This window comes from Leifsonia sp. 21MFCrub1.1, from assembly GCF_900107895.1.
Lineage (GTDB): Bacteria > Actinomycetota > Actinomycetes > Actinomycetales > Microbacteriaceae > Leifsonia > Leifsonia soli.
This window is the reverse complement of the sequence record NZ_LT629867.1, coordinates 1,295,569-1,408,997: the sequence shown is the minus strand read 5'-3', so window position 1 is coordinate 1,408,997 and position 113,429 is coordinate 1,295,569. Positions and strand designations below refer to the sequence as shown.

Here is a 113,429-nt window from a genome sequence, read left to right as displayed (position 1 = left end):
GCTTGAACACGCCCAGGTGCAGCGACTCGTTGGGGCTGTGGGCGCGCGTGTCCGGGTCCTCGACCCCGGTGACGAGGATCTGCGCCTCCGGGAACTCGCGGACGAGGTCGGCGATGAACGGGATGGAGCCGCCGATGCCGGTCTCCACCGCCTCGGCGCCCCAGGCGTCGGTCATCGCGCGCTTCGCCTCCGTCGCCGCCCAGCCGTCCGTGTCGACGAGGAAGGGGTCGCCGAGGTCGACATCGTCGATCGCGATGTGCGCGCCGAACGGCGCGTGCGCGCGCAGGTGGCGCTCGAGCGCTTCGTAGGCCTCACGGGCGGGCTGGCCCGGTGCGACGCGGGAGCTGATCCGCACGGCGACGCCCGGGAGCAGGGTGTTGGACGCGTTGGCCACGCTCGGTGCGTCGATCCCGGTGACCGTGATGGTCGGCTGCGACCACATCCGCGACAGGATCGGGCCCCGTCCGACACTGGTGACGCCCGGGAGGAAGGCGGCGTCCTCGGCGAGCTGCTCCTCCGTGAACGCCGGCGGCTCCGCCGCGGCATCGTACGAGGTGAGGCCGTCGACCGCCACCGCGCCGTCGTCGTCGTGCAGGGTGGCGAGGAGCTTCACCAGCGCGAGCATCGCATCCGGAGCCGCTCCCCCGTACATGCCCGAGTGCGAGGCGTGCTCGAGCGTCGAGACGGTGAGGCGGAACGTGACGTTGCCGCGGAGCGACACGGTCAGCGCGGGGGTGTTCACATCGACGTTGTCGGAGTCGGCGACCACGATGACGTCGGCGGCCAGGGCGGCCGCGTTCTGCTCCAGGAAGTTCGCGAAGGAGCGGGAGCCGAACTCCTCCTCCCCCTCGATGAAGACGGCGAGGCCGACCTCGAGGTCGTCGCCCAGCACGTCGCGCAGCGCCCGCACGCTCGCCACGTGCGCCATGACGCCCGCCTTGTCGTCGGCCGCCCCGCGGCCGTAGAGGCGGTCGCCGCGCACGGTCGGCTCGAACGGCGGGGTGTCCCAGTTCGCCTCGTCGCCCTCCGGCTGGACGTCGTGGTGGGCGTAGAGCAGGACGGTGGGTCGCCCGTTCCTCGCGGCCCGCGTCGCCAGCACGGCCGGCTGCCCGAGCGTGTCGCCGACGCCGATCGGCGCCTGCTTGACCTCGACGGTGTCGAACATCCCGGTGTCGGTGAGGAGGGCGGCGACCGCGTCGGCACTGCGGCGCACGTTCTCGGGGTCGAACGCGGACCACGACACCGACGGGATGCGGACGAGCTTCGAGAGGTCGGCGACGGCCGACGGCAACCCCGCCTCGACCGCGGCGCGGACCTTCGCCTCGACGCCGGGGGCCGAACCGTCCGCCGTGTCGTCAGCGGCCGTGGGAACAGGGGTCTGCTGGCTGTCTGTCATGCGGGTAATCTTAAGCGGACCCCACAAGCGAAGGCTCGAAGTTGGCGAAACGACAGAATGCGGCGAGCGAGGCGGAGACGCCCGCCGCCGAGACCCCCGAAGAGACGGCTGCCCGGCTGAAGCAGGGCAAGGGCGCACCGACGCCCTCCCGCCGCCAGCAGGAGGCCGCCCGCAAGCGCCCGCTGGTGCCGACGGACCGCAAGGAAGCGGCACGCGTCGCCCGGCAGAAGCAGGCGGAGGCGCGCGAGAAGGCGCGCATCGGCATGGCGGCCGGCGACGACCGCTACCTGACCGCACGCGACCGCGGACCCCAGCGCCGGTACGTGCGCGACTATGTCGACGCCCGGTTCTCGATCGGCGAGTTCCTCATCCCGGTGATGCTGATCGTCATCATCCTGACGTTCCTGCCGTGGCCGGAGATGCAGGTGTACGGCCTCTTCGCGCTCTGGGGCTTCTTCCTGATCGCGGTCATCGACTGCATCGCGCTCGGCTTCCTGGTGCGCAGGCGCATCGGCGCCAAGTTCGGCGCGACGAAGGTGGAGCGCGGACTGCGCTGGTACGCCGCGATGCGCGCTCTGCAGCTGCGGGTCATGCGCCTGCCGAAGCCGCAGGTCAAGCGCGGCCAGTTCCCGAGCTGACGTGGCGATCGTCGCGGCGGCGGACGGCTCCGCCCTCGGCAACCCCGGCCCGGCCGGCTGGGCCTGGTACGTGGACGACGACCACTGGTCGGCGGGAGGCTGGCCGCACGGCACCAACAACCAGGGCGAGCTCATGGCGGTCATCGACCTGCTGGAGGCGACCGCCCACCTCGGCGACGACCTGCACATCTTCTGCGACAGCCAGTATGTGATCAACGCGGTGACCAAGTGGATGCCGGGCTGGAAGCGCAAGGGCTGGCGCAAGGCCGACGGCGCCCCCGTCCTGAACCGCGAGCTGCTGGAGCGCCTCGACCGCGCCCTGCAGGGCCGGAGCTACCGGTTCGAGTGGGTCAAGGGACACGCCGGTCATGAGCTGAACGAGGCGGCGGACGAGCGGGCGCGCGCCGTCGCCCTCGCGTATCAGAAGGGCGACCCCATCCCGATCGGCCCGGGGTGGCCCGGTCGTGCGGTCGTCGCCGAGGAGCCGGCACCCGCTGCCGCTGCGGCCACTGCCGCACCCGCTGCGGCCGTCGCCGCCCCCGCGCCGCAGGACGCCTCCGTCGAACTCGACCTCTTCGCCGACCTCGCCGCCGAGGAGACGGACGAGCAGGTCGTCGCGCGATTGGAGCGCGAGCTGCTGGAGCCCGCGGTCCGCTCGGATGCCTCCCGGCTCGCCGAGCTGCTGCATCCCTCGTTCGAGGAGATCGGGCGTTCGGGCCGGTTGTGGGGCCGGGACGCGCTGATCTCCGAGCTGGCCGTCGACGACGACCCGGCCGCGGCGATGGAGCTGCTGGCCGTCGACCGCGTCGCGCCAGAGACGCTGCTGCTCACCGCACGGACGACGGATGCGCGCGGCGCGACCCTGCGGAGCTCCCTCTGGGTGCGCAGCTCGGGCCGCTGGCGCCTACGCTTCCACCAGGGGACGCCGGAGGCGTAGCAGCCCCCGGTTGATCTGCCGGGCCCAGAGCGGGCCGCGGTAAAGGAACGCCGTGTAGCCCTGCACGAGGGTCGCTCCCGCATCCAGGCGCTCCTGCACGTCCTCCGCGGTCTCGACGCCCCCGACGGAGATGACGCAGAGCTCGGCCGGTACGACGGCGCGGATGAGTCGGAGCACCTCGAGGGACCGCGCCGCGAGCGGGGCGCCGCTCAGCCCGCCGGCGCCCGCCGCCGCCACGACGGCGGGGTCGGTGCGGAGACCCTCCCGCGAGATCGTGGTGTTGGTGGCGATGATGCCCGCGAGCCCGAGCTCGACGGCCAGGCGCGCGATGCGCTCGACCTGGTCGTCGGTGAGATCTGGCGCGATCTTGACCAGCAGCGGCGTCGCACCGGCGACCTCCTTCACCGCGGTGAGGAGCGGGCCGAGCAGCTCCAGCTCCTGCAGGCCGCGGAGCCCCGGCGTGTTCGGGGAGCTGACGTTGACCACCAGGTAGTCGGCGACCGGGGCGAGCGCGCGGGCGCTGGTCAGATAGTCCTCCGTGGCGTCTTCGACGGCGACGACCCGCGACTTGCCGATGTTCACGCCGAGCACGGGACGCTTCGCCGAACGGCGCACCCGGAGCAGCCGATTGGCCGCCGCACCGGCGCCGTGGTTGTTGAAGCCCATCCGGTTGATCACGGCGCGGTCCGGGATGAGGCGGAACAGCCGCGGCTTGTCGTTGCCGGGCTGCGGGCGCGCGGTGATCGTGCCGACCTCGACGTGGCCGAAGCCGAGCGCGCCGAGGCCGAGGACGCCCTCACCGTCCTTGTCGAAGCCGGCCGCCACGCCGAACGGTGAGTCGAACCGCAGCCCGAGCGCCTCGACGGCGAGAGACGGATCCGGTGCCGTGAACCGGCGGGTCAGCCCGCCGAGGCCGACGGCCGGGAGGGCGCGGATCACCACGAACGCGAGGTGATGGGCCCGCTCGGGGTCGAGCCGGGACAGGACGAGGTCGAAGAGTGCGCGATACATGCCGGTAGAAGAATACCCGGCCCGGCCACTCGACCTCGACCGGCTCCGCGCGGTGGAGCTCAGGGCAGCGCGGAGCGATGCCGCGGCCCCAGCGCCGAGGGAGCCTGCGACCGAGGTTCAGGAAGGAGCGCCGGCAGGCTCCGCATGCGCCAGCCGCAGGGAGCGGATGGCGGCCTCGAAGTCGTCGAGCGAGTCGAACCCTTGGTAGACGCTGGCGAACCGCAGGTACGCCACCTCGTCGAGCTCGCGCAGCTCCGGCAGGATCGCGAGGCCGATGTCGTTGGCCTCGATCTGCGACGCACCGGTCGAGCGGATGGTCTCCTCGACCTTCTGCGCCAGCACGGCCAGATCCGAGTCGGTCACCGGGCGGCCCTGGCAGGCCTTCCGCACGCCGAGCACGATCTTCTCGCGGCTGAACGGCTCGGCCACCCCGCTGCGCTTGATCACGCTCAGGCTCGCCGTCTCCGTCGTCGAGAACCGGCGGCCGCATTCCGGGCACTGCCGGCGACGGCGGATCGACAGCCCGTCGTCGCTCGTCCGGGAGTCGATGACGCGGGAGTCCGGGTGACGGCAGAAGGGGCAGAACATGAAGGGATTCTATCGCTCAGCGGGTGCGGAACCGCTGGGTGACCGCTTCTCCGTGCGCCGGGAGGTCCTCCGCCGTCGACAGGGCCACGATCCGGTCGGCGACCTCACGCAGCGCGTCGCGGTCGTACTGGACGACCTGCTGCGGGCGGAGGAAGGAGTAGGCGCCCAGACCCGGCGAGAAACGCGCCTGTCCACCGGTCGGCAGCACGTGGTTCGACCCCGCCAGGTAGTCGCCGAGGCTCACCGGTGACGTCGGGCCGAGGAAGATGGCGCCGGCGTTGCGGATGGAGCGCAGCAGCTCCTGCGGGTCGGTGGTCTGCAGCTCCAGGTGCTCCGGGCCGTAGGCGTTGCTGAACGCTGCAGCCGCGGCGAGGTCGTCCACGAGCACCACGGCGGACTGCGGGCCGCCGAGGGCCGTGCGCACCCGTTCGGCGTGCTTGGTCGCGCCGGCCAGCGCATCCAGCTCGGCCACCACGCGCTCGGCGAACGCCGGGCTGTCGGTGACCAGCAGGGAGGCGGCCGCCTCGTCGTGCTCCGCCTGCGAGACCAGGTCTGCCGCGACGTAGGCGGGGTCCGCGGTGTCGTCCGCGATCACGAGGATCTCGGTCGTGCCGGCCTCGGAGTCGATGCCCGCCTGACCGCGTACGACGCGCTTCGCGGCCGCCACGTAGATGTTGCCGGGGCCGGTGATGACCTGGACCGGCTCCAGGCCGAGTTCTTCGACGCCGTACGCCAGCGCGCCGATCGCACCGGCACCTCCCATCGCGTACACCTCGTCGATGCCGAGGAGACCGGCGGCCCCGAGGATGACCGGGTGCACCGCTCCCCCGAACTCGCGCTGGGGAGGGCTCGCGATGGCGACGGAGGCGACGCCCGCGATCTGTGCGGGCACCGCGTTCATGACGACGCTCGACGGGTAGACGGCCTTGCCGCCCGGCACGTACAGCCCGGCGCGCTCCACGGGCTCCCAGCGCTGCACGATCGTGGCACCGGGACGGATGACGGTCTCGGCCGGCGGCGGGACCTGCGCGGCCGTCGCCTCGCGCACGCGCGCTATCGCCTCCTCCAGCGCCTCACGGACGTCGGCGGGAAGCGCCTCGACAGCGGCGTCGATCTCCGCTTGGGGAACGCGGACGGAGGCCGGGGCGGCCCCGTCGAAGCGCTCGGCCTGCTCGGCGAGGGCGGCGAGCCCGCGCTGCCGGACGTCGTCGATCAGCGCGGAGGCGACCGACATCGCCGCCTGGACGTCCACGACGGGACGGGGCACGAGTCGCTGGAAGGCGGCGCGAGTAGGCTGGACACCGCGGAGGTCGATGGTCTGGATCATGGCCCATCCACCCTATCCGCTCGGGCACGTCCCTCCCCCGCGGAATGGTCGACACAGATTCGGGCTTGTATCCATCAGTATGAACAGCGCATCCCCCGACCCCACCGACGGCGCCATCAGCGACGCGACCCCGGACCTCGCGGCGTTCCGGCAGACGTTCCGGCGCCACGCGGCCGGGGTGGCCATCGTCACGGCCCAGCGCGAGGACGGCACGCCCGTCGGGTTCACCGCGACGTCGCTCGCGTCGCTCGCCGCCGTCCCGCCGCTCGCCACCTTCAACATGGCACTCTCGGCCTCGAGCTGGCCGGCGATCGCGGAGACCGACCGGGTCGTCATCCACACCCTCGGCGTGCGCAATCGCGAGGTCGCCCAGACGCTCTCCGGCGACAACAGCCAGCGGTTCGTCGGCGACCACTGGTACCGCGGGCCGCATGGGCTGCCGGTCATCAAGGACACGACGGCCTGGATGGTCGGGCGCATCATCGAGCGCGTCCAGGTGCACCAGAGCGCGGTCGTGATCGTGCAGATCGAGCAGGGCGGCCTGGGCGAGGACGACGCGCCGCTGGTCTACCACGAGCGCACCTACTGGCGCCCCGGCACCCCCGTCTGACGCTTCGCGTCCCTCCCACACCGATCGAGGTGCGACGTCATGTCGCCACTCGCGTCGAGGTGCGACATGATGTCGCATCTCGGCGGTGGGACGGACGTCAGACCAGGCAGTGCGGGCCGAGCAGACCCTTGAGCTCGCCGTAGAGGTCGGCGCTCACCTTCACCGGCTTCGGCACCTCGAAGACACGCGCGACCTGGCCCTTCACGAGACGGAGGCGCACCTCGCTCTCGCCCGGATGCCGCGCCAGCACCTCACCGAGCGACACCACGGTATCGGTCGTCGCGCGCTGGTCCGGCATCGTGATGACAAGCGGACCGGAGTCATCCGCCTGTCCGAGGTCCGGCGTCATCAGCGAGAACGCGTGCAGGTTCATCCCGTCGTCGCGCAGGCTCACCCGGCCGCGGACGACCACGATCGCGTCGCCCTGCAGCTGCGGCGAGTACTCCTGGTACGCCTTGCCCATGAACATCACGGTGAGCTCGCCGCCGAAGTCCTCGACCTGGATCATGCCGTACTGGTTGCCGGACGCCTTCGCCACGCGGTGCTGGACACTCGTCACGAGACCCGCGATCGTGACCGTCTCGCCGTCCTGGATGTTCTCCGACGCCACGAGCTCGGCGATCCCGGTGCTGGCGAGCTTCGCCAGCTGCAGCTCCAGCCCGGCGAGCGGATGGTCGGAGACGTAGAGTCCGAGCATCTCGCGCTCGAAGGCCAGCTTGTCGCGCTTCGCCCACTCCGGCCGCTGCGGGATGTGGTGCTGCGTCTGCGCCGCCTCGTCCTCGCCCCACAGACTGTCGAAGTCGAACCCGACGTCGCCGTTCGCCTCGTTCCGCTTGATCTTGACGGCGGACTCGACCGCATCCTCGTGGACCTCGACGAGCGCGCGCCGGGTGTGGCCGAGCGAGTCGAACGCGCCCGCCTTGATCAGCGACTCCACCGTGCGCTTGTTCGCCGCATGGATGGGCACCTTGTTGAGGAAGTCGTGGAACGACTCGAAGCGCCCCTTGCTCTCGCGGGCCTCCCGGACGCCCTCGACGACGTTCGCGCCGACGTTGCGGACGGCGCCCATGCCGAAGCGGATGTCCTCGCCGACGGCGGCGAAGTACAGGTTCGACTCGTTGACGTCCGGCGGGAGCACCTTGATGCCCATGCGGCGGCACTCGTTGAGGTAGAGCGCCATCTTGTCCTTGGAGTCGCCGACGCTGGTGAGCAGCGCGGCCATGTACTCCGCCGGGTAGTGGGCCTTGAGGTACGCCGTCCAGTACGAGATGACGCCGTACGCCGCCGAGTGCGCTTTGTTGAACGCGTAGTCGGAGAAGGGGAGCAGGATCTCCCAGAGCTTGTTGACGGCGTCCATCGAGTAGCCGTTGGCCTGCATGCCCTGCGAGAAGCCCTCGAACTGCTTGTCCAGCTCCGACTTCTTCTTCTTGCCCATGGCGCGGCGCAGGATGTCTGCTTGGCCGAGCGAGAAGCCGGCGACCTTCTGCGCGATCGCCATCACCTGCTCCTGGTAGATGATGAGGCCGTAGCTGGTCGAGAGGATGTCGGCGAGCGGCTCCGCGAGCTCCGGGTGGATGGGCGTGATCGCCTGCTGCCCGTTCTTGCGGAGCGCGTAGTTGGTGTGCGAGTTCGCGCCCATCGGGCCCGGCCGGTACAGCGCGATGAGTGCCGAGATGTCCTCGAAGTTGTCCGGCTTCATCAGGCGGAGCAGCGAGCGCATCGGGCCGCCGTCGAGCTGGAACACGCCGAGGGTGTCTCCGCGCGACAGCAGCTCGTACGCCGCCCGGTCGTCGAGCTCGAGGTCTTCGAGCACGAGCTCTTCTCCGCGGTTGTCGCGGATGTTGTCGAGGGCGTCGTTGATGATGGTGAGGTTGCGCAGCCCCAGGAAGTCCATCTTGATCAGGCCGAGGGACTCGCAGGCCGGATAGTCGAACTGCGTGACGATCTGGCCGTCCTGCTCCCGCTTCATGATCGGGATGACGTCGATCAGCGGGTCGGACGACATGATCACGCCGGCCGCGTGCACGCCCCACTGGCGCTTCAGGTTCTCGAGCCCGAGCGCGGTGTCGAAGACGGTCTTCGCCTCCGGGTCGGTCTCGACGACCGCCCGGATGTCGACCGCCTCTTTGTAGCGCGGGTGGTCCTTGTCGAAAATGCCCGTCAGCGGGATGTCCTTGCCCATGACGGGCGGCGGCATCGCCTTGGTGAGCTTCTCGCCCATCGAGAACGGGAAGCCGAGCACGCGTCCCGAGTCCTTCAGCGCCTGCTTGGCCTTGATGGTGCCGTACGTGACGATCTGCGCGACGCGCTCGGACCCGTATTTCTCGGTCACGTACTTGATCACCTCGCCGCGACGACGGTCGTCGAAGTCGACGTCGAAGTCGGGCATGGAGACGCGGTCGGGGTTGAGGAAGCGCTCGAAGATGAGGCCGTGCTGCAGCGGGTCGAGGTCGGTGATCCGCATCGCGTATGCGGCCATCGAGCCGGCGCCGGAGCCGCGGCCGGGGCCGACGCGGATGCCGTTTCGCTTCGACCAGTTGATGAAGTCGGCGACGACGAGGAAGTAGCCCGGGAAGCCCATCTGCGAGATGACGCCGATCTCGTAGTCGGCCTGCTTGCGCACCTCGGGCGTGATGCCGTTCGGGTAGCGCTGCTCGAGACCCTTCTCGACCTCCTTGACGAACCAGGTCTGCTCGGTCTCGCCCTCCGGGACGGGGAACCGCGGCATGTAGTTGGCCGCCGTGTCGAATTTCACGTCGCAGCGCTCGGCGATCGCGAGGGTGTTGTCGCACGCGTCGGGGTAGTCGCGGAACAGCTGCCGCATCTGCTCCGGCGTCTTCAGGTAGAACTCGTCTGCGTCGAACTTGAAGCGGTTCGGGTCGTCGAGCGTCGAGCCGGACTGCACGCACAGCAGTGCGGCGTGGCTCTTGGCGTCCTCCGCGTGCGTGTAGTGGAGGTCGTTGGTCGCGACGAGCGGGAGGCCCAGGTCTTTGGCCAGCCGGATGAGGTCGGACATGATCCGGCGCTCGATGCCGAGCCCGTGGTCCATGATCTCGGCGAAGAAGTTCTCCTTGCCGAAGATGTCGCGGTAGTCGGCCGCCGCCGCCCGCGCCGCCTCGTACTGCCCGAGCCGCAGGCGCGTCTGCACCTCGCCCGACGGGCAGCCGGTCGTGGCGATGATGCCCTTCGAGTAGCGGCTCAGCAGCTCGCGGTCCATGCGCGGCTTGAAGTAGTAGCCCTCCATCGAGGCGTACGACGAGAGCCGGAAGAGGTTGTGCATCCCCTCGGTCGTCGCCGCGAGCAGCGTCATGTGCGTGTACGCGCCCGAGCCGGAGACGTCGTCGCCGCCGCCGTCGCCCCAGCGGACGCGGGTCTTGTCGGTGCGGTGGGTGCCCGGCGTGAGGTAGGCCTCCGTGCCGATGATCGGCTTGATCCCGGCGTCGGTGGCCGTCCGCCAGAAGTCGAACGCGCCGAACATGTTTCCGTGGTCGGTGATCGCGACACCGGGCATCCCCTGGGCGGCCGCGGCCTCCACCAGGGGTTTGACACGCGCTGCCCCGTCGAGCATCGAGTACTCGCTGTGGACGTGGAGGTGGACGAAGGAGTCGGACATCGATCTAAGCCTAAGGCCGTCCTCCGACGTCCGCTCTACGACTCTCGGAGGACGTCCAGCGCGTGCTGCAGGTCGGCGGGATAGGTCGTCGTGAAGGTGACCCACTCCCCCGTCGCCGGGTGCGCGAAGGCGAGCTGGACGGCGTGCAGCCACTGCCGGGTGAGGCCGAGCTTGGCGCTCAGGACGGGGTCGGCGCCGTACATCGCATCCCCGACGCACGGGTGCCGCTGTGCGGCCATGTGGACGCGGATCTGGTGCGTCCTCCCGGTCTCCAGGTGGATCTCCAGCAGGCTGGCCGAGGGGAACGCCTCGATCGTCTCGTAGTGCGTCACGGACGGCTTCCCGCCCGCGACGACCGCGAACTTCCAGTCGGATCGCGGATGCCGTCCGATCGGGGCGTCGATGGTGCCGGTCAGCGGGTCCGGGTGGCCCTGGACGACGGCGTGGTAGATCTTCTCGACCGTGCGGTCGTGGAACGCGCGCTTCAGCGCCGTGTAGGCGCGCTCCGACTTGGCGACGACCATGAGGCCGCTGGTGCCCGCGTCGAGGCGGTGGACGATGCCAGCGCGTTCGGCGGCGCCGGAGGTCGAGATGCGGAAACCCGCGGCGGCCAGCGCTCCGAGGACGGTCGGGCCCTCCCAGCCGACGGAGGGGTGGGCGGCGACGCCGACCGGCTTGTCGATGACCACGATGTCGTCGTCGTCGTGGACGATCGTCAGGTCCGGAACGGCGATGGGCACGATCTCGACGTCGGACTTCGGCTGCCAGGAGACCTCGAGCCAGGATCCGGCCGACAGGCGGTCGGACTTGCCCACGTCACGGCCGTCGACCGTGACGCCTCCGGCCTCGGCGATCTCGGCGGCGAAGCTGCGGGAGAACCCGAGGAGCTTGGCGAGACCCGCATCGACCCGCGAGCCCTCCAGGCCGTCCGGGACGGGGAAGCTGCGCGACTCCATCTAGCCCTGCGGCTTGTCGTCGTGCGGCTCGGCGGGAGCAGGGGCGGCGGGGGCCGCGTCGGTGTCGGTCTGCGTCCCCGTGTCGGTCTGCGTCCCGCTCTCCGGCTCCGGCCCGATCGCCGGGTCGCCCTCCTCCACCGCATCCTCCTCGTCCTCGTCGTGCGCGTGACGGCCGTCGAGGCCGACACCGCGGAGGGTGAGGATGAGGAAGAGCGCCATGCTCGAGACGATGGCGACGTCCGCCAGGTTGAAGATCGCAGGCAGCAGCGGGATCTGCAGGAAGTCGACCACATGGCCGACGCCGAATCCCGGCTCCCGGAACAGCCGATCGGTCAGGTTGCCGAGCAGGCCGCCGAGCAGCAGACCGAACAGCACGGCCCACGCGGTGGAGCGGATGCGCGGGGCGTACCAGATCACGAAGCCCAGGACGCCGACCCCGACGATGGAGAAGATCCACGTGGAGCCGCTGCCGATGGAGAAGGCCGCACCGGCGTTCTTGACGAAATGGAACTGGAGCAGCTGCCCCAGGACCTCGACTTGCTGGCCCTCGTACAGGTTCGAGACGACCAGGACCTTGGCGATCTGGTCGACGAGGTACACGCACAGCGCGACCACCGCCAGGACCGCCAAGGCCCTGATGCTGACCTTGGACCGGGAAGGACTAGCCTCCAAAGCCGGGGAACGCCGGAGGCTTCTGCCCCTGGCCCGAGTCGTCGGAGCCGCCCGCGGGGACCGGCGCCGGGACCGAGCCGCTCACGGGAGCCGCGGACCGGCTGCCGGAGGCCGAGCCGCCGGGCTGTGCGCCGCCGCCCTGGACCGGCGCGTCGAGGTCGCGGAGCTGGCCTTCGATGTAGCTCTTGAGGCCCTTGCGGTAGTCGCGCTCGAAGGTGCGGAGCTCGTCGATGCGACGCTCGAGACCGGTGCGCTCCTGGTCGAGGGCGCTGATCTGCGCGCGCTGCTTGGACTCCGCCTCTGCGACGATGCGGGCAGCGGTCGCGTGACCCTCGGCGATGAGCTGGTCGCGCTTCTCCACGCCCTCGCGCACGTGCTCCTCGTGGAGCCGGCGGGCGAGCTGGAGCAGGTTGTTGGTGGCGTTGGGGTCGTTCGCGTCGTCCGCGGGCGCCTGGTAGGCGGGAGCGGCCTGCGCCTGCTCGGCCTGCTGCTTGGCCTGAGCGGCCTCCTGCTGGGCCTGTGCGAGGCGCTGCTTGAGCTCCTCGTTCTCGCGCTGCAGGCGCTCGGCCTCGCCGCTGTCGGCGCCCTGCGCGGCCGCGGCCGCAGCCGGGGCGGCACCGCCCTGGCCGCCGCTGCGCTGCAGCTCGGCGATCCGCGAGTCGGCCGCCACGAGGCGCTGCTTGAGCTCTTCGTTCTCCTGGTTCAGGCGACGCAGCTCGACGACGACCTCATCGAGGAAGTCGTCGACCTCGTCCTGGTCGTAGCCCTCGCGGAACTTCGTCGGCTGGAACCGCTTGTTGACTACATCTTCCGGAGTCAGCGCCATGGCAAGCCACCTTAGATCGTGAAATTGGAACAGAAACGCGTTCAGCCAACGCTAGCAAAGCGGGCGGGAGTCGCGCACTCCAGCGCCTGTCCGGCGCGTCGGCTCGTCAACGATACAACGGGCCCTCCCCCGAACACGCGAGCGACGCTCAGCGGAATCCCAGGGTCACGTACAAGCCGATGATCACGACGAGCATGGTGAGGCTCCAGCCGAAGTCGATCGCGACGGGACCCATCGAGACGCGCGGGATGATCCGCCGGAAGAACCGGATGGGCGGGTCGGTCACCACATACGTCGACTCGGCCAGCACCAGCCCGAAACCCCGCGGGCGCCACTGCCGCGCGAAGACGCGCACCAGGTCGAGCACGAACCGGGCCCACAGCACGAAGAAGTAGAGCAGAAACGCGTAGTAGAGGACGGTCGCGATGAGGGAGACGACAAACACCCTCCCAGTATGGACGAAAGCGCACCGCGTCCCCTGAGCGTCCGCGGGGGGACGGCGAGGGAGGCGGTGCGCTTCGAGCGTCGACGGGCCGGAGCCCGCAGGGTCAGGCCTGGGCGAAGAAGGACGCGTCGACCTCGGCGTCCTGGCCGCCGTGCTCGCCCGAGACGACGACGTGGCTGGGAGAGAGCAGGAACACCTTCGGCGTGACCCGCTCGATCTTGCCGTAGAGGCCCTGCGAGAGGCCGCTGGCGAAGTCGATGAGGCGGCGGGCGTCGCCCTCGCTCATCTGCGAGAGGTTGATGATCACCGGGATGCCCTCCCGGAACGACTCGGCGATCGCCTGGGCGTCGCGGTACTGGCGGGGGTGGACCGTGAGGATCTCGTTCATTTCCTGTACCGATGCATTCCGTGCGGTGGACGACTTGCGCAGCGGCGTGACCGGAGCGCGGCCGGCCGCGGGCGCGACCGGAGCGGGGTGTGGGACGGCCTGGACCGGCGATGCGGCCGGGGTGTGGACCGGTGCTTCGCGGCGCGGCTGGTGATGAGCCTGCTCCTGCGGCTGCTCCTCGAACTCCAGCTCCTCGTCGGCGAGGCCCAGGTAGACCATCGTCTTCTTCAGCGGGTTGGCCATGGTTCCTCCGTACAGACCTGCGCGTCGACGCCTCGCCACGCACTTCGAACTCTTCTTCTCGAGATTAACGAAGCTCCGGCCGATTCCCGGTAATGGCCGTCCCGATCCGAAGGTGTGTCGCGCCGGCGGCGATGGCTTCGCGGTAGTCCTGCGACATCCCCGCTGAGATGGATGTCGCCTCCGGCGCGAGGCTGCGGACCCGCCCCGAGGCCGCGCGGACGCGCTCGAACGCCCTGGCCGGCTCCTCGCCGAGCGGGGCGACGGCCATCACGCCGAGCAGGTGCAGCCCCGGGGCCGCGAGCACGTGCTCCACCAGCGGCTCCAGGTCGCGATCGGCGACGCCGCCGCGCGCGGGGTCGTCCGTGAGGTTCAGCTGGACGAAGACGTCCAGGTCGCTGTCGCCCTCCCCCTCGCGCGCCGCGAGGGCGTCGACGAGCGAGAACCGGTCGACCGAGTGGATGACGGACGCGTAGCGCCGCGCCTGCCGCGCCTTCTTGCTCTGCAGCTGGCCGACGAAGTGCCAGGTGAGGTCGAGGTCGGCGAGCTCTGCCGCCTTCTCCTGCGCCTCCTGGTGGCGGTTCTCCCCCACGTCGCGCACGCCCAACGCGGCCAGCTCGCGGACGAGCGAGGCCGGATGGAACTTCGTCACGACGATCGTAGTCAGCTCGGCGGGCGAACGGCCGGCGGCCCGGGCGGCGTCTGCGACACCCTCCCGGACCGCGGCCAGCCGCTCGGCCAGCGGACTACTTGAGGAAGTCGGGGATGTCGAGGTCGTCATTCTCGTCGTCGAACGCCGGGTCCTTCTGCTGGGCCGCCTCGGCCACCGGGCTCTCGCCGGTGTGCCAGGCGTCGGTGGTCACGGGCGCGGGGATCTCGCCGGCCTCGACCTCGGCGGAGGAGGCCACCTGCGACTCCTCGGAGCCCGCCTCGACGAAGCTGGCACGGCGCGCATCCACCGCGGCCGGCCGCGTGCTCGGCTCGCCGCCGTCGAATCCGGCCGCGATGACGGTCACGCGCACCTCGTCGCCGAGGGTGTCGTCGATGACCGCACCGAAGATGATGTTGGCCTCCGGGTGGACCGCCTCCTGCACCAGGCGGGCGGCGTCGTTGATCTCGAAGATGCCGAGGTTCGATCCGCCCTGGATGGAGAGCAGGACGCCGTGTGCGCCGTCGATGGAGGCCTCGAGCAGCGGGGAGGCGACGGCCAGCTCGGCCGCCTTGATCGCCCGGTCGGCGCCGCGCGAGGAGCCGATGCCCATGAGGGCGGAGCCGGCTCCCTGCATGACCGACTTGACGTCGGCGAAGTCGAGGTTGATCAGACCGGGGGTGGTGATGAGGTCGGTGATGCCCTGGACACCGGCGAGGAGCACCTGGTCGGCGGTGGAGAACGCCTCGAGCATGCTGATGCCGCGGTCGCTGATCTCCAGCAGCCGGTCGTTCGGCACCACGATGAGGGTGTCGACCTCTTCCTTCAGGCGCTGCACCCCGGCCTCGGCCTGCTGCTGGCGGCGCTTGCCCTCGAACGAGAACGGCTTGGTGACCACACCGATGGTGAGCGCGCCGATCGACTTCGCGATGCGCGCGACGACGGGGGCTCCACCGGTTCCGGTGCCGCCGCCCTCTCCGGCGGTGACGAAGACCATGTCGGCGCCCGCGAGGGCCTCCTCGATCTCCTCCGCGTGGTCCTCGGCGGCGCGACGGCCGACCTCGGGGTCCGCTCCGGCGCCGAGGCCGCGCGTGATCTCACGGCCGACGTCGAGCTTAACGTCGGCGTCGCTCATCAGCAGCGCCTGCGCGTCCGTGTTGATGGCGATGAACTCGACGCCGCGGAGGCCGAGCTCGATCATGCGGTTGACGGCGTTGACGCCGCCTCCGCCGATGCCGACGACCTTGATCACGGCGAGGTAGTTCTGTTGTGCTGTCACGTCCGGCCTCCACTGGAACCTTCAACCTCTAGCTGAGGCTTAAAGTCTTGCTGAGTATGCAATTCTCGATCCGACGTTAGGTGGGCCGGGGCGGCGCCCCGGTATCCCGCCAGGCGTGTCGGAAAAGTCGTGCGCATCGGGGTCATCCCGTCGTCACGCTGTGGGGCGACGAGACGTCGTACCGGGAGGATCCCGGCGCGCTCTTCAGCAGGGCGCCGAGGTCCGCCGCCTTGAGCGACGAGTCCTCCGCGCTCCCCCACACCACGGTCGCACCGTTGCCCCGGAGGGTGAAGCTCACGTCGTCCTTGGTCTTCGCCGCGATCGTGTCGACCTGCGCGCGGACGTCGTCGGGAAGGGCGCTGAGGACGCTGGCGGCGGCGGCGAACCCGGAGTCCGCATCCACGTCGGCCGCCGCGCCGCTCGCGGCGATCAGGGGGTAGCCGTCCGGGCGCTTCTCGCTGCTCGAGATCGGCACTTTTGCCGCATCCACCAGCGTGTACGCGGTCCCCTGCTGGATGACGCCGACCGGCTGGCGCTCCACCACGCGGATCACGATCGAGTCGGGCGGGTGGCTCTCCACCGTGTAGCTGCGGATGAGCGGGAACGCGGCGAGGTCGCTCGAGATGCCCGCCTGGTCGAGCAGCGGAAGCGGCGTGCCCAGCTGATCGGACAGCTTCTTCTCGATGGTCGTGGCGTCCAGCCGGGAGGTGCCCGTCACCTGGATGTGCTTCAGCGCCAGCAGCGGGGAGTACGCGACGAGCGCGACGGAGAGCACGAGGCCCGCGACCGCGGCGGCGGCGGCCAGCCACGCGATCCTGCGGCGGCGCGACCGCTTGGTGAAGCGGCGCACCTCGCCCCGCTCGAGGCGCTTGCGCTCCCGGCGCGCGGCCCGGAGCGCCTTGTCGATCTCGCGGTTGGTGGGGAGCCGCGAATACGGCGAGGTCTCGGCCGTCCGGTCGGCACGGGAGGGCCGGGCGGTCGGGGTCTCGCCCGGCGGCGCGGCCGGTGCGTCCCGGATCACCGGGATGGGCTCGGTCACCGTGCCGACACGGCGCGCGGGCGCGGCATCCTGCCGTCGGTCGTCCCGGGCCTCCGGCTCGTGCCGCGGCGGTACGGGTGGCGTCGCCGGCACCTCCCGCCGGTCATACCCCTGAGGACGCTTCACCGAGCGGCCCGCTACGCGCCGGGTGCGTCCGGGTGCTCCCGGCGCAGCGAGTCGAGCAGCTGGGGCACGATGCGGTACACGTCGCCGCAGCCGAGGGTGATCACGAAGTCGCCCTCCCGGGCGATCTGAGCGGTGTGGTCGGCGGCCTGCTGCCAGTCGGCGATGAACGCTACCCGCTCGGGATGCTCGAAGCGGTCCGCCACGAGGGCGCCCGTCACGCCGGGCTCCGGGTCTTCGCGCGCTCCGTACACGTCGAGCACCACGGTCTCGTCGGCGTAGCGCTCGAGGGTCTCGGCGAACTCCCGGGCGAACAGGCGCGTCCTGCTGTACAGGTGCGGCTGGTGGACGGCGATGATCCGGCCGTCGCCGACCACGGTGCGGGCGGCGGACAGCGCGGCGGCGACCTCGGTCGGGTGGTGCGCGTAGTCGTCGTAGACGCTGACGCCTCCGACCGTTCCGTGCAGCTCGAAGCGGCGCTCGGTCCCGCCGAACTCGGCGATGGCGGCGAGCGAGGCGGCCGGGTCGAAGCCGAGGCCGGTCAGCACCGCGAAAGCGCCGCCCGCGTTGATGGCGTTGTGGCGCCCTGGCACCCGCAGCCGTGCCGAGTAGTCCTCGCCCTGGTAGCGCAGCGTGAACGACACCGGGCCGTCGGTGACGATGGAATGGACGCGCACGTCCGCGTCCTCCGCCTCGCCAAAGGTGACGACGCGCTTGTCCGGCGCCTGCTCGCGCAGCCGGCCGGTCACGTGGACCGCGCCGGGGTCGTCGGACGAGACGACGACGAACTCGTCCGCCTCGCGGGCGAAGGCCACGAAGGCGTCCTCGAACGCCTCCAGCGAGCCGTAGTGGTCGAGGTGGTCCGGGTCGACGTTGGTGATCAGGGCGACCGCCGTGTCGTAGAGCAGGAACGAGCCGTCGGACTCGTCCGCCTCGACCACGAACAGCTCGCCCGTGCCGGTCCGCGAGCTCGTGCCGAGGGAGGCGATGACCCCGCCGTTCACGAAGCTCGGGTCCTCGCCGATGCCGAGGAGGCCGGTGATGATCATGCCGGTTGAGGTCGTCTTGCCGTGCGCGCCGGCGACGGCGACCAGCCGCGTGCGGTTGATCAGCCATGCGAGGGCCTGCGACCGGTGCAGCACCGGAAGACCCTTCGAGAGCGCCAGCTGGTACTCCGGGTTGTCCTGCCAGAGGGCGCCGGTGACGACCAGCGTGTCGGCGTCGCCGACGTTCGCGGCGTCGTGGCCGATGGCGATCGTCGCTCCGAGGTTCCGCAGGGTGTCGATGTTCGCGGAGTGCCGCACGTCCGATCCGGTCACGGTGTAGCCGGCCTCGAGGAACAGGCGGGCGATGCCGCTCATCCCGGAGCCGCCGATGCCGACGAAGTGGAGCTTTCCGAGCTCCTCCGGGAGGGCGAGGGTCAGGTCGGGCTTGATCGTCACAGGTACAGCTTTCGGTTACGCGAGAGGGACTCCATCCAGTATGAGGCTACGCGGCGACCCTGCGGATCGGCCCCAGCCACTCCGACGGGGCGGCGGGATGCGTCAGAGCGGTGAGGGTCAGAGCGCCGAGCGGATGAGCGCGACCATGCGGTCGGATCCGTCGCGGACGCCGACGGAGGCGGCCCGGCGCGCCATCTCGGCCACACGCCCGCGATCCGCCAGCAACGGGAGCAGGGTGCCGTCCACCCAGTCCGGGGTGAACGCGGCGTCGTCGACCAGCACGCCGCCGCCGGCCTCGACGACGCCCGCGGCGTTGAACCGCTGCTCGCCGTTGCCGATCGGGAATGGCACGTACACCGCCGGGATGCCGAGCGCGGCGAACTCGCACACGGTGGCGGCGCCCGCCCGGGCGACGGCGACATCGGTGAGCGCGAAGGCGAGATCCATGCGGTCGCAGTAGTCGAGCAGCCGGTAGTGCTCGACGCCCGGGTCGGTCAGCTCGCCCTTGCCGCCCTGGATGTGCAGCACCTGCCAGCCCGCGGCCGTCAGTTCGCCGGCCCGCGCGATGACGGTCTGGTTGATCCGGCGTGCGCCGAGGGAGCCGCCCGTGACGAGCAGGGTCGGCCGGTCCGGGTCGAGCCCGAACTCGGCGGCGGCCTGCGGGCGCGCGGCGGCGGCATCCAGCTGTTCGATCTCCACGCGCAGCGGCATGCCGACGAACGTGGGATGCGGCAGCGGGGTGCCCTCGAACGCCACGCCGACCCACGGGGTGTAGCGGGCGCCGAGCCGGTTCGCGAGTCCCGGCCGCGCGTTCGCCTCGTGCAGCACGAGCGGGACGCCCTCGCGGCGGGCCGCCGAGTACGCGGGAGCGGCGGCGTAGCCGCCGAAGCCGACGACCGCGTCGATCCCGCGGTCGCGGATCAGCGCACGGACCGTCGAGATGCTGCGCCGGTACTCGCCGGGGAAGCGCAGGGCTGCCGCATTCGGGCGGCGCGGGAACGGGAGCTTCGGGATGGTCGCCAGCTCGTAGCCGCGCTGCGGGACCAGACGGGCCTCGAGCCCCTCCTTCGTCCCGAGCACCAGCACCTCCGCATCCGGCTGGTCACGACGCAGCCGGTCGGCGACGGCGAGCAGGGGGTTCACGTGGCCGGCGGTGCCCCCGCCGGCGAGAAGGTACCGCGTCATGCCCCGCGGCCCGCCGAACCGGTCTCGGAGGCCGACAGGGAGTCACGGTGCGACTGCCGCGCGAACGACAGCACGATTCCGATGGCGATCATGGAACTGATCATCGCAGTCCCACCCGCAGAGATCAGTGGGAGCGGTACGCCCAGCACCGGGATCACCCCCAGGACCACGGCGATGTTGACGAACGCCTGGCCGATCAGCCACACCATGATGGCCGCCGTCGTCACGCGCGCGAACGGATCGGTGGATGCGTGGATGATGCGCAGGAAGACGACCGCCAGCATCACGAAGAGCAGGAGCACGAGGACCGCGCCGATGAGTCCGAGCTCCTCGCCGATGATCGCGAAGATGAAGTCAGTGTCCGCTGCGGGCAGCCACGACCACTTCGAGTGCGAGTTGCCCAGCCCGACACCGAAGACGCCGCCGGAGGCGAGCGCGTAGAAGCCGTTCTTGATCTGCCAGTCGACGTCCGGGTTGGCCACGCTCGTCCCGCCGAAGTAGGCGGCGATGCGGCCGACGCGGCTGGCGCTCGACAGGGCGACGACGATCGCCAACGCCCCGACGGCGACGACGCCGGTGGCCAGGTACCGGATCCGAACGCCCGCGAAGTACAGGGCGCCGAGGATGAGCGCCGCCAGGATCATGGTCGTCCCCAGGTCGCCGCCGAGCAGCACGAGAGCGACAGCGCCTCCCGCGATCGGGACGACGGGCACGGCGACGTGCTTCCACTGGTCGAGCACGTCGCGCTTACGGGCGAGGACGACCCCCAGCCACACCACGAGCGCGAGCTTGATGGCCTCCGACGGCTGGGCGGTCACCGAGCCGATGCGCAGCCAGTTGCGGTTGCCTCCGATCTCGACGCCCAGCGGCGTGAGCAGCACGAGCAGCTGGAGGAAGCATGCGGCGCCGAGGAAGAACCAGATCGTCTTCCTCCAGAACGCGCGCGGGATCCGCGAGACCAGGAACATCAACGGCAGGCCGACCAGCGTGTACGCGCCCTGCGACCAGAACCGGGAGAAGAAGTTGTCGTCGTCGTTGTGGGCCTCCACCGACGAGGAGGACAGCACCATCACCAGGCCGAACACGACCATGAACAGGGTGATCCCGAGCAGCAGGAAGTAGTTCGCCGACTCGGAGGTCATCCCCCGGCCCAGCTGGATGCGCGTCGTCAGCGCACCGATGCGGGCGGCGGCACCGGAACGCGACTCGGGCGGAGGGACCGCCGGGCCCGGGCGCTCAGTCCTGCCGCGGGTCGGGACGCGGGGCGGACTCGTCATCCGCCTCACCTCCCACGTACTCGTTCACGGCCGACTGGAAGCGGCGGCCTCGTTCTGCATAGTCGGCGAACTGGTCCATCGACGCCGCCGCCGGAGCGAGCAGCACGGTGTCCCCCTCGCGAGCGAGACCACCGGCCAGTCGGACCGCCGTCGGCATGACCTCATCAGTCTCGTCGGCGTCGACCTCCAGCACGGGAAGGTCCGGCGCGTGTCGCCGGAATGCGGCGACGAGCTCCGCGCGGTCGACGCCGATCACGACGGCGCCGCGGAGCCGGCCGACGTGCCGGGCGACCAGCGCATCCACGTCGACGCCCTTCAGGAGGCCGCCGACCAGCCACACCACGGACGGGTAGGCACGCAGAGACGCATCGGCGGCGTGCGGGTTGGTGGCCTTCGAGTCGTCCACCCAGTTGACCCCGCCCTGGACGCGGACCAGCTCGATGCGGTGCGCGTCCAGCCGGAAGGCCGTGAGCACATCGCGGATGACCTGGGGAGGCACGCCGTACGACCGGGCGAGGGCGCTGGCGGCGAGGATGTTCGCGACCACGTGCGGCGCGGAGAGGCCGGCCTCCTGCAGCTCGTCGAGGGTGGTGAGCTCGAGCGCCGCGTTCGCGCGGTCGTCGAGGAAGGCGCGGTCGCAGAGGATGCCGTCCACGATCCCGAAGTCGCTCGGGCCGGGGACGCCGAGACCGAAGCCGATGGCGCGCGCGCCCTCGACGACCTCCGCCTCCTCGACCATGCGCAGGGTGTTCTCGTCGGCCTTGTTGTAGACGCAGGCGACGCGGGTGTTGTCGTAGACCTTGGCCTTGGCGGCGATGTACGCCTCGAGAGAGCCGTGCCAGTCGAGATGGTCGTCGGCGATGTTCAGGCAGGCCGCCGAGAACGGTGACAGCTCACCGCCCGCATTGCGGTTGACCCAGTGCAACTGGTAGCTGGAGAGCTCGACCACGAGCACGTCGTAGCCCTCCGGGTCGCGGATGGCGTCGAGCACGGGCACGCCGATGTTGCCGCACGGAGCGACGCGGTTGCCGCCGGCGAGGATCATCGTCGCGGTCAGCTGCACGGTGGTCGTCTTGCCGTTCGTTCCGGTGACGCAGATCCAGTCGGCCGGGCCCGGGCGGCCGTCCGGCCGCGCGACCTTGTCGCGCAGCCGCCAGGCGAGTTCGATGTCGCCCCAGACGGCGGTGCCGCGCTGCTCGGCCCAGACCAGCAGCGGGTGGTCCCAGTGGAAGCCCGGCGACGCGATGACCAGCTCCGGGTCGAACGCGACGAGGCGGTCCGGCGGGGTCGCAAGATCCGGCTCCTCGATCAACTCGGCGCCGATGACCTCCAGCAGCATCCGCCGCTCGTCGTCGGCCTTCGCGGCGACGACCAGCACCTGGGCGCCCAGCTCTGCGAGCGTGTCGGCCACCGAGAACCCGGTGACGCCGAGACCGTACACCGCGACCCGCAGGCCGCTCCAGTCGTGATGCCAGCTGGTCAGCGCAGCGAGGCGCTCCGCGAGGGCGTCGTTCGAGGCCGTCATGTGGCCAGCCACTCCAGGTAGAACGAACCGACGCCGGCGGCGACGAGCAGGCCGCCGATGATCCAGAACCGGACGACGACCGTCACCTCCGCCCATCCCTTCAGCTCGAAGTGATGATGGATGGGGCTCATCAGGAAGATGCGTCTGCCGTGCGTCAGTTTGAAGTACGCGCGCTGCACGATCACCGACCCGGCCTCGATGACGAAGATGCCGCCGATGAGGACGAGCAGCAGCTCGGTGCGGCTCAGGATGGCGAGGGCGGCGACCGCGCCGCCGAGCGCCAGCGAGCCGGTGTCGCCGAGGAAGATCTGCGCGGGCGATGTGTTCCACCAGAGGAACCCGACGACAGCGCCGACGATCGCCGTAGCGACGATCGCGAGGTCGAAGGGATCGCGCACGTCGTAGCACTTCGCCACGTTCTCGACGCTCAGCTTCGCGTTCGCGCACGACTGGATCGACTGCCAGAAGCCGATGATGATGTATGCGCCGATCGCCAGGATGGACGCACCGGACGCGAGCCCGTCGAGGCCGTCCGTGACGTTGACGCCGTTCGAGGTCGCGGCGACCAGGAAGTTGATCCAGATCAGGTAGAGGCCGTAGCCGACGAGCACCCCGATGACGCCGAACTTGGTGATCGAACCGAAGTCGATCGCCGGGAGATCGCGGATGAAGGACACGGTCATCGTCGCCGGGGTGTAGCCGTTGCCATTCGGGAAGCGGATGGCGAGGAAGGCCCACACGGTCGCCACGATGACCTGCCCGGCGACCTTGGCCCAGCCGGTCAGCCCGAGGCTCCGCTCGCGCCGGGTCTTGAGGAAGTCGTCGATGAAGCCGACGACGCCCAGTCCCACCATGAGGAACAGCACGAGGAGCGCCGATACGCTCGTCTCGTCTCCGGTCAGCAGGAGCGCCGTGAAGTAGCCGAACAGCGTTCCGAGGATGACGACGATGCCGCCCATCGTGGCCGTGCCCCGCTTGGCGTGGTGACTCTGCGGTCCGTCGTCGCGGATGAACTGTCCCCACTGCAGCCGGCGGAACAGCCGGATGAAGAGCGGGGTCAGGAAGAGCGTGAACGCCATCGACAGCGCACCGGAGGTCAGCAGGGCTCTCACGAGAACGATTCTCCCAGTCGGTCGCCCAGGAAGCGCAGCCCGGCCGAGTTGGAGGACTTCACCAGCACCGTGTCACCCGGGAGCAGAGCACCGCTGAGGTGGTCGAATGCGGCGTCCTGCGTGTCGAAGTAGAGGGATTCGCCATCCCAGGAGCCCTCGTTGATCGCCGAGATGTGCATCCGGCGCGCGGAGGGGCCGACGATCACGAGCTGATCGATGCCGAGCCGGACCGCCAGCAGGCCGATCCGGTCGTGCTCCTCGCCCGAGAACTCCCCCAGCTCGCTCATCTCGCCCAGCACGGCGATGGTGCGGCCGTCCGGCTCGGCGATCTGCGCCAGGGTCTTCAGCGCGGCCGACATGGAGTCCGGGCTCGCGTTGTACGCGTCGTTGATGACGGTCACCTCGGCGCCGCCCATGACCTCCATCCGCCAGCGCTCCGCCGTCTTGACGGTCTGGAGGGCCGACACGATCGTGTCGATGTCGACGTCGAGGACGTACGCGGAGGCCGCAGCGGCCAGGGCGTTCATGACGTGGTGCTCGCCGAGCACCTGGAACCGCACGGGACGCGACTGCGGCTCCGAGCCGGGGCCGTCTCCGCCGTCGCGCGACGGGAGGTGCAGGGTGAAGGACGTGCCGCGGCGGTCGGACACCACATCGGTCGCGCGCACGTCGGCGCGCTCGTCCAGCCCGAACCAGAGCACGCGGGCGGCGGTCTTGTCCGCCATCGTCGCCACGCGCGGGTCGTCGATGTTGAGCACGGCGACGTCCGACTCCAGCAGGTCGGTGACCATCTCGGTCTTGGCCTGCAGGGTCTTCTCGATGCCGCCGAACTCGCCCGCGTGCGCGAGGCCGACCTTGAGGACGATACCGACATCCGGCCGCGCCATGCGCACCAGGCGCGCGATCTCGCCGATGCCGCTCGCCCCCATCTCGGCGACGAGGAACTGCGTCTCCTCCGTCACCTGCAGCATGGTCACGGGCGCGCCGACCTCGTTGTTGAAGGAGGCGCGCGGAGCGATCGTCGGACCGACCTGCTCGAGCACGGCCCGGAGGAGGTTCTTGGTGGTGGTCTTGCCGTTCGATCCGGTGATCCCGACGATCTTGAGCCGTCCGAGGGCACGCACGCGGGCGATGACCTCGGTGGCGAGGTCGCCGAGGGCCACCACGGTGTCGTCGACCAGAAGCTGAGGGACCGGCAGCTGGAGCGGGTGGTCGACCACGACGAGAGCGGCACCCGCTTCCACCGCCTGCGGGGCGAACAGGTGGCCGTCGGTCACCTCGCCGGGCTTGGCGAAGAAGATGCCGCCGGGGACGACCTCGCGCGAATCCGTCGTGGAGGGCCCGGAGACCGCGGTCTCCGGCGAGACGTGGGTGCCGTCGAGCAGCAGCGTGCCGCGGGTCGCCTCGGCGATCTCGGCCAGGGTGAGAGCGATCATCTACAGCCACCCCGCCTCTCGCAGCGCGAGGCGGACGTCGTCGCGGGCCGAATACGGCAGACGCTGACCCGCGACCTCCTGGTAGTCCTCGTGGCCGGGGCCGGCATACAGCACGACGTCGCCCTCGCCCGCCAGGGACAGCGCGGTGCGGAACGCGGCTCGCGGGTCGGGGACCTCGTACAGCTCGAGGTCCGGGACGGCGCCGCGCGCTCCATCGAGCAGGGCGGCGCGGATGCTCGCGGGATCCTCCCAGCGCGGGTGGAAGTCGGTGATCACCACGGCGTCCGAGCCGCGAGCGGCGATGGCCCCCATGTCGGTGCGCTTCGTGGTGTCGCGGTCCCCGTCGGCGCCGAACACCATGATGATGCGACCGTCCGTCACCTTGCGCAGCGCGTTCAGGGTCGAGAGGAAGGCGTCGGGGCTGTGGCCGTAGTCGATGAACACCACAGGGCCGCGGTCGCCCGAGAGCCGCTCGGCGCGGCCGGGGATGTAGGCGTCGATGCCGCCGTCGCGCGCGAGGGCCGCTCCGATCGCGTCGAGGTCGTATCCCGACTCGACCAGCATGACGATGGCGAGCGCGGCGTTGGCCGCGTTGTACGCACCGAGCAGCGGGATGCTCGTCTCGAGCCGCCGGCCGTCGGGACCCTCCAGCGCGAAGGATGTGCGGGTGAGCGTCTCCTCGAGCACCGTCAGCAGCCACTCGGAGTCGGAGCCGGGCGAGCTGGACAGTGTCGCGACGGGGATGCGCGACTGCTCGACCAGGGCACGACCCCAGTCGGAGTCGACCGTGACGACGCCGCGGCGGGCGCGGTCCGGCTGGAAGAGCTCGAGCTTCGCCGCGAAGTAGTCCTCCATCGCGTCGTAGTCGTCGAGGTGGTCGTGGCTGAGGTTGGTGAAGCCGACGACGTCGAACACGATCCCGTCGACACGGTGGCGGGTGAGCGCCTGCGCGGACACCTCGATGGCGACGGCGCGGACGCCCTCCTCGCGCATGCGGGCGAGGAGCGCGTGGAGCTCGCTCGCCTCGGGAGTGGTCAGCTTGCTCGTGATGGCCGTCTCGCCGATGCGGCGCTCGGCGGTCGAACTGAGGCCGGAGACGACGCCCAGCTGACCGAGGATGGCGTTGAGCAGGTACACGACGCTGGTCTTGCCGTTGGTGCCGGTGACGCCGAACAGCGTCGCGGAGTTCTCGTCGGTGCGGTAGATCCACGCCGAGACGGCGCCCAGTGCGGCGCGCGGCTCAGGCGTGACGATGACCGGGAGGCCGGACTCCGCGGCGAGGGCCGCACCCTCCTCGTCGGTGAGCACGGCGACGGCACCCGCGTCCGCCGCGGCGGTCGCATAGGACGCGCCGTGGGAGTTGCGGCCGGGCACGCCGACGTAGAGGTCGCCGGGCTCGACGGCGGAGCTCGCGAGAGCCGCGCCGGTCACCTCGACCCCGTCGAGGTCGCCGCGGCACTCCAGCCCGAACTCCGCTACCAGCTGGGCGAGCGGGCGGGCGACGGGATGCTCGGGGCGCAGAGAAGAGGGCGCCGGTCCTGTCACGTGGCTCACTTTCCGTTGTGCTGTCTAGTAGTAGGGCGGATAGTCCGCCGGGCTGGACGTCGAAGGCTTCACCCGGTAGGTCTTCAGCACCTGACTCATGATCGTGTGGAACAGCGGAGCGGCGGCTGCCGACGAAGTAATGGTAGTCGGGAACCCGAGGTTGACCGAAACGACGTACTGGGGATCGTCGACCGGCGCGACGCCCATCACGGACACGTAGTACGAGGGCAGGTACCCGCCCTTGCCGTCCGGCTGCTGGGCCGTTCCGGTCTTCGCGGCGATGCGGTAGCCGGGGATCTGGAGCTGCTTCTTGAGCTCGCCGTCGGTGACGACGGACTCCATCATCCCGAGCGTCGTCGAGGCCGCCTGCGCGGACACGACCGGCGTCGGCTTGGTGTTCGGGATGTCCGTCACCGAGCCGTCCGGGTGCTGGCAGCCTTCGACCAGCGACAGCGGGATGCGGGTGCCGCCGTTGGCGAGCGCCTGGTACGCGCCGACCATCTGCAGCTGCGTGGCCGAGACGCCCTGACCGAACATCGTCGCGTACTTGGTCTGGTCGTCCCAGTCCTTCACGGGGTGGAGTTCGCCCGAGGACTCGTCCGGGTACGGAAGGCCGGTCGGGTCGCCGATCCCGAATTTCTTCAGATAGTCGTACCGCGTCTGGTCGCTCAGTGCGCGGCCCAGCTGCGACATCCCGGTGTTGGACGACATCATGAGCACTCCGGTCAGCGTGAGCCGGAGCGGGGCGTGGTACCCCGAGTCGTGCAGGTCGGCCCCGTTGCCGGACTGCCAGGAGTACGGCGCGAGCACCTGGGACGTCGGCGTCGCCTTCCCCTGGTCGATCAGCATCGCTGCGGTCAGCGCCTTGAAGGTGGAGCCGGGCTCCCGCGGGTCGGTGAGGGGCTGCAGACGCCAGAAGGACGGATCGGTCGCGTCGATGTTGTTGGGGTCGAGCGACGGCACCTGCGCGATCGCCTTGATCTTCCCGGTCTTCGCTTCGGCCACCGTCACGAAGCCGAACTTGGACCCGGTCGCGGCGACCTGCTGGGCCAGCGTCTGCTGGGCGAACCACTGCAGATCAGAATCGATGGTCAGTTTGAGGGTGCCGCCGTCCTTCGCGGGCTTCTGCACGACCGTGCTGCCGGGGATGGCCACCCCGTCGGCGCCGCGCTGGTACGTCTCCTCGCCGTTCTCGCCGGCCAGGCAGCCGTTCTCGCTCGCCTCGAGCCCGGCGTCGCCGCCCTGTGACAGGTAGCCGAGCAGGTTGCCGGCGACCGCGCCGTTCGGGTAGCTGCGAGCCTGCTTCTTGGTGAAGGTGAGCCAGGGGTACGGCAGCTTGTCGAGCTTGTCGAACGTTCCGACGTCCATTCCGGACTTGATGAGTACGTACTGCGACTTCGGGTCGGCCTTGAGCGCCGCATCGATGAGGGCGACGACCGCGTCGCCGCCCTGACCGGTGATCGCCCCGATCTTCGCGGCGGCCTCGACCATCTTGTCCCGGCCGCCGGCGATCGCATCCTTCGGGGAGGCCGCCGCCGTGTAGGTGTAGATCGTGGTGGCCAGCACCGTTCCGTCGCTGTCGACGATGTCGCCGCGGTTGCCGAGCAGCGGGGTCGAGACCTCTTTCGCCGTCACCGACTGCCGCTGCAGGGCATCCGCCCGCACGACCTGGATGTCGACCAGCTTGGCGCCCAGGATGCCGACGGTCGCCGCGACGGCGAGGACCGTCACGGCGGTCCGCCGCCGCAGCATCTTCTTGCTGACCATGCCCCGCGTCCGTCCCGTCGTCAGTGCGTCACCGGGGTCGGCAACGCTCCCTGCAACGGTACGGTCGGAGTGGCACCCGAGGCGGTAGCCCCACCCGAAGTTGTGGAATTCCCAGCCTGCCCCGCCGTTGTGGACGGATTCACCGGCTGCTGCGGCTGCGTCACCAGCGAGACGCCCGCGAGGAGCGCATTCGGCACCAGGTTGCCCTGCGTCCCGGTGACGGTCCCCGCCGCCCCGCTGGCCGGGAGCGGCGCGCCGAGCACCGCCCCGTCGGACAGGCGCAGGTAGGCCGGGTTGCTGTTGCTGACCATGCCGAGGGCGTTCGCGTTCGCGGCCAGGTTCTGCGGCGACGCCACGCGGTTGAGGTCCTCCGAGACCGCCTGGTACGAACGCTGCAGCTCGGTCTGCTTCGACTCCAGGGTCTGCAGCTGGTAGGCGCCCTGGGACAGGCCGATGCTGAGGAGGAGCTGCGCCACGACGACGCCGAGCAGCGTCGCGACGGCGATGCCCGCGTACAGGGCCCGGGGACGAGCGCGTCGCTGCGACCGGGTCGGGACGACCTCCAGGTGGGTGCGCTTCTGCTCCTCCACCGGGGCGGGGAGGGCGCCGCCGCGCCACAGGGCCGCAGGGCGCCTGCGCCCGGTGACCGGGGCCGCTTCTGCCAGATTGCCGCTCACGAACGCCTCCTCGTCTCGTCCTTGCCGGTGGATGCGCCGCTCGCCGGTCGCACCCGTTCGGCCGCCCGCAGGCGCACCGGGGTGGCCCTCGGGTTGGCGGCCTTCTCGTCGTCGTCGGCCAGCTCGGCGCCGCGGATCAGGAGTTTCAGCTCCGGCCGGTGCTCGGGCAGCTCGACGGGAAGTCCTGCGGGAGCGCTCGATGTGGACCGCGCCTGGAGTTCCCGCTTGACGATGCGGTCCTCGAGCGACTGATACGCCTCCACGACGATGCGGCCGCCGACGGCGAGGGAGTCGATGGCCGCCGGGATCGCACGCTGCAGCACCGCGAGCTCCTGATTGACCTCGATCCGCAGGGCCTGGAACACGCGCTTGGCGGGATGCCCCTGCCGCTGCAGCGCCGCGGGCGTCGCCTTGATGATCAGGTCGACCAGCTGACCGGAGCGCACCAGCGGCTCGCGCTCGCGCGACTCCACGATGCGCGAGGCGTAGCGCCCCGCCAGCTTCTCCTCGCCGTAGTCGCGGAAGATGCGGCGGAGGTCGGCCTCGGAGTACTCCGCGAGAACGGTCGCCGCGGTGAGCTCGCTCGTGCCGTCCATCCGCATGTCGAGCGGTGCGTCCTTCGAGTACGAGAAGCCGCGCTCGACGCGGTCGAGCTGGAGGGAGGAGACGCCGAGGTCGAACAGCACACCGTCGACCGCCTCGAATCCGAGCCCCTCGATGGCCTCGCGGATGCCGTCGTAGACGGTGTGGACGAGGTGGACGCGGTCGCCGAAGCGCTCGAGCCGCTCCCCCGCGATCGCCAGCGCCTCGGGGTCGCGGTCGAGTCCGACCAGCGTGACATCGGGGAAACGCTCCAGGATGCCGGCGGAGTGGCCGCCCATCCCGAGGGTCGCGTCGACGAAGACGGCGCCCGGCCTGGTCAGCGCGGGACCGAGCAGTTCGATGCAGCGCTCCAGGAGGACCGGGGTGTGGATGCGGGAGGTGTCGTCGGGTTCGGTCATGGTCGTTCGGGACGGGCCGCCTGCCCCTGGATCCGGATCCCCATCCATTCCGACCTGACACCGGGGAAGTGGTGTCAGGGCGTATGGCTGGGAGTCCGGCGCCAGGGACGCGGGGTCAGAAGAGTCCCGGGATCACCTCCTCCTCCGTGCTCGCGAACGCTGCCTCCTGCTCGGCCAGGTACTTCTCCCAGGCCTGGGCGTCCCAGATCTCCGCGCGGCTGCCCGCGCCGATCACGACCAGGTCGCGATCGAGTCCCGCGTACGTGCGCAGCGCGGACGGGATGGTCACCCGGTTCTGCTTGTCCGGGACCTCCGCGCTCGCCCCCGAGAGGAAGACGCGCAGGTAGTCACGGGCCTGCTTGCTCGTCACCGGCGCCTGGCGGATCTTCTCGTGGAGCGATTCGAACTCGCGCTGAGAGAAGACGTAGACGCAGTGCTCCTGGCCGCGGGTCAGGACGAGGCCGGACGCGAGCTCATCCCGGAATTTCGCCGGCAGGATGATGCGCCCCTTCTCGTCCAGCTTGGGGGCATGCGTACCGAGGAACATCGGCTGCCACCCCCACTCTCCCGGCCCAGGTTGCGGTGTGACTCCACTTTACTCCACTTCCATCCACAAAGTCGCCCATTTCGGCCACATTGCCCCGAAATGGGGACGTCGCGCCCTGAAATCACGCGGAATTCTGGGGTGGAGGAAAGTGGAGCGCCAGGGACGTCCCGGGAGCACGAAAAAAGGGCCGATCAGACGATCGGCCCTTCGATGAAGAACGGGTGGAGCGGAGTGGAGGGTTAGCCCTCGCCGCCGTCGTTGCGCTTGTCCCAGCGGTCGTTCATGCGATCCATGAAGCCCGTCTGGCCGCCGCGCGCCTTCGCCTTCTTCGGCTCGGCGGCTCCGGGCTCGACGGCGACGCGCTTGCCCGGGGCTATGGAGACGAGGACGCCCGCGAACATCACGACGAAGCCCAGGATGCCGACGATCGGCTGACGGTAGTAGACGCCGGCGATCAGGACGCCGACACCGACGACGGCGAGCAGGATGCCGAGGACGATCGACCGGTAGGCGGGACGTGCCCGCTTGCCCCCGACCTTCGCGACGAAATCTGCGTCGTTCTGATAGAGACTGCGTTCCATCTCTTCGAGGAGGCGCTGCTCATGTTCCGAAAGCGGCATCCGATTCCCCCTCTTTCTCGCGGGTTCGAGGCTTCAGTGAGGTCGATTCTAGACCTCACGTGTCTGGCTAGGCTAGGCGTGTGTCTGAAAGCATCCGATTCGTCGACCTCATCCAGTCAAGAATCGATGGATTCTTCGATGCGCGTGCCTCCATTCTCGTCTCCATCGCCGACGAGCTCTCTCCGGTAGCGGCGTTCTCAAGGGAATTTCTCAGCGGCGGCAAGCGCTTCCGCGCGCTGTTCTGCTTCTGGGGATGGCAGGCCGTCCGCACCGCCGACGACGCGGGCGACGACGGCGGCGAGACCGGGGCCGTGACGGCCGGCGGCGCGCTCGACGCCGTCGTCTCGGTCGCCAGCGCGCTCGAGCTGTTCCACGCCGCCGCGCTCGTCCACGACGACCTGATCGACAACTCCGACACCCGCCGCGGCAAGCCCGCCGCGCACAAGCGCTTCGAGCACCTCCACGCGTCCGAGGGATGGGGCGGCTCCGGCGCGATGTTCGGCACCGGCGCCGCCACTCTCCTGGGCGATCTGCTGCTCATCCTCAGCGACGAACTGTTCGACGAGGGCCTGACGCAGCTGGTGAGCGCACCCGCACGCCGCGCGACGCGCGCGGAGTTCAACCGCATGCGGCTGGACGTCACCGCCGGCCAGTACCTCGACATCTTCGAGGAGATCGGCTGGTCCGGCCGCCCCGACTCCGAGCAGCTGGAGCGCGCGGAGCGGGTCATCGTCTACAAGTCGGCCAAGTACTCCATCGAATCCCCGCTGCTGATCGGCGCGAGCCTGGCCGGCGCCACCGTCGGGCAGCTGGAAGCGCTCCGGGCATTCGGTCTCCCGCTCGGCATCGCGTACCAGCTGCGCGACGACCTGCTCGGCGTCTTCGGAGACGCCGACGTGACGGGCAAGCCGAGCGGCGACGACCTCCGCGAGGGCAAGAGGACGGTCCTGATCGCGCTGACGCGTCAGGCCATCCCCTCCGGCGCGCGGGCCGCACTGGACGAGCTGCTCGGCGACCCCGAGCTGACGCCGGAGCAGATCCGGACGATGCAGCTGACCATCCGCGAGTCCGGGGCCGTCGATACGGTGGAGCGCATGATCGCCCAGAACGTGGCGCGCGCCATCGAGGCGCTCGATGCTGCGCCGCTCGGGGCAGCCGCCAAAGGCCAGCTCCGCGACCTCGCGATCGCTGTCACGCGTCGGAGCGCCTGAGCGCCCGAGCCGCCGGCCTCGGCCGATTCAGGCCAGCGCTTGGGCCACGCGGCGCACCTCGGCCTTGCGGCCGGCGCGCAGAGCCTCGATGGGCGACGTGCCCAGGCTCTCCTCCTCGGCGAGCAGCCAGTCGACGGACTCCTCGTCGCTGAAGCCGTCGTCCGCCAGGACGATCAACGTGCCCCGGAGCTCGCTGAGCGGCTGCCCGTCCTTCAGGAAGGACGCGGGCACCTTGAGCACGCCGTCGACGCGCTTGGCTCCCAGGTGGCGGTCCTCGATGAGCCGACGGACGCGGCTCACGCTCAGTCCCATCAGCTCGACGAGGTCGGGTACGGTCAACCACTCGGTGGTCTGGACGTGCTCGGTCACCCCACCAGCGTGCCACGGATCACCGCCCGGCGAGAAGCCGGGGTAATTGTTACGATCATGTAAACCGGTTTCACATCCGTCACTCCTGTTGACTCCTTTCTCCTTCTGTGTCAGCGTGATGGGCAACGTGTCACTCGAAGAGGGGGGTCACATGGCTCTGGCAGACACCGGCAGGTCGCGCGGCATCCTGGGAACCGTCCCGATCGCGGTGGCGAGTTCGCTCGCCGTGACCCTGAACCTGGTCACCCCCGCACAGGCGGCGCCGCGGGAGGACCGCGCGACCGATCGCGCGGGTGACACCGGCGAGGTCAGCCCCCTCGAACGCGCCGCCCTCGGCAGCACCATCGGCATGACGCCGGCCGCCTCCTCCTTCACGTCCGCTCCGCGCACCGCCGTCGCCGACGCCCCCGCCACCTATCGCGTGCAGTCGGGCGACACGGTCTCGGGGATCGCCGCGCGATTCGGGCTCTCCACCGCCGCTGTGCTCGCCATGAACGGCCTGAGCTGGAAGAGCCTGATCTTCCCCGGCCAGGTCCTCGCCCTGGCGCAGGCCGGAGCGGTCGCGGCCCCCGCTCCGGCGGCCCCGGCCCCGGCGGCACCGGCCGCCCCCGCGACCACGGTGTACTCGGTCGTGCGCGGCGACACCATCAGCGGCATCGCCGGCCGGTTCGGCGTCACCACGCGCGCGGTGCTCGCCGCCAACGGCCTGAGCAGCTCCAGCCTGATCTTCCCCGGGCAGCAGATCCGCATCCCCGGAATGACCGCAGCGGCGCTCGACACGCCCACGGCCGCGCCGGTCGCGGCTCCCGCGCCGGTCGCCGCTCCCGCACCGCTGCCCACCGCGTCCGCCGGGCAGGTCGTCGCCCTCACCGACGAGATGCGCGCGAACGCGCAGCTCATCATCGCCGTCGGCCGCCGGCAGGGCGTTCCGGACCAGGGCATCGTCGTCGCGCTCGCGGCGGCGGCGCAGGAGTCCGGCCTCCGCAATGTCCGCTACGGCGACCGCGACTCCCTCGGACTGTTCCAGCAGCGGCCGAGCACCGGGTGGGGTACGCCGGAGCAGGTGCTCGACCCGACCAGGGCGACCCTCGCCTTCTACGGCGGGGCGGGCAATCCCAACGCGGGTCGCACCCGCGGCCTCCTCGACATCCCCGGGTGGATGGGCATGAGCGTCACCCAGGCGGCGCAGGCCGTGCAGATCTCGGCGTTCCCCGACGCCTACGCCAAGTGGGAGACGTCCGCGCGCACCTGGCTGGCCCAGCTCGGCTGAGCCGGAATGTCACAGCCCGATCACAGCCACGGCGTCCACCGGTGTTTTGCAGGGTTCGATCACGGCTCGTTCCCTAGACTCGATCCGTGACCACGAGCCAGACCGACCCGATGATCGGACGTCTCATCGACGGCCGGTATCAGGTGCGCTCGCGGATCGCCCGTGGCGGCATGGCGACGGTCTATCTCGCTACCGATCTGCGCCTGGAGCGCCGGGTCGCCATCAAGATCATGCACGGCCACCTCGCAGACGACTCCACGTTCAAGAGCCGCTTCGTGCAGGAGGCGCGCTCCGCCGCGCGGCTGGCGCATCCCAATGTCGTCAACGTCTTCGACCAGGGCCAGGACTCCGACATGGCCTACCTGGTCATGGAGTACCTGCCCGGCATCACCCTGCGCGATTTGCTGAAGGACTACGGCAAGCTCACCCCCGAGCAGACGATCGACATCATGGAGGCGGTGCTCTCCGGGCTGGCGGCCGCGCACAAGGCGGGCATCGTCCACCGCGACCTCAAGCCGGAGAACGTCCTGCTGGCCGACGACGGCCGCATCAAGATCGGCGACTTCGGGCTCGCCCGGGCGGCCAGCGCCAACACCGCCACCGGCCAGGCGCTGCTCGGGACGATCGCCTACCTCTCCCCCGAGCTGGTCACCCGCGGCGTCGCCGACGCCCGCAGCGACATCTACGCGCTCGGCATCATGATGTACGAGATGCTCACCGGCCAGCAGCCCTTCCAGGGCGAGCAGCCGATGCAGATCGCCTACCAGCACGCCAACGACGCCGTCCCGGCGCCGAGCAGCAAGAACCCGGCCGTTCCCGCGGAACTCGACGAGCTCGTCCTCTGGGCGACCGAGAAGGATCCGGACCGCCGGCCGCGCGACGCGCGCGAGATGCTCGACCGGCTGCTGGAGGCCGAGAAGGCGCTCCGGGGCGAAGCGGTCCTGCAGCCGACGATGGTCCTGCCTCCCGCGTATGAGATCGACGAGGGCGACACCCAGATCATCAACCCGGCGATCCGCCAGCAGGTGGCGTCGAACACCCCGGCCGCAGCGACCACGCTGACGACGGCCGCCGCCAAGCGGCGCTCGAAGGGCTGGTGGCTGTTCGCCCTCGTGCTCGTGCTCACGGGCGTCGCGGCCGGAACGGGATGGTACTTCGGCGCGGGTCCCGGCTCGCTGGTCGCGGTCCCGAATGTCGTGAACACGGCGCCGGACGCCGCGGCCTCGCAGCTGCAGAAGCTCGGCTTCAAGACCGCTCAGACTCCGGAGTACAGCACGACCGTCGCAGCGGGGAAGGTGTCGAGCACCGACCCGCACGCCGGTGTCCCGGCCGGACGCGGAAGCACGGTGACGCTCCGGGTGTCGCAGGGGCCGAAACCGGTGACCATCCCACCGCTCGCCGGCACGACGCTCGACACGGCGAAGAGCGCGATCACCGGCGTCGGGGCCAAGGTCGGTACGGTCGCCGAGCAGTTCGACGCGAAGGTTCCGGCGAACACCGTGATCTCGGCCACCCGTGCCGATACCGGAGCGGACATCTCCGGCGGCGGCGACTACTTCGAGGCCGCGGCGGTGAATCTCGTCGTGTCGGTCGGCGCCATCCCCGATGTCGCGGGCAAGTCGGTGGAGGACGCCTCGGCGATCCTCGGCAAGGTCAAGCTCCTCACCTCCGCGGGCCCGCAGAGCTACAGCGACACGGTCAAGGAGGGCGACGTCATCTCCGCCCAGCCGCAGCACGAGCCCGTCCGGCCCGGCGACACGCTCCTCCTGGAGACGTCGAAGGGCCCGGAGCCCGTCACCATTCCGGACGTGGTGGGCAAGACCTGGGCGGAAGCCAAGAAGGCGCTCACGGACGCCGGATTCAAACTGGACTACAACAAATTCGCGGATCTCGGTCCCGGTCTGGCCGTGGTGTCGAAAATCTCTCCCGACGGGGGCACCCAGCAGCCGAAGGGTTCAACCGTCACGGTGAACTTCGCCGGGTTCTAGACCGGCCGCGCGTTCATCGCGCCCCTCCGTCCGCCGCTTGATCGGCGCCGTCGCTTCGTCGTCGACTTCGTTCACCTGACTAAAATATGAGTCGCGTACACTCTGCCTTTCCATATCTCGTACCAAGGGATGAGTCCTATCATCCACGGAGGCGACGACAGCCACTGCGTCGCTCCGCTGGAATCGACGGAAGCGGGTCGGCCGCCCGGCCACCCCGCCTCCGAGACAAAGGAATCGACAGACATGACCCACCCCCGCCGCATTCGCCGCGTCGGCTTCGCCGCCTCGCTCGCCGTCCTCGCCGTCACATCCGCAGCGCTGACCGGCTGCGCCGGCGACGCAACCTCGTCCTCGCTCGACGCGAAGGACAGCCCGTTGGTCAAGATCCTCGGGCCGCTGGCCGGAGTGAACGACAAGGATGCGCTCCGCAAGCAGGAGCGCGAGGTCCAGAAGGCCGCCGCCCAGTGCATGACGGACAAGGGGTTCGAGTACAAGCCGTCCGACAGCGCGGCGTCCACCATCACGGTCGGCGGCCCGGACAGTGAGAAGAGCGAGGACTGGGTCTCCAAGAACGGCTACGGCTTCTCCCGCGGACTCAATTCCGAGAAGGACGACCCCAACCAGGACTACGTGGATTCGCTGTCCGACACCCAGCAGACCGCCTACTACGAAGCGCTCTACGGCCCGGCGACGGAGGCCGGGGCCGACGACGCCGAGGCCGACGGCGGCACCGAGGCCGAAGCCGGCACGACCGCCACGGGGTGCCTGAACGAGGCGTACCGCTCGGTGACGAAGACCTCCTTCTGGGAGGACGAGAAGTACAAGAAGCTTCTCGACTCCGCCTCCGCTCTCTTCGAGAAGGTCGAGAAGTCGCCCGCCGTCAAGAAGGCCGCGGCGAACTGGTCGGACTGCATGGCCGACGCCGGGTACTCCGAGATGGACACGAAGGCGGATGCCATGAATCACGTGTCGGAGAAGATGAGTGCCCTCTACGACGCCCCGGGTGACGCGACCGGGGACGGTCAGCCGTCCGAGCCGTCGGCCGCCGACATCAAGAAGTTCCGCGACCTGGAGATCAAGGTCGCCCTGGCCGACTTCCGTTGCGACGCGAAGACGGGCTACGAGAACGCGAAGCTCGCCGTGCAGTTCGAACTCGAGGAGAAGTTCGTGCGGGAGCACAAAGCCGAGCTGGACGAGCTGGTCGACGCCTACGGCGACAAGAAATGACGATGCGAATCCGTCGACGCGCCGACCGCCGTCCGGTCGATGAGGTCGGGATCGACGATCTCATCCCGGGCGACGACTCCGCTGCCGCCCCGGCCGGGACAGACGGCCAGAGCACGCCGGCAGCATCCGGCTGGTCGCGCGTGCTGCGAGGCAATCGGCTGTTGTGGCTCGTGGCCGGCGCCTCCGTCGTCTGCCTCGCGGCCGGGTACGCCGGCGGCGCCCTGCTCTCGTCGGCCGACGCCGCCGAGACACCGGGGAAGGGCGGTCCGATCACCGTCCCCGTCGAGTCGAGGGTGCTCTCCAACACGGTGAAACTGCGCGGAGACGCCGCGTTCGACGATGCCGTCGAGGTGAAAGTCGCCGCCGGCGACCTGGAGGGGCCCGCCGTCGTGACGGGAACGGTCCCCGAGGTCGGCGCGACGCTCGACGCGCTCAGCGTGGCGCTGGAGGTCGCGGGGCGCCCGGTGATCGTCCTCCCCGGGGCGCTTCCCGCCTACCGCACGCTGCGTGCCGGACAGAAGGGGCCGGACGTCTCCCAGCTGAAGGACGCGCTCCGCGCGGTGGGGATCGACCCGGGCGGGTCCGATGTCTACGACGCCGCGACGGCGAACGCCGTCGTCGCCCTGTACCAGCGGGTCGGCTACACCCCGCCGGCCGTCAAGGCGGAGGCGAAGTCCGCCGTCGAGGGCGCGCAGGAAGCGGTCGCCGGCGCCGAGAAGGCGCTCGCGAGCGCACAGCGCGAACTCGCTGCGGCGAGCAAGGGAGCCGACGCCGCGAGGCGCGTGGAGCTCGAGAACGCCGTGAGGGATGCCGAACGCGAGCTGGCCACGGCCCGCGCGGGCGGCGACGGCTCGGCGATCGCCCGCGCCGAGGACGCACTCCGACTTGCGCAGACGCAGCTCTCGGTCGGCCTCTCCGCGCCGGACACCAGCGCGGAGGCCGGGGCGGTGAGCGACGCACGAAAGTCTCTCGCCACGGCACAGGAAGACCTCGCGAAGGCCGACGAGGAGGCCCTGACCCCGCTGCCGGCCAACGAAGTCCAATTCCTGCCGACGCTCCCGCGCCGGGTCGACGAGGTGCGCACCGCCCGCGGGAAGATCCTCGAAGGCGCCGCCATGACCGTGTCGGGAGCGACCCTGGCGATCACGGCTCGCGCCACCGCCGCCGACGCCGAACTGCTGAAGAGCGGCCTGGCCGCGTCCATCGAGCTCCCCGACGGCTCCGAGCTGGCCGCCACCGTCACGAACGTGAAGCCGCGGAAGGCCGAGGAGGGCGAGGAGAAGAAGTCCGGCCGGTCGTGGGAGGTCGCACTCGCGCTCACCTCGCCCACACCGAAGCAGGTCGAGCAGCTGCGCGGGCAGAACGTGCGCGTCAGCATCCCGGTGAAGGCGACGGCGGGGAAGGTTCTGGTCGTGCCGGCCGCCGCCCTCACGGCGGGGCCGGGAGGCGAGAGCCGGGTCGAGGTGGCGAAAGGCGACGCCACCCGCGTGGTCACGGTGGAGACCGGCCTCGCGGCCGACGGCCTCGTCGAGATCAGCGGGAAGATCGCCGCAGGCGACCGGGTGGTGGTCGGCCGGTGAACGACGCGCTCATCGGCCTCGACGCCGTCACCAAGATCTTCCCGGGCCCGCCCGCCGTCGAAGTGCTGCACCCGACCGATCTGGCGGTGGAGCAGGGAGGCTACGCGTCCATCGTCGGGCCGAGCGGGTCGGGCAAGTCGACCCTGCTCAACCTGCTGGGGCTGCTCGACCGCCCGACGACCGGCGAGTACCGGTTCGACGGGGTCCCGACGACCGAGCTCGCCGACGAGGAGCGTGCGCGGTTGCGCGCACGCAGCATCGGCTTCGTCTTCCAATCGTTCCATCTGATCCCCGAACGGACGGTGCTGGAGAACGTCCTGCTCTCGACGCTGTACAGCGGCGTGGCGCGAGCCGAGCGCGTCGACCTGGCCAGGAACGCGATCGAGCGCGTCGGGCTCGGCCACCGGGTCGACCACACGCCGCTGACCCTCTCGGGCGGCGAGCGACAGCGGGTCGCCGTCGCCCGCGCGACGATGACGTCCCCCAAGCTCCTGCTCGCCGATGAGCCCACCGGCAACCTCGACCAGAACACCTCGGGGCAGGTGATGGACCTCTTCGAGGAGCTGAACGCCGACGGGATGGCCGTCGTCATCATCACGCACGACGCAGCGGTCGCGAAGCGCGCGCGCCGCGTCATCCGCATCGTCGACGGCGCGGTGGAGGACGGCGCGGTGGAGGACGGCACGGTGGAGGAGCGATGAAGCCGCCCGCCCTCATCCGCCGCCTCTTCGCGAGGCCCCGGCGGCCCGCCGATCCGGACCGCTTCACGGCTCAGGATCTCGCGGCGGAGGCAGTCAGGAGCCTCGGCGGACGCCCGGGGCGCCTTCTGCTCACCACGGTCGGCACCGTCCTCGGTATCGGCTCGCTGGTGGTCACCTACGGGCTCGCCCAGACGACCAACGGCGAGCTCGCCCGGCAGCTCGACCCGACGCAGGCGACCCACTTCCTCGTCGAGCCGGAGAAGACCCGCGACAGTTCGGGCGCATCCCGGCCGGTCACCGCCTTCCCCTCCGATGCCGACCGCCGGGCGGCGGGCCTCCACGGGGTCGAGGCCGCCGGCCTCATCGCCGAGGTGCCCACTGCCGACGCCGCCATCACCACCGTCCCGGTGAACGACCCGTCCGCGGCGCAGACCCTCCCGCCCATCGTGTTCTCCGCGAGTCCCGGCTTCCTGGATGCGGTCGGCGCACACATCGCGACCGGCCGCACCTTCGACACCGGGCACCGCGGCCGCGCCGACCGCGTGGCCGTGCTCGGGAAGGACGCCGCGGCAGAGCTCGGCGTTTCACGTGTGGACGGTCAGCCCACCGTCTTCATCGGAACGCTCGCGTACACCGTCATCGGCATCCTCGACCGCACCGAGCAGCGCACGGATCTGCTGTCGGCGGTGCTCATCCCGGACTCCACCGCACGTCACGACTTCGAGGCGCCCGTTGGAGACGAACTGCACCTCCGGGTGAAGCGCGGGCTCGGCCCGCTGATCGAGCACCAGGTCCCGATCGCGCTGTCGCCGAACGCGCCGGACAGCTTCCGGCCCCAGGTCGTCAGCGGCTCGGAACGTGCGGCGCAGGCCCGCTCTGACACCAACGTCGCCTTCCTCCTCCTCGGCATCATCTCGCTCCTGGCCGGTGCGCTCGGCATCGTCAACGTCACGATCCTCTCCGTGAAGGAACGCACGGGCGAGATCGGCCTGCGCCGCGCGCTCGGCGCGACCTCCCGCGACATCGGGTCGCAGTTCATGGTCGAGACGGGCATCATCGGCGTGATCGGCGGGCTCGCCGGCACCGCCCTCGGCGTCGTCGCGGTGGTCGTCATCGCGGCGACCCAGCAGTGGGCGCCCACGTTGGACGGGTGGGTGGCGATTGCGGCCCCGGCTCTCGGCACCGCGATCGGCCTCGTGGCCGGGATGTATCCGGCCCGCCGCGCCGCGCGGATCGAACCGGCGACGGCGCTCCGCAGCGGCATCTGACGGATCGCGGAAGGAGGCGCCGACCGCCGCGTGGCGGACGGCGCCTCCCTCGCGTCAGGCGTTTCCCCGTGTCAGGCGCCTCAGCCGGCCGAGAGCTCCTCGGCCACCAGGAATGCCAGCTCCAGCGACTGCATGTGGTTGAGCCGCGGGTCGCAGAGGGACTCGTAGCGCGTCGCCAGCGTCGCCTCGTCGATGTGCTCGGAGCCGCCGAGGCACTCGGTCACGTCGTCGCCGGTGAGCTCCACGTGGATGCCGCCCGGGTTCGTGCCGACGGCGCGGTGCGCCTCGAAGAAGCCCTTGACCTCGTCCACGACGTCGTCGAACCGGCGCGTCTTGTAGCCGGTCGGCGTCGTCAGACCGTTGCCGTGCATCGGATCGGTGACCCACAGCGGCTTCGCGTCCGACCGCTTGATGGCCTCGAGCAGTGGAGGAAGCGCATCGCGGATCGTGCCGGCGCCCATGCGTGTGATGAACGTCAGACGGCCGGGCTCGCGCTCCGGGTCCAGCTTGTCGATCAGGCGCAGCATGTCGTCGCGGGAGGTGGACGGGCCCAGCTTCACGCCGATCGGGTTGCGCACCCGCGACAGGAAGTCGACGTGCGCTCCGTCGATGTCGCGCGTCCGCTCGCCGATCCAGACGAAGTGCGCCGACGTGTTGTACGGCGTGCCCGTCCGGGAGTCGATACGCGTCATCGGGCGCTCGTAGTCCATGAGCAGCGCCTCGTGGCTGGAGTAGAACTCCACGCGCTTCAACTCGTCGAAGTCGGCACCGGCCGCCTCCATGAACTTGATGGCGCGGTCGATCTCGCGGGCGAGACCCTCGTAGCGCTGATTCGCCGGGTTGGCGGCGAAGCCGCGGTTCCAGCTGTGCACCTGGCGCAGGTCGGCGAAACCACCCTGCGTGAACGCGCGGATGAGGTTCAGCGTGGAGGCGGCGGTGTGGTACCCCTTCACCAGGCGGCTGGGGTCGGCCTCGCGCGACTCCGGCGTGAAGTCGTAGCCGTTGACGATGTCGCCGCGGTAGGCGGGCAGCGTGACGCCGTTGCGCGTCTCCGTATCGCTGGAGCGCGGCTTGGCGAACTGCCCCGCCATGCGGCCCATCTTGATGACGGGCACCGAGGCGCCGTAGGTCAAGACGACGGCCATCTGCAGCACGGTCTTGACGCGGTTGCGGATCGCATCCGCTGTCGCCCCGGCGAAGGTCTCGGCGCAGTCGCCGCCCTGCAGCAGGAACGCCTCGCCCTCGGCGGCCCGGGCCAGCCGGGTCCGCAGCTGGTCGACCTCGCCGGCGAACACCAGCGGCGGGAGGGTGGCGATCTCAGCGGACGCGGCGGCCGCGGCCTCCGGGTCCGGCCAGGCCGGCTGCTGCTTGATCGGGAGCGTGCGCCAATACTCCAGGCCCTCGATCACGGACTCGTCAGGTCGCACGACGGGCTCTGTGGTCTGTAGCACTGGTCTTCCGCTCACTCAAGGGATGGATGGGATATCCGAGCCTATCGCGAAAGCCGTGGGGGCCGTCCTACTGTGACAGCGTCGCCCGCTTCTCCTTGACCGTGCTGGCGTACACGTCGACGTACTCCTGGTCGCCCAGGCGCTGCAGTTCGTACATGATCTCGTCGGTGACCGAGCGCAGGATGAAGCGGTCGCCTTCCATCCCGTCGAACCGCGAGAAGTCCAGGGGCTCCCCCACGATGATCCCGATGCGCCCGATCTTCGGCAGGCGCCGGCCGATCGGCATGATCCGGGCGGTGTCGACCATCGCGACGGGCACGACGGGGACGCCGGCCTCCAGGATCATCCGCGCGACGCCCGTCCGCCCGCGGTAGAGCTTGCCGTCGGGACTGCGCGTGCCCTCCGGATAGATGCCGAGGATCTCGCCGCGGGCCAGCACGGCGAGCCCGGTGTTGAGCGACGCCTCCGAGGCCTTGCCGCCGGAGCGGTCGATGGGCAGCTGGCCGGTCGCGTTCATGAACGCCTTTGTCGCCCATCCCTTCAGTCCCCTGCGGGTGAAGTAGTCGCTCTTCGCGAGGAACGAGACGTGCCGGTCGACCTCGAGCGGCAGGAAGATCGAGTCGATGAACGACAGATGATTGCTCGCCAGGATCACCGGCCCGTCGGCAGGGATGTTCTCGAGCCCGACCACCCACGGCCGGAAGATCCCGCGCAGCAACGGCCCCGCGATCACGTACTTCATCAGCCAGTAGAACATCGAACCGAAGCCTATCCCCGCGGTGCGCCTAGAGCGAGGATGCGTGCAGTCGTGCCAGATCGGCCGCGCCCACCACGCCGGCGTCGTTCACCAGCTCCGCGATCGCGAACTCGGGCTCCGGATGGAAGCCGCGGGCGGGCAGGTTCTCCAGGTACGCCAGGCGGATGGGCTCCAGCAGCAGTTCGCCGGCCTGCGCGACACCGCCGCCGAAGACGAACAGCTGAGGGTCGAGGATGGCGCCGAGGCTCGCGCAGGCCTGCCCGAGCCAGTCGCCCAGCTGCCGAAGCGCTGCGAGGGCGCCCGGGTCGCCCGCGGTGATCAGTGCGCTGATGTCCGTTCCGGTCAGCGCGCCGGTCCTCGCGCGCACGTCCGCGAGCCCCTGGCCGATGCCGCCGGCGTCCGCCAGCTCGTTCGCCATGCGCTGCAGCGCGCGGCCCGATCCGTACTGCTCGATGCAGCCGTGCGCGCCGCAGCCGCAGGGCAGGCCGCCGGGGACGACCCGCATGTGCCCGATCTCGGCTCCGGCGCCGAACCCGCCGCGAAACAGCCGGTCGTTGCTGACGATCGCCCCGCCGACGCCCGTCCCGATGGTGAGGACCACCATGTCGGAGACGAGTCGGCCCGCGCCGTACCGGAACTCGGCCCAGCCGGCCGCGTTCGCGTCGTTCTCGATGATGACCGGGATGTCGAGGCGCTCCTCGAGCTTCTCCCGGAAGGGCTCGTGGCGCCAGTTGATGTTGGGCGCGTAGTACACGGTCGACTGCGCCGCGTCGATGAATCCCGCCGCAGCGACTCCGGCGCCGGCGATCTCCTCCGGCCCGTCACTGAGGCGCTCGACCATCGCGACGACGGCGTTCTCGATCTCCTCCGGACGCGTCGCGTCGGTGGGGACGCGGTCCTCCCGGACGATCGTTCCGAGCTCGTCGACGAGGGCTCCTGCGATCTTGGTCCCTCCGATGTCGATGCCGATGGCGTGCACGTGGGGGCCTTCCTGGAGGGATGGTCAGAGGGAGGGGCGGTCGGGCCGGGTCTCGGGCGAGCCACAGCGGGACCATCTAGAGTGTAATCAACCGAATCGCCCCCAGCCATTCGGCCGAACGCCCGCCCGCCGGTACCGAGGGAGCTACCGTGAAAGAGATCCTGACCCCCGCGATCGTCCCAGCAGACCCGGACGCCAACGCCACCGACCTGCTCGTGGACCGCGTGGCGCAGACGCCGGACCAGCCGCTGTTCAGCCTGCCCGACGGCGACGGATGGCGCGACATCACGACCGCAGAGTTCCACCGCCAGGTGATCGCTCTCGCGAAAGGCCTGGTGGCCGCAGGCATCCAGCCCGGCGACAAGATCGGGCTGATGTCGAAGACGCGGTACGAGTGGACGCTGATCGACTTCGCCGTCTGGTTCGCCGGGGCCGTGCTTGTGCCGATCTACGAGACGTCCTCCCCCACCCAGATCCAGTGGAACATGTCCGACTCCGGCGCCATCGCGGTGTTCCTCGAGAACGCCGAGATGCACGCGCGCTTCGACGAGGTGCACCCGGAGCTCCCCGACATCAGCACCGTCTGGCAGCTGCACCTCGGCGACCTGGACAAGCTGGCCGCCGCGGGCGTCGGCGTGCCCGACGAGGAGATCGAGCGTCGCCGCCGCATCGCCAAGGGATCCGACATCGGCACGCTGATCTACACCTCCGGCTCGACCGGACGGCCGAAGGGATGCGTCCTCACCCACTCGAACTTCGTCGAGCTCTCGCGCAACTCGGCCGAGGCGCTCAAGCAGGTCGTGCAGCAGCCGGGCGGCGCATCCACTCTGCTCTTCATCACCACCGCGCACGTCTTCGCGCGCTTCATCGCCGTTCTCTGCGTCACCGGCGGTGTGAAGGTCGGCCACCAGGCCGACACCAAGCAGCTGCTGCCCGCGCTGGGCAGCTTCAAGCCCACGTTCCTGCTGGCCGTGCCGCGGGTCTTCGAGAAGGTCTACAACTCGGCGGAGCAGAAGGCGGAGTCCGGGGGCCGCGGCAGGATCTTCCGCGCCGCCGCCGAAGTCGCCGTCGAGCACTCGAAGGCCGTCGAGGCCGGTTCGGTGCCCTTCGGGCTGAAGCTCAAGTTCGCGCTGTACGACCGCCTGGTCTACTCCAAGCTCCGCGCCGCGATGGGCGGCCGCGTGAAGTTCGCCGTGTCCGGCTCCGCCCCGCTGGGTTCGCACCTCGGCCACTTCTATCACAGCCTCGGAATCAAGGTCCTCGAGGGATACGGTCTCACCGAGACCACGGCGCCCGCCACCGTGAACAGGCCGGACTCCTTCCGCATCGGCACGGTCGGCCCGGCGCTGCCCGGCGTCGACCTGCGTCTCGCGGACGACGGCGAGATCGAGGTGCGCGGCATCAACGTCTTCAAGGAGTACTGGAAGAACCCGGAGGCGACCGCGGCCGCGTTCGACGACGGCTGGTTCCGCACCGGCGACCTCGGCGCGTTCGACGACGACGGATTCCTCACCATCACGGGCCGCAAGAAGGAGATCATCGTCACCGCCGGCGGCAAGAACGTCTCGCCCGCAGCGCTCGAGGACCCGATCCGGTCGAACCCTCTGGTGAGTCAGGTGATCGTGGTGGGCGACCAGAAGCCGTTCATCTCCGCGCTCATCACGCTCGACACGGAGATGCTGCCGACCTGGCTCGCCAACAACGGCGAGGACAAGGACATGACCCTCGCCGAAGCCTCGGTCAACCCGGCGGTCCACGCTGAGATCCAGCGCGCCATCGACCACGCGAACGCGGGCGTCTCGCGGGCCGAGAGCGTCCGCAAGTTCGTGGTGCTCGCGACGGAGCTGAGTGAGGCGAGCGGCCACCTCACGCCGAAGATGAGCATCAAGCGGAACGTCATCCTCGCCGACTTCGCCGACGTGATCGACGGCATCTACAGCGACAACCCCCGCACCGAGGGCTTCTCGCTCGCCCACTGACGCCCCCCTTCCCCTTCACGATTCGACACGAATCGCGCTCGTTCGTGCCGAACAGGCGTCATTCGTCACGAATCGCGCGAGACGAGAGACTAAGGCGTCACGATTGTGGAAGAGATCGTCCGCGGTGACACGGACGATCCGCCACCCTTCGGCTTCGAAGTGCTCGTGACGTCTGATGTCGACGCCCCACTGCCGTCGCTCCCGATGGCCGTCACCCTCGTACTCGAACGCGATCCGCCGCTCGCGGATGCTGAGGTCCGGATGAAGGGTCAGTCTGCCGCTGTCGACGACGACCGGGCTGTTGACTTCGAGGTCGCAGAATCCGAGTTCTTCCAGCAGCAGTCGAAGGAGCGTCTCTGGCCGCGAGTCGGCGCCGACACGGATGCGCGGGAGCGCCCACGCTCGTGCGCGCGCGCCCTTCGTTCCGCTGCACTGATCGACTGCATCGCTGAGGGCACCGACATCCGTCTGAGCGTCACGCGAGCGCGCGCCCACCAGATGATCTCCGGCCGCGACGAGGTCCAGTGCACCGAGCACCGTCGACAGCTGGCACCACACGAGCTCCGGTGAGCAGACGGGCAGCCCGTCGACCGACTCACCGGAGAGTACTCCCAGACTGTGCCCGATCACGCCCCGGCCGCGCGGCGGCGTGCGCGGGAAGGATACCGAGACGTGCAGCGCTCCGTCCGTGACGTCGGCGGGAAGCGGAACGCCCAGCAACTCGGCCGCGGTCTGATGGCTGAAGAAGGCCCCTTCCGGCAGGAGTGGAAGATAGGCATGACAGAGTGAACGGACGCTGGTCGGCGCGATCGCGACGCGAACCCCGTGGAAAGGGCGCAGCGGATCGGCGGGCCGTGCCACGCGTGTGGTCGCCGACGCAGTCAGCGTTCGATTGCCTCGCATGCTTCATCGTCTCGTCAGGCCGGGTGTCGCAAGGCCGAGCGGCCGAATCTGTGGAGAAGTCGTCCATCCACAACCGTCTCCCGCAGTGCATGCTGCGGCTGATTCGTCACGAATGCGCGCGGTTCGTGACGAATCTCGAGGTTTCGGCACGAATCGCGAGGGAGGGAGCGAAGTCTCAGACCTCGTCGCGCCAGGAGTGCTCGGGCGCGTAGCCGAGGATGCGGCGCGCCTTGTCGATCGACAGCAGCGTGTCGTTGACGCCCAGCTCGCGCTTCAGCGGCACACCGGGGAACACCTCGGCGACGAGCTCGTCGTTGGGGCGGCTCATCACGGTGTCGGCGGCGGCGATGATGAACCGGTCGAACCCGGTCGTGTCCCACTCCAGCGCCCGGCGAATGGCCTGGGCGCCGTCGCGGGCGTCGATGTAGCCCCACAGGTTCCACTTGCGCGCCCACGGGTCGTCGTCGAATGCGGGGAACGCGGCGTAGTCCTCCGGATCCATCACGTTGGAGAAGCGCAGCGCCACGATCTTCAACGCGGGATCCCAGCGCACCAGCTCGATCGCCATCTGCTCCTCGAGGTGCTTCACCAGGGAGTAGGTGCTCTCCGGCCGCGCGGGGTAGTCCTCATCGACGGGGATGTACGGCGGCGGCACGTCGAACGGCAGGCCCAGGACGGTCTCGCTCGACGCGTACACGACATTCCGGATGCCGGCCCGGCGAGCGGCCTGGAACACGTTGTAGGTGACCCGGATGTTGTTGTGGAACGTGGCCACATCGGTCAGGATGCCCGGCGCCGGGACGGCCGCCAGGTGCACGATCGCGTCGAAGCCGTCGTGCTCGTCGTTGACCCCGAAGATCGCATCCACCGTCTGCCCGTAGTCGGTGAGGTCGACCCGGACGAAGCCGGGACCGCGCTCCCCCGCCGCGTCCAGGGAGACGACGACGTCCCCCGACTTCCGCAGCTCGCGCACGACAGTGCGTCCGAGCTTGCCCGATCCTCCGGTGACCGCGATTCGCATACGGCCAGTCTATGAGCGCCGCGCGCCTGGCAGCGTCAGAACCAGTCCGACTCGCGGACCTGCTTCATCGCCTCGCGGCGGCTCTCCTTGTCGAGCCGGTCCAGGTAGAGCGTGCCGTCGAGGTGGTCGGTCTCGTGCTGCAGCGCCTGCGCGAGCACGCCCGTGCCCGAGACCTCGATCTCGTTGCCGTCGAGGTCGATGCCCGTCACGCGAGCGAAGGGATAGCGGAGCGTCTTGAACCACAGGCCGGGCACCGAGAGGCAGCCCTCGTCCATCAGCTCCGGCTCCCCCGACACCTCGACGAGGACCGGGTTGATGACGTAGCCCACCGTTCCGTCGACGTTGTAGCTGAACGCACGCTCGTTGACGCCGATCTGCGGGGCGGCGACGCCCGCGCGGCCCGGCGGGAGGACGCTGTCCACCAGGTCTTCGACCAGCCCGCGCACGCCGTCGTCGATCTCGCCGATCGGATCGGACGGGGTCTTCAGCACGGGGTCGCCGAACAGGCGGATCTGACGCTCGGTCACAGGTACTCCTCGGTGGATCGGGCGGACGGTCGGGATGCTCAGTCGCGCTCCGCCGGCAGGCCCTCGACGACGAGAGCGGCCAGCGTGCGCGCCGAGAGGCGGGTCAGCGGCTTGAGGTCCTTCCACGACACCACCGAGCCGGCGGCGAGCTGCGGGTCGTACGGGACGCGGACGATCTCGCGCACCCGCGAGCGGAAGTGCGCCTCGATCTCCTCCAGCTTCACCAGGTTCGTGGCGTGCGTGGCGGTGTTCAGCGCGACGACGGCGTTGCGGACGAGCTCGCCGTAACCGTTCGCCTCCAGCCAGGTGAGCGTCTCGGAGGCCAGCCGCGCCTCATCCACGCTGCCGCCGGACACGATGACCAGGGAGTCGGCGCGCTGCAGGGTCGCGCGCATGACCGAGTGGACGATGCCGGTGCCGCAGTCGGTGAGCACGATCGAGTAGAACCGCGCGGAGAGGTCGGCGACGACGTTGTAGTCGTTCTCGTCGAACGCCTCCGAGAGCATCGGGTCGGTGTCGGACGCGAGGATGTCGAGGCGCGTCTCGTCGCGCGAGACCAGTGCCGAGAAGTCGGTGAAGCCGCCGATGCTGGCCGCCTTGTGCACCACGTCCCGCACGGTCGAACGGGTCTGCCGCGGCACCCGCTCCGAGAGCGTCCCGCGGTCCGGGTTCGCGTCGATGGCGATGATGCGGTCCTCGCGGGCGGACGCCAGCGCCATCCCGAGCAGCGTGGTGACGGTGGTCTTGCCGACGCCGCCCTTGCGCGTGAGCACGGGCACGAAGCGGGCGCCGCCCTCGAAGTGCTTCTGGATGCGGTGGTCGAGTTCCTTGCGCGCGCGCACCTTGGCGGAGTCGCCGAGGTTCACCGTGCGGAAGGTGACGTTGTAGACGAAGCGCTGCCACGGGCCCTCCGGACCGGGGCGCGTCTTCCGGTTGACCTCCAGGAGGCGATCCGCGGTCAGCATCGCGGCGGGCTCCGGCTGGCCGGACTGCTCGCCGCGCAGGCGGTCGCGGCGCGACCCGGCGTAGGCGTCGGCCGCCGGGAGCGGCGGCACCTCCGCCGCGCCCTCCGGCGCCTCGGGCGTCGCGGCGAGGCGGGAGGCGACGATGGCGACCGACATGGTGGTCGGCTCCGCGGGCGACGCGACGAAGCCGGGGTCGACCGGCACGTCGTCGATCGCGACGGCCGCCTCGTCCTCCGGGATCTCCCGGGGCGGCGTCGGCGGGAGGTCGACGGCGATGCTCAGCGTCGACTCCACATCCAGCACCGGCTCCCGCGACGGCGTCGGCGACGGCGTCGGCTCGAACGGGCGCGCAGGCGTCAGCTCGTCATCCGCGGGCACGAGGTCGCGCGGGGCGCGCTCCTCGGGCGCGTCGGCGTCGGACCTGTCTGCCACGTCGTCTCGTCCTCCTTCTGCCGCGGGAGTGTCCCGCCGACTCGTCATTGTAGGCCGCCCCGGGCCGGGGCGGTCATGCGCATCCCGATCAGGCGGGCTGGATCACCACGAGCAGGTCGCCCGCGTCGACCTGCTGGGTCTTCGGGATGGCGAGCCGCTCGATGGTCCCGGCGACGGGTGCCGTGATGGCGGCCTCCATCTTCATCGCCTCGATCGAGGCGACCGCCTGACCCGCCGCGACCGCGTCGCCGACGGCGACCTGCAGCGTGACGACGCCCGAGAACGGCGCGGCCACCTGGCCCGGCTTCGCCGTGTCCGCCTTCTCGGCGGCCTTGGTCTCGACGACGATGCTGCGGTCGCGCACGAACACCGGCCGCAGCTGGCCGTTGAGCGTGGTCATGACCGTGCGCATGCCCTTCTCGTCCGCCTCGCCGATGGCCTCGAGGCCGACGTACAGGCGCACGCCGCGGCTGAACTCGATGACGTGCTCCGAGCCCTGCTTGAGACCGTAGAGGTAGTCGAGGGTGTCGACGACGGAGAGGTCGCCGAAGAGCTCGCGCATCTGCTCGTAGATCCGGGTGGGAGCGGGGAAGAGCAGGCGGTTGAGGGTCGCACGGCGCTCCTCGCTCGATCCCTCGAGCGCGCTGCTGTCGTCGGCCGAGAGGTCCTCGACGCCCACCTTGACGGTCTTGCCCGCGAGCACCTTCGTGCGGAACGGCTCCGGCCATCCCCCGGGCAGCTCGCCCAGCTCCCCCGCCATGAAGCCGACGACCGAGTCCGGGATGTCGTAGTTCTGCGGGTTCTCGGCGAAGTCGTCCGGGTCGGCCCTGACCGCTGCGAGGTGCAGCGCGAGGTCGCCGACGACCTTCGACGACGGCGTCACCTTGGGGATGCGCCCCAGGATGCGGTTGGCGGCCGCGTACATGTCCTCGACGAGCTCGAAGTCCTCCGCCAGGCCGAGCGCCTTCGCCTGCTGGCGCAGGTTGGAGAGCTGGCCGCCGGGGATCTCGTGCTTGTACACGCGGCCCGTCGGCCCGGGCAGGCCGGACTCGAACGGCCGGTACACCTGGCGGACGGCCTCCCAGTACGGCTCGAGGTCCTCGACCGCGGTCAGGGAGATGCCGGTGTCGCGCTCGGTGTGGGCGAGGGCGGCGACCAGGGCCGACGCGCTCGGCTGGCTGGTCGTGCCCGCCATCGGGGCGCTGGCCACATCCACCGCGTCCGCTCCGGCGCGCGAGGCGGCGAGGAGCGTCGCGAGCTGGCCGCCCGGGGTGTCGTGCGTGTGCACGTGGACCGGGAGGTCAAACCGCTCGCGGAAGGCCGCGACGAGCTTCTCGGCGGCCGACGGGCGCAGCAGACCCGCCATGTCCTTGATGGCGAGGATGTGCGCACCGGACTCGACGATCTGCTCGGCGAGCTGGAGGTAGTAGTCCAGGGTGTAGAGGTCCTCCGCCGGGTCGAGCAGGTCGCCGGTGTAGCAGACCGCGACCTCGGCGATCGCCGACCCGGTGGCGAGCACGGACTCGATCGCCGGACGCATCTGCGACACGTCGTTGAGGGCGTCGAAGATGCGGAAGATGTCCACGCCGGTCGCCGCGGCCTCGCGCACGAAGGCGTCCGTCACCTGGGTCGGGTATGGGGTGTAGCCGACGGTGTTGCGGCCGCGCAGCAGCATCTGGATGTTGATGTTCGGCAGCGCCTCGCGCAGCGTGGCCAGACGCTCCCACGGGTCCTCGCCGAGGAAGCGGAGCGCGACATCGTAGGTCGCGCCTCCCCAGGCCTCGACCGAGAGGAGCTCCGGCGTCATCCGCGCGACGTACGGCGCGACCGCGACCAGGTCGCGGGTGCGCACGCGGGTGGCGAGCAGCGACTGGTGCGCGTCGCGGAAGGTGGTCTCGGTGACCGCCAGCGCCTTCTGCGCGCGCAGGGCCTCGGCGAAGCCGGCCGGGCCGAGCTCGAGCAGGCGCTGCCGCGAGCCGGCGGGAGCAGGGGCGCTCAGGTCGATCTCCGGGAGCTTCTCGGCCGGGTCTGCGCTCAGCGGACGCGGTCCGTTGGGCTGGTTGACGGTGACGTCGGCGAGCCAGTTGAGCACCTTGGTGCCGCGGTCCTTCGACGCGCGGCCCTTGAACAGCTCCGGGCGCTCCTCGATGAAGGAGGTGGAGACGTTGCCTGCGATGAAGTCCGGGTCCTCCATGACCGCCTGCAGGAACGGGATGTTCGTCGCGACGCCGCGAACGCGGAACTCGGCGAGGGCGCGGCGCGCGCGCAGGACGGCGGCCGGGAAGTCGCGGCCACGGCAGATGAGCTTCGCCAGCATCGAGTCGAAGTGCGGGCTGATCTGGGCGCCGGGGTTGATGGTGCCGCCGTCGAGGCGGATGCCCGCGCCGCCCGGCGAGCGATACGTCGTGATCTTGCCGGTGTCGGGCCGGAAGCCGGCCGTCGGGTCCTCCGTGGTGATGCGGCACTGCAGCGCCGCCCCGCGGATGTGGACCGTCTCCTGGCTGAGGCCGAGGTCGGCCAGCGTCTCCCCCGCGGCGATGCGGATCTGCGACTGGACGAGGTCGACGTCGGTGATCTCCTCGGTGACCGTGTGCTCGACCTGGATGCGCGGGTTCATCTCGATGAACACGTGCTGGCCGGCGCGCTCGCCCGCCGTGTCGAGCAGGAACTCCACGGTGCCCGCGTTCTGGTACCCGATCGAGCGGGCGAACGCGACGGCGTCGCGGTAGAGCGCCTGCCGGATGTCCTCCGACAGGTTCGGGGCCGGAGCGATCTCGACGACCTTCTGGTGGCGGCGCTGCACCGAGCAGTCGCGCTCGAACAGGTGCATCGTGTCGCCGTCGTTGTCGGCGAGGATCTGCACCTCGATGTGGCGGGGGCGGAGCACGGCCTGCTCCAGGAACATCGTGGGGTCGCCGAAGGCGCTGTCCGCCTCGCGCATGGCCTCCTCGAGCGCACCGCGGAGGTCGTCCTTGCTCGCGACCCGGCGCATCCCTCGTCCGCCGCCGCCGGCGACCGCCTTCGCGAAGATGGGGAAGCCGATCTCGTCCGCGCCCGCGAGCAGCTCGTCGATGTCGCGCGACGGCGGGGTGGACTTGAGGACGGGGACGCCCGCGGCGATCGCGTGCTCCTTCGCGGTGACCTTGTTTCCGGCCATCTCGAGGACGGACGCGGACGGGCCGATGAAGGTGATGCCGGCCGCACGGGCCGCCTCCGCCAGGTCCGGGTTCTCGGAGAGGAAGCCGTAGCCGGGGTAGATGGCGTCAGCGCCGGATTCCTTCGCGACGCGGATGATCTCGTCCACATCCAGGTAGGCGCGAACCGGGTGCCCCGGCTCGCCGATCTGGTAGGCCTCGTCCGCCTTCAAGCGATGCATCGAATTGCGATCTTCATACGGGAAGACGGCGACCGTCTCGGCGCCGAGCTCGTACGCGGCCCGGAAGGCCCGGATGGCGATTTCACCGCGGTTGGCAACGAGGATCTTTCGGAACATGGGGACCTTTCGAGCAGGGGTCGACACCACACAGCAAACGGTTAGGTTCTCTAAGACTAGTGAAGGTAACGTGGCTCTCGTGCACGTACTCAGCGTTAGCTCCCTCAAGGGCGGTGTCGGAAAGACGACGGTGACGCTCGGTCTGGCGTCGGCGGCGTTCGCGAAGGGCCTCAGGACGCTGGTCGTGGACCTCGACCCGCAGTCGGATGTCTCGACCGGCATGGACATCCAGGTCGCCGGTCACCTCAACGTCGCCGACGTGCTCGCCTCCCCCAAGGAGAAGATCGTGCGCGCGGCGATCGCCCCGTCCGGCTGGACGAAGGGCCGCTCCGGCACGATCGACGTCATGATCGGCAGCCCGTCCGCGATCAACTTCGACGGGCCGCACCCGAGCATCCGCGACATCTGGAAGCTCGAGGAGGCGCTCGCCAACGTCGAGCACGACTACGAGCTCGTCCTCATCGACTGCGCGCCGTCGCTCAACGCACTGACCAGGACGGCGTGGGCGGCGAGCGACCGCGTCGCCGTCGTGACCGAGCCCGGACTCTTCTCCGTGGCCGCCGCCGACCGCGCGCTGCGCGCGATCGAGGAGATCCGCCGGGGACTCTCCCCGCGCCTCCAGCCGCTCGGCATCATCGTCAACCGCGCGCGTGTGCAGTCCCTGGAGCACCAGTTCCGCATCAAGGAGCTGCGCGACATGTTCGGGCCGCTCGTGCTGTCGCCCCAGCTGCCGGAGCGAACGTCGCTGCAGCAGGCGCAGGGCGCGGCGAAGCCGCTGCACGTCTGGCCGGGCGAGAGCGCCCAGGAGATGGCGCACAACTTCGACCTGCTGCTGGAGCGCGTGCTGCGCACCGCCCGCATCGGCGAGTACGCGAACGCCCCCTCCTGACCCGGGCTCACGCCCTCCGTCGAGTCCGCACAAATTCCACGCTTCCGGGGTCCGGAGCGTGCAATCTTTGCGGACTCGACGGAGGTGCGGAGCGCGAGGCGGGGGGCTAGGAGGCGCGGGTGCGCGCGGCGCGACGAGCGGCGAGCTCGTCCATGGCGTCCGTCTGCGTGTCCAGCTCGACGAGGCTCGACTCGACCTCGCGCAGCACCTTGCCGACGGCGATGCCGAAGACGCCCTGGCCGCGGCTGACCAGGTCGATGACCTCATCGTTGGACGTGCACAGGTACACGCTCGCGCCGTCGCTCATCAGCGTGGTCTGGGCGAGATCGTTCACGCCCGACTCGCGCAGCTGGTTGACCGCGGTGCGGATCTGCTGCAGTGAGATGCCGGTGTCGAGCAGGCGCTTCACGAGCTTCAGCACGAGGATGTCGCGGAAGCCGTAGAGGCGCTGCGACCCGGACCCGGCGGCGCCGCGGACGGTCGGCTCGACCAGTCCGGTGCGGGCCCAATAGTCGAGCTGGCGGTACGAGATGCCGGCCGCGCGGGCGGCGACCGCACCGCGGTAGCCGTTCACATCGTCCATCTCGGGAAGGCCGTCGGTGAAGAGGAGTCCGAGGTCGTACCGGGCGACGCCGTCTTCACGACTCAGTTCGCTCATGTTGTTCGCCTCTCACCCCGGGTTGTGGATCGCGCGTCGCATCCGCGTCGCTTCATCCACGGTACCCATGCGGCGGTCGCCGGGCAACGACATCCGCCCTTTCGGTTTCGGCGTGTCGAGGCGCGGGGGCCGTCACGGCCGCAGCCGGGCGATGGACGAGCGGATGATGCTGCCGCGCACGACGTCGAGCTGCGCCGCGATCTCGCGGGCGAGTTCGGCCGTCCTGGCCTTGCTGCTCACGTCGTTGCGGCGCGCGATCGGGACGAGCGCGGTCTCGATGAGTCCGATCTCGCGCTCCGCCGCCGCACGGAATCCGCGGAGGTGCCGCGGCTCGATTCCGCTGCGACGCAGCTCGGCGAGCGCCCGCAGCACGGTCAGCGCCTCGTCGCCGTAGGCATCGGACGCGGGCAGCAGCGAGGCGCTCACCGCATCCTGCAGCAGTTCGGCGTCGGCACCCGCCTCACGGAGCAGCTCGTCGCGGCGGTAGCGGCGCGTGCCCGCGAGGATGGACCCCGTCGGTGCGGTGCCCGGGAACGCCGGGTCCAGCCCGGCGTCGAGGTCGGCGAAGTACTTCTTGATGACCTTCAGCGGCAGGTAGTGGTCGCGCTGCATCGCGAGCACGGCGCGCAGCCGCTCGACATCGGTCGACGAGAACTTGCGATAGCCCGAGGGCGTCCGAGCCGGCGACACCAGCCCGCGCTCCTCGAGGAAGCGCAGCTTCGACGACGACAGGTCCGGGAACTCGGGGGTGAGCCGTGCGAGGACCTGGCCGATGCTGAGCAGGGCCGGAGCGCCGTCGGCGGCCCTGGTGGCCGGCCGGGCCACTAGCCGTTCGCCGCTGCGGCGAGGTCGTGACGCGAGGCGTAGAACGTGAGGCGGAACTTGCCGATCTGCACCTCGGCCGAGTCGGCGAGGAGCGCGCTCTCGATCCGGACGCCGTCGTAGTACGTCCCGTTGAGGGAGCCAAGATCGCGCACCTCGAAGGAGGTGCCGCGGCGGGTGAACTCCGCGTGGCGGCGCGAGACCGTCACGTCGTCGAGGAAGATGTCCGCGTTGGGATGGCGGCCGGCCGTCGTGACGTCGGCATCGAGGAGGAAGCGGGCGCCCGAGTTCGGCCCCCGTCGCACGATCAGCAGGGCGGAGCCGGACGGCAGGGCGGCGATGGCCTCCTGCTCCTCCGGCGACACCTCGCCCGAGGGGTACATCTTCGAGATGAACTCCTCGCCGAAACGCGCGGTCGTGTCCTCGTTGCCCGCCGCGTCCCGCAGGGGGCCCTTGGCGGCGTCATCGGCTCCGTCGGCCGGACCGTTCGGGTGAATGTCTTCAGGCACCGTCTACCTCCTTGCCGTCCAGCGTATCCGATCGCGGGCCCGTGTCATCGGCCGGAAGGCGGATTACCCGTGCCGTCTCCCGGATGTACAGGATGCCGGCCCACCAGTACAGGAACGCGCCCCACAGCGCGAAGGCCCAGCCGAGCGGGAGGGAGAAGGGGGCGAGGGGCGCGAACGCCTCCCCCAGCATGAGCAGAGGGAGCGCCCAGAACAGGCAGAAGGTGGCCACTTTTCCCAGATGGTGGACGGGAAGCGGGCCGAAGCCGTTGTTCGCGAGGATCACGCCGAGGACGGCGAGCATCACATCCCGGGCCACGATGACCACGAAGAGCCACCACGGGATGACCTCGCGCCAGCACAGCCCGATGAGCGCCGCGAAGATGTAGAGCCGGTCGGCGGCGGGGTCGAGCAGCTGCCCGAGTCGCGACACCTGGTGCAGGCGGCGGGCGAGGAAACCGTCGAGGAAGTCGGTCACGCTGGAGAACACCAGCACGAGCAGGGCGAAGCCGTCCTCCCCGACGATGACCAGCCACAGGAACACCGGGACCAGCGCGAGCCGGAGGAAGCTGAGCATGTTGGGGATCGTCCACACCCGCGAACTCACCACGGCGCTCTCACCCTGCACCCTCCCGAGTCTAGTGAGGACGCGGCGTCCAGTCGGCAAGACGGTCGCGCAGGCCCATGGCGTCATAGGGGGCGCGCACCTTCACGTCGTTGTCGAAGTACGCGTACACATCCATCCCCCGCCGGAGGACGTCGCCCAGTTCGGCAGCCCAGCGGTCGAGCGACTCGTCGGTGTATCCGCTGGTGTACAGCTCCTCGTCGCCGTGGAGCCGGACGTAGCAGAAGTCGGCGGTGGTCTCGCGGATGACCGGATAGCGCCCCGCGGCGTCCGCCAGCACGATCGCGACGCCGTGCGCGCGGGCGAGGGCGGTGAACTCCGGCACGTCGAAGGACGCGTGCCGCACCTCCACCGCGTGCCGAAGCGGCCGCTCCTCCCCCGGTGTCAGGTGCGTGCGGTCCTCCTCCAACGTCGTCTCGCGCGCGAGTTCCGCCGCCTCGGCGGTCGTGCGGGGCAGCATCCCGAGGAAGGCGTCGACCTCGGCGGGATCGAACGCCAGCGTGGGCGGCAGCTGCCACAGCAGCGGCCCGAGCTTCTGACCCAGGGCGAGCACCCCGGAGGCGAAGAAGTTGGCGAGGGCGCCCCTGGCGTTCTTCAGGCGCAGGATGTGGGTGATGTAGCGGCCGCCCTTGACCGAGAACACGAAGGAGTCCGGGGTGCGCTCCGCCCACATCCGGTAGCTCGTCGGGCGTTGCAGGGAGTAGAAGCTCCCGTTGATCTCGATGGAGTCGAGGCGTTCCGCCGCGTACTCCAGCTCGAGGCGGTGCGGCAGCTTCGGCGGATAGAACACGCCTCGCCACGGCGCGTAGGTCCAGCCCGAGATCCCGACGCGGGCGAACGCCATCAGCGGCCCCTGAGCTGCTCGAGGAGCCGCCGTTCCCGCTTGGTCGGGCGCCCGGCGCCGCGCTCGCGCAGCACGGCGGCCGGCGCCTCGGTGCGCGGTGGCGGCGGCGGAGTGCGGTCGTCGAAGCAGTCGGCGGCGGCCGCGGCGCTCAGCCGCTTGGTGATGAGGCGACGTGCGATGTAGATGCGCTCGACGCCGCCGACGAGAGCGCGGACCTCATCGCCGACCTTCACGGGCTGGGCGGGCTTGGCCCGCTCGCCGTTCACCTTGAGGTGACCCGCTTTGCAGGCATCGGACGCCGCCGAGCGCGTCTTGAACAGCCGGACCGCCCAGGCCCAGGAGTCGACGCGGACGCTGGACCGCGCTGCGGCCTGGGGCGACGCGTGCGGGGCGGAACCGGCCATGTCAGGCCACCGGGACCGGGCGGCTCTCGTCGGCCGGCTGCGCCTCGCCAGCCAGGGCGACCGCGTCGGCCGCCTGTCCTTCCTCGGCCAGCGACGCCTTCCACTTCACGAGGCTGCGCACGGTGCGGCTGCGGTCGGACGCGAGCTTCTCCATCACATCCGCTGGGACGAAGTAGTTGACGGCCACCCAGCCGCGCACCGTCTCGGAGCGGTCGTCGGCGAGCTCGCGCAGGATGTCGCACGGCGTCGCCTCGTTCTTGGCGACGCAGCCGCGGACGCCGGCGTCGGGATCCTTCGCGAGCGTCGCGAACAGGTCCTCCGGTGTGTTGTAGCTGCTGGCGACGGCCTCCCGGATCTTCGGATTCGGGTCGGAGGCGAGCAGCCGCAGGCGGCGCAGCTTGCTCTCGGTCACCTCGGGGGCCGGGTGGAGCGCTGCGGCCTCTTCGGCGGTGAGCATGGCCGGCCGGTGGTTCTGCATGGCGCGGCGCTGGGCGGGGGTGTTGAACCGGATGCAGGACATGCTTCCACCGTAGCCCGGGTTCTCAGCCGCGGGCGGGGTCCGTCACCGCGATTCGGGCGACACGCGCGGCCTGTCCGCACCGCGCCCGGGGAGCCACGGGATGACGGGCGAGGTGCGCGCCTGGTACGCCGCGTACTCCGGGTACCGCGACAGGCTGATGCTCTCGGTGAACACCGTCGAGCCGATGAACAGCGCGGTCAGCAGCAGCGGGCCGAGGACCGTCCATTGGAGGAACGATCCGGCGGCGACGCAGCCGAACAGGAAGAGCACCCACCACTGCGCCTGCTCGAAGAAGAAGTTGGGGTGGCGCGAGAACCGGAACAGCCCCGACTGCAGGAAGCGCGGCGACGGCTCGCGGCCGGCCGCCACCTCCAGCTTCTTCCAGCGGTGGAAGTTCCACTGCTGCTGGTCGGCGATGGTCTCGCCGGTCAGGAGGAAGAGGAAGACTGCGGCGAGGATGACGTCCAGCGCGTTCAGCGGTGTCCGGTGCTGGTAGGCGGTCCACGCCGGGAGCGCGATGAGCAGCAGCAGGATGTTCTGGTAGACGACGATGAAGAGGAGGTTGAACAGCTGGAACGCGCTCGGGCTCATCCGCCCGCGCAGCACCACCCAGCGGTAGTCCTCTCCGCCCGGGGCGTATCCGCCCTTCCGCGCGAAGTTGAAGGTGAGCCGGGCTCCCCACAGGGTGACGAGGACCGCCATGAGGTCGAGGCGGGCGTCCGCGAGACCGGCCGCTCCTGCGAACACCCACACGTACACCACGGGCACGATCGACCAGATGCGGTCCACCCACGAGTACTCACGGGTGATCAGGGACAGCACCCAGGTCGCCGCGCAGGCGGCGGCCAGGATCCAGAGGGAGACGATGAAGGGGTCCACGTGCACAGTGTAGAACTCCCGTGCGGCCGCCGTGACTTGGTCGGGATGCCGCTGAGCGAAACCCGTGGAGGGCTCGATCTCCCAGCGGGAGACGCTTACCGTGTCAGCGTGTCGATTTCCCGTCCCCACGCGTTCCGCGCCGTGCTCCTCGGCGACGACGGAGTACCCGCGAACACCCTGACGCTCCCGAGCGACGTGGATGTGCCTCCGAACCGCATCCGGGTGCCGTCCGACTTCGCCGGCGCCTCCGCATTCGATGTCTACGAGCTGGTCGACGACCGGTCCTGGCCGGACGAGGCGACCTTCCAGCTCGTCTCCACCGTCCCGCGCTCGACGGACGACCTGCCGGAGCACGAGCGCGATCTGCTGCAGAGCGGCGACCTCGACAGCGACGACGAGCGCGCCTGAGCCCCGCGCGTCAGTTCTGCAGCACCGAGAGAACGTTGCCTGCCGGGTCGCGGAACCAGGCGATGTCCGGTCCGCGATCGGCCGCCCGTCCCCGCAGCACGCCCTTGTCGTCGGTCGGCAGCGACGGATCGTCGTAGATCGCCGTCGCGACTCCGCGGGAGTTGAGGTCGTCGACCGCGGCATCGATGTCCGCGACGACGAGGTTCAGGATGGTGAAGGTCGCCGGCGTGTGATCGGGCTTCGGGTAGATGAAGACGTGACCGCCGGACGGGAGCTCGAGGTCGAGGTTGCCCATCGGGCCGTCGTGGATGGCGAGCCCGAGGGTCTCGCCGTAGAAGGTTCTGGCGGCGGCGATGTCGTCGACGCTGAAGCCGCTGAAGATCTCGAGTGGGGTGACCATGGCGTCCACTCTGCTCGCGCGGGCCACGGTGTGTCTAGAGCGTGTGCGCTCAGACGAACCGCACGGCCTCCTGCAGCCGCGTCCGCAGCTCGAACGCGCGGTCGACGCTCTCGCGCCCCGCTGCGTCGGCGCCGTCGCGGAGCAGCCGCGGCAGGAGCGACCGCCGGACGAGGATCGAACCGCTCAGCCGGCCGCGACGCACGACGTCGAAGGGGACGTCGAGGTCGTCGTCCGGCACGACGATGATGTACCCGGTGAACCGCACGCCGGCCTGCCGCCCGAAGCTCTTGGCCGCGTGGTACAGGTCGTGGAAGGGCTCTTCGTCGGGGCCGACGCCCTCGCCGACCACCTCGCCCTTCGCCAGCTTCACGGGGGCTCCCCAGTCGGCCGAGCGGATGGCGAACAGTCCGGCTGGGCCGAGCACGATGTGGTCGATCTTGGCGTCGGTGGAGGGATGGACCGCGACGTCGTTCCAGATCGTGAAGCCGATGCCGAGCCCGGAGACCGCGCGGGCCGTCGCCTCCTCGGCGAGCGCGACCGCGAGCAGCTGGCGGATCTCGCGCGGAGCGGAGCGCACCAGCGCGGGGTCGTACGGGTCGCGGTCGTCGGTGCCCCGGCCCATCCACTCGCGCATGAGGGAGAGGAAGCGTTCGCGCGAGCGCCCACCCGGGTGCCCGTAGCTGCGGGCGCGGACGGTCGCGCCGCGCGAGGACGCATGAGCGGTGTGGAAGGTCGCGCTGAAGCCGCCGCCCGCGGAGTCGCCGGCCACGGCATCCACCGTGATGCTCTCTCCGCGGTCGTATCGCGCCCGGTCCTCCGGGTCTCCGACCAGCTCCCACGCCCGCTGCACCGCCTGGAACGCGGCCGCTGTGCCTCCGGTGTCGGGATGGGTCTCCCGCAGCAGCCGCCGGTACGCGCGACGCAGATCGTCGTGGCTCACATCCGGGCGGACGCCGAGGACCTCGTAGGGGCTCGGGGCGGCCGGGGAGTCGCTCATCGCTGGGGCGTCGCTTTCGGTTCTGGCTGGGCGGGAGATTACGACGATAGCGCGCGTGGCCGCGAAAACGCCGAAATCCGATTGCGGCCGGAAACTGACCGCATCGGCTTCTAGCCTGGTGACAACCGAACACGAAAGGGTGTCACCATGACCATCAGCGACTGGCGTATCGAGCTCATCATCCTCCCGGTGACGGACGTCGACCGGGCCAAGGCCTTCTACGTGGACGCGCTCGGCTGGAACGCCGATCACGACCAGCGCGTCTCGCCGGAGCTCCGCTTCGTGCAGATCACGCCTCCCGGCTCCGCGTGCTCCATCGCCTTCGGCGAGGGCCTGACCGACATGGCGCCCGGAACGATGAAGGGACTCCAGATCGTGGTCCCCGACGCCGACGCGGCCCTGGCCCACCTCACCGAGCACGGCGTCGAGGCGCGCGGCGTCGCGGACCTCGCCTGGGGCCGGTTCGTCGACTTCACCGACCCCGACGGCAACGCCTGGACGCTGCAGCAGCTGCCGAAGCGCGACTAACGCACCTGCACCCACACGATCAGCAGCATCGTCACGACGAAGCCGCACGCGTAGTTGATCCAGAGGAAGCGGCGCCAACCGCGGTTCGCGATGCTGGACTCGGCGTCCGGCACCGACCAGAACGGTGCGGCGGCGGCGATGTACGGGATGGCAAGCACGGCAGCGAGCGGTCCGGGCCAGGCGGTGAACAGCATCGCCACGCCCGCGGCCGCCCACGCGCCGATCGCCAGCCGGACCGTCGCCGCCGCGCCGATCGCCGTTGCGATGGAGGAGATGCCGCCCTCGCGATCGGGGACGACATCCTGGACGGCGCCGAAGGCATGGCTGCCGACGCCCCAGAGGAAGAACGCCAGCAGCACCAGCCAGAGCTGCGGGGTGAAGGTCGCGCCGGCGAGCACCAGTCCGTACAGGGCCGGGCTCACGAAGTGGACGCTGGAGGTCGCCGAATCGAGGAACGGCACCTCCTTGAACCGGAGACCCTTGACCGAGTACGCCAACACGGCGAACAGCGAGAAGGCCAGCACGAGCCACGAGAGCGGCGACCCGACGATCACCAGGTAGACGACGAACGGGATGGTCGTCACCGCCGCCGCGATCAGCGTGCGCCGGTGCGCCGACCGATCGAGGAGCGCCCCCTCCGCGCCGCCCTTCCGCGGGTTGCGGAGGTCGGACTCGTAGTCGAAGACGTCGTTGATGCCGTACATCGCCAGGTTGTACGGGATGAGGAAGAAGATCGTCCCGACGACGAAGGTGGCGTCCACCCGCCCGGTCGTCAGCAGGTAGGCGGCCGCGAACGGGAACGCGGTGTTGATCCAGCTGAGCGGGCGCGACGCCAGCACCAGCTGCCGGAACGGGGCTGCCGGGGCCACGGCGGTCACGACCCGCTCCGCCGCCGCCGGGTCAGCAGCCAGAGAGCGGGCAGCAGCAGGAGGCCGGCGATCGGATAGGCGAAGTCCTCGAGCGGCACAAGGCCCAGGCGGACGCCGCTGATCCGCGCACCGTCGTATGTCATGAATCCCGCCCCGATCATCAGGTTGTCGAACACCGCTGTCAGCACCAGGATGACGACAGCCGCAATGGCGACCGGACCCCACCAGCGACCCACGAGACGAGCGCGGTCGCGGGCGGTCGCGAGAGCGACGGCGAGCACCGCCGCCGCGATCAGCAGGAAGACGATGCTGAGCAGCGCGTACGTCACCGGGCACTCTCCCGCTCCGGCTCCCGGCGGCGGCCGGCCCGGCGCCGCGCATCCAGCACGGCCCGCGCGCCGAACACGGCCACCAGCGTCAGATAGCAGAGGAAGAGGAGGAAGAAGACCTCTTCCAGCGGCAGCTCCGGAGCGAGCTCCACGCCGGTCATCAACGGCGACTCTCCCCGGGCGAACACGCCGAGCAGGATACCGGCGGCATCCCACGCCAGGAAGAAGGCGAGGCCGAGGCCGAGGCCGATCGCCGCCCGGCGCGCATCCCGCCAGAAGACCAGCCGGAAGCGGGCGTCGAGCAGCACCATCGCCGCCAGCGAGATCAGCAGGCAGCCGAGGTAGAGGAAGGTCACGGCACCCGCTCCGCCTGCGGGGCGGGAAGGGGCTCGGGCAGCGGACCCGCACCGCCGTCGCCGCGCAGCCGCTTCAGCACCAGCTCGGCGCTGATCAGGCACATCGGGAGGCCGATGCCGGGGATCGTCGAGCATCCCGCGTACAGCAGGCCGTCGACCTTCTTCGATGCGTTACCGGGGCGGAAGAACGCGCTCTGCCGCAGGGTGTGGGCGGGGCCGAGGGCGCCTCCGCTCCAGGCGTTGAACTCGGTCGCGAAGTCCTCCGGGCCGACCGTGCGCCGCACCACGATGCGGTCGGCGAGATCCGGGATGCCCGCCCAGGCGGAGATCTGAGCGATGGCGGCGTCGGCGGCGCGCTCGATGGCACGGTCGCCCGCTCCGTTCATCCCGCCGGCGCCGAGCGAGACGTCGGCGGGGACCGGGATGAGCACGAACAGGTTCTCGTGCCCCTCCGGCGCGACGTCGGGATCCGTCTCGCTCGGCATGCAGACGTACAGCGACGCCGGGTCGGGGATGCCCGGGTCCGGCCCGTAGATCGTCTCGAAGTTCGCCTTCCAGTCGGTGGTGAAGAAGAGGTTGTGGTGCGTCAGCTGCGGCAACCTCCCGCGCACGCCGAGCATGGCCAGGACGACGCCGGGTCCCGGGTCCCGGCGCTCCCACGTCTTCTCGGGGTGGGTGCGCAGCGCCTCGGGCAGCAGAACGGTCTCGGTGTGGTGCAGATCGGCGCCCGACACGACGACATCCGCGTCGATCGAGTGCAGAGCGCCGGACGCGTCCCGGTAGTCGACACCGGATGCCCGCGGACGCGGCGAGGAGTCCGTGGTGCGGATGGCGACGACCCTGGCCCCGGTCTGGATGCGAGCGCCCGCGTCCTCGGCGAGCGCGGCGATCCGGTCGATCAGGGCGGCGAAACCGCCGAGCGGATACCGCACGCCGTCGTCGAGGTCGAGGTGGCTCATCAGGTGGTACATGCTGGGCGCGCGGTCGGGCGATGTCCCGAGGAACACCGCGGGGTAGCCGAGCACCTGGCGCAGCCGGACGTCGCGCACGAAGCCGGCGGCGTAGCGGTCGAGCGGCTCCAGGAGGAGCCGGGCGAGGCGGGGCAGCCGCCGCACCAGGTCTCCGGCGAGCAGCGGGCGGAGGTCGGCGAAGGTGCTGTAGAGGAAGCGGTCGACGGCGAGACGGTACGTCTCGGCCGCTCCGGCCAGGTAGCGGTCGAGACGAGCGCCCGCGCCGGGCTCCTCCCGCTCGAAGACCGCGCGGTTGGCGGCGCCGTCGGCGAGGATGTCGAGCGGCGGCCGGCCGTCCTCCGAGAACACGCGGTAGCCGGGATCGAGGGTGACGAGGTCGAGCTGCTCCGCGGTGGAGGTGCCCATCAGCCGGAAGAAGTGGTCGAAGACCTCGGGCATGAGGTACCAGGACGGCCCGGTGTCGAAGCGGAAGCCGTCGTGCTCCCAGGAGCCCGCCCGGCCCCCGACGGCGGCGCTCTGTTCGAGCAGGGTGACGCCGTATCCCTCGCGGGCGAGCAGGGCCGCGGTCGCGAGACCGGCGATCCCGCCGCCGATGACGACGGCGGTCTGCCCGCTCATGGCCGCGATCCTGAGGCGGAGCGCGGCAGGGCCGCCGAGACGGTCGCCCGGGCCAGGATGGCGACCTTGACGCGCGCGGGCACGCTGATCCGGCGCGTGAGCAGCTCGCTCGCCGGCGTCATCCGGATGCGGTCGCTCAGCTCGGAGAACAGGCCGTGCGCGGCGATGATCGCCCTGCGACAGTTGTCCGGCAGCTCCGGGATGACGTCGGCCGCCGCCCCGAGGTCGCAGTCGATGTCGACGACGAGGGCGAGCTTCTGGCGCTCCGTCAGCCGGGCCGGGTCGATGCCCGGGAAGTAGCTGCGGCCGAGCTCGGTCCAGTCGACGGCCAGGTCGCGGAGGAAGTTGATCTTCTGGAAAGCGGAGCCCAGTCGTCGCGCTCCGGCCTCCAGCCTCCGCCGCGTGGCGTCCGTCACCGGATGGTCGGAGAGGAAGACCTTCAGGCACATCAGCCCGACGACCTCGGCGGAGCCGTAGATGTACTCGCGCAGCTCCTCCGCGGTGAAGTCGACGGGGCTGAGATCGCGCCGCATCGACGAGAAGAAGGGCCGGGTCAGCTCGACCCCGATGCCGGTCGCTCGTGCGGTCACCGCGAAGGCGTGCACCACGACATTGGCGCTGTATCCCGTGCGCATCGCGCGCTCGGTGTCGTCCTCCAGCGCGTCGAGCAACGCGCGCTGGTCGTCCAGGTCGAGGCCGGCCTCGGCGGCCGCGCCGTCGACGATCTCGTCGGCGACGCGGACGAGCGCGTAGACATCCTCCACGCGCGGTCGGATCTGCGCGGCGAGAAGACGGGTGGCCATCCCGAATGACGTCGAGTACGCGTGGATGATCGTGGCAGCACCCGCGTGCGCCGCCTCCGTGTAGGTGGCGAGGTCGGTCGGCACGGTGGCCGCCGGAGCCTCGGGCGCTCGAGTCATACGATCCTCCCAATGCAGGAGCGTGCCACGTCGGCGAGGGGTTCGGCCAGTGCCGGTGGGATGGACGGGGAGTCGAGCAGCGCGACCGCGCGATCGACGTGGTCGGCGAGCAGCCGCTCGACGAACCGGCGGGCGCCGCACTCCTCGAGCACGCTCGCCAGACGCCCGGCCTCGTGGGGTGCGAGGTCGCCGCGGCCCAGGGAGGGTGCGACCTCCTCCCATCGGGCCGTCCCGCGGGCGTAGGCGATCAGAGAGGTCTCCTTGCCCTGCCGGAGGTCGCTGACGATGCTCTTGCCGGTGACGTCCTCCGCGCCGAAGACCCCGAGCAGGTCGTCGCCGAGCTGGAAGGCGATGCCGACGAGCCGGCCGTACTCGGCCAGCGACGCGAGCACGTCCTCTCCCCCGCCGGCGAGCAGCGCGCCCGTCATCAGCGGCCCCGAGACCGAGTAGGCCGCCGTCTTGTGCTCCGTCATGGCGAGGACGTCCTCGAGCGCGGGGACGTCGTCGCCGAGCCGCTCCGACAGGGCGACGTCGGCGAGCTCGCCCGCCGCGGTGACGAACACGCTGTGGTCGAGGATGTCGAGGAGGCGCTCCCGCGTCCACTCGTCGGTGTCGGCCCTCGCGAGCACGGTGGCCGCCGCGTGCAGCAGCAGGTCGCCGGCGAGGATGGCGCCGGACTCGCCCCAGCGCCGGGCGCGGTGGCTGCTCGCCCCCCGGGCCACGGCGTCCGCGGCGAACTCGCCCGCGGTGTTGGGCCGGCCGCGCCGGACGGTGTCGCCGTCGATGACATCGTCGTGCAGCAGGAAAGCGGTGTGCAGCAGTTCGTAGGCCATCGCAGCGGTGCAGGCCACGTCGCGCTCAGAGCCGCCGAGTCCGCGGTACGCCAGGAGGACGAAGCGCGGGCGGATGCGCTTGCCGCCTTCGGCCGCATCCCGCGCCGACTCCCACAGCCTGCGATACGACGGGTCGTACGCGGAGGCCGCCGAGATCCGAGCGTCGAAGAAGGCTCCGAGTCGCTCTTCGACCGCTGCCAGGTCGAGCGCCAGGGCGCCGTCCCCGGCCGCCGTTCCGTCAGCGGTCGGTGCGTCAGGAGTCCGTATCTCGGGGTGCAGCTGTGTCATGCCCGGCGCTCCCTTGTCTAGCTTGGGTAGCAAATAACTTAGCACGCTTCTTACAGATGGGAATAGGATGTCCGCATGACACCGGCCCGGGATGACGCGCGACGCGACGCGAAGCGCATCTCGGCATCGCTGACCGATCCGCGCATCATCGATCCGCGACAGGAGCTCGTCCGCCACGACGATCTGAGCGAAGCGGAGATGGCGCAGATCCTGCGCCTCCTGACGGCGATGCGCGAGTGGCGCGAGGCCGACCAGCGGCTCAGCTTCGAGTCCCGCACGCACATGAAGCTCAACGAGACCGACATGCGGGCCCTGCGGTACATCATCGCCTCGATGAACGCCGACGTGCCGGTGACCGCGGGCGCGCTGTCCGACCACCTGCACATCTCCACCGCATCCACGACGAAGCTGCTGGACCGCCTCGAGCGCGCCGGGCACGTCGTGCGCCGCCCGCATCCCACCGACCGCCGCGCCGTCACGGTCGAGATCACGCCGGAGACGCACCGCGAGGTCCGCCGGACGATGGGCCTGCAGCACGCCCGCCGTTTCGAGGTGGTGCGCTCGCTCAGCCCCGATGACCGCGACACGGTGACCCGCTTCCTCCACGACCTCAGCGCGACGACGCTGGCGTCGGTCCCTGCTGCCGGGTCGGACGATCCGGCAGCGGACCCTGCGCAGGATTCCGGGTCGGATTCCGAGGCGACCCCGGCGTCGGATTCTGCTGCCGGGTCGGGCGCGCGACGCGGCTAGCCGCCTGGGGGTGCTCCGCTTCGTACACGATTCGGTTCGCCATCCCGTTGAAGATCACACCGTGGAACGGCAGGATCGCGAACCAGTAGAGCCGGCCCGACAGCCCGCGTGGGAAGAACACAGCACGCTGACGGTACTGCGACCCTCCGCCCTCCCGCGGACGGACCGCGAGCTCCAGCCACGCACGCCCCGGCACCCGCATCTCGGCACGCAGCCGGAGGCTGCTTCCCCGCTCGATGCGCTCCACCCGCCACCAGTCGAGCGCGTCGCCGGTGTTCAGGTGATCGGCGTCGCGCCGCCCGCGGCGGAGACCGACGCCGCCGACCAGCTTGTCGGCCCAGCCGCGCAGCGCCCAGGCCAGCGGGAAGGAGTACCAGCCGCGCTCTCCGCCGATGCCCTCGACGACGCGCCACAGCATCTCGGGATCGGCCGTCGAGTCGCGCTCGCGCACGTCGGTGTAGACGGTGTGGCCCGACCACTCCGGGTCGCTCGGCAGCGGGTCGCTCGGCGCGCCGGCGACCGAGGCGTCCTGCCAGCTGGTCTCCACCTCCCCCGACCGCTCGCGCGCCAGAGCGAGCCGGACGGCCCTCCGGTACGACGTCAGCCCCTCGAGCGGCGGCGGGATGACCGCGTCGATGTCGTGCTCGCGCATCACGCAGTCGTACTGCAGCGATTCGATGATGGGGACGGCGAGGCTGCGCGGGATGGGCGTCACCAGGTTCACCCACTGCGACGCCAGCCACGGGGTGAACACCGGCAGGGAGGCGATCGGCCGCTGCGGCAGGCCGGCCTCCACCGCGTACGCGTTCATCATCTGGCCGTAGCGGAGGATGTCCGGACCGCCGATGTCGAACGGGCGCGACACCTCCGGCGGGAGGTCGGCGGCCTCCAGCAGGTAGTGGAGGACGTCGCGGATGGCGATCGGCTGGATGCGGTTGCGCACCCAGCGCGGCGCGGGCATGTACGGGAGCACCTCGGTCAGATGCCGGATCATCTCGAACGACGCGGACCCGGAGCCGATCACCACGCCCGCCTGCAGCACGACCGTCGGGACGCCCGAGTCGAGCAGGATGCGGCCGACGGCCACGCGCGAGCGCAGGTGCCGAGAGAGCTCCCCATCGGGATGCAGGGCGCCGAGGTAGACGATGCGGCGCACGCCCGCCGCCTTCGCCGCCTCCGCGACGGTGCGGGCCGCCGCCGCCTCCTCCTCGTCGAAGTCTCCGCGGGCGCGCATGGCATGGACCAGGTAGTAGACGACGTCCACGTCGCGCACGGCGCGCGCGACGGCGTCGCCGTCGTGGAGGTCGCCCTCCACCACCTCCACCTGACCGGACCAGGGCACGTCCGTCAGCTTCTGCGGCGAGCGCGCCAGCACGCGCACGTCATGGCCGCGGGCGAGCAGCCGGGGGACGAGACGGCCGCCGATGTAGCCGGTGGCGCCGGTGACCAGGATGCGGGTGGGGCTCATGCGCTGGACGATACGCCCTCTCGGCGGGACGCGGACCGCCCGCGGTCAGCGCAGCAGCATCGCTCGGGCCAGCCGCTGAGGCCGGGATCTGCGTGTAGCGCATGTCACGGACGGACGCCGATGCGGGCATTCCGTGAACGTCCTGTACGTTTTCACCCATGGGCAAGCTCATCTACGGCGGAACCACCGAGATCGGTTTCGAGGACCGGGTCCTGGCGCATCTGCAGATCGTGATCGGGCTCAAGCTGCGTCGCAAGGAGGGGTTCTTCTTCTCCTGGCGCGACGAACAGGGCGTCGGAGACGGCCGCAGTGCGATCTGGGTCGATCCCGCGATCCCGCTGCTCTTCCGCTACAGCGGCGGACGGCATCCCCGCATCAACAAGACCTGGCTGGAGCAGCTCACCGTCTCGTCCAACAGCGCCCAGGGATTGCAGCTGACGGAGGAGATCGGCGCGCTCGGCGCCGACGAGGTCGACGCCGACTCGCCTCCGGGACGCTGACCGCCGGTGCTCCGGTCATCTCAGGAGCCGAGCACGCGGACTTCCGCCAGCGAGAAGAGCTTCCATCCCGACACCTGCACCATCACGTAGCGCGCGGGAAGGTTGATCTGCTGCTGGCGGAGAAACGCATAGCTTCCCAGCGTGTAAGTGGTCACGCCCGCTCGGCGTTCCTGCTGCTCCGGTGTGAGAGTCGTGTCGAACGGCTTCGCAGACAGGAACAGGCGAGCCCCCTCGAGCCTCTCCTGACAGCAATCCGTGCGGTTGAGGATCTCGATCGCCGAGATCGTCGCGGTGCGTCTGAGATCGACCTGCCACCACGAGTCCTGGCCCGCGTCCGTATGCGTGACCGAACCGTTCGACAGGGTCCCGTCCGGGTTGCCGTCGATCGCCTTGTCCGCTGTCGCTGACGGGAGCCACTGCCAGGTGGACGACTGCGTCGCCGAGCCGCCCAGAGCGAGGTTCTTCTCGACGGAGGTGTCGGACGCGGGCTCCGCCGAGGCGGCGACGCCGCCTGCGCCCATCAGCAGTGCCGCGACGACGGCGGACGCCGCCACCTTCCACCCGACTCGACCACTCCGTCGCATGTTCTTCGGTCTACGCATGGTGTTCCTTTCGCCGTCGATTCGCGAGGGAGACCCTCACTTCGTAAGACGGCGGGAACGAGCATCCATGACGTCCATCCGTAGAATCACCGATGGCCGCACGCCCCGATCCCTCGGGTGCGGGCGGCCATCGACGGGATCGCGACAAGGCGCCTGGCGTCAGCGCAGGTACTCGAGCAGCTCCGGCGAGCGCAGGCGCTTCAGGCTGCGGGTCTCCAGCTGGCGGACGCGCTCGCGGGTGATGCCGTACACCTCACCGACCTCGTCGAGGGTCATCGGCTTGTGGCCGTCGAGGCCGAAGCGCATGCGCACCACCTTGGCGTCGCGCGGCGGCAGCTCGCGGAGGCGCTCCTCGAGGTCGCGGTGACGGAACTCCACCTCGACGGCCTCGGGCGGGCCGGCGAAGTCGCCGTCCTCGATGAGGTCGCCGAGCTCCGCGCCCTCGTTCTCGCCGACCGGGACGGCCAGCGAGACCGTCTCGGAGTCGCTCATCTGCAGCTTGTGCACCTCGGCGGGGGCGAGGTTCGACGCCTCGGCCATCTCCTCCAGAGTGGGCGTGCGGCCCAGTTCTCCGCCCAGGTCGCGGCGGATGCGGTCGAGCTTGTCGATCTTCTCCACCGTGTGGACGGGGATGCGGATGAGGCGGGCCGTGTCGGCGATCCCGCGCAGGATCGACTGGCGGATCCACCAGGTCGCGTAGGTCGAGAACTTGTTGCCCGTGCGGTAGTCGAACTTCTCCACCGCGCGCACCAGGCCCAGGTTGCCCTCCTGGATGAGGTCCATCACGGGGAGGCCGCGGCCGGCGTAGCGCTTGGCGATGCTGACCACCAGGCGCAGGTTCGCCTCGATGAAGCGCTCGAAGGCGCGCTTGCCGTCGTCGGCGAGGTATTGCAGCTCGCGCTTCTCGCGCGGGGTCAGGTTCGGGCGGATCGCCAGCCGCTCGCCGGCCAGCACTCCCACCTCGATCCTCTTGGCCAGGGCGACTTCCTCTTCGGCGGTCAGGAGCCGCGTGCGGCCGATGGCGTTGAGGTAGTCGCGTACCGGGTCGTTGGTCACTTCGAGCGTCGTCATCGTCTCATCCCATTCAGCCCGTGTACGCACGGGCAACAGTCGTTCGTGCTCTCAGATCGGGTGTCCCACCGCCCCTCGCGGTTCGGTGGTTCGTTAGCCACGATAAACAGGGCACCCCCTCACCCAACAAGGGGTTGACACGGAGACTTCGAGTGAGCTACCGGACGGCAGAAACAAGTCGCGGTCGATTTGTCAAGGCTCTGCCCGGAGACGCACAGCACTCGTACAGTGCGCCGGGTGACAGCTCACACATCGCAGACGAACGCGGCGTCGCTGAAGACGATCCGCACAGCCATCCCCGCTCGCATGGACCGCCTCCCCTGGTCCCGCTTCCACTGGCTCGTCGTCGTCGGACTCGGGACCGTGTGGATCCTGGACGGCCTCGAGGTCACCATCGTCGGAGCCATCGGAAGCCGCCTCACCGAACCGGACAGCGGTCTCGGACTCACCACGGCCCAGGTCGGGCTCGCCGCGGCCATCTACGTCGCCGGCGCCTGTACGGGCTCCCTGGTGTTCGGCTATCTGACCGACCGGTTCGGCCGGAAGAAGCTGTTCATCATCACTCTGGGGCTCTACCTGGTGGCGACCGTGCTCACGGCCTTCGCCGTCACGCCCTGGATGTTCTTCCTGTTCCGCTTCTTCACCGGCGCGGGCATCGGTGGCGAGTACGCGGCGATCAACTCCGCGATCGACGAGCTGATCCCGGCGCGCCGCCGCGGGCTGGTCGATCTGGCGATCAACGGGTCCTACTGGCTCGGGACCGCGTTCGGAGCGGTGCTGACGGTCTTCCTGCTGAACACGGACATCTTCGCCCCGAACATCGGCTGGCGCATCGCGTTCGGGCTCGGCGCGGTGCTCGGCCTCGTCATCCTGCTGGTCCGCCGCAACGTGCCCGAGTCGCCGCGGTGGATGTTCATCCACGGCCGCGACGAGGAGGCCGAGAAGCTCGTCGACGAGATCGAGGAGGGCGTCGAGAAGGACACCCACCAGACGCTCGAGACCGTTCCCCGCGACCGCGAGATCGAGATCCACCAGCGCCGGTCAACCGGATTCGGCGAGATCGTGCGCGTCGCGATCACGCAGTACCCGAAGCGGTTCGTGCTCGGGCTCTCGCTGTTCATCGGGCAGGCGTTCCTCTACAACGCCGTCTTCTTCACCTACTCGCTGGTGCTCACCAAGCTGCTGAACGTGCCGGACGACGTCGCCCCGTGGGCGCTCGTCCCGATCGCGATCGGCAACTTCCTTGGACCGTTCCTGCTGGGTCACCTCTTCGACACCGTCGGGCGGAAGTTCATGATCACCCTGTCGTACGTGGGCAGCGGCATCCTGCTGGTCGGGACGGCCATCCTGTTCGACGCGGGAGCGCTGGACGCCTTCTGGCTCACCGTGTGCTGGATGGTCGTGTTCTTCTTCGCCTCGGCCGGCGCCAGCGCGGCGTACCTCACCGTCAGCGAGATCTTCCCGATGGAGACCCGGGCCATGGCGATCGCGTTCTTCTACGCGGTCGGCACCGGCATCGGCGGCATCATCGGCCCGATCCTGTTCGGGAACCTGATCGAGGGCGGCATCCACTCGGTCGTGATCGGGTACTACATCGGCGCCGGCCTGATGATCGGGGCCGGGCTCGTGGAGCTCTTCCTGGGCGTGAAGGCCGAAGGCAAGTCGCTGGAGGAGATCGCCTCGCCGCTCTCCGCCTCCACCGACCGCTGACCTCCTCCGACCCACACCGACAGCTCCTGAGTTTTTCGCCCCCGCGACGGCGTGTCGGGCGGAAAAACTCAGGAGCTGTCGGTTCGTCAGCTGGTGGAGAGGAGGTCGAGGAGGGCGGGCTCCGGGGTGCGGCCCCCGGAGGTGTCGATGACCTCTCCGCTGCGGTAGCGGTCGAAGATGCGCGGGTCGATGTAGCTGTTGCGCGCGATCGCCGGGGTGTTGCCGAGCGCGGCCGCCGCCTCGTTCACGGCGGCGCTGATCCGTTTCTTCCGCTGCGAGTCCGACCCGGCGACGCCCAGCTCGGCGAGCGCCTCCGCCGCGACGATCGTGCCGTGCAGCGTGCGGAAGTCCTTCGCGGTGAACTCGCCGCGGGTCTGCCGCCGGATGTACTCGTTGAGGGACGCCGGGCGGATGGAGTGCCAGGTGCCGTCCTTCCAGGACAGCAGCCGGGACCGCTGGCCGCGGAGCGCCTGGACCTGCCGCAGCAGCTCGGCCAGGTCGGCGTCGGTGATGGTGCTCGTCCACTTCTGCGCCGACTTCGCCGGGAACGTGAGCGTGATGTCGTCGTCCTCGATGCGCGCGTGCCGGCAGAGCAGGGTCGTCAGCCCACGGCTGCCGTTGGCGTGCAGGTACTCCTCGCTGCCGATGCGGACGCTGCCCAGGTCGATGATGCGGAAGGCGGCGGCGAGGATGCGGTCGCGGCCGAAGCCCTCCTCCCGGAGGTCCATGGTCACCTTGCGGCGGGCCGACGGCAGCGTCTCCGCCAGCAGTGCGGCCCGCTCGAACTTGACGCGGTCCTGGTGCAGCCTCCACGAGTCGTGATAGCGGTACTGGCGGCGGCCGGCCTGGTCGGTCCCGACGGCCTGGATGTGCCCGCGGGCGTCGGGCGAGATCCACACGTCCTGCCAGGCCGGAGGCAGTACGAGCGACCGGATGCGCTCCAGCTCGCGCTCGTCGACGATCGTGTTGCCCGCTTCGTCCTCGTACACCGGTCCCGAGTCGGTCATCCTCCGGTGGTAGCCGGGGCCGGACGGGTTGCTGCGCTTCAGCCGCGTCACGCGGGCTTCTTCGCGGACTTCTTCGCCGCGGTCTTCCGGGCGGCCGGCTTCTTCTCGGCCGGCTTCTTCTCCGCCGGCTTCCTGTCGGCGGCGGACTTCGACGAGCGGCTGCGGTCGACGCTGCGCTGGAGGGCCTCCATCAGGTCGATCACCTCGCCTCCGCCCTTCTTCTCCTCCTCCTCGCCGAAGGTGGCGGCCGTGTCGACGCTCTCACCCTGCTCCAGCTTCGCGTCGATGAGCTTGCGCAGCTCGTCCTGGTACTCGTCGCTGAACTTCTCGGGCTCGAAGTCGCCGGCGAAGCTCTCCATCAGGGCGCTCGAGAGCTGCAGCTCGCGGTCGGAGATGCGCGGCGTCTGATCCAGCGCCGGGAACTCGGCCGCCCGGATCTCGTCGTGCCAGAGCAGCGCCTGCAGGACGAGCACGTTGCCGCGCACGCGCAGCGCGCCGAGCCGGGTCTTCTGGCGCAGGGCGAACTCGACGATCGCCGTGCGCTCCTCGTCCTCGAGCGTCTTCCGCAGCAGCGCGTAAGCCTTGAGCGACTTGGAGTCGGGCTCCAGGTAGTAGCTGCGGTCGAACATCAGCGGGTCGAGCTGGTCGTTCGGCACGAACTCCACCACGTCGATCTCGCGGCTGCGCTCGGAGGGCAGCGAGGCCATGTCCTCCGCCGTCAGGATGACCGTGCGCTCACCGTCGTCGTACGCCTTGACGATGTGCTCGTACGGGATGACCTTTCCGTCGATCTCGCAGCGCCGCTGGTAGCGGATGCGGCCGCCGTCGGCGTCGTGCACCTGGTGCAGCGGGACGTCGTGATCCTCGGTCGCGCTGTATACCTTCACCGGAACGTTGACCAGACCGAAGGTGATCGCGCCCGTCCATATGGCCCTCATGTGCCCATCGTGTCCGGCAAAAGGCGCATTTTCAAGCCATGATCAGGGAATGCGCCGGAACGCATCCGCGACGGCCGTGCCGGGCGTACGGTGAGGGCATGGCCGCGCAGGACACCGAGGTCGTCGAGATCGACGGCCACCGCCTCAAGCTGACCAACCTCGACAAGGTCATGTACCCGGAGACCGGGACGACGAAGGCCGACATCTTCGGCTACTACAACGCCGTCGCCGACGTGATGATCCCGCACGTGCGCGACCGGATCGCGACGCGCAAGCGCTGGGTGCACGGCGTCGGGACGCCGGACGATCCCGGCGAGGTGTTCTTCCAGAAGAACCTCGACCCCGCCTCCACACCGGACTGGGTGCGCCAGGCCTCCATCACGCACAAGACGAGCACGAACACCTACCCGCTGGTGAACGACCGCGCGACGCTGATCTGGCTGGCGCAGATCGCGTCCCTCGAGATCCATGTCCCGCAGTGGCGGGTGGGGCGCGGCGGCGAACGGAGGAATCCGGACCGCCTGGTGCTCGACCTCGACCCCGGTGAGGGCGTCACGCTGGTCGACTGCGCGGAGGTGGCCAGGCTGGCGCGCGCCATCCTCACCGACATGGGACTCGACCCCTTCCCCGTGACCTCCGGCTCGAAGGGCATCCACCTGTACGCCGCGCTCGACGGCTCGCAGACCAGCGACCAGATCAGCGCGGTCGCGCACGAGCTCGCCCGCGCGCTCGAAGCAGACCATCCCGACCTCGTCGTCAGCGACATGAAGAAGTCGCTGCGCGCCGGGAAGGTGCTGGTCGACTGGAGCCAGAACAACGGCGCGAAGACGACGATCGCGCCGTACTCGCTGCGCGGCCGCTTCCATCCGACGGTCGCGGCGCCCCGCACCTGGCGCGAGCTGGCCTCCAAGAAGCTCGAGCACCTGGACTACCGCGAGGTGCTGCAGCGGCTGAAGCGCCGCGGCGACCCGCTGGCCGACCTCTCCGCCGGAGACGGCACGTCCGGCCACGGCGGTCACGTGTCGGAGCCCGATCGGCTGTCCACCTACCGGTCGATGCGGGATGCGGCGAAGACGCCGGAGCCGGTGCCCGACGAGCGGCCCGCCGCCCGGGAGGGGCGGTCGTTCGTCATCCAGGAGCACCACGCCCGCCGGCTGCACTGGGACTTCCGGCTGGAGAACGACGGGGTGCTCGTCAGCTGGGCGCTCCCCAAGGGCCCGCCGACGGACACGAAGCAGAACCACCTCGCGGTGCACACCGAGGACCACCCGCTCGAGTACGGCGGCTTCGCCGGCGACATCCCGCACGGCGAGTACGGCGCGGGGCACGTCGACATCTGGGACCACGGGGACTACGAGTTGGAGAAGTGGCGCGACGACGAGGTGATCGCCACGCTGCACGGCCAGCCGGACGGCGGCCTCGGCGGCAAGCCGAGGAAGTTCGCGCTCATCCGCACGGCGCAGGGCGGTGACGAGAAGAACTGGCTCATCCACCTGATGAAGACGGAGGGGCACGACGACCACCGGACGCATCGCGAGCCCGGTCCGGCCATCACCGGTGACCCGGTGTCCCCGATGCTGGCGACCCTCGGGTCGCCGGCCGACGTGACCGACGAGGACGAGTGGGCCTTCGAGATGAAGTGGGACGGCATCCGGGCCATCGCCGAGGTGCGTGGCGGCCGGCTGCGGCTCACCACCCGCAACGGCAACGACGTCACCTCCACCTATCCCGACCTCGCCGGGCTCGTCGACCTCGCCGGCGATCACGATCTCGTTCTGGACGGCGAGATCGTCACCCTGAATCCGCAGGGCCGGCCCGATTTCGGGCTGCTGCAGACCAGGATGGGGCTGACCCGTCCCGGCGACGTGCAGGCCGCACTCAAACGGGCCCCGGCGCACTACATGGTGTTCGACGTGCTGGAGGTGGACGGCCGGAAGCACACGCGCGACAGCTACGACGAGCGCCGCGCGCTCCTGACCGAGGTGCTGCGGCCGGGCCGCGGCGACGCCGTGCAGGTGCCTCCGGCGTTCGACGGCGACCTCGGCCACGCCATCGCCTCCAGTCGCGAGCTCGGGCTGGAAGGGGTGATGGCGAAGCGGCGGGACAGCACGTACGCGACCGGCCGCCGGTCGCGCTCCTGGATCAAGATCAAGCACCACCTCACGCAGGAGGTCGTCATCGGCGGGTGGACGCCCGGCAACGGCAGGCGGGCGGACACCATCGGCGCGCTGCTGCTCGGCATCCCCGACGGCGACACCCTGCGTTACGTGGGCAAGGTGGGGACGGGCTTCACCGACCGGGTGCTGGACGACCTGGCCGCCAAGCTCGGGGCGCACGAGCGCAAGACGCCGCCCCTCGAGGGCGTGCCGTCCGCCGATGCGCGCGGAGCGCACTGGGTGCGGCCGGAGTACGTCGGAGAGGTCGAGTTCGCCGAGTGGACGGGGCCCGGCCGGCTGCGGCAGCCGTCGTGGCGTGGCCTCCGGCCGGACAAGCGGCCGGACCAGGTGGTGCGGGAGAGCTGAGCCCGCGGCGGAAGCCGGCGCACCGAGGCCGTCTCAGGGCGTCGGGGCGAGCGCGTCGTAGCGGCGGAACGAGCCCTGGATGCGCGCGATCGTGGCGACCAGGACGACGATCAGCAGGCCGCCCAGCAGCGGAGGGAACCACAGCGCTCCGGTCAGCGCGAGGACGCCGATGTAGAGGTCGCCGAGCCGCGGTCCGCCGGTGACGACGACGGTGAAGACGCCCTGCAGCCGGCCGCGCATCGCATCCGGAGCAGAGGCCTGCAGGATCGTCATGCGGAAGATCGAGCTGACGTTGTCGGCGGCCCCGGATGCGGCGAGCAGCACGGTCGCGGCGATCAGCGCCGGCAGGTTCGCCTGCACGAGGGAGGCTCCGCCGCCCGCGGTCCCGGTGAGAGCGACCACCGCGAGCACGATGCCGAAGCCGAGGATGCTGGCGCCGTACACGACGATCGCCCGTTCGACCGCGCGGCCCTGCCAGCGCACGCCGCCGAGCCGGCCGGAGAAGACGCTGGAGAGCAGCGTGCCGACCGCGCCGGCGGCCGTCAGGATGCCCACCGTGATCGGTCCGCCGCCGATGAGCAGCGCGCCCACCGCCGGGAACAGCGCCCGCGGCTGGCCGAACGTCATGGCGATGACGTCAAGCACGAACGTCATGCTGAGGTTGGGCGCGGTGCGCAGGAACCGCAGGCCCTCCAGCACCGAGGAGAGTCCTGCGCCCTTCCGCTCCCCCTCCGGCACGATGGACGGGAGGGTGAAGATGCCGAGGAACGCCGCCGTGAAGAGCAGCGCATCCACCGTGTAGGTCCAGGGGATGCCGACCGTGGCGACCAGGAGTCCGGCCAGCGCCGGGCCGACGGTCACCATCACGCCCATGCTGATGCCGCCGAGCGCGCTGGCGGCCGGGAGGAGGCTCACCGGCAGCAGGCGCGGGGTGATCGCCTGACGGGTCGCCCCGATCATGACCCCGGCTACGGCGTTGATCGTCGTGATGACGTAGAGCGGCCAGACGACCGGGATGTGCATCCAGGCCAGCAGCGCGAGCACCGCGGTCGACGACCAGGCGACGACGGCGGTGACCAGCGCGACCGTGCGCCGGTCGAAGGCGTCGGCGAGCACACCGCCGTACAGGCCGAAGACGATCATCGGGACCAGGGCGAACAGGGCGACCAGCGACACCGCGAGGGTCGAGTGCGTGAGGTCGTAGATGTGCAGGCCGACCGCGACGATGGTCATCTGCGAGCCGATGCCGGAGATCGCGCCGCCGGCCCACAGCCGGGCGAAGGCAGGCGACTCGCGGAGCGGCGACAGGTCGACGAAGTGCCGGCGCCGCGACAGGGTCTCGGCGGGTGGCGCGGAAGGATCCGCCGGCGCGGTCGGGTCGGTGCCGGTCGGGTCCGTCCCGCGCCGCGGGTCCGCGCTCAGAAGCGAGGCTGCTTGCTGAGGCGCACCGCGGCGGTCGAGAACACGACACCGGCGAGCATGATCACCACGGTGATCGCCTGGAGCAGCACCTGCAAGAAGGGCGCGAACGGCGTCACCGACACCCAGAGCCACAGGATCGCGCCGATCAGCGTGATGACGTAGCTGAAGGTGCGGCGGGCGTACAGCGCGTTGAGCGACACGACGGTGGCGGCGACCGAGACCTGGAAGAAGGGCAGGAAGTCCTCGGCGTTGCCCGACCAGGTGGCCACGAGGCTCCAGATGCCGATGACCAGCGACGCCAGCACCACGATCGTGGCGAGGAGGTTGCCGAGCGCGGGCGGCAGGGTCGTGCTGAGGCTGCGGACGAGCGTTCCGTGCTCGTCGCTGCCGACGACGTCCTGCTGGTGCTCGTTGGGCTGGGAGATGACGTGCGTGCTCACGCCGTCGATCCTACCGCCCGTCGGGCGCTCCGCCACGCGGTCTCGGCGTACGTTGGCGGTATGGCAGCATCCCGTCGACGCCCCCGGTCCCGCCCGTCGCGCCGCCCTCACCGGCGCCTCTCGCTCCCCGCCCGCGTGAAGCGCTGGGATGCGAGCGTCGCCTCGCGCATCAACGCGCGCACGACGGGGGCGGTGTCGGACGGGTTCTGGCGCGGGCTCACCCGCGCGGCCAACCACGGCAAGCTGTGGTTCGCCGCTGCGGCCGTGCTGGTCGCCCTGGGCCGCCCGCGCGCGGCGGCGCGGGGGCTCGCCTCGCTCGGGCTCGCCAGCCTCGTCGCCAACCTGGTGGGGAAGCGCCTGGTCGGCGGCGACCGGCCGGCGCTCACCTCCATCCCGCTCGCCCGGCGGCTGGAGCGCTCCCCCACCTCGCCGTCGTTCCCGTCGGGGCACACGGCGAGCGCCGCCGCCTTCGCGACCGGCGTCGCCCTGGAGTGGCCGGCTGCCGGCGCGGCACTCGCGCCGCTGGCTGCCGGGGTCGGGTACTCGCGCCTGCACACCGGTGCGCACTGGCTCTCCGATGTGGTGGGAGGCGCCGCGATCGGCGCAGGGGCCGCGGTCGGGGTGAAGCTGCTCGCCCCCGCGGTGAAGCCGGCCGTGCGCCGCGACCCGCCGACCGCGCGGATGATCGACCTCCCGGCGACCGGAACCGGGGAGGGCGTGTTCATCGTGGTGAACCCCGGTTCCGGGCGCGGGATGGGCGGCCCGCAACCCGGTCCGCTGCTGCGGGAGCGTCTTCCGCAGGCGGAGGTCCACGAGCTGGCCGACGGCGACGACATCGGCGACGTCATCGAACGGCGGCTCGCCGCGGAGACCCCGCCGACCGTGCTCGGCGTCTCCGGCGGCGACGGAACGGTCGCGGCAGTCGCGCAGCGCGCGCGAGCGGCCGGGCTGCCGCTCCTCGTCTTTCCCGGGGGCACGTTCAACCACTTCGCGAAGGCCGCCCTGCTCGATTCGATGGATGCGACGCTGCGGGCTCTCGCCGCCGGGTCCGGCCGGGAGGTCGACGTCGCGGACCTGACGTTCGGGACGGGCGAGACGATCACCGTGCTGAACACGGCCTCCGTCGGCCTCTATCCCGCGTTCGTCGAGGAGCGCGAGAAGCACGAGAAGCGCCTGGGCAAGCCGATCGCCGCCCTCATCGCGGCCATCCGGGTCGTCCGCCGCGGCGACCCCCTCGAGGTCGAGATCGACGGGCGGACGCGGACGGTCTGGTCCGTGTTCGTGGGCGTCGACCGGTACTACCCGGTCGCGGTCGCACCGATCGAGCGGCGACGGCTCGACGACCACCTGCTCGACGTCCGCATCCTCTTCGCCGACGGGAAGCCACGCTCCCGCGGCGCCGTCGCGCTCGCCTTCGGCGGCAGGACGGACGCCCTCGTCGCCCGGATGCCCTTCCTGCAGGGCCCTCCTGCGCTGGAGGCGCGGACCGTCGAGGAGATCACCATCGCGGCGCGGGGCGACGACCCCGGCTACGCGCACGACGGCGAAGCGTCCACCGAGACGCCCGGCGAGCCCCGGAGGATCACCCTCCGGGTGCGGCCGGCGGCGTTGAAGGTGTACTCGCCGCGCGAGTGACGCGCGAGCGCGTCCGTTCCGGCGGCGCGGAGCCGCCGGCTCCGTACCGCCGGTTCAGCGCACGGCCTCCTGCCGCGCCGGCAGCGGCTCCGGCGCCGCGGGTCCGACGTACCGCGAGGACGGCCGCAGGATCTTCCCGTCGGCCGCCTGCTCCAGGATGTGGGCCGTCCATCCCACCACGCGCGCCGCGGCGAACGTCGGAGTGAACATCGACCGGGAGATGCCGCACAGCTCCATCACGACGCCCGCGTAGAACTCCACGTTCGTGTGCAGCTCGCGTCCCGGCTTCAGCTCGGCGAGGAGCTCCTGCACGCGCCGCTCGACCTGGACGGCGAAGTCGACCCGCGGGCCGCCGAACCCCTGGGCGAACGCGCGGAGCATGCGCGACCGCGGGTCCTCCGTCCGGTACACCGCGTGCCCGAAGCCCATCACCCGGCCGCCCTGCGAGAGCGTGCGGCGCACCCACTCGTCCGTCCGGTCGGGCGTGCCGATCTCGTCCAGCGTGTCCAGGGCCCGGCTCGGCGCTCCGCCGTGCAGGGGGCCGGACAGAGCGCCGAGCGCCCCTCCCACCGCCGACGCGAGGTCCGCCCCGGTGGATGCGATCACCCGCGCCGCGAACGTGGAGGCGTTGAACCCGTGGTCGATCGCCGCGGTCATGTACGCGCTGAGCGCGCGCTCCTCCTGCTGCGTCGGAACGCGCCCGGTCAGCAGGTGGAGGTACCCGGCGACGTAGCCCAGATCGTCGCGGGGCTGCGCCGGCTCACGGCCGTCGGCCAGCGCGTGCAGCCGTGCGAGGAGCACGGGGGTGACCGCGGCGGTCCGGATCGCGTCCTCCACCCGGGCATCCGCGCTCTCGTCGTACAGCGGGCGGGCGCCGTCGGCCGCCGCGACGGCGGTGAGCGCCATGCGGAGGCCGGCCAGCGCATCCCCGCCGGAGGTCAGCCGCGCGATCGCCGGGAGCAGCTCGATCACTGCGGGCGGAATCGATCGCGCCGCCGCGATCCGCGCGCGGAACGCCGCCAGCTCGTCGGCGGTCGGCAGCGAGCCGAACAGCAGGAGGTGCCACGCCTCCTCGAAGGTCCGCTCCCGGGCGAGATCGACGGCCGAGTACTGCCGGTAGTGGTAGAAGCCTTCGTGCCCGCGCACGTCGCCGAGCTCGGTGCGCGCGGCCACGACGTTCGTGAGGCCGCGCGGAACGTCGATGAGGGTGTCGTCCATCCTGTCCATATCGGTAGTGTGAACGTGGATGCAACACATCGTCAATGTTGATTGGATCAATATGGATGCCCTCCCCCGCCTCACCGCCGAGCAGACCGCCGAGCGCCTCGGCGTGAAGCTGGAGACCCTGTACGCGTACGTCGCGCGCGGGCGGCTCGGCCGCGAGCGCACCGCCGACGGCTCCAGCTTCGATCCGCTGGAGGTCGAGCGCTTCGCCGCGAGCAGGCGACGGCGGCCGCCGGCCGACACCGGCCGCTCGGAGGGCCGCCCGCTGATGGTCATCGAGACGGACTTCGCCTCCATCGAGGACGGCGAGTTGCGCTACCGCGGCCGTCCCGTCGACGAGCTCGCCGCGGAACCGTTCGAGACGGTCGCGCACTGGGCTCTCACCGGAGCCTGGGATGCGACGGCTCGCTTCACGGCGGGCGCGGGCCTCGACGCAGCCCGGGCCGTCGCCGCCGCCCTCCCCGCCGCGGCGGGAGACCGGGACCGCCAGCTCGTCGCCGTGAGCGCCTTCGCGGCCGCCGACCCGCTGCGCGCCTCCCTCGACCCTGTCGTGGTGGCCTCGGCCGCCGAGCGCCTGGTGGCCGGGATGGTCGAGGTGCTGCCGACGCACGCCGACGCCGCCCCCGACCTCCCCTCCCGCCTGTTCGCCCGGCTCGCCCCGCGCGCCTCCGCGGCGCCGGCGGCCGACGTCGCCCTGCTCAACGCCGCCCTCGTGCTGCTGCTCGACCACGACATCGCCGTCTCGACCCTCGCCGCCCGCGCGGCCGCCTCCGCGCGCGCCACCCCCTACGGCGTCGTCGTCGCCGGACTGGGAGCGCTCGACTCGCCCCTCCATGGGAACGCCAGCCGCGCGGCCCACCGTCTGCTGGAGCGCGTCGTCTCCGGCGCGGACCCGGCCCGCGCCGTCGCCGACGCCGTCGTCACAACGCACGGACCTGTCCCTGGGTTCGGCCAGCCGCTCTACCCCGACGGCGACCCCCGCGCGCGCATCCTGCTCGGGATGATCGCCGACGACCCCCGGCATGCCGCCGTCACGGGCGCCATGCGGGCGGTCTGCGACGTCGTGCGCGAGCGCACCGGCGCGCATCCCAACGTCGACCTCGCTCTCGGCGCCGTCACCCTCGCCCTGGGGATGCGCGACGACGACGGCGAGGTCGTCTTCGCCACGGCCCGCACGGTCGGCTGGATCGTGCACGCCATCGACGAGTACGCGCAGCGCCCGCTGCGCCTGCGGCCGGTCGGCCGCTACACCGGCCCCTGACCGTCCTCCGCATCCCTGGGTCGCAACACGCCGTCTCGGCGGCGCGGCAACGGCGTGTCGCGACCCACGGATCGCTCAGCGGCGGAGCGCCTTGCGCGCCAGCCAGTTCCCGAGGAACTGCGCGGCCTGCACCAGCACGACGATCGTGATCACCGCGATCCACGTCACGGCCCAGTTGTAGCGCTGGTACCCGTACGAGATCGCGAAATCGCCGAGGCCGCCTCCGCCGATGCTGCCGGCGATGGCGGACAGGTCGACGATGGCGACGAAGATGAAGGTGTAGCCGAGGATGAGCGGGCCGAGCGCCTCGGGGATCAGCAGGGTCGTGATGATCCGCCACGGGCTCGACCCCATCGCTCTTGCGGCCTCGATCACGCCCGGCTCGATGGTGACGAGGTTCTGCTCCACGATCCGCGAGATCCCGAAGGTCGCCGCGATCGTCATCGGGAAGATCGCGGCGGGCGTGCCGAGGAACGTGCCGAGCACGAACTGCGTCAGCGGTGCGATCGCGGTCATGAAGATGATGAACGGGATGGGCCGGATGAAGTTGACGACCACATTGAGCACCGTGAAGAGCGCACGGTTCTCCAGCAGTCCGCCGCGCCGCGTCGTGTAGAGCAGGACGCCGAGCGCGAGGCCGAGGATGCCGCCGAGCACGAGCGTGGCGACGACCATCCACAGCGTCTGGCCGATGGACTCCAGGTACACCGGCCACAGGGTCGACCAGTCGGTCATGCCGCCACCTCCTCGACCTCGGTCACCGCGCGGAGCTCGGCGATCAGCGCATCCACATCGCCGGGCTCGCCGAGGAGTTCCAGCGTGAGGCTGCCGAACGACCGGCCCTGCAGCGCCGAGATGCCTCCGTAGACGATCTCGAAACGGACGTTGTGGCGGCCCACCGCGTCCGACAGCACCGACCCGAGACGGCCGTCGTCGTGGATGCGCGCCGAGACGATCCGCCCGGCGTGCTTGCCGCGGAGGCGCTCGATGTCCGCCTCCCCCGGCTGGTTGCGCAGCACCGTGCCGACGAACCGCTGCGCCGTCGGCGTCTGCGGGTCGGAGAAGACCTCGAACACCGTGCCCTGCTCGATCACCCGGCCGGCGTCGAGCACCGCGACGCGGTCCGCGATCGAGCGCACCACCTCCATCTCGTGCGTGATGACGACGATGGTGACGCCGAGCTCGCGGTTGACGCGCGCGAGCAGAGCGAGAACGTCCGACGTGGTCTCCGGGTCGAGCGCGCTGGTGGCCTCGTCGGCGAGCAGGATGTCGGGGTTCGTCGCCAGCGCTCGGGCGATCCCGACGCGCTGCTTCTGCCCGCCGGAGAGCTGGTCGGGGTAGCTCCACGCCTTGTCGGTGAGCCCGACGAAGGCGAGCAGCTCGGCGACGCGCTGCTTGCGCTTGTCCGCCGGCCACCCCGCGACCTTGAGCGGGTAGGCGACGTTCCCGAACACCGTGCGCGAGCGGAACAGGTTGAACTGCTGGAAGATCATGCCGATCCCCGCGCGCACGCCGCGCAGCTCCCGCTCCTTCAGCTGCGTGAGATCCCGGCCGTCCACGATCACGGACCCGGCGGTGGGATGCTCCAGGGCGTTGATGAGCCGCACCAGCGTGCTCTTGCCCGCACCCGAGTAGCCGATGATCCCGAAGATCTCGCCGCGCGCGATCGTCAGGTCGAGCCGGTCGACGGCCGGAACCGCGGCGTCACCGGAGCCGAAGCTCTTGGTGACGCCGCGGAACTCGATGATCGGCGACGCGCTGTCGCGGTCCCCCACTACTTGGCCGCCTCGATGGTCTTCTTGAGGCCGTCGAGGATGCCGATCAGGTCGGACTGGGGGCGATCGACGATGACGGCGGTGTTCTTCGACTCGGCGAGCACCGCGTCCGTCACGGCCTTCGTGTGGTACAGCTTCGCGATCTTCAGGTACGTCGGGTTGTCCTTGTCCTTCTCGCGGGCGACGAAGGCGTTGATGTACGGCTCGGCGGTCTCCGACTTCGGGTCGTCCTGGAACAGCGCCGACTTCGGGTCGATTCCGGCGGTCAGGGCGTAGTTGTTGTTGATGATGGCGCCGTCGGCCGAGCTGAGCGCCGGAGCCGTCTGGGCCGCGTCCACCGGGATGACCGTGACCTTGGAGGCGGAGGCGTCGATGTCGGCGGGCGTGGCCAGGGTGCTTCCACCGTCGTTGAGCTTCAGCAGTCCGGCCTTCTGCAGCACCAGCAGAGCGCGCGCCTGGTTGGTCGGGTCGTTCGGGATGGCGATCTTCCCGCCCTGGGGGATGCTCTCGAGGCTGGTGTGCTTGGTCGAGTACAGCGGGAGCGGGACGACGAGGGTCGAACCGATCGGCACCAGGTTCTGCTTCGCCTGCACGTCGTAGTTGGCGAGGAACTGCAGGTGCTGGAACAGGTTGAGGTCGAGCTGACCGTCGGCGAGCGCCGGGTTCGCCTGCGTGTAGTCGCGGAAGTTGACGGTCTGGATGTCGATGCCCTCCTTGGCCGCCTCCTTCTTCAGGACGGCCCAGTACGGCGAGGACGCCTCGGTCGTGCCGATCTTCACCGTCACGCTCTTCGCGGTGGCGGCGCCCGACCCCGTGAGGTTCACGACGACCAGCACGACGGCAACGATGACGGCGACGACCGCGATGCCGATGCCGACGAACAGGCCGGTGCGGGAGCGCTTCGGCTTCTCCGGAAGGGCGGGGGTGGACGGGGTGGCGTCGGACATGGCTGCGCCTCTCTCTCGTGAAGGGGGGTGTGTGCCGACGGACGGTGTGGCGGCACGTCCGAGCCTCCCCCGAGCCGCGGACGGCGGTCAAAACGTCTTGCGAAATGTGACGCCGCCCGTTCACCGGACCGCCCTTACGGAGGCGCTGGGCCGCGCGTAGGGTGAGGGGCGTCAGCGTTCCCGCGGACGGAGTGGAGACGGAATGAGCGACATCAACGACGACGACATCACCACAGACGCGGTCGGCGGCGGCGAAGGCCCCGCGGACGGCGGAGCGAACCCCGGCGGCCACGACGGCGGAGCCGACGGCTCGGCCGCGGGCGAAGGCCCGGCCGACGGCGGAGCCAACCCCGGCGGCCACGACGGCGGAGCCGACGGGTCCGCCGCGGGCGAAGGCCCGGCCGACGGCGGAGCCAACCCCGGCGGCCACGACGGCGGAGCCGACGGGTCGGCTTGATGACGACCCAGGAGCGCGGGCCGGGCGACCGGCCCGCGCTTTCGCGTTGCGTGCCGGTCGACCGCGCGGAGTTCGCGGCCGACTACTGGGGCCGGAAGCCGCTGTTCACCCGCGCCGCCGCGCTCCCCGACGACTTCTCCGACCTGTTCAGCATCGATGCCGTCGACGAACTCGTCTCGGCGCGCGCCATCCGCACACCGTTCGTCCGCATGGCGAAGGAGGGAGCCGTCCTCCCGCCGTCGCGGTTCACCGGCCCGGGCGGCTTCGGCGCGGAGGTCGGCGACCAGCTCGACTCCGCGAAGGTGCTGGCGGAGTTCGCGGACGGCGCGACCCTCGTTCTCCAAGGGTTGCACCGCACCTGGCCGCCGATCGCGGAGTTCGCCCGGCGCCTCGCCGTCGAGCTCGGGCATCCCGCCCAGGTCAACGCGTACATCACGCCGGCGTCGTCCCGCGGCTTCGACCCGCACTACGACGTGCACGACGTGTTCGTGCTGCAGATCGCCGGGGAGAAGCACTGGCGCATCCACGAGCCTGTGCACGTCGACCCGTTGCGCGATCAGCCCTGGAGCGACCACCGCGACGCCGTCGCCGCCCGCGCCGAGGAGGCGCCCGCGATCGACGAGACCTTCCGCCCCGGCGACGCGCTGTATCTGCCGCGCGGATGGATCCACTCGGCGGAGGCCCTCGGGGGCGTCTCTGTGCACCTGACCATCGGCGTCGCCGCCTACACGCGCCACGACGTGGTCCGCGAGGCCGTCGCCCGCGCGGCCGACGCCGCCGCACTGCGCAGTTCGCTCCCGCTCGGGTTCGACCCGGCGGACCCCGAGGCGGTCGCCCCGATCATCGAGGAGACGGTGGAGGCGCTGATCGCCGCGCTGAGCGACCCCTCCTCGCGCTCTGCGGTCGCCGACGCTGTGGCGGGCCGGCTGCGCCGTCGGCAGCGGTCGGACACCCCGCCCGCTCCCGTCCGCCCGTTGGAGACCATCGCCGCTGCCGCGGATCTGACCGTCGACAGCGTCGTCGCCGCGCGCCAGGGACTCGTCCCGGACGTCACGGTGGAGGTGGAGACGGTCACCGTGCGGCTCCCGACCAAGACGGTGGCGCTGCCGATCGCCGCCCGCGCGGCGGTCGAGCGACTGCTGGACGGGCGTCCGGTCGCCCTCGGTGAGCTGTCCCTCGACGAGCGCTCCGCGGTCGTCGTCGCGCGGCGGCTGCTGCGCGAGGGGATCCTGGTGCCGCAGCCGGGCTGGGCGGACACCACCTACCCGGACGTCGACCCGGCGGACGACGCGGGCGTGTCGAGCGACGGCGAGCGGAGCGCGACCGCCGACTTCGGGACCGCGACAGCGACGTGACCGGTCTCCCGCCGCGCACTTCCGTGCCGGATGCCGGCTCCGGGTCTCCCGGAGACGGCGTCCGCGCCGAATCCGTGCGGGCGCCGGCCGGTGCCGGAGAGTGGATGCCGTGCAGCGATCGCGCCCTGCAGCGCGACGACCCGCTGGCCGGCACCGCGGGTTTCGGCGAGCGCTGGCTGCTCGTGGAGATCGAGAGCGGGTGGGGCCGGCACGCGTTCTTCGACTCCGCACTCGATCCTGCACTCGGGGCGCGTGTGGTGGCGCGAGCCGAGGAGGCGGGCATCCGTCCGCTCGCGATCCGGCGCACCCGGCTGCGGGCGCCGCTGCGTCGCGACCAGACGTCGTGGCGCTGGGCGCTGGTGGACTGCCGCCCCGGGCGGGAAGGCATCCGCTGGGGCGCGGTGGACGACCCCGCCGAGCTGCTGACGCTTCCGCTCGACGGGAGCGCCGGCGAACCCAGTGAAGCGCCGATCTACGCGGTGTGCGCGCACGCCCGGCACGACCAGTGCTGCGCGGTGCGCGGGCGGCCCGTGGTGGAGGCCCTGGCCGCCGAGCATCCCGAGCTGACCTGGGAGTGCTCCCACCTCGGTGGGGACCGCTTCGCCGCGACGATGATCGCGTTCCCGGAGGGGCTCCTCTACGGCCGCGTCGGCGCGGAGGACGCCTCCCGCGTCGTGGAGCGGCACGCGGAGGGCCGTGTCGTTCCGGAGCTCCTCCGCGGACGCACCTGTCTGAGCACGGTTGCGCAGGCGGCGGAGGCGTTCGCGCGCGACGAGACCGGAGACGACCGCATCGCGGCGTTCCGGCCGCTGGCCGAGCATCCCCACCCGCACGGCTGGACGGTCGAGCTGGCGCACGGCGAGGATCGCCTCACCGTGGAGGTGGGCGAGCGGCTGTCCGAGCCGCTGCTGAGCACGTGCGCGGCGACGATCGCCCGGCCGGTCCGCGAGTTCGTGCCGGTGTCGGTCAGCAGTGCATGACGCTGCCGGTGTGCGCGACGCGAGGCCGCGCACACGGGCGGTCGGATCAGGCGTTCTGCGTCGCGGGTGTCGACTGCAGGATGCGCACCATGTTGCCGGACGGGTCGCGGAAGGCGCAGTCGCGAGGACCCCACGGCTGGTCGATCGGCTCCTGGAGGACCTCGGCTCCCGAAGCGCGTACGCGCTCGAAGGCGGTGTCGAGGTCGTCGGTGCGGAAGACGATCGGGCTCAGGGAGCCCTTGACGACGAGCTGCGCGAGCGCGTCGCCGTCCGCCTGGGAGCGGCCCGCGTGGGGGTCGCTGAGCACGACGGCCGCGCCGTCGTCGCCGGCCACCCCGAGGGTGACCCAGCGGTGGTCGCCGGAGGTGACGTCCTGGATGACGTCGAGGCCGAGGGCGTCGCGGTAGAACGCGAGCGACTCCTCCGGGTCGAGGACGGTGATCTGCGAGTACTGGAGTGAAACGGTCATGAGTCGACTCTAGGAACGGGGATCGGAGCGTGCTTCTCCAAAACTGCTCAGGTGGAGAACGGGCCGATCGCGCCGCCTGTGGACGGAATCGGGCGGTCAGGCCTTCGAGCGCACCGGCCGGGTGCGCTGCTTCGCGATGCAGTCCGGCATCGCCCGGACGGCCTCGTGCTCCCGTGCGCGGTAGTCGGTCGGCGTCATCCCGACGACCTCGCTGAATTTCGAGCTGAACGAGCCGAGCGACGTACAGCCGACCGCCATGCACGCATCGGTGACCGACATGCCGGTGCGGAGCAGCGCCATCGCCCGCTCGATCCGCCTGGTCATCAGGTAGCTGTACGGCGTCTCCCCGTACGCCGCACGGAACTGGCGGGAGAAGTGCGCGGGCGACATGAAGGCGCGGGCGGCCATGGTCGGGACGTCGAGCGGCTTCGCATAGTCGCGGTCGATGAGGTCCCTGGCCCGGCGCAGGTGCGCGAGCGTCTGCAGCTCCTCCGGTGACACGGGATGAGCGTAACAGGACGCGCCGCACAGCGGCAGGACCGCCCTCGGCTCCCTCAGCCGACCGGCAGCGCCGCGGTGCGCTCTGCCCCCTCCACCAGCCGGATGAACGCGCTCAGCTCCCCCACTCCGGCGGGCGTGGTCGGGAGGAACTCCGTGAGTTCGGGCGAGTGCACGAGGTACGCCGCCCACTTCGCCCGCGAGATGGCGACGTTCAGCCGGTTCTTCATGAGGAGGAACGACACACCGCGCGGCACATCCACCGCGGACGAGGCCGCGAGGCTGACGATGGCGACCGCGGCCTCCTGGCCCTGGAACTTGTCGACCGTCCCCACCCGGACCTCCCGGTGTCCGGCCGCGTCGAGCAGCGCCCGCACCTCGGCGAGCTGGGCGTTGTAGGGCGTCACGACGATGATGTCGTCCTCCGCGAGCGGGTCGTCGATGCGTCCGGCGTCCGGGTCGCTCCACGAGCGGCCGAGCAGGTCGTCGACGAGGGCGACGACGGTCTCGGCTTCCTCCGGCGACGAGGTCGAGTTGCCCACGTGCAGCACCGGCACCGGATGAACACCCGGGGCGACCCCGCCGAGCTCGCGGTCGGACGCACCTTCGTGCGCCCGGAGCCTGCCCTCGTACGAGAGAGTGGAAACGGCGGCCGCAAGAGCGGGATGCATGCGCCGCGTCTCTGCGAGGAAGTACCCGTACTCCGCCGGCAGCACGTCGTGGCCGTCGCTCACCCAGCCGAGCGCCGAGCCGTCGACCGGCTCGGGATGCCGTCCTTGGCTGACCTGCGGCAGCTGCTGCGGATCGCCGAGCAGGAGGAGGTTCTTCGCCGCGACTCCGACCGCGATCGTGGAGGCCAGCGAGAACTGCCCGGCCTCGTCCACCACCACCAGGTCGAGGCTGCCCCGCGGGACACGTCCCGCGTTCGCGAAGTCCCACGCGGTGCCGCCGAGCACGAATCCGCGCTGCTCATTGACGCCCGCGAACTCGAGATGACCGTTGGCCGCCAGGGGCGTGAAGCGAGGTGGCGTCTCCGCGGCCGTCTGCGTAGCGGCGGCCGTCTCCGTCTCCGAGGCCGGTTCCGCGGCCGGGCCGCCCGCCGCGGCCGCCTGCTCCGGCCGGGAGCCGCCGCTCGGCACCTTACCGACCTGATCGGGGTCGAGGCCCGCCGCCACCACCCGGTCGAGCAGATTCTCGACGACGGCATGGGACTGCGCCACCACTCCGACCTTCCAGCCGTGCTCGGCCACCAGCCGGGCGATGACGTGCGCGCCCAGATAGGACTTGCCGGTCCCCGGCGGGCCCTGAACCGCCAGATAGGACCGGTCGAGATCGAGCAGGCTCGCCACGACCGCGTCGATCCGCCCGGTGCCGTCACCGTCACCGCCGGTGTTGCCCCGCTCCGACGGATCCGGAACGAGCGCGCCTGATCGTGTGCGCGGCGGTGTGCGCCGCAGCAGATCGATCGTCGCATCAACCGGCCACGTCTCGTGATGGCGCGCGATCAGCAGGGCGGTGCCCCACTCGCGGATCGCCTCGCCGAGCCGCCGGGAGTCCGGCGGTGCCGCCGGGGTGAGCGCGCTCGGCAGGTCGCGGTACGGAGCGACCTCGGGGGGAAGGGTCTCGCGGACGACGACCGAGCCGTCGTCGAGCGCGTCGATCACCGCCACCGTGCGGGCGGCCCGCGCTCCGGGCTGAGCCCGGGGCTGCCGGAACGGCCCCGGGTACTCGTAGAGCAGGTACGGCCCGGTGCGTTCGCTCACGCGGATCGCGCTCCCTGCACCCCAGGCGCCGGTGAGCAGCAGTTCGCGCCGCTCGACGCGCTGTCCCTCGTCGAGATACCAGTCGCGCAGCACGGTCGCGCTCTCCACGACGAGCACGTCGCGCGTCTCGCCCCACTCCTCGATCGGCTGGATCAGCCGCGAGAAGTGCGACTGCCAGAAGCTCTTCTGCTCGCGCCGGTGGAAGTCGATCGCCGCGGCGGCGAGGGCCATCGCTCGACGATCCGCATCGCGATGCGGGTCGAGCGGGTCACCGGCGAAGGCGAGCAGCCCCGCCCGCAGCGGCGACGCCTCGGGCGCCGCCTCGGTCTCCTCCATCGGCGCCGCGCCGATCGGGATGCCGTTCTCGGTCGCGCGGGCGATCAGCCAGTCTCGCAGGCGCAGCGTGGAGACGCAGTCGTAGCGGTTGTAGTCGCCGATGTCGTCGAGGAGCGGCTGCGCCTCCTCCAGCCGGCCGAGCGCGATCAGATCTCGTGCATTCGCGTATTCGGTGATCGAGTCGGCGCCCGTCGTCACGTCGCTCTCGCGGAGCTCGTCGCCCATGTAGAGCGGCTCGAGCTTCTTGATCGAGTACGACCGCGACCCGACGCGGACCGCCTTGCGCACCAGCGGGTACAGGTCGACCATCACGTTGTCGCGCAGCAGGCCGTCGACCTCCTCCTCGCCGACGCCGTGCCGGGCGGCGAGGGCGAGCAGGTGGGTCTGCTCGTAGGCCGCGTAGTGGTAGATGTGCATGCCGGGGTACTGGGCGCGGCGTTCGCGGACGAACGCCAGGAAGGCCTCCAGCGCCACACGCTCCGCCGCGAAGTCGTGCGCCCAGAACGCGGTGAACCGCTCCTCCTGGTCGACCAGGCCGAACAGGTAGTCGAGGTTCCACCGCTCGCCTGCGCCCTCGGTGTACAGCGGGTCGCCCTCGAAGTCGAAGAAGATGTCGCCGGGATCGGGATGCGGCAGCACCGCCAGCACCGGCGCGTTGAAGACGCGCACCGGCGGCGGGGCGTCCGGCACCGCCTGGAGCTGGAGGCGTGCCTGCTCGCGCAGCCCGTCGAGCGTGCCATCGGGGATGCCGTCGACCGGGCCGGTCGAGGCGGCGAGGGAGTCGATGGTCGCGATGCCCGCCGCGAGCAGGTGCTCGCGCTGGGTCACGCGCATCCCTGCCACCAGCAGCACGTCGCGGGACGCCTGCACCTCGGCGTCGCACGTCTCGCAGCGCCCGTCGACGGTGAAGCGCGGATCGCCCCAGGCAACCGGCCCCGCATCGGCCGCGTGCTCCGCGACGATCGTCAGCAGCCGCGCGCGCCGCTTGCGGTACACCGGCTCGATGTCGGTCAGCGAGTGCTCGCTCACCGACCCGTCGCCGAGCAGCAGCTCGACCGTGTCGTCGACATCCACGCCCATCCGTCGCAGTTGTTCCGCGTAGGCGGCGAGCTGCAGCAGCGCCGTCACGCGGGCGCTGCGGGCGAGCTTGGAGTCTTGCACGCGGTACCGGCCATTGGGCAGCCGAACGACGAAGTCGGCGAACCCGACGAACGACCCGTCGAAGAAGGTCGCCTGGAAGACGACCTCCGCCCCGCGCTCGAAGGCCTCGGACGTGCGGCGGACGGCGTCGGCGAGGGAGTCGGCCGTCAGCTGCTCGGGACGCTCGATCTCGGCGACGCCGCTCCCGAACCGCTCGCGGTAGCGCTCGAGGATGCGGTGCTCGTGCTCGTCGCCCATGCGCGACGACCGCACGTACATCGGATCGTCGATCTCTTCGGTCTTCTCGAGCCGGCCCAGCTTCACGTCGAGCGTGCGGAGGAAGGCGAACTCGCACTTCGACGCCTCGGTGAGGTCGCTGGCGCTCGTGACGATGATCCCGTCGAGCAGGAACACGGCGACCTCCCTCCGCTTCCGGGCGACCGGTGCGCCACCCGCTCTGCGAGACTACCGGCGACCACCGACAGGAGCGGGTTCTCCACAGCGGCGGCCTCCGGGACGCTGGCGGCCGCCTCCTGGGGTCACTTTCCCTTCGCCGCTGCCTTCATCGCACGCTTGTGCTCCCGGACGCGGGCGAGCGAGTCTGCGTCGACGATGTCGGCGACCGAGCGGTAGCCCTCGCTGCCGTAGTCCCCCGCCGCCTGCTGCCAGCCGGCGGCCGTCAGCCCCTTCTGCTTGCCGAGGAGCGCGAGGAAGATCTTCGCCTTCTGCTCGCCGAATCCCGGCAGCGCCTTGAGCCGTCGCAGCACCTCGGCGCCGTCCGGGTCGCCCCGGGTCCAGATCGCCGCGGTGTCTCCGCCCCAGTCGCCGACGATCGCCGCGGCGAGCGCCTGCACGCGCGCGGCCATAGACCCGGGGAAGCGGTGGACGGCCGGCGTCTGCTTCATGACCTCCGCCAGCTTCTCCGGGTCGAGCGCGGCGATCGTGGCCGGGTCGAGCGAGCCGAGCCGGTCGCGCAGCTTCGCCGGACCGGCGAACGCGGTCTCCATCGGGATCTGCTGGTCGAGCAGCATCCCGGTCAGCAGGGCGAACGGCGACTGGTCGAGGAGGGCGTCGGCTTCGGCGTCGCCGGTGATGGTGAGAGGCATGCCCTCAGCCTGCCACCAGCAGCAGCACACCCGCCACAGCGGAGAGCGCGGCCAGCAGCAGCGCCGCCCCGAGCAGCACGCCGTGCACGATCAGGAACGGCGTCGCGCGCCCAGCCGCATCTCGGGCTCGCGCGTCCGTGCGGACCCTGCTGAAGAACCGGGGCCAGGCGAAGACGTTGAAGAGGGTGTTGAGGAAGAGCACGATGGCGGCGAAGACGGTCATGGTCCCTCCAGCCTAAGCGCCGCATCCGCCCACGGACCGGCCGTGCCGCGTCAGTCCCCCGAAGCGACGAGCTGCACCCGCAGCGAGTCGACCCGGGTGGCGATCACGTCGTCCGCCGCCCACCTCTGCGCCAGGCGCGACAGGATGGCGTCCAGCTCCTCGCGCGTGAGACCGGCGGCGAGGGACAGCCGCACCACGAGCTCCTCACCGACCAGCCGGCTGCCGGGGTCGCCGGGGAGCAGCGTGACCTCGTGGACGCCGAGCTCCGACGCGATGGAGGCGCCGAAGGCCGACGCCACCTCGGCGTCGCGGTCGCTCGGCAGCCACGGCGTCCCCTGCGCGATCGCCCAGACCGCGGGCCGGCGCAGCACGAACTCGGTCTCGGAGGTCGGATCGAGCACGATCAGCTCCGTGCCCTCCGCCGCGGCGGCGAGCGCGGCCCGGCGGCTGTCGACGGGGACGGGGCGCGCGGACGGGTTCCACGCCTGCAGCGCGGTCACCGACGAGAAGACCGGCTGGACCGTGCGCCCGTCGGGACCCGCGACCGTCACGATCGAGAGCTCCTGGGTCTTGTCGACGCGCATCCCGGCGTCGGTGCGGCCCTCGTCGCCGAGTTCCGCCATCAGCGGGATGAGCAGACGGACATCGCGCAGCGCATCCACCACCGTCTCCGCTCCCGTCTCTCCCGCGCGGAAGGCGGCGAGCGCACCGAGCAGCGCGGGCGGAGCGGAGCCGTCGTCCTCGCCGAACGGATTGTCGTCGAACTCGCGCCCCTGCCACGGCTGACCGGCCGAGTCGGCGAGGGACGCGGCGAACCCGGCCAGCCGGGCGGCGCCCTCCTCGCTGGGGCGCGCGGGAGGGGTGTTCACACCGGGCGCGGCGCGGTCGGCACCATCGCCCCCGGCACCGTCGCCGCGGGCACCATCGCCCCGGGCACCATCGCCGCGGGCACCGTCGCCGCCGTGCGGTTCGGCGGCGTCAGCGTCCCGCGACATCCAGCGCCTCGGGCAGCGTGAACGCGCCGGCGTACAGCGCCTTGCCGACGATGGCGCCTTCGAGCCCCAGCGGCACCAGCTCGCGCAGCGCGGCGATGTCGCCGAGGTCGGAGATGCCGCCGGAGGCGACGACCGGACGCTCGGTGCGGTCGAGCACCTGGCGCAGCAGCTCCAGGTTCGGGCCGCGCAGCGTTCCGTCCTTGGTGACGTCGGTGACCACGTACCGTGCGCAGCCCGCGTCCTCCAGGCGGTCGAGCACCTCCCAGAGGTCGCCGCCCTCGCGCGTCCAGCCGCGCGCGGCGAGGGTCGTCCCCCGCACATCCAGCCCGACGGCGATCGCCTCGCCGTACCGGCCGATCGCGCTGGCGGCCCACTCCGGGTTCTCCAGCGCGGCGGTGCCGAGGTTGACGCGGGTCGCCCCCGCCTCCAGGGCGTGCTCCAGGGAGGCGTCGTCGCGGATGCCGCCGGAGAGCTCGATGCTCACGCCGTCGACCTCGCGGATGACCTTCTTCAGAAGAGAGCGGTTCTCCCCGCGGCCGAACGCGGCGTCCAGGTCGACCAGGTGGATCCACTCGGCGCCCGCCGCCTTCCACTCGGCCGCGGCCTCCACCGGATCGCCGTAGCTGGTCTCGCTGCCGGCCTCGCCCTGGGTGAGGCGAACCGCCTTGCCGTCCGCCACATCCACGGCGGGGAGGAGGACGAGCCGGGGCGTGCTGATGAAGTCGGTCATGTGTTCCCTCGTGTCGGTCCGCGGCGGCGGACGGGTGGAGCCGGAGTCGGCGGGGTCGGGACGGCTAGAGCGCGTCGACCCAGTTGCGGAGGAGCTGGATGCCGGCGCGGCCCGACTTCTCCGGGTGGAACTGCGTCGCACTCAGGGGGCCGTTCTCGACCGCGGCGACGAACGGCGAGCCGTGGTCGGCCCAGGTCACCTTCGGCTGGGCGAACGGTCCGGACGCCTCCAGCGTCCAGTCCTGGGCGGCATACGAGTGGACGAAGTAGAAGCGCTCGTCGCGGAGCCCGGCGAAGAGCGTGGAGTCCTCGGGCGCGCGGACCGTGTTCCAGCCCATGTGCGGAACGACGTCGGCGCGGATCAGGTCGACCGTCCCCGGCCACTCCCCCAGCCCCTCGGTCTCCACCCCGTTCTCGACGCCGCGCTCGAACATGACCTGCATGCCGACGCAGATGCCGAGCACGGGCCGTCCGCCAGCGAGACGCCGGTCGACGACCTCATCGCCGTGGGACGCGCGCAGCGCCTCGGCCACGGCGGTGAACGCTCCGACCCCCGGCACCAGCAGCCCTTCCGCCTCGAGTGCGCGCGTGCGGTCGCCCGTCAGCTCGACGTCGGCTCCCGCCGCCTCCAGGGCCTTGACGGCCGAGTGGACGTTGCCCGTGCCGTAGTCGAAGACGACGACCCGAGGCGTCCTGCCCGGAGTGCGCGCCACGGTCACAGCGCACCCTTGGTGGACGGGATGCCGCTGATCAGCGGGTCCAGCGCCTTCGCCTGCCGGAACGCGCGGGCGAAGGCCTTGAACTCGGCCTCGGCGATGTGGTGCGGGTCGCGGCCGCCGACGACGGTGATGTGCGTCGTGATGCGGGCGTTGAAGGAGATCGCCTCGAAGACGTGACGGACCATCGAGCCGGTGAAGTGGCCGCCGATCAGGTGCAGCTCGAAGCCGGCGGGCTCCCCGGTGTGCACGAGGTAGGGGCGGCCCGAGATGTCCACGACCGCCTGCACCAGGGCCTCGTCGAGCGGAACCAGGGCGTCGCCGTACCGCGAGATGCCCGACTTGTCACCGAGCGCCTCCCGGATCGCCTGGCCCAGGACGATGCCGATGTCCTCCACCGTGTGGTGGACGTCGATGTCGGTGTCGCCCGTCGCGCGGATGCGCAGATCGGTGAGCGAGTGCTTGGCGAACGCGGTCAGCAGGTGGTCGTAGAAGGGAACGCTCGTCCGGATGTCGGAGGTGCCGGTGCCGTCGAGGTCGAGGCTCAGCTCGATGCTGGACTCGCTAGTCTCCCGCGTGACCGTGGCGGCGCGATTCGTCATGCGTCCGAGTCTACCGGGGCGTTCCGGACCCTGTCCGGGGCGTCGTCGGCGACCGCGTCGTCCTGCGCGGGCCGGCCGAGGGCGGCCAGAGCCTCCAGGAAGGCGGTCGTCTCGGCCTCCGTTCCCGCGGTGACGCGCAGGTGGTGCGGGATGCCGACATCCCGGATCAGGATGCCGCGCTCGGCGAGGGCCTCGAACGTCGCGTGCGGGTCGTCCACCCCGCCGAAGAGCACGAAGTTGCTGCCGCTCCTGTGCGGCGTGTAGCCCAGCCGGGCGAGCTCCGTCACCAGCCGGTCGCGCTGACGCCGGATGTCTCCGACCGTGGCCAGCATCTCCTCGGAGTGCGCCAGGGCGCCGAGGGCGGCGGCCTGGGTCAGGGCCGACAGGTGGTACGGAAGCCGAACGAGCCGGAGGGCGTCGATGACGGCGGGGTCGGCGGCGAGGTAGCCGACCCGCGCGCCCGCGAAGGCGAACGCCTTGCTCATGGTCCGCGAGACGAGCAGGCGCGGACGACCAGGCAGCAGTGTCAGGGCGGACGGCTCGCCGTCCGGCATGAACTCGGCGTAGGCCTCGTCGACGACGACGATCCCCGGGGTGGCGTCGTAGACGGCCTCGATGGTCTCCAGCCCGAGGGGCGTACCGGTCGGGTTGTTCGGCGAGCAGAGGATCACGATGTCCGGGTCGTGCTCGCGCAGCTCGGCGACGGCCGTCGCCGGGCTCAGCTCGTAGTCGGCGTCGCGCGCGGCGGCGACATAGGCGGTGCCCGTTCCGGAGGCGAGCAGCGGGTACATCGAGTAGGTGGGCGCGTAGCCGAGCAGCGTCCGCCCCGGGCCGCCGAAGGCCTGCAGGATGTGCTGCAGCACCTCGTTGGAGCCGTTCGCCGCCCAGATGTTCTCCGGCGTCAGGTCGTGGCCGAGGTAGCGGGCGAACGCCGTGCGCAGCTCGGTGAACTCGCGGTCGGGGTAGCGGTTCACTCCGTCGACCGCAGCGGCGACGCGGGCGACGATGTCGGCGGCGACGTCCTCCGGCACCGGATGCGTGTTCTCGTTCACGTTGAGCGCGACGGGCACCGGACGCTGCGGAGCGCCGTACGGCGAACGACCGCGCAGGTCGTCGCGGATCGGCAGCTCGGAGAGAGAAGTCACCCTTCAATCGTAGTCAGCGCCCGGGCGCCGCCTCGCCAGATGACGCCCGGCGACGCAGCCCGACATCGGAACGCGAGCAGAGGACCAGATCGGCACGCGCCCGAAAGCGCTGTGCGCCACCGCCTTCCCCGGCGCCTATCGCGCCACAGCGGCGCGCAGCTCGGGGCTAGTGCGCGTACTTGGCCGGGACGGCGAGCTGCTGGCCGGGCGAGACGACGGCCGAGTCGAGACCGTTGAGGGAGACGATGTCGGCGATCACGTCGCGCGGGTCGGCGTTCGGTGCGACGCGCTCCGCGACGGACCAGAGGGAGTCGCCTGACTCCACGGTGACGTACTGGAAGCTGACATGGGTCTGCTCGCCGGTGGCGACGGCGCCGCCGCCGTTGAGGGCGAAGACGAGAGCGCCGATCACGAGCGGCAGTGCGACGAGGGCGGACAGCACAGCGCGACCGCGACGCGTGAGGCGCAGGCGGACCCGTGCTCCCTCGGGCAGTGGCGGGACCGCACGAAGGGTGGGAACCGACTCGCTGATCAGTACTGCACTCATTGTCGTGACCTCCTCAGACTCGCGGGTGCGAAGCTGTGTTCCGAATGTATCTTCGAATGTCCGAATCCGCAAGATGGTCTCAGAGCGGGAATTCGGGGACGAAGTTCGCGACACACTCGAACACATGTTTGTCTTCCCTTCCCGACGCGGATACAGTTTCGACTGTCTGAGGACATCAGATCAGGTACCACCGACATTCCTGCCGGGAGCATCCCCGCAGGACCGCCGACGCCAGGAGAGGACGCCCGTGTCGAACGAGAACCAGGCACGCGGAGGCACCCGTCGCCGCAAGAACCTGAGCGACAAGCAGCTGGCGATCCTCGATGTGATCCAGCGCTCGGTGAGCCAGCGCGGCTATCCGCCGAGCATGCGCGAGATCGGAGACGCCGTCGGCCTCTCCTCCCTGTCGTCCGTCACGCACCAGCTGAACCAGCTCGAGCTGAGCGGCTACCTGCGGCGCGACCCCAACCGGCCGCGCGCGCTCGAGATCCTCATCGACCTGCCCTCGTCGTCCCACGCCGCTCCGGACTACGAGAACCAGACGCCGGTGGGCGACGCCGCCATGGTCCCCCTCGTCGGCCGCATCGCCGCCGGCATCCCGATCACGGCGGAGCAGCAGGTGGACGAGGTCTTCCCGCTCCCCCGCCAGCTCGTCGGCAACGGCGAGCTGTTCATGCTGAAGGTCGTCGGAGAGTCGATGATCGACGCGGCGATCTGCGACGGCGACTGGGTCGTCATCCGCGCCCAGAACACGGCCGAGAACGGCGACATCGTCGCGGCCATGCTCGACGAGGAGGCGACCGTCAAGGTCTTCCGCCAGCGCGACGGACACACCTGGCTGCTGCCGCGCAACTCGAACTTCGAGCCCATCCTCGGCGACTACGCGCAGGTGCTCGGCAAGGTCGTGGCGGTGCTCCGCGCCGTCTGACCGGCATCCCTCCCGCCGAGTGGCGACAAGACGTCACCGTTCGTCCGGAATTCCGGCGACGACTCACGACTCGGCGGGCGGCTACGCCCAGCCGAGCTCGCGCAGCCGCTCGTCGGAGAGGCCGAAGTAGTGCCCGATCTCGTGCACCAGCGTGAGCCGCACGCGTGCCCGCAGGTCGTCCTCCGAGGCCGCCGACGCCTCCAGGTTGTTGCGGAACAGCGTGATCCGGTCCGGCAGCTCGCCGAAGCCGTACACCGAGCGCCGGGTCAGCGGCCTCCCGCTGTACAGCCCGAACAGGCGTGGCCGCGCTCCGTCCGGCTGATCCTCGATGAGGATGGCGACGTTCTCCAGCGGCCGCACCATGTCGTCGGGCAGCGCGTCGAAGATGTCGCCGACCATCCGCTCGAACTCCTCGTCGGGGATGCGCACCATGCGCCCATCCTCACACGCGCGGCGGCCGGGACGCCGACGGTCCCGGTACGCCGTGAGCGTACCGGGACCGGAGGTCCCCGGCGGGACCGGGATCAGGCGCTGACGGCCGCCCGCTCGCGCACCCCCCGCGTCGCCTCGATGATGTTGCGGAGCGAGGCGACGGTCTCGTCGTACCCGCGGGTCTTGAGTCCGCAGTCGGGGTTCACCCAGAGCTGGCGGCCGGGGATGGCCTGCAGCGCCGTCTCCAGCAGCTCGGTCACCTCGGCGACCGACGGCACGCGCGGCGAGTGGATGTCGTAGACGCCCGGCCCGATGCCGTGCTCGAACCCGGAGCGCTGGATGTCGTGGACGACCTCCATGCGGCTGCGGGCCGCCTCGATGCTCGTCACGTCGGCATCCAGGTTCCGGATGGCGTCGATCACCACGCCGAACTCCGAGTAGCAGAGGTGGGTGTGGATCTGGGTGCCGTTCGCGACGCCCGACGTGGCGAGGCGGAACGATCCGACCGACCAGTCGAGGTACTCCCCCTGCGCAGCCTTCTTGAGCGGCAGGAGCTCGCGCAGCGCGGGCTCGTCGACCTGGACGACACGGATGCCGGCCTCCTCCAGGTCCGCGATCTCGTCCCGCAGGGCGAGCGCGACCTGGCGCGCGGTCTCTCCGAGCGGCTGGTCGTCGCGCACGAACGACCACGCGAGGATGGTGACCGGCCCGGTCAGCATCCCCTTCACCGGCTTCTCGGTCAGGCTCTGCGTGTACGCCGACCACTCGACCGTGATGGGCGCCGGGCGCCAGACGTCGCCCCAGAGGATCGACGGGCGGGTACAGCGCGATCCGTAGGACTGCACCCAGCCGTTGCGGGTGACCGCGAAGCCCTCCAGGTTCTCGGCGAAGTACTGCACCATGTCGTTGCGCTCCGGCTCGCCGTGCACGATCACGTCGATCCCGATCTCCTCCTGGAGATCGACGACGCGCTTGATCTCGTCGCGCATCCGGCCCAGGTACTCGGCCTCGGTGATGAGCCCCTTCGCCAGCTGCGCCCGCGACCGGCGGATGTCCGCGGTCTGCGGGAACGATCCGATGGTCGTCGTGGGGAGGAACGGCAGGCTCAGCGCAGCATCCTGCGCCGCCAGCCGGTCCGCGTACGCCCCGCGGCGGAAGTCGGCCTCCGTCAGCGCCGCCTCGCGCTCGCGCACGGCCGGGACGCGCACGCCCGGCGCGGACGCGCGGTCGGCGAGCGCGGCGGTCGCGGCGGTCAGCTCCTCCTGGATGGACTCGTGGCCGTCCACGATGCCGCGCGCGAGCACGGCCACCTGGGCGACCTTCTGGTCGGCGAAGGCGAGCCACGACGTCAGGCGCTCGTCCAGCTCCGGCTCGTCGTCCACGTCGTGGGGGACGTGGAGCAGCGACGTCGACGTTGACACGGTGACGTCGGGGCTCAGCGACAGCAGCTCGGTGAGCTTCCCGAACGCGGCCTCCAGGTCGCCGCGCCAGATGTTGTGCCCGTCCACCACGCCGCCGACGAGGGTCTTGGCGGCCAGCGCGGACGCCGTCGCCGCGTCGAGCCCGGACGGGATCGATCCGCGCACGAGGTCGAGGGAGATCGCCTCGACGGGCGTGGCGGCCAGCGCGGGCAGGGCGTCGTCCAGGCTGCCGTAGGGCGCTGCGACGAAGAGCGCGGGCCGGTCGGCCGCGGCCCCGAGCGCGTCGTACGCCTCCCGCGCGGCGGCGACCACAGCATCCCGGGGCTCGTCGATACTCTCGCTGACGAGGGCGGGCTCGTCGAGCTGCACCCAGGGCGCGCCTACGGCCGACAGCCGCGACAGGAGCTCGGTGTAGACGGGCAGGAGGTCGGCCAGCCGCGAGAGCGGGCGGAAGCCCTCCGGCGCGTCGTCCGCCGCCTTGCTCAGCAGCAGGAACGTCACGGGGCCGACGATGACCGGGCGCGTGACGAAGCCGGCCGCCCGGGCCTCCTCGAACTCGCGGACGATGCGGTCGGAGGCGAGCCGGAACGGCGTCTCCTGGCCGATCTCCGGCACCAGGTAGTGGTAGTTGGAGTCGAACCACTTGGTCATCTCCAGCGGCGGGTTCTCGCCCTCGCCACGCGCGATCGTGAAGTAGCCCGCGAGATCGACGGAGCCGTCGGCCCCGGCCAGGCCGGCGAACCGCGACGGCAGCGCGCCGACGGTGACCGCCGCATCCAGCACCTGGTCGTAGAAGCTGAAGCTCTCGGGGATGGACGCGTCCGTGCGGCCGAGCCCGAGTGAGGCGAGGCGCTCCCGCGTCGCAGCGCGGAGGTCGGCGGCGGTCGCCTCCAGCTCGTCGGCGTCGATGGCGCCGGCCCAGAACGCCTCGACGGCCTTCTTGAGCTCGCGTCGGCGGCCGATGCGCGGGTAGCCGAGGATGGTGCCCGCCGGGAATGCGGGGCGGGCCGGAGCGGCGGAGGTGGTGTCGGTCATGCTGGTTCCTTCTCGGTGGCCGGGTTCGCCGGGGTGGTGGATGCGATGCCGCTGGTCGCCGGGAGGGCGCCGATGCGGTCCAGCACGGACAGGACGGCCTCGTGCTGGTTGAACGTGTACAGGTGGAGTCCGGGGGCGCCGCCGGCGATCAGCCGCTCGCCGAGCCGTGCCGCCCACGCGATGCCGATCTCGCGGCGGCCCTCGTCGGTCGGCTCGACCTCGAGCTCGATGGCGAGGTCGCTGGGCAGGTCCTCGCCGCTGAGCTCCAGCATCCGCTTCAGCCGCGCGGGGCTGGTCACGGGCATGATGCCCGGCAGGATCGGGAACGTCACGCCGGCCTCGGCCGCGCGCTGCGCGAAGTGGAAGTAGTCCTCCGCGTGGAAGAACAGCTGAGTGATCCCGAGATTGGCCCCGGCCGCCTGCTTGGCGAGGAGGGCGTCGATGTCCTGCGAGACGGAATGCGACGATGGATGCCCGTTCGGGAAGGCGGCGACGGCGATCTGCACGTGCTCCCTGTGCTCCAGGACGGCCTGCGCGGGCAGTCCGGGAACGGCCAGCTCGCCGTAGGGGGCGCGCTCCGCCTGGACGCGGTGGATGAGCTGCACCAGCTCGGCGGTCGTGCGGATGTCGCCGATCCCGTCCTCCCCCTCGGCCAGACCCTCCGGCGGATCGCCGCGCACCGCGAGGAACCGGCGGACCCCCGCGTCGAGGAACTCTCGGATCAGCCGATGAGCCTCCTCGTGCGACGATCCGACGCAGGTGAGGTGGGCCATCGCACTGACGTCGGTGTGCTCCAGGATGTACCGCAGAACGTCCAGGGACGCCGTGCGCGACGACCCGCCCGCCCCATACGTCACGGAGATGAAATCCGGACGTGCGGCGGCCAGGCGGTCGATCGTCCCCGGGAGCGACGCCGCGGCGCGGTCGGTGCGCGGCGGGTACAGCTCGAAGGAGAACCGGGCCTCGGTACAGCTCATGGGTTCCTCGGATGGTCGGACAGCGGCACAAGGGCGTCCCGCCCGCGGGCGTCGCGGGGAGGGATTCACTCGGGCGGGTGCCGGGCTCGGCTGTCGCACCACGTCAGCGGTCGCCCGCTTCGGTTGTCAGGCAATCTAGCAACGCAGAAGGCCGGGCGGAACCTCCCGTGTCATCGAGCGACACAGAAGTTCCGCCCGGCCTCCGGGCTGCGGCTCCGCGCTACGAGGTCGCGGCCACCTCGAACGGCTCGAACGCCGCGTGGTACTCGGGCATGATCCGCGCGGTCACGCGGGTGCCCTCCTCCACGTACTCGGTCGAGATCACGCGACCCCGCTCGTGCAGCGCCGAGATCAGGTCGCCCCGGTCGTACGGCACCACCAGCTCCACCTCCAGGGAGGGATCGGGCAGCAGCCGCGCGATGGCGGCCAGGACCTCGTCGATCCCTTCGCCGGTGCGGGCCGACGCGAAGATCGCGCCGGGCTCGAGTCCGCGCAGGACGAGGCGGTCGTCCGCCGAGATCAGGTCGGCCTTGTTGAAGACCACGATCTCCGGGATGTCGCGCGCACCCACCTCGCCGATCACGTCGCGCACCGTCGCCAGCTGCGAGGCCGGGTCCGGGTGCGAGCCGTCGACCACGTGCAGGATGACGTCCGAGTCGGCGACCTCCTCCAGCGTCGAGCGGAACGCCTCGACCAGCTGATGCGGCAGGTTGCGCACGAAGCCGACGGTGTCGGCGAGCGTGTACAGCCGGCCGTCGGCGGTCACCGAGCGGCGGACCGTCGCATCCAGCGTGGCGAACAGCGCGTTCTCGACCAGCACACCGGCCTTGGTCACGCGGTTCAGCAGGCTCGACTTGCCCGCGTTGGTGTACCCGGCGATCGCCACCGACGGCACCGAGTTGCGGTTGCGGTTGGCGCGCTTCGCCTCGCGGGCGGGCTTGAAGCCGGCGATCTGCTTGCGCAGCCGCGCCATGCGCGTGTGGATGCGGCGACGATCCAGTTCGATCTTCGTCTCACCCGGTCCGCGCGAGCCCATGCCTGCGCCCGCCCCACCCACCTGGCCACCGGCCTGGCGGGACATCGACTCACCCCAGCCGCGGAGGCGCGGGAGCAGGTACTCGAGCTGTGCGAGCTCGACCTGTGCTTTGCCCTCGCGGCTCTTGGCGTGCTGGCTGAAGATGTCGAGGATCACCGCGGTGCGGTCGATCACCTTCACCTTCACGACGTCCTCCAGCGCACGGCGCTGGCTGGGTGCGAGCTCGGTGTCGGCGATGACCGTATCGGCGCCGAGCGCCGCGACGACGCCGGCCAGCTCCTCGGCCTTGCCGCGGCCGAGGTAGGTGCTGGGGTCGGGATGCGGTCGCCGCTGCAGCAGACCGTCGAGCACCGCGGCCCCTGCGGTCTCCGCCAGTGCCGCGAGCTCGCGCATCGAGTTCTCGGCGTCCTGCAGGGAACCCTGCGAGTACACGCCGATCAGCACGACGTTCTCGAGTCGCAGCTGCCGGTACTCGACCTCGGTGACGTCCTGCAGCTCGGTGGAGAGCCCGGACACGCGACGGAGCGCCGCACGCTCCTCGCGGTCGAACTGCTCGCCGTCGTGCAGTCCGCCGTCGACGGCGTCGGCCTGCAGCGCCTGCGCCCGCGCGGACGCAGCCGAGCCGAACAGCGTCACCGACGCGCGATTGTCCTGCGTGGCGAGCACGCGCGCGACCACGTCGTCAGCGTCGTGGTCGCGGATGTCGGTCTTATCAGTCATTCAGTTCCCCGATCCGGGTTAACCCTAGTTTGTTCGTGTCCTGTACGGTCTGCTTATGGCCAGCGGAGATCACTACTTTTCCCCGGCGCCCGAGAGCGAGCTGAACCTGCGGCCGTTCACCGTTCAGCTCGCCGGCCAGACGTACGAGCTGGTGACGGCGAACGGGATCTTCAGCCCCGAGCGCATCGACATGGGTACGCGAGTGCTGCTGGACCATGTCCCCGCAGCGCCGCCCGGCGGTCAGTTCCTCGACCTCGGCTGCGGCTGGGGGCCGCTGGCTCTCACACTTGCTCTCGAATCCCCTCATGCGACGGTCTGGGCCGTCGACGTCAACACCCGAGCATTGGACCTGGTGCGCAGGAATGCGCAGAAGCTCGGCCTCACCAATGTAAACCCGGTGACGCCGGATAATGTTCCCGATGACGTGCGTTTTACGACGATCTGGTCGAATCCGCCGATCCGCGTCGGCAAGAACGAGCTGCACAACATCCTGGAGCGCTGGCTCCCCCGCCTGGAGCCGGGATCGGACGCCTGGCTCGTCGTGCAGCGCAATCTGGGCAGCGACTCCCTGCAGCGGTGGATCCAGGCGACCTTCCCGGAGCTGACCACGACGCGCGCCGCGACCTCCAAGGGCTACCGCGTCCTCCGCGCCCGCTCGCACGCCGACGCCTGACCCCCCGCCGTCGAGTACGCACAAATTGCACGCTCACATGGCGCGCCGTGTGCAGTTTGTGCGGACTCGACGGTGGGGGGTCAGGCGAGGTCGAGGGTGCCGGTGAAGACGAGGGCGGCGGGACCGGAGAGGCCGACGTGCTCGCCGTCCTCCGTCGCGAACATGCGGACGCCGACCGTGCCGCCCGGCACCTCCACGCGCCACTGGTTCGGCGCGCCGTTGCCTGCCCAATACCGGACCGCGAGCGCCGCTGCCGCTGCACCTGTGCCGCACGACAGCGTCTCGCCGCTGCCGCGCTCGTGCACGCGCATCCGGATGCGGCCGACGCCGTCGACCACGAGCGGCTCGTGGGGCACCACGAACTCGACGTTCGCTCCGTGCTCGGGCGACGGCTCGATGTGCGGGATGTAGGAGAGGTCGGCCGCGTCGAGCTCGGAGTCGTCGGCGACCGCGACCACCACGTGCGGGTTGCCCATGTCGATGCCGAGCCCGGGCCGCGCGACCGCGAGCTCCTTCGCGCGGACGAGCGGCTCGCCGCCGTCGAGGCGCCAGCGGCCCAGGTCGACCTGGAAGCCGTTGGTGCTGCGCTGCACGTCGCGCACGCCGGAGCGCGTGCCGATGGCGATCGTCCCGCCCTCCGGGAGCTCGGCGAGGCCGCTCTCGAGCAGGTAGCGGACGTACACCCGGATGCCATTTCCGCACATCTCCGCCGGCGACCCGTCGGCGTTGTAGTAGTCCATGAACCAGGTGGCCGCGTCGTCCTCCGCCAGCGCCGCCTCGCCCTCGGGGAGATGGGCGGAGCGGACAGCGCGGATCACGCCATCGGCGCCGACGCCGAAGTGGCGGTCGCAGATCTCGGCGATCTGGGTCGCGGTGAGCGGCAGGCGCCCCTCCGGGTCGGAGTAGAGCACGAAGTCGTTCCCGGTGCCCTGACCCTTGGTGAAGTGGATGGTCGCCATGCGTTCCAGCCTAGCGACCTGCCGGGGTGGTCTCGCCTCGGCGGCCGGTGCCCGCGTCGACCAGCGCGAGGGCGGCATCCACCAGGTCGGGCGCGTCGTAGTCGAGCCAGTGGATGCCGGGGTAGCGCTTGAACCAGCTGACCTGGCGGCGCGCGTAGCGGCGGGTCAGCTGCTGGGTCTGGGCGATCGCGTCCGCGCGGGACAGCTCGCCGCGCAGCTCGGCGAGGGCCTGCGCGTAGCCGATCGCGCGGCGGGCGGTGATGCCGCGGTCGATGCCCTGCGGGATCAGGGCGGTCACCTCGGCGAGCAGGCCGTCCGCCCACATCCGGTCGACGCGCGCGTCCAGGCGGGCGACGAGCTCCTCGCGGGGCGCGGCAAGCCCGATGACCACGCTCGGTTCGTGCCAGAGGGCCGGCTCGTCGGGCAGCGCGCCGGTGACAGAGGTGCCGGTCAGCTCGGCGACCTCGAGGGCACGGACGATGCGGCGGCCGTTCCGCGATCCGATCCGTCGCGCGGCCTCCGGGTCGCGCTCGGCCAGTCGCTGGAACAGCATCCCCGGTCCGTGCTCGGCGAGCTCGGCCTCGAGGCGGGCGCGCAGGTCGGGATCGGTTCCGGGGAAGCGCAGGTCGAAGAGCACGCTCGACACGTACAGGCCGGAGCCGCCGACGAGGATCGGCACGCTGCCGCAACCGGCGATCTGCCGGATCCGCTCGCGCGCTTCCGGCTGATAGCGGGCGACCGTCGCCTCGTCGGTGACGTCGAGCACGTCGAAGAGGTGGTGCGGGATCCCGCGCCAGTCGTCCGCCGGGAGCTTCGCGGTGCCGATGTCCATACCGCGGTAGAGCTGCATCGCGTCGGCGTTGACGACCTCGGCGCTCCCGCCCCGAGCGCGCAGAGCGTCCGCCAGCGCCAGCGAGAGGTCGGTCTTGCCCGTTCCGGTCGCGCCGACGATCGCGACGAGCGGTGGGACGGGCGCCGTGCTCAGCGCTGTCCGTCCGTCGGGTCGTAGATCGGCATCGTGCCGACGCCCGGGGAGGTGAGCGGTTCGCGCGTGCGGAGGGTGGGCAGGCCGAGGGAGACCCGGCCGGCCGCTGCGCCCGCCGCCGCGCCGCCGTGCGTCGGGACGGCGCAGGACTCGGCCTCTGCGCGGTCCCAGGCGTCGCCCGCGCGGGTGCGGCGGATGCGGAGGAGCGCGCCGTCGGCGGAGTCGGCGATGAGGTGGTGCGGCGCCGCCTGCGTGACGCGCACCGTGACGACGTCACCCGGACGCGGAACCTCCGAGCCCTCGGGCAGTTCGAAGTGGACGAGGCGGCTGTCCTCGGCCCGGCCGCTCAGCCGGCGCGTGTCCGCGTCCTTCCGGCCCTCGCCGTTGGCGACGAGCAGCTGGACCTCGCGGCCGACGAGCTTCTGGTTCTCCTCCAGCGAGATGCGCTCCTGCAGGGCCGTGAGCCGGTCGTAGCGCTCCTGGACGATCTCCTTCGGCACCTGGTCCTCCATCGTCGCGGCGGGGGTGCCGGGGCGGATGGAGTACTGGAAGGTGAACGCCGACGCGAAGCGCGCGGCCTCGACGACGCGGAGGGTGTCCTGGAAGTCCTCCTCGGTCTCGCCGGGGAACCCGACGATGATGTCGGTGCTGATGGCCGCGTCCGGCAGCTTCGCGCGAACACGGTCGAGGATGCCGAGGAACTTCTCGGAGCGGTAGGAGCGCCGCATGGAGCGGAGGATGCGGTCGGAACCGGACTGCAGCGGCATGTGGAGCTGCGGCATGACGGACGGCGTCTCGGCCATCGCGTCGATCACGTCGTCGGTGAAGGCGGCGGGGTGCGGGCTGGTGAAGCGGATGCGCTCGAGGCCCTCGATCTGGCCGGCGGCGCGCAGCAGCTTGCTGAACGCCTGGCGGTCGCCGAACTCCACGCCGTAGGAGTTCACGTTCTGCCCGAGCAGGGTGACCTCGATGGCTCCGTCGTCGACCAGCGCCTGGATCTCGGCGAGGATGTCGCCGGGGCGGCGGTCCTTCTCCTTGCCGCGGAGCGACGGGACGATGCAGAACGTGCACGTGTTGTTGCAGCCGACGGAGATGGAGACCCAGCCCGAGTAGGAGGAGTCGCGCTTGGTCGGGAGCGTCGACGGGAACGTCTCGAGCGACTCGAGGATCTCGATCTCGGCGGCGTCGTTGTGCCGGGCGCGCTCGAGCAGGCTGGGCAGCGCGCCCATGTTGTGCGTGCCGAACACGACGTCGACCCAGGGCGCCTTCTCGAGGATGACGTTCTTGTCCTTCTGGGCGAGACAGCCGCCGACGGCGATCTGCATGCCTTCGTGCCGCCGCTTCACGCCGGCGAGGTGGCCGAGGTTGCCGTACAGCTTGTTGTCGGCGTTCTCGCGCACCGCGCAGGTGTTGATGACGACGATGTCGGCTTCCTCGCCGTCGGCCGGGACGTACCCGGCCGCCTCGAGGGAGCCGCTGAGGCGCTCGGAGTCGTGGACGTTCATCTGGCAGCCGAACGTGCGCACCTCGTAGGTTCGCGCCCGGCCGTCGGGACGGACTGCCGCCTCGGAGGGCGCGATGACGCTGTGCTGTTCCAGGATGCTCATGATGGCGACAAGTCTACGTTTCCCTCCGCCCCGCGGGCGACGTGCTCCGAGGGGCGGCACGTCGCCCCGGAGCTACTGGAAGCGGACCCCGGAACCGCCGCGCGAGCGCCGGGTCGCGAACGCCGCATCCATCGCCTGCCGGACGACGTCGGACGCATAGCCCTTGCGCGCCAGGAACCCGTGCAGGCGTCGGCGCGCGGTCTCGTCGTCGTAGGTGGACAGCTGCCCGATGCGCTTCACGGCCAGCTCCGTCGCGCGCTCCAGCTCGTCGTCGTCGCCGATGTCGGCCAGCGCGGCCTCGATCAGCTCCGGTTCGATGTGACGGCGCTTGAGCTCCTGCTCGATCGCGGTGCGTCCGAGCCCCTTCCGGCTGTGCTGGGTGAAGGCGAGCGTCGTAGCGAGAGCGGCGTCGTCGATCACGCCGAGCACCTCCAGCCGATCGAGCTCCGGCCCGTAGACCTCCGGATCGATCTCGCGACGGTTCAGCAGCTGCTCCAGCTCCCAGCGCGACATGCCCCGCCGAGCCAGCTGGCGGATCGCGACCCCGGAGGTCTTGCGCGCCTGCCGGACCGTCTCCTCGTCGGCCTCCGCTTCGTCTGCCAGGGACGGCGCGGCCGGCTCCGCCCCCCAGGTGTTGTTCCACCCGGCGTCGGCGGCAGACGTCGCTCCGTCGTGCCGGGTTCCGTCCGCCGGGAGAGCCACGACCGGTCGCGCCGCGCCATCTCGCGCCGCGCCGTCTCTCGATGCCCGGCCACGGCGGGACGGATGGTCGTCGCCATCCGTGCGGCGATCGGATGCCCGCCGGAGCGGGGTCACGGGAGCCAGGTGCTCCCGCTCCCCCGCCTCCGGGGTCACGGAGCCGTCGCCCTGGTCGCCCTCCGGCGAGGACGGAAACTTCACCACCACGAGGATCCCCTCCGGGAGGCGAAGGGCACGATCACGCGCCCTTTCGAGCCTGCAGCTTGTCTTCGATCGACCCGACGTTCGACGGCTCTTCCGCCACCGCGTTCGGGTCGGCCACGATCCCCAGCTTGATCTTGATCTTCTGCTCGATCTCGGCCGCGATGTCCGGGTTGGCGATCAGGAAGTTGCGCGAGTTCTCCTTGCCCTGACCGAGCTGGTCGCCCTCGTAGGTGTACCAGGCACCCGACTTCTTCACGAGGCCGTGCTCCACACCGAAGTCGAGCAGGCTGCCCTCGCGCGAGATCCCGACGCCGTAGAGGATGTCGAACTCGGCCTGCTTGAAGGGCGGAGCCATCTTGTTCTTGACGACCTTCACGCGCGTCCGGTTGCCCACCGCGTCGGTGCCGTCCTTCAGCGTCTCGATTCGACGGATGTCGAGTCGCACGGAGGCGTAGAACTTGAGCGCCTTACCACCGGCGGTGGTCTCGGGGCTTCCGAAGAACACGCCGACCTTCTCACGGAGCTGGTTGATGAAGATCATCGTGGTGTTGGTCGAGCTCAGAGCACCCGTCAGCTTGCGGAGCGCCTGCGACATCAGCCGGGCCTGGAGGCCGACGTGCGCGTCACCCATCTCGCCCTCGATCTCGGCGCGGGGCACGAGCGCGGCGACGGAGTCGATGACGATCAGGTCGATGGAGCCGGAGCGCACCAGCATGTCCGCGATCTCGAGCGCCTGCTCACCCGTGTCGGGCTGCGAGACGAGGAGCGCGTCGATGTCGACGCCGAGCTTGCGGGCGTACTCCGGGTCGAGCGCGTGCTCGGCGTCGATGAAGGCCGCGATACCGCCCGCCCGCTGGGCGTTGGCGATGGCGTGCAGGGTGAGGGTCGTCTTACCCGACGACTCCGGGCCGTAGATCTCGACGATCCGGCCGCGCGGGATGCCGCCGATGCCGAGCGCGACGTCGAGGGCGATGGAGCCGGTCGGCACGACCTCGACGGGGGCGCGCTCATCGCTGCCCAGTCGCATGACGGAGCCCTTGCCGAACTGGCGGTCGATCTGCGCGAGGGCTGTTTCCAGGGCCTTCTCGCGGTCTGCGGGTGATGGCATTTTGCGGTTCTCCTTCGTGGGCTTCGCTACGGTTCGACTCTATGAGTGACGTCCGACACCCGAAGCGAGGGACGCGCATCTGTGGACAACCGGTTTTCGACTGCCGATGTGAAGAAGTGTAGCCAGTTCCGAACATATCTTCGAGAACCGGAATTGGCGTGTCGCGGCTCGGATCAGCGCTTGGGGGCGGGCTTGCCCGCACCGTACCAGTGCGACTGCGGCACACCGGTCTCCTTGCACAGGGCGATCCACACGTCGCGCGGAGACAGGCCGGCCGCGATGGCCTCGTTCGGCGTGCGGCCGCCGAGTTCGCCGATGACGAGGTCGGTCAGCAGCGTCTGGCCGTAGGTGCTGCCGAACTCGTCGGAGACGGCGCGCTGGAACTCGCTGAGCTTCATGTGTCCTTATTCCAGGAGAGCAGGGGGAGGTAAACGAAGGACGCCCCGCCGAGAGCGGGGCGTCCTCCTGAGCGTGCGGGGATCAGCGGGCGACCAGGTCCGAGTCCATCGCCGAGACGAACTCGTCCGGAACCGTGTCCGGAATGACCGGCTCGAGACCCTCGAGCACCGCGATCCGATCGCCGACCTCGCGCATGATGACCGAGACCGGCGTCTCCAGAGCGTCGGCCACGGAGGCGAGGATCTCACTCGACGCCTCCTTCTGCCCGCGCTCGACCTCGCTGAGGTACCCGAGCGCGACACTCGCCTTGCTGGCGACCTGGCGGAGCGTACGACCCTTTTGCAGGCGGAAGTCCCTGAGCACGTCGCCGATTTCCTGACGTACAAGAATCATTAGGAGCCTCCCTCTCTTACCCTGCCGACGTATCGATGGGATACGAATGTACCGCATCCCTGCGCTCCACGATATCGAGGGCTACTGGGCTTTTCTTGTGAATGCAGCAGGTGTAACCAGACCGAAACACCGCGTATTCCCGCGGTAATCCGGGACTCTCAAACACCCGTTATGCCCAGTTCTTCCGCGAGCGCCCTGACGGCCTCGACGACCGTCTGCCGGCGGATGCCGTCGCGGTCTCCCGTCAGCGCCAGTGCGATCGCTCGCGCACCGGCGTCGGAGGCGAGGCCGACGTAGACGGTTCCGACCGGCCTGCCGCCCTGCGGGTCCGGTCCGGCGACCCCCGTCGTCGCGACGCCGATGTCCGCGCGCCGACCCGCGACGGCCAGCCGGTCGCGCACGCCGGCGGCCAGCTGCCGGGCGACCTCGGGGTGGACGGGACCCTCCGTCGCGAGCAGCTCGGCATCCACGCCGAGCAGCGTGTGCTTCAGCTCCGTCGCGTAGACGACGGCGCCCCCGAGGACGACGGCGGAGGCGCCGGGGACGCTCGTGAGCTCTGCGGTGAGCAGTCCCCCGGTCAGCGACTCGGCCGCGGCGACGGTGAGCCCGCGGTCGATCAGCGCACGGACGACGGCCTCGGTGGCCGAGGGCTCACGCGACGGCACGCTTCGCTCTCCGGCCCTTCCAGGCCTGCCAGAGGTAGTCGATCCCGGTCCAGACGGTGAGGATGACGGCAGCGGTCATGAGGATGCCGTTCACCCAGAAGATCCAGTCCCCGAACACCGTCCACAGCGGGACGAGCGCGAAGGAGATGGCGACCGACTGGACGATGGTCTTGATCTTGCCGCCGCGCGATGCGGCGAT

General features: G+C 70.9%; 109 protein-coding genes and 1 pseudogene (2 of these 110 only partly in view). 25 read left to right on the top strand and 85 right to left on the bottom strand.

The features are described from left to right. On the bottom strand, positions 1-1,396 hold the 5' portion of the coding sequence (locus BLW09_RS06635; protein WP_089910111.1) for a dipeptidase. Its footprint begins 59 nt before the window's first position; 1,396 of the gene's 1,455 nt are visible here — the first part of the coding sequence; its start codon is at positions 1,394-1,396; its stop codon lies beyond the left edge, outside the window. 41 nt (positions 1,397-1,437) lie between these two features. Here BLW09_RS06635 and BLW09_RS06630 point away from each other — a divergent pair, with 41 nt between their 5' ends. After that, entirely contained in the window at positions 1,438-2,034 is a 597-nt protein-coding gene (locus BLW09_RS06630) for a DUF3043 domain-containing protein (RefSeq protein WP_089910108.1), read from the top strand. A 1-nt stretch (position 2,035) separates the two neighbouring features. Then, the gene (locus BLW09_RS06625) at positions 2,036-2,971 is read left to right on the top strand and encodes a ribonuclease HI family protein (protein ID WP_089910106.1); all 936 of its coding nucleotides are present in this window, start codon (positions 2,036-2,038) and stop codon (positions 2,969-2,971) included. On the opposite strand, the gene BLW09_RS06620 is transcribed toward BLW09_RS06625, so the two are convergent. From BLW09_RS06620 to hisD, 3 genes are all read right to left on the bottom strand, one after another. Continuing rightward, on the bottom strand, positions 2,939-3,982 hold the full coding sequence (locus BLW09_RS06620) for a quinone-dependent dihydroorotate dehydrogenase (protein WP_089910103.1): 1,044 nt from the start codon (positions 3,980-3,982) through the stop codon (positions 2,939-2,941). The two genes, BLW09_RS06625 and BLW09_RS06620, sit on opposite strands and share 33 nt — an antisense overlap. A gap of 117 nt (positions 3,983-4,099) precedes the next feature. After that, positions 4,100-4,570, bottom strand: a complete 471-nt coding sequence (gene nrdR, locus BLW09_RS06615; RefSeq protein WP_089910100.1) for a transcriptional regulator NrdR — start codon at positions 4,568-4,570, stop codon at positions 4,100-4,102. Positions 4,571-4,586: 16 nt separating this feature from the next. Continuing rightward, the gene (hisD, locus tag BLW09_RS06610; RefSeq protein ID WP_089910097.1) at positions 4,587-5,897 is read right to left on the bottom strand and encodes a histidinol dehydrogenase; all 1,311 of its coding nucleotides are present in this window, start codon (positions 5,895-5,897) and stop codon (positions 4,587-4,589) included. Positions 5,898-5,976: 79 nt separating this feature from the next. On the opposite strand from hisD, the gene BLW09_RS06605 reads away from it, so the two are divergent. Beyond that, a complete protein-coding gene (locus tag BLW09_RS06605) occupies positions 5,977-6,507 on the top strand; it encodes a flavin reductase family protein (RefSeq protein WP_089910094.1) in 531 nt (176 codons plus the stop codon). 97 nt (positions 6,508-6,604) lie between these two features. On the opposite strand, the gene dnaE is transcribed toward BLW09_RS06605, so the two are convergent. From dnaE to BLW09_RS06500, 21 genes are all read right to left on the bottom strand, one after another. Beyond that, positions 6,605-10,120, bottom strand: coding sequence for a DNA polymerase III subunit alpha (gene dnaE, locus BLW09_RS06600; RefSeq protein ID WP_089910092.1), 3,516 nt, complete (start codon positions 10,118-10,120; stop codon positions 6,605-6,607). 35 nt (positions 10,121-10,155) lie between these two features. Further along, the gene (locus BLW09_RS06595) at positions 10,156-11,076 is read right to left on the bottom strand and encodes an RluA family pseudouridine synthase (protein ID WP_089910089.1); all 921 of its coding nucleotides are present in this window, start codon (positions 11,074-11,076) and stop codon (positions 10,156-10,158) included. Beyond that, a complete protein-coding gene (gene lspA, locus BLW09_RS06590; protein ID WP_089910086.1) occupies positions 11,077-11,706 on the bottom strand; it encodes a signal peptidase II in 630 nt (209 codons plus the stop codon). It lies immediately after the preceding gene. 31 nt (positions 11,707-11,737) lie between these two features. Further along, positions 11,738-12,574 (bottom strand): DivIVA domain-containing protein, encoded by an 837-nt coding sequence (locus BLW09_RS06585; RefSeq protein ID WP_089910084.1) that lies wholly within the window; start codon positions 12,572-12,574, stop codon positions 11,738-11,740. Between the two features lie 148 nt (positions 12,575-12,722). Then, complete coding sequence (locus BLW09_RS06580; RefSeq protein WP_089910081.1) at positions 12,723-13,019, bottom strand: YggT family protein; 297 nt, start codon at positions 13,017-13,019, stop codon at positions 12,723-12,725. A gap of 103 nt (positions 13,020-13,122) precedes the next feature. Next, on the bottom strand, positions 13,123-13,650 hold the full coding sequence (locus BLW09_RS06575; protein ID WP_089910078.1) for a cell division protein SepF: 528 nt from the start codon (positions 13,648-13,650) through the stop codon (positions 13,123-13,125). A 64-nt stretch (positions 13,651-13,714) separates the two neighbouring features. Next, on the bottom strand, positions 13,715-14,428 hold the full coding sequence (locus BLW09_RS06570; RefSeq protein WP_089910075.1) for a YggS family pyridoxal phosphate-dependent enzyme: 714 nt from the start codon (positions 14,426-14,428) through the stop codon (positions 13,715-13,717). After that, positions 14,394-15,575 (bottom strand): cell division protein FtsZ, encoded by a 1,182-nt coding sequence (ftsZ, locus tag BLW09_RS06565; protein WP_089910072.1) that lies wholly within the window; start codon positions 15,573-15,575, stop codon positions 14,394-14,396. Before ftsZ ends, BLW09_RS06570 begins: the two co-directional genes overlap by 35 nt. A 142-nt stretch (positions 15,576-15,717) precedes the next feature. Beyond that, positions 15,718-16,614, bottom strand: coding sequence for an FtsQ-type POTRA domain-containing protein (locus BLW09_RS06560; RefSeq protein ID WP_231947105.1), 897 nt, complete (start codon positions 16,612-16,614; stop codon positions 15,718-15,720). 137 nt (positions 16,615-16,751) lie between these two features. Further along, complete coding sequence (murC, locus tag BLW09_RS06555) at positions 16,752-18,179, bottom strand: UDP-N-acetylmuramate--L-alanine ligase (protein ID WP_089910066.1); 1,428 nt, start codon at positions 18,177-18,179, stop codon at positions 16,752-16,754. 117 nt (positions 18,180-18,296) lie between these two features. Continuing rightward, positions 18,297-19,364 (bottom strand): UDP-N-acetylglucosamine--N-acetylmuramyl-(pentapeptide) pyrophosphoryl-undecaprenol N-acetylglucosamine transferase, encoded by a 1,068-nt coding sequence (locus tag BLW09_RS06550; protein WP_089910063.1) that lies wholly within the window; start codon positions 19,362-19,364, stop codon positions 18,297-18,299. Further along, the gene (ftsW, locus tag BLW09_RS06545) at positions 19,361-20,641 is read right to left on the bottom strand and encodes a putative lipid II flippase FtsW (protein ID WP_089910060.1); all 1,281 of its coding nucleotides are present in this window, start codon (positions 20,639-20,641) and stop codon (positions 19,361-19,363) included. The genes BLW09_RS06550 and ftsW overlap by 4 nt, the downstream gene beginning before the upstream one ends. Further along, a complete protein-coding gene (gene murD / locus BLW09_RS06540; protein ID WP_089910057.1) occupies positions 20,601-22,166 on the bottom strand; it encodes a UDP-N-acetylmuramoyl-L-alanine--D-glutamate ligase in 1,566 nt (521 codons plus the stop codon). The genes ftsW and murD overlap by 41 nt, the downstream gene beginning before the upstream one ends. Then, complete coding sequence (mraY, locus tag BLW09_RS06535) at positions 22,163-23,278, bottom strand: phospho-N-acetylmuramoyl-pentapeptide-transferase (RefSeq protein WP_089910054.1); 1,116 nt, start codon at positions 23,276-23,278, stop codon at positions 22,163-22,165. Before mraY ends, murD begins: the two co-directional genes overlap by 4 nt. Next, complete coding sequence (locus tag BLW09_RS06530) at positions 23,275-24,714, bottom strand: UDP-N-acetylmuramoyl-tripeptide--D-alanyl-D-alanine ligase (protein WP_089910051.1); 1,440 nt, start codon at positions 24,712-24,714, stop codon at positions 23,275-23,277. The genes mraY and BLW09_RS06530 overlap by 4 nt, the downstream gene beginning before the upstream one ends. Further along, a complete protein-coding gene (locus BLW09_RS06525) occupies positions 24,715-26,259 on the bottom strand; it encodes a Mur ligase family protein (protein WP_089910048.1) in 1,545 nt (514 codons plus the stop codon). Positions 26,260-26,283: 24 nt separating this feature from the next. Continuing rightward, positions 26,284-28,026, bottom strand: coding sequence for a peptidoglycan D,D-transpeptidase FtsI family protein (locus tag BLW09_RS06520; protein WP_089910045.1), 1,743 nt, complete (start codon positions 28,024-28,026; stop codon positions 26,284-26,286). 20 nt (positions 28,027-28,046) lie between these two features. Beyond that, positions 28,047-28,703: a hypothetical protein gene (locus tag BLW09_RS06515; RefSeq protein ID WP_089910042.1), complete on the bottom strand. Its 657-nt coding sequence runs from the start codon at positions 28,701-28,703 to the stop codon at positions 28,047-28,049. After that, the gene (gene rsmH, locus BLW09_RS06510; protein WP_089910039.1) at positions 28,700-29,704 is read right to left on the bottom strand and encodes a 16S rRNA (cytosine(1402)-N(4))-methyltransferase RsmH; all 1,005 of its coding nucleotides are present in this window, start codon (positions 29,702-29,704) and stop codon (positions 28,700-28,702) included. The genes BLW09_RS06515 and rsmH overlap by 4 nt, the downstream gene beginning before the upstream one ends. A gap of 115 nt (positions 29,705-29,819) precedes the next feature. Continuing rightward, the gene (mraZ, locus tag BLW09_RS06505) at positions 29,820-30,251 is read right to left on the bottom strand and encodes a division/cell wall cluster transcriptional repressor MraZ (RefSeq protein ID WP_089910037.1); all 432 of its coding nucleotides are present in this window, start codon (positions 30,249-30,251) and stop codon (positions 29,820-29,822) included. Between the two features lie 239 nt (positions 30,252-30,490). Further along, complete coding sequence (locus BLW09_RS06500) at positions 30,491-30,871, bottom strand: DUF3040 domain-containing protein (RefSeq protein WP_089910035.1); 381 nt, start codon at positions 30,869-30,871, stop codon at positions 30,491-30,493. A gap of 80 nt (positions 30,872-30,951) precedes the next feature. On the opposite strand from BLW09_RS06500, the gene BLW09_RS06495 reads away from it, so the two are divergent. Beyond that, positions 30,952-32,082 carry a polyprenyl synthetase family protein gene (locus BLW09_RS06495; RefSeq protein ID WP_089910033.1) on the top strand — a complete coding sequence of 377 codons (1,131 nt, stop codon included), beginning with the start codon at positions 30,952-30,954 and terminating at the stop codon, positions 32,080-32,082. A gap of 27 nt (positions 32,083-32,109) precedes the next feature. On the opposite strand, the gene BLW09_RS06490 is transcribed toward BLW09_RS06495, so the two are convergent. After that, positions 32,110-32,451, bottom strand: a complete 342-nt coding sequence (locus BLW09_RS06490) for an Rv2175c family DNA-binding protein (RefSeq protein ID WP_089910031.1) — start codon at positions 32,449-32,451, stop codon at positions 32,110-32,112. Positions 32,452-32,602: 151 nt separating this feature from the next. Here BLW09_RS06490 and BLW09_RS06485 point away from each other — a divergent pair, with 151 nt between their 5' ends. The 6 genes from BLW09_RS06485 to BLW09_RS06460 all read left to right on the top strand — a co-directional run bounded on the left by BLW09_RS06485 (position 32,603) and on the right by BLW09_RS06460 (position 40,485). Next, positions 32,603-33,721 carry a LysM peptidoglycan-binding domain-containing protein gene (locus BLW09_RS06485; protein WP_089910029.1) on the top strand — a complete coding sequence of 373 codons (1,119 nt, stop codon included), beginning with the start codon at positions 32,603-32,605 and terminating at the stop codon, positions 33,719-33,721. Between the two features lie 86 nt (positions 33,722-33,807). Continuing rightward, the gene (pknB, locus tag BLW09_RS06480; RefSeq protein ID WP_089910027.1) at positions 33,808-35,709 is read left to right on the top strand and encodes a Stk1 family PASTA domain-containing Ser/Thr kinase; all 1,902 of its coding nucleotides are present in this window, start codon (positions 33,808-33,810) and stop codon (positions 35,707-35,709) included. Between the two features lie 243 nt (positions 35,710-35,952). Beyond that, positions 35,953-36,936, top strand: a complete 984-nt coding sequence (locus tag BLW09_RS06475) for a hypothetical protein (RefSeq protein WP_089910024.1) — start codon at positions 35,953-35,955, stop codon at positions 36,934-36,936. Positions 36,937-36,938: 2 nt separating this feature from the next. Beyond that, the gene (locus BLW09_RS06470; RefSeq protein ID WP_231947103.1) at positions 36,939-38,516 is read left to right on the top strand and encodes a hypothetical protein; all 1,578 of its coding nucleotides are present in this window, start codon (positions 36,939-36,941) and stop codon (positions 38,514-38,516) included. After that, positions 38,513-39,217, top strand: coding sequence for an ABC transporter ATP-binding protein (locus tag BLW09_RS06465; RefSeq protein ID WP_089910021.1), 705 nt, complete (start codon positions 38,513-38,515; stop codon positions 39,215-39,217). Before BLW09_RS06470 ends, BLW09_RS06465 begins: the two co-directional genes overlap by 4 nt. Next, entirely contained in the window at positions 39,214-40,485 is a 1,272-nt protein-coding gene (locus BLW09_RS06460; RefSeq protein WP_089910019.1) for an ABC transporter permease, read from the top strand. The genes BLW09_RS06465 and BLW09_RS06460 overlap by 4 nt, the downstream gene beginning before the upstream one ends. 80 nt (positions 40,486-40,565) lie before the next feature. Here the strand turns inward: BLW09_RS06460 and BLW09_RS06455 are convergent, their stop codons facing one another. The 3 genes from BLW09_RS06455 to BLW09_RS06445 all read right to left on the bottom strand — a co-directional run bounded on the left by BLW09_RS06455 (position 40,566) and on the right by BLW09_RS06445 (position 43,672). Then, the gene (locus BLW09_RS06455) at positions 40,566-41,894 is read right to left on the bottom strand and encodes a class II 3-deoxy-7-phosphoheptulonate synthase (protein ID WP_089910014.1); all 1,329 of its coding nucleotides are present in this window, start codon (positions 41,892-41,894) and stop codon (positions 40,566-40,568) included. 109 nt (positions 41,895-42,003) lie between these two features. Then, positions 42,004-42,693 carry a lysophospholipid acyltransferase family protein gene (locus BLW09_RS06450; protein ID WP_089910011.1) on the bottom strand — a complete coding sequence of 230 codons (690 nt, stop codon included), beginning with the start codon at positions 42,691-42,693 and terminating at the stop codon, positions 42,004-42,006. 28 nt (positions 42,694-42,721) lie between these two features. Further along, complete coding sequence (locus tag BLW09_RS06445) at positions 42,722-43,672, bottom strand: ROK family glucokinase (RefSeq protein ID WP_089910007.1); 951 nt, start codon at positions 43,670-43,672, stop codon at positions 42,722-42,724. 149 nt (positions 43,673-43,821) lie between these two features. Here BLW09_RS06445 and BLW09_RS06440 point away from each other — a divergent pair, with 149 nt between their 5' ends. Then, the gene (locus tag BLW09_RS06440) at positions 43,822-45,651 is read left to right on the top strand and encodes an AMP-dependent synthetase/ligase (protein WP_089910004.1); all 1,830 of its coding nucleotides are present in this window, start codon (positions 43,822-43,824) and stop codon (positions 45,649-45,651) included. 15 nt (positions 45,652-45,666) lie between these two features. Here the strand turns inward: BLW09_RS06440 and BLW09_RS18885 are convergent, their stop codons facing one another. The 5 genes from BLW09_RS18885 to BLW09_RS06415 form a co-directional block, all read right to left on the bottom strand. Further along, complete coding sequence (locus BLW09_RS18885; RefSeq protein ID WP_157696909.1) at positions 45,667-46,554, bottom strand: hypothetical protein; 888 nt, start codon at positions 46,552-46,554, stop codon at positions 45,667-45,669. 175 nt (positions 46,555-46,729) lie between these two features. Next, entirely contained in the window at positions 46,730-47,575 is an 846-nt protein-coding gene (locus BLW09_RS06430; protein ID WP_089909997.1) for an NAD-dependent epimerase/dehydratase family protein, read from the bottom strand. A gap of 35 nt (positions 47,576-47,610) precedes the next feature. Further along, a complete protein-coding gene (def, locus tag BLW09_RS06425; RefSeq protein WP_089909994.1) occupies positions 47,611-48,102 on the bottom strand; it encodes a peptide deformylase in 492 nt (163 codons plus the stop codon). Positions 48,103-48,140: 38 nt separating this feature from the next. After that, the gene (locus BLW09_RS06420; RefSeq protein ID WP_089909991.1) at positions 48,141-49,499 is read right to left on the bottom strand and encodes a MinD/ParA family ATP-binding protein; all 1,359 of its coding nucleotides are present in this window, start codon (positions 49,497-49,499) and stop codon (positions 48,141-48,143) included. Positions 49,500-49,587: 88 nt separating this feature from the next. Further along, the gene (locus BLW09_RS06415) at positions 49,588-52,992 is read right to left on the bottom strand and encodes a pyruvate carboxylase (RefSeq protein ID WP_089909988.1); all 3,405 of its coding nucleotides are present in this window, start codon (positions 52,990-52,992) and stop codon (positions 49,588-49,590) included. Between the two features lie 79 nt (positions 52,993-53,071). Between BLW09_RS06415 and BLW09_RS06410 the strand changes: the two genes are divergently transcribed. Beyond that, on the top strand, positions 53,072-53,881 hold the full coding sequence (locus BLW09_RS06410) for a ParA family protein (RefSeq protein WP_089916681.1): 810 nt from the start codon (positions 53,072-53,074) through the stop codon (positions 53,879-53,881). Between the two features lie 106 nt (positions 53,882-53,987). On the opposite strand, the gene BLW09_RS06405 is transcribed toward BLW09_RS06410, so the two are convergent. The 8 genes from BLW09_RS06405 to BLW09_RS06370 all read right to left on the bottom strand — a co-directional run bounded on the left by BLW09_RS06405 (position 53,988) and on the right by BLW09_RS06370 (position 59,139). Further along, positions 53,988-54,539: a MerR family transcriptional regulator gene (locus BLW09_RS06405; protein WP_018191394.1), complete on the bottom strand. Its 552-nt coding sequence runs from the start codon at positions 54,537-54,539 to the stop codon at positions 53,988-53,990. A 132-nt stretch (positions 54,540-54,671) separates the two neighbouring features. Next, positions 54,672-55,364, bottom strand: coding sequence for a transcriptional regulator FtsR (ftsR, locus tag BLW09_RS06400; RefSeq protein ID WP_089909985.1), 693 nt, complete (start codon positions 55,362-55,364; stop codon positions 54,672-54,674). Further along, a complete protein-coding gene (locus BLW09_RS06395; protein ID WP_269457907.1) occupies positions 55,364-55,870 on the bottom strand; it encodes an FHA domain-containing protein in 507 nt (168 codons plus the stop codon). Before BLW09_RS06395 ends, ftsR begins: the two co-directional genes overlap by 1 nt. Further along, positions 55,863-56,495, bottom strand: coding sequence for a CDP-alcohol phosphatidyltransferase family protein (locus tag BLW09_RS06390; RefSeq protein ID WP_089909981.1), 633 nt, complete (start codon positions 56,493-56,495; stop codon positions 55,863-55,865). Before BLW09_RS06390 ends, BLW09_RS06395 begins: the two co-directional genes overlap by 8 nt. Positions 56,496-56,505: 10 nt before the next feature. Then, the gene (locus tag BLW09_RS06385) at positions 56,506-57,336 is read right to left on the bottom strand and encodes a DUF72 domain-containing protein (protein ID WP_089909977.1); all 831 of its coding nucleotides are present in this window, start codon (positions 57,334-57,336) and stop codon (positions 56,506-56,508) included. Then, a complete protein-coding gene (locus BLW09_RS06380) occupies positions 57,336-57,740 on the bottom strand; it encodes an RNA-binding S4 domain-containing protein (protein ID WP_089909974.1) in 405 nt (134 codons plus the stop codon). Before BLW09_RS06380 ends, BLW09_RS06385 begins: the two co-directional genes overlap by 1 nt. Position 57,741: 1 nt before the next feature. Beyond that, positions 57,742-58,260, bottom strand: coding sequence for a hypothetical protein (locus tag BLW09_RS06375; RefSeq protein WP_089909970.1), 519 nt, complete (start codon positions 58,258-58,260; stop codon positions 57,742-57,744). 42 nt (positions 58,261-58,302) lie between these two features. Next, the gene (locus BLW09_RS06370; RefSeq protein ID WP_231947101.1) at positions 58,303-59,139 is read right to left on the bottom strand and encodes a DUF1295 domain-containing protein; all 837 of its coding nucleotides are present in this window, start codon (positions 59,137-59,139) and stop codon (positions 58,303-58,305) included. Positions 59,140-59,247: 108 nt separating this feature from the next. Here BLW09_RS06370 and BLW09_RS06365 point away from each other — a divergent pair, with 108 nt between their 5' ends. Beyond that, on the top strand, positions 59,248-59,547 hold the full coding sequence (locus BLW09_RS06365; RefSeq protein WP_089909965.1) for a hypothetical protein: 300 nt from the start codon (positions 59,248-59,250) through the stop codon (positions 59,545-59,547). A gap of 10 nt (positions 59,548-59,557) precedes the next feature. Here the strand turns inward: BLW09_RS06365 and BLW09_RS06360 are convergent, their stop codons facing one another. Continuing rightward, on the bottom strand, positions 59,558-59,947 hold the full coding sequence (locus BLW09_RS06360) for a VOC family protein (RefSeq protein ID WP_089909962.1): 390 nt from the start codon (positions 59,945-59,947) through the stop codon (positions 59,558-59,560). Between the two features lie 49 nt (positions 59,948-59,996). Next, entirely contained in the window at positions 59,997-60,944 is a 948-nt protein-coding gene (locus BLW09_RS06355; RefSeq protein ID WP_089909959.1) for a nuclease-related domain-containing protein, read from the bottom strand. Positions 60,945-61,091: 147 nt separating this feature from the next. Between BLW09_RS06355 and BLW09_RS06350 the strand changes: the two genes are divergently transcribed. After that, on the top strand, positions 61,092-61,472 hold the full coding sequence (locus tag BLW09_RS06350; protein WP_089909957.1) for a glyoxalase superfamily protein: 381 nt from the start codon (positions 61,092-61,094) through the stop codon (positions 61,470-61,472). Here BLW09_RS06350 and BLW09_RS06345 read toward each other — a convergent pair. Genes BLW09_RS06345 through BLW09_RS06320 form a run of 6 tightly spaced genes read right to left on the bottom strand, consistent with a single transcriptional unit; the run spans position 61,469 to position 66,656 of the window. After that, on the bottom strand, positions 61,469-62,350 hold the full coding sequence (locus BLW09_RS06345; protein ID WP_089909954.1) for a prenyltransferase: 882 nt from the start codon (positions 62,348-62,350) through the stop codon (positions 61,469-61,471). The genes BLW09_RS06350 and BLW09_RS06345 overlap by 4 nt on opposite strands. Next, a complete protein-coding gene (locus tag BLW09_RS06340) occupies positions 62,347-62,670 on the bottom strand; it encodes a lycopene cyclase domain-containing protein (RefSeq protein WP_089909951.1) in 324 nt (107 codons plus the stop codon). The genes BLW09_RS06345 and BLW09_RS06340 overlap by 4 nt, the downstream gene beginning before the upstream one ends. Further along, positions 62,667-63,026, bottom strand: coding sequence for a lycopene cyclase domain-containing protein (locus tag BLW09_RS06335; RefSeq protein ID WP_089909949.1), 360 nt, complete (start codon positions 63,024-63,026; stop codon positions 62,667-62,669). The genes BLW09_RS06340 and BLW09_RS06335 overlap by 4 nt, the downstream gene beginning before the upstream one ends. Next, positions 63,023-64,615 (bottom strand): phytoene desaturase family protein, encoded by a 1,593-nt coding sequence (crtI, locus tag BLW09_RS06330; protein WP_089909947.1) that lies wholly within the window; start codon positions 64,613-64,615, stop codon positions 63,023-63,025. The genes BLW09_RS06335 and crtI overlap by 4 nt, the downstream gene beginning before the upstream one ends. After that, entirely contained in the window at positions 64,612-65,535 is a 924-nt protein-coding gene (locus tag BLW09_RS06325; protein ID WP_089909944.1) for a phytoene/squalene synthase family protein, read from the bottom strand. Before BLW09_RS06325 ends, crtI begins: the two co-directional genes overlap by 4 nt. Next, positions 65,532-66,656, bottom strand: coding sequence for a polyprenyl synthetase family protein (locus BLW09_RS06320; protein WP_231947100.1), 1,125 nt, complete (start codon positions 66,654-66,656; stop codon positions 65,532-65,534). The genes BLW09_RS06325 and BLW09_RS06320 overlap by 4 nt, the downstream gene beginning before the upstream one ends. Before the next feature lie 75 nt (positions 66,657-66,731). Between BLW09_RS06320 and BLW09_RS19300 the strand changes: the two are divergent. Continuing rightward, positions 66,732-67,142: pseudogene (locus tag BLW09_RS19300) on the top strand (MarR family winged helix-turn-helix transcriptional regulator); the annotation flags it as partial. A 124-nt stretch (positions 67,143-67,266) separates the two neighbouring features. Here the strand turns inward: BLW09_RS19300 and BLW09_RS06310 are convergent. Further along, positions 67,267-68,874, bottom strand: coding sequence for an SDR family oxidoreductase (locus BLW09_RS06310; RefSeq protein WP_089909941.1), 1,608 nt, complete (start codon positions 68,872-68,874; stop codon positions 67,267-67,269). A 158-nt stretch (positions 68,875-69,032) separates the two neighbouring features. Here BLW09_RS06310 and BLW09_RS06305 point away from each other — a divergent pair, with 158 nt between their 5' ends. Continuing rightward, a complete protein-coding gene (locus BLW09_RS06305; protein ID WP_089909938.1) occupies positions 69,033-69,374 on the top strand; it encodes a DUF7882 family protein in 342 nt (113 codons plus the stop codon). A gap of 20 nt (positions 69,375-69,394) precedes the next feature. Here the strand turns inward: BLW09_RS06305 and BLW09_RS06300 are convergent, their stop codons facing one another. Next, a complete protein-coding gene (locus BLW09_RS06300; RefSeq protein ID WP_089909935.1) occupies positions 69,395-69,976 on the bottom strand; it encodes a galactose-binding domain-containing protein in 582 nt (193 codons plus the stop codon). 159 nt (positions 69,977-70,135) lie between these two features. Next, entirely contained in the window at positions 70,136-71,047 is a 912-nt protein-coding gene (locus tag BLW09_RS06295; RefSeq protein ID WP_089909932.1) for a sigma-70 family RNA polymerase sigma factor, read from the bottom strand. A 306-nt stretch (positions 71,048-71,353) separates the two neighbouring features. Here BLW09_RS06295 and BLW09_RS06290 point away from each other — a divergent pair, with 306 nt between their 5' ends. Further along, a complete protein-coding gene (locus BLW09_RS06290; protein ID WP_089916671.1) occupies positions 71,354-72,757 on the top strand; it encodes an MFS transporter in 1,404 nt (467 codons plus the stop codon). 86 nt (positions 72,758-72,843) lie between these two features. On the opposite strand, the gene BLW09_RS06285 is transcribed toward BLW09_RS06290, so the two are convergent. Beyond that, entirely contained in the window at positions 72,844-73,815 is a 972-nt protein-coding gene (locus tag BLW09_RS06285) for a DNA topoisomerase IB (RefSeq protein ID WP_089909928.1), read from the bottom strand. After that, positions 73,812-74,702 (bottom strand): non-homologous end joining protein Ku, encoded by an 891-nt coding sequence (ku, locus tag BLW09_RS06280; RefSeq protein WP_089909925.1) that lies wholly within the window; start codon positions 74,700-74,702, stop codon positions 73,812-73,814. Before ku ends, BLW09_RS06285 begins: the two co-directional genes overlap by 4 nt. Positions 74,703-74,800: 98 nt before the next feature. On the opposite strand from ku, the gene BLW09_RS06275 reads away from it, so the two are divergent. Beyond that, positions 74,801-77,224 carry an ATP-dependent DNA ligase gene (locus BLW09_RS06275; RefSeq protein WP_089909922.1) on the top strand — a complete coding sequence of 808 codons (2,424 nt, stop codon included), beginning with the start codon at positions 74,801-74,803 and terminating at the stop codon, positions 77,222-77,224. Positions 77,225-77,257: 33 nt separating this feature from the next. Here BLW09_RS06275 and BLW09_RS06270 read toward each other — a convergent pair whose 3' ends face one another. Together BLW09_RS06270 and BLW09_RS06265 are read right to left on the bottom strand one after the other, a co-directional pair. After that, positions 77,258-78,559 (bottom strand): MFS transporter, encoded by a 1,302-nt coding sequence (locus tag BLW09_RS06270; RefSeq protein WP_172824299.1) that lies wholly within the window; start codon positions 78,557-78,559, stop codon positions 77,258-77,260. A gap of 83 nt (positions 78,560-78,642) precedes the next feature. Continuing rightward, positions 78,643-79,086: a hypothetical protein gene (locus BLW09_RS06265; protein ID WP_089909919.1), complete on the bottom strand. Its 444-nt coding sequence runs from the start codon at positions 79,084-79,086 to the stop codon at positions 78,643-78,645. Between the two features lie 60 nt (positions 79,087-79,146). Here BLW09_RS06265 and BLW09_RS06260 point away from each other — a divergent pair, with 60 nt between their 5' ends. After that, positions 79,147-80,721, top strand: a complete 1,575-nt coding sequence (locus tag BLW09_RS06260; RefSeq protein WP_231947099.1) for a bifunctional phosphatase PAP2/diacylglycerol kinase family protein — start codon at positions 79,147-79,149, stop codon at positions 80,719-80,721. Positions 80,722-80,775: 54 nt separating this feature from the next. On the opposite strand, the gene BLW09_RS06255 is transcribed toward BLW09_RS06260, so the two are convergent. Beyond that, the gene (locus tag BLW09_RS06255) at positions 80,776-81,948 is read right to left on the bottom strand and encodes a citrate/2-methylcitrate synthase (RefSeq protein ID WP_089909916.1); all 1,173 of its coding nucleotides are present in this window, start codon (positions 81,946-81,948) and stop codon (positions 80,776-80,778) included. A 52-nt stretch (positions 81,949-82,000) separates the two neighbouring features. On the opposite strand from BLW09_RS06255, the gene BLW09_RS06250 reads away from it, so the two are divergent. Further along, complete coding sequence (locus tag BLW09_RS06250) at positions 82,001-83,206, top strand: citrate synthase (protein ID WP_089909913.1); 1,206 nt, start codon at positions 82,001-82,003, stop codon at positions 83,204-83,206. A 75-nt stretch (positions 83,207-83,281) separates the two neighbouring features. Here the strand turns inward: BLW09_RS06250 and BLW09_RS06245 are convergent, their stop codons facing one another. From BLW09_RS06245 to BLW09_RS06235, 3 genes are read right to left on the bottom strand one after another with little or no spacing between them, the layout of a single operon-like run. Further along, on the bottom strand, positions 83,282-83,941 hold the full coding sequence (locus tag BLW09_RS06245; protein ID WP_089909910.1) for a methionine ABC transporter permease: 660 nt from the start codon (positions 83,939-83,941) through the stop codon (positions 83,282-83,284). Next, complete coding sequence (locus BLW09_RS06240) at positions 83,938-84,981, bottom strand: methionine ABC transporter ATP-binding protein (protein ID WP_089909907.1); 1,044 nt, start codon at positions 84,979-84,981, stop codon at positions 83,938-83,940. Before BLW09_RS06240 ends, BLW09_RS06245 begins: the two co-directional genes overlap by 4 nt. Then, positions 84,981-85,928, bottom strand: a complete 948-nt coding sequence (locus tag BLW09_RS06235) for a MetQ/NlpA family ABC transporter substrate-binding protein (protein ID WP_089909904.1) — start codon at positions 85,926-85,928, stop codon at positions 84,981-84,983. The genes BLW09_RS06240 and BLW09_RS06235 overlap by 1 nt, the downstream gene beginning before the upstream one ends. Before the next feature lie 202 nt (positions 85,929-86,130). Between BLW09_RS06235 and BLW09_RS06230 the strand changes: the two genes are divergently transcribed. From BLW09_RS06230 to BLW09_RS06220, 3 genes are read left to right on the top strand one after another with little or no spacing between them, the layout of a single operon-like run. After that, positions 86,131-86,385 carry a BatC protein gene (locus BLW09_RS06230; protein ID WP_089909900.1) on the top strand — a complete coding sequence of 85 codons (255 nt, stop codon included), beginning with the start codon at positions 86,131-86,133 and terminating at the stop codon, positions 86,383-86,385. Further along, positions 86,385-87,740 carry a cupin domain-containing protein gene (locus BLW09_RS06225; protein ID WP_089909897.1) on the top strand — a complete coding sequence of 452 codons (1,356 nt, stop codon included), beginning with the start codon at positions 86,385-86,387 and terminating at the stop codon, positions 87,738-87,740. Before BLW09_RS06230 ends, BLW09_RS06225 begins: the two co-directional genes overlap by 1 nt. Continuing rightward, complete coding sequence (locus tag BLW09_RS06220) at positions 87,737-88,720, top strand: sucrase ferredoxin (protein WP_089909894.1); 984 nt, start codon at positions 87,737-87,739, stop codon at positions 88,718-88,720. The genes BLW09_RS06225 and BLW09_RS06220 overlap by 4 nt, the downstream gene beginning before the upstream one ends. A 46-nt stretch (positions 88,721-88,766) precedes the next feature. On the opposite strand, the gene BLW09_RS06215 is transcribed toward BLW09_RS06220, so the two are convergent. The 11 genes from BLW09_RS06215 to BLW09_RS06165 form a co-directional block, all read right to left on the bottom strand. Continuing rightward, positions 88,767-89,189 (bottom strand): VOC family protein, encoded by a 423-nt coding sequence (locus BLW09_RS06215; protein ID WP_018191432.1) that lies wholly within the window; start codon positions 89,187-89,189, stop codon positions 88,767-88,769. 96 nt (positions 89,190-89,285) lie between these two features. Further along, complete coding sequence (locus BLW09_RS06210; protein WP_089909891.1) at positions 89,286-89,690, bottom strand: helix-turn-helix transcriptional regulator; 405 nt, start codon at positions 89,688-89,690, stop codon at positions 89,286-89,288. Positions 89,691-89,743: 53 nt separating this feature from the next. Further along, positions 89,744-93,340 (bottom strand): TM0106 family RecB-like putative nuclease, encoded by a 3,597-nt coding sequence (locus BLW09_RS06205; RefSeq protein ID WP_089909889.1) that lies wholly within the window; start codon positions 93,338-93,340, stop codon positions 89,744-89,746. A gap of 125 nt (positions 93,341-93,465) precedes the next feature. Continuing rightward, positions 93,466-94,032 (bottom strand): HhH-GPD-type base excision DNA repair protein, encoded by a 567-nt coding sequence (locus BLW09_RS06200; RefSeq protein WP_089909886.1) that lies wholly within the window; start codon positions 94,030-94,032, stop codon positions 93,466-93,468. Positions 94,033-94,036: 4 nt separating this feature from the next. Further along, a complete protein-coding gene (locus tag BLW09_RS06195) occupies positions 94,037-94,255 on the bottom strand; it encodes an SCO4848 family membrane protein (protein WP_089909883.1) in 219 nt (72 codons plus the stop codon). Between the two features lie 50 nt (positions 94,256-94,305). Next, complete coding sequence (locus BLW09_RS06190) at positions 94,306-95,250, bottom strand: SseB family protein (protein WP_231947098.1); 945 nt, start codon at positions 95,248-95,250, stop codon at positions 94,306-94,308. Then, positions 95,234-95,980, bottom strand: coding sequence for a bifunctional 1-(5-phosphoribosyl)-5-((5-phosphoribosylamino)methylideneamino)imidazole-4-carboxamide isomerase/phosphoribosylanthranilate isomerase PriA (gene priA, locus BLW09_RS06185; RefSeq protein ID WP_089909880.1), 747 nt, complete (start codon positions 95,978-95,980; stop codon positions 95,234-95,236). The genes BLW09_RS06190 and priA overlap by 17 nt, the downstream gene beginning before the upstream one ends. A 64-nt stretch (positions 95,981-96,044) precedes the next feature. Then, positions 96,045-96,698, bottom strand: coding sequence for an imidazole glycerol phosphate synthase subunit HisH (gene hisH, locus BLW09_RS06180; RefSeq protein WP_089909877.1), 654 nt, complete (start codon positions 96,696-96,698; stop codon positions 96,045-96,047). After that, positions 96,695-97,297 carry an imidazoleglycerol-phosphate dehydratase HisB gene (gene hisB, locus BLW09_RS06175; protein WP_089909874.1) on the bottom strand — a complete coding sequence of 201 codons (603 nt, stop codon included), beginning with the start codon at positions 97,295-97,297 and terminating at the stop codon, positions 96,695-96,697. The genes hisH and hisB overlap by 4 nt, the downstream gene beginning before the upstream one ends. Continuing rightward, positions 97,294-98,442, bottom strand: a complete 1,149-nt coding sequence (locus tag BLW09_RS06170; protein ID WP_089909870.1) for a histidinol-phosphate transaminase — start codon at positions 98,440-98,442, stop codon at positions 97,294-97,296. The genes hisB and BLW09_RS06170 overlap by 4 nt, the downstream gene beginning before the upstream one ends. A gap of 166 nt (positions 98,443-98,608) precedes the next feature. Continuing rightward, positions 98,609-98,989: a LysM peptidoglycan-binding domain-containing protein gene (locus BLW09_RS06165; RefSeq protein ID WP_218857035.1), complete on the bottom strand. Its 381-nt coding sequence runs from the start codon at positions 98,987-98,989 to the stop codon at positions 98,609-98,611. 247 nt (positions 98,990-99,236) lie between these two features. Between BLW09_RS06165 and lexA the strand changes: the two genes are divergently transcribed. After that, positions 99,237-99,917 carry a transcriptional repressor LexA gene (gene lexA / locus BLW09_RS06160; protein ID WP_089909867.1) on the top strand — a complete coding sequence of 227 codons (681 nt, stop codon included), beginning with the start codon at positions 99,237-99,239 and terminating at the stop codon, positions 99,915-99,917. A gap of 81 nt (positions 99,918-99,998) precedes the next feature. Here lexA and BLW09_RS06155 read toward each other — a convergent pair whose 3' ends face one another. The 4 genes from BLW09_RS06155 to hflX all read right to left on the bottom strand — a co-directional run bounded on the left by BLW09_RS06155 (position 99,999) and on the right by hflX (position 105,538). Next, entirely contained in the window at positions 99,999-100,349 is a 351-nt protein-coding gene (locus BLW09_RS06155; RefSeq protein ID WP_089909864.1) for a metallopeptidase family protein, read from the bottom strand. Positions 100,350-100,441: 92 nt separating this feature from the next. Then, the gene (metE, locus tag BLW09_RS06150) at positions 100,442-102,805 is read right to left on the bottom strand and encodes a 5-methyltetrahydropteroyltriglutamate--homocysteine S-methyltransferase (RefSeq protein ID WP_089909861.1); all 2,364 of its coding nucleotides are present in this window, start codon (positions 102,803-102,805) and stop codon (positions 100,442-100,444) included. Further along, on the bottom strand, positions 102,802-103,782 hold the full coding sequence (locus tag BLW09_RS06145; RefSeq protein WP_089909858.1) for a methylenetetrahydrofolate reductase: 981 nt from the start codon (positions 103,780-103,782) through the stop codon (positions 102,802-102,804). The genes metE and BLW09_RS06145 overlap by 4 nt, the downstream gene beginning before the upstream one ends. Positions 103,783-104,002: 220 nt before the next feature. Next, positions 104,003-105,538, bottom strand: a complete 1,536-nt coding sequence (hflX, locus tag BLW09_RS06140) for a GTPase HflX (RefSeq protein ID WP_089909855.1) — start codon at positions 105,536-105,538, stop codon at positions 104,003-104,005. A 55-nt stretch (positions 105,539-105,593) separates the two neighbouring features. Here hflX and BLW09_RS06135 point away from each other — a divergent pair, with 55 nt between their 5' ends. Continuing rightward, on the top strand, positions 105,594-106,211 hold the full coding sequence (locus BLW09_RS06135; RefSeq protein ID WP_172824176.1) for a class I SAM-dependent methyltransferase: 618 nt from the start codon (positions 105,594-105,596) through the stop codon (positions 106,209-106,211). A gap of 80 nt (positions 106,212-106,291) precedes the next feature. On the opposite strand, the gene dapF is transcribed toward BLW09_RS06135, so the two are convergent. The 9 genes from dapF to pgsA all read right to left on the bottom strand — a co-directional run. Continuing rightward, entirely contained in the window at positions 106,292-107,170 is an 879-nt protein-coding gene (gene dapF / locus BLW09_RS06130; RefSeq protein ID WP_089909850.1) for a diaminopimelate epimerase, read from the bottom strand. Positions 107,171-107,180: 10 nt separating this feature from the next. Then, positions 107,181-108,155, bottom strand: coding sequence for a tRNA (adenosine(37)-N6)-dimethylallyltransferase MiaA (miaA, locus tag BLW09_RS06125; RefSeq protein ID WP_089909847.1), 975 nt, complete (start codon positions 108,153-108,155; stop codon positions 107,181-107,183). Further along, complete coding sequence (gene miaB, locus BLW09_RS06120) at positions 108,152-109,762, bottom strand: tRNA (N6-isopentenyl adenosine(37)-C2)-methylthiotransferase MiaB (protein ID WP_089909844.1); 1,611 nt, start codon at positions 109,760-109,762, stop codon at positions 108,152-108,154. The genes miaA and miaB overlap by 4 nt, the downstream gene beginning before the upstream one ends. Before the next feature lie 72 nt (positions 109,763-109,834). Then, entirely contained in the window at positions 109,835-110,668 is an 834-nt protein-coding gene (locus BLW09_RS06115) for a regulatory protein RecX (RefSeq protein WP_231947097.1), read from the bottom strand. A 31-nt stretch (positions 110,669-110,699) separates the two neighbouring features. After that, on the bottom strand, positions 110,700-111,773 hold the full coding sequence (gene recA / locus BLW09_RS06110; protein WP_089909842.1) for a recombinase RecA: 1,074 nt from the start codon (positions 111,771-111,773) through the stop codon (positions 110,700-110,702). 173 nt (positions 111,774-111,946) lie between these two features. Then, on the bottom strand, positions 111,947-112,171 hold the full coding sequence (locus BLW09_RS06105) for a DUF3046 domain-containing protein (RefSeq protein WP_089909838.1): 225 nt from the start codon (positions 112,169-112,171) through the stop codon (positions 111,947-111,949). 82 nt (positions 112,172-112,253) lie between these two features. Beyond that, a complete protein-coding gene (locus BLW09_RS06100) occupies positions 112,254-112,565 on the bottom strand; it encodes a helix-turn-helix domain-containing protein (protein ID WP_018191455.1) in 312 nt (103 codons plus the stop codon). Positions 112,566-112,723: 158 nt separating this feature from the next. Beyond that, on the bottom strand, positions 112,724-113,230 hold the full coding sequence (locus BLW09_RS06095) for a CinA family protein (protein WP_089909835.1): 507 nt from the start codon (positions 113,228-113,230) through the stop codon (positions 112,724-112,726). Then, positions 113,217-113,429, bottom strand: the 3' end of a protein-coding gene (gene pgsA, locus BLW09_RS06090) for a CDP-diacylglycerol--glycerol-3-phosphate 3-phosphatidyltransferase (protein ID WP_089909832.1). Its footprint extends 411 nt past the window's final position; 213 of the gene's 624 nt are visible here — the last part of the coding sequence; its start codon lies off the right edge, out of view — the gene reads right to left on this strand; it ends in the stop codon at positions 113,217-113,219. The genes BLW09_RS06095 and pgsA overlap by 14 nt, the downstream gene beginning before the upstream one ends.

Bases quoted from the DNA above. Each gene is read 5' to 3' on its own strand.
- BLW09_RS06620 (WP_089910103.1), bottom strand. From the start codon at position 3,982: ATGTATCGCGCACTCTTCGACCTCGTCCTGTCCCGGCTCGACCCCGAG.
- nrdR (WP_089910100.1), bottom strand. From the start codon at position 4,570: ATGTTCTGCCCCTTCTGCCGTCACCCGGACTCCCGCGTCATCGACTCC.
- hisD (WP_089910097.1), bottom strand. From the start codon at position 5,897: ATGATCCAGACCATCGACCTCCGCGGTGTCCAGCCTACTCGCGCCGCC.
- BLW09_RS06605 (WP_089910094.1), top strand. From the start codon at position 5,977: ATGAACAGCGCATCCCCCGACCCCACCGACGGCGCCATCAGCGACGCG.
- dnaE (WP_089910092.1), bottom strand. From the start codon at position 10,120: ATGTCCGACTCCTTCGTCCACCTCCACGTCCACAGCGAGTACTCGATG.
- BLW09_RS06595 (WP_089910089.1), bottom strand. From the start codon at position 11,076: ATGGAGTCGCGCAGCTTCCCCGTCCCGGACGGCCTGGAGGGCTCGCGG.
- BLW09_RS06585 (WP_089910084.1), bottom strand. From the start codon at position 12,574: ATGGCGCTGACTCCGGAAGATGTAGTCAACAAGCGGTTCCAGCCGACG.
- BLW09_RS06575 (WP_089910078.1), bottom strand. From the start codon at position 13,650: ATGGCCAACCCGCTGAAGAAGACGATGGTCTACCTGGGCCTCGCCGAC.
- BLW09_RS06570 (WP_089910075.1), bottom strand. From the start codon at position 14,428: ATGACGACCTCGACATCCCCGACTTCCTCAAGTAGTCCGCTGGCCGAG.
- BLW09_RS06550 (WP_089910063.1), bottom strand. From the start codon at position 19,364: ATGACGCGGTACCTTCTCGCCGGCGGGGGCACCGCCGGCCACGTGAAC.
- ftsW (WP_089910060.1), bottom strand. From the start codon at position 20,641: ATGACGAGTCCGCCCCGCGTCCCGACCCGCGGCAGGACTGAGCGCCCG.
- murD (WP_089910057.1), bottom strand. From the start codon at position 22,166: ATGACGGCCTCGAACGACGCCCTCGCGGAGCGCCTCGCTGCGCTGACC.
- BLW09_RS06530 (WP_089910051.1), bottom strand. From the start codon at position 24,714: ATGATCGCTCTCACCCTGGCCGAGATCGCCGAGGCGACCCGCGGCACG.
- BLW09_RS06520 (WP_089910045.1), bottom strand. From the start codon at position 28,026: ATGGTCAGCAAGAAGATGCTGCGGCGGCGGACCGCCGTGACGGTCCTC.
- rsmH (WP_089910039.1), bottom strand. From the start codon at position 29,704: ATGACCGAACCCGACGACACCTCCCGCATCCACACCCCGGTCCTCCTG.
- mraZ (WP_089910037.1), bottom strand. From the start codon at position 30,251: ATGTTCCTCGGTACGCATGCCCCCAAGCTGGACGAGAAGGGGCGCATC.
- BLW09_RS06500 (WP_089910035.1), bottom strand. From the start codon at position 30,871: ATGCCGCTTTCGGAACATGAGCAGCGCCTCCTCGAAGAGATGGAACGC.
- BLW09_RS06485 (WP_089910029.1), top strand. From the start codon at position 32,603: ATGGCTCTGGCAGACACCGGCAGGTCGCGCGGCATCCTGGGAACCGTC.
- BLW09_RS06475 (WP_089910024.1), top strand. From the start codon at position 35,953: ATGACCCACCCCCGCCGCATTCGCCGCGTCGGCTTCGCCGCCTCGCTC.
- BLW09_RS06470 (WP_231947103.1), top strand. From the start codon at position 36,939: ATGCGAATCCGTCGACGCGCCGACCGCCGTCCGGTCGATGAGGTCGGG.
- BLW09_RS06460 (WP_089910019.1), top strand. From the start codon at position 39,214: ATGAAGCCGCCCGCCCTCATCCGCCGCCTCTTCGCGAGGCCCCGGCGG.
- BLW09_RS06450 (WP_089910011.1), bottom strand. From the start codon at position 42,693: ATGTTCTACTGGCTGATGAAGTACGTGATCGCGGGGCCGTTGCTGCGC.
- BLW09_RS18885 (WP_157696909.1), bottom strand. From the start codon at position 46,554: ATGCGAGGCAATCGAACGCTGACTGCGTCGGCGACCACACGCGTGGCA.
- BLW09_RS06430 (WP_089909997.1), bottom strand. From the start codon at position 47,575: ATGCGAATCGCGGTCACCGGAGGATCGGGCAAGCTCGGACGCACTGTC.
- BLW09_RS06415 (WP_089909988.1), bottom strand. From the start codon at position 52,992: ATGTTCCGAAAGATCCTCGTTGCCAACCGCGGTGAAATCGCCATCCGG.
- BLW09_RS06405 (WP_018191394.1), bottom strand. From the start codon at position 54,539: ATGAGCGAACTGAGTCGTGAAGACGGCGTCGCCCGGTACGACCTCGGA.
- BLW09_RS06385 (WP_089909977.1), bottom strand. From the start codon at position 57,336: ATGGCGTTCGCCCGCGTCGGGATCTCGGGCTGGACCTACGCGCCGTGG.
- BLW09_RS06380 (WP_089909974.1), bottom strand. From the start codon at position 57,740: ATGGCCGGTTCCGCCCCGCACGCGTCGCCCCAGGCCGCAGCGCGGTCC.
- BLW09_RS06375 (WP_089909970.1), bottom strand. From the start codon at position 58,260: ATGTCCTGCATCCGGTTCAACACCCCCGCCCAGCGCCGCGCCATGCAG.
- BLW09_RS06360 (WP_089909962.1), bottom strand. From the start codon at position 59,947: ATGGTCACCCCACTCGAGATCTTCAGCGGCTTCAGCGTCGACGACATC.
- BLW09_RS06355 (WP_089909959.1), bottom strand. From the start codon at position 60,944: ATGAGCGACTCCCCGGCCGCCCCGAGCCCCTACGAGGTCCTCGGCGTC.
- BLW09_RS06350 (WP_089909957.1), top strand. From the start codon at position 61,092: ATGACCATCAGCGACTGGCGTATCGAGCTCATCATCCTCCCGGTGACG.
- crtI (WP_089909947.1), bottom strand. From the start codon at position 64,615: ATGAGCGGGCAGACCGCCGTCGTCATCGGCGGCGGGATCGCCGGTCTC.
- BLW09_RS06325 (WP_089909944.1), bottom strand. From the start codon at position 65,535: ATGACTCGAGCGCCCGAGGCTCCGGCGGCCACCGTGCCGACCGACCTC.
- BLW09_RS06320 (WP_231947100.1), bottom strand. From the start codon at position 66,656: ATGACACAGCTGCACCCCGAGATACGGACTCCTGACGCACCGACCGCT.
- BLW09_RS06310 (WP_089909941.1), bottom strand. From the start codon at position 68,874: ATGAGCCCCACCCGCATCCTGGTCACCGGCGCCACCGGCTACATCGGC.
- BLW09_RS06305 (WP_089909938.1), top strand. From the start codon at position 69,033: ATGGGCAAGCTCATCTACGGCGGAACCACCGAGATCGGTTTCGAGGAC.
- BLW09_RS06300 (WP_089909935.1), bottom strand. From the start codon at position 69,976: ATGCGTAGACCGAAGAACATGCGACGGAGTGGTCGAGTCGGGTGGAAG.
- BLW09_RS06295 (WP_089909932.1), bottom strand. From the start codon at position 71,047: ATGACGACGCTCGAAGTGACCAACGACCCGGTACGCGACTACCTCAAC.
- BLW09_RS06290 (WP_089916671.1), top strand. From the start codon at position 71,354: ATGGACCGCCTCCCCTGGTCCCGCTTCCACTGGCTCGTCGTCGTCGGA.
- ku (WP_089909925.1), bottom strand. From the start codon at position 74,702: ATGAGGGCCATATGGACGGGCGCGATCACCTTCGGTCTGGTCAACGTT.
- BLW09_RS06275 (WP_089909922.1), top strand. From the start codon at position 74,801: ATGGCCGCGCAGGACACCGAGGTCGTCGAGATCGACGGCCACCGCCTC.
- BLW09_RS06260 (WP_231947099.1), top strand. From the start codon at position 79,147: ATGGCAGCATCCCGTCGACGCCCCCGGTCCCGCCCGTCGCGCCGCCCT.
- BLW09_RS06255 (WP_089909916.1), bottom strand. From the start codon at position 81,948: ATGGACAGGATGGACGACACCCTCATCGACGTTCCGCGCGGCCTCACG.
- BLW09_RS06250 (WP_089909913.1), top strand. From the start codon at position 82,001: ATGGATGCCCTCCCCCGCCTCACCGCCGAGCAGACCGCCGAGCGCCTC.
- BLW09_RS06245 (WP_089909910.1), bottom strand. From the start codon at position 83,941: ATGACCGACTGGTCGACCCTGTGGCCGGTGTACCTGGAGTCCATCGGC.
- BLW09_RS06235 (WP_089909904.1), bottom strand. From the start codon at position 85,928: ATGTCCGACGCCACCCCGTCCACCCCCGCCCTTCCGGAGAAGCCGAAG.
- BLW09_RS06230 (WP_089909900.1), top strand. From the start codon at position 86,131: ATGAGCGACATCAACGACGACGACATCACCACAGACGCGGTCGGCGGC.
- BLW09_RS06225 (WP_089909897.1), top strand. From the start codon at position 86,385: ATGACGACCCAGGAGCGCGGGCCGGGCGACCGGCCCGCGCTTTCGCGT.
- BLW09_RS06215 (WP_018191432.1), bottom strand. From the start codon at position 89,189: ATGACCGTTTCACTCCAGTACTCGCAGATCACCGTCCTCGACCCGGAG.
- BLW09_RS06200 (WP_089909886.1), bottom strand. From the start codon at position 94,032: ATGCCTCTCACCATCACCGGCGACGCCGAAGCCGACGCCCTCCTCGAC.
- BLW09_RS06195 (WP_089909883.1), bottom strand. From the start codon at position 94,255: ATGACCGTCTTCGCCGCCATCGTGCTCTTCCTCAACACCCTCTTCAAC.
- BLW09_RS06190 (WP_231947098.1), bottom strand. From the start codon at position 95,250: ATGTCGCGGGACGCTGACGCCGCCGAACCGCACGGCGGCGACGGTGCC.
- priA (WP_089909880.1), bottom strand. From the start codon at position 95,980: ATGACCGACTTCATCAGCACGCCCCGGCTCGTCCTCCTCCCCGCCGTG.
- hisB (WP_089909874.1), bottom strand. From the start codon at position 97,297: ATGACGAATCGCGCCGCCACGGTCACGCGGGAGACTAGCGAGTCCAGC.
- BLW09_RS06165 (WP_218857035.1), bottom strand. From the start codon at position 98,989: ATGAGTGCAGTACTGATCAGCGAGTCGGTTCCCACCCTTCGTGCGGTC.
- BLW09_RS06155 (WP_089909864.1), bottom strand. From the start codon at position 100,349: ATGGTGCGCATCCCCGACGAGGAGTTCGAGCGGATGGTCGGCGACATC.
- metE (WP_089909861.1), bottom strand. From the start codon at position 102,805: ATGACCGACACCACCTCCGCCGCTCCGGCCCGCCCCGCATTCCCGGCG.
- BLW09_RS06145 (WP_089909858.1), bottom strand. From the start codon at position 103,782: ATGAGCTGTACCGAGGCCCGGTTCTCCTTCGAGCTGTACCCGCCGCGC.
- hflX (WP_089909855.1), bottom strand. From the start codon at position 105,538: ATGACTGATAAGACCGACATCCGCGACCACGACGCTGACGACGTGGTC.
- BLW09_RS06135 (WP_172824176.1), top strand. From the start codon at position 105,594: ATGGCCAGCGGAGATCACTACTTTTCCCCGGCGCCCGAGAGCGAGCTG.
- dapF (WP_089909850.1), bottom strand. From the start codon at position 107,170: ATGGCGACCATCCACTTCACCAAGGGTCAGGGCACCGGGAACGACTTC.
- miaB (WP_089909844.1), bottom strand. From the start codon at position 109,762: ATGAGCATCCTGGAACAGCACAGCGTCATCGCGCCCTCCGAGGCGGCA.
- recA (WP_089909842.1), bottom strand. From the start codon at position 111,773: ATGCCATCACCCGCAGACCGCGAGAAGGCCCTGGAAACAGCCCTCGCG.
- BLW09_RS06105 (WP_089909838.1), bottom strand. From the start codon at position 112,171: ATGAAGCTCAGCGAGTTCCAGCGCGCCGTCTCCGACGAGTTCGGCAGC.
- BLW09_RS06100 (WP_018191455.1), bottom strand. From the start codon at position 112,565: ATGATTCTTGTACGTCAGGAAATCGGCGACGTGCTCAGGGACTTCCGC.